At 72.8% G+C, this 115343-nt stretch carries 94 protein-coding genes (1 of these 94 cut by a window edge); 45 read left to right on the top strand and 49 right to left on the bottom strand.

Features of this window, described 5'->3' with window-relative positions; all coding sequences use genetic code 11:
• Window positions 1–235: 235 nt before the first annotated feature.
• The 11 genes from ACIOD2_RS02505 to ACIOD2_RS02555 all read left to right on the top strand — a co-directional run bounded on the left by ACIOD2_RS02505 (window position 236) and on the right by ACIOD2_RS02555 (window position 11459).
• The gene (locus ACIOD2_RS02505; RefSeq protein WP_400533368.1) at window positions 236–1372 is read left to right on the top strand and encodes a serine hydrolase domain-containing protein; all 1137 of its coding nucleotides are present in this window, start codon (window positions 236–238) and stop codon (window positions 1370–1372) included.
• A gap of 14 nt (window positions 1373–1386) precedes the next feature.
• Window positions 1387–2652 (top strand): FAD-binding protein, encoded by a 1266-nt coding sequence (locus tag ACIOD2_RS02510; RefSeq protein WP_400533370.1) that lies wholly within the window; start codon window positions 1387–1389, stop codon window positions 2650–2652.
• Window positions 2653–3073: 421 nt separating this feature from the next.
• Complete coding sequence (locus ACIOD2_RS02515) at window positions 3074–4354, top strand: ABC transporter substrate-binding protein (RefSeq protein WP_400533372.1); 1281 nt, start codon at window positions 3074–3076, stop codon at window positions 4352–4354.
• A gap of 3 nt (window positions 4355–4357) precedes the next feature.
• Complete coding sequence (locus tag ACIOD2_RS02520) at window positions 4358–5305, top strand: carbohydrate ABC transporter permease (protein ID WP_400533374.1); 948 nt, start codon at window positions 4358–4360, stop codon at window positions 5303–5305.
• The gene (locus ACIOD2_RS02525; protein WP_400533376.1) at window positions 5302–6153 is read left to right on the top strand and encodes a carbohydrate ABC transporter permease; all 852 of its coding nucleotides are present in this window, start codon (window positions 5302–5304) and stop codon (window positions 6151–6153) included. Before ACIOD2_RS02520 ends, ACIOD2_RS02525 begins: the two co-directional genes overlap by 4 nt.
• Before the next feature lie 5 nt (window positions 6154–6158).
• A complete protein-coding gene (locus tag ACIOD2_RS02530) occupies window positions 6159–6734 on the top strand; it encodes a hypothetical protein (RefSeq protein WP_400533378.1) in 576 nt (191 codons plus the stop codon).
• Entirely contained in the window at window positions 6731–7810 is a 1080-nt protein-coding gene (locus ACIOD2_RS02535; protein ID WP_400533380.1) for a Gfo/Idh/MocA family protein, read from the top strand. The genes ACIOD2_RS02530 and ACIOD2_RS02535 overlap by 4 nt, the downstream gene beginning before the upstream one ends.
• A complete protein-coding gene (locus tag ACIOD2_RS02540) occupies window positions 7807–9057 on the top strand; it encodes a Gfo/Idh/MocA family protein (protein WP_400533382.1) in 1251 nt (416 codons plus the stop codon). The genes ACIOD2_RS02535 and ACIOD2_RS02540 overlap by 4 nt, the downstream gene beginning before the upstream one ends.
• A gap of 51 nt (window positions 9058–9108) precedes the next feature.
• A complete protein-coding gene (locus ACIOD2_RS02545; protein WP_400533384.1) occupies window positions 9109–10341 on the top strand; it encodes a polysaccharide lyase family 1 protein in 1233 nt (410 codons plus the stop codon).
• Between the two features lie 308 nt (window positions 10342–10649).
• The gene (locus ACIOD2_RS02550; RefSeq protein ID WP_400533386.1) at window positions 10650–11039 is read left to right on the top strand and encodes an STAS domain-containing protein; all 390 of its coding nucleotides are present in this window, start codon (window positions 10650–10652) and stop codon (window positions 11037–11039) included.
• 69 nt (window positions 11040–11108) lie between these two features.
• The gene (locus ACIOD2_RS02555) at window positions 11109–11459 is read left to right on the top strand and encodes a DoxX family protein (RefSeq protein ID WP_400533387.1); all 351 of its coding nucleotides are present in this window, start codon (window positions 11109–11111) and stop codon (window positions 11457–11459) included.
• A 471-nt stretch (window positions 11460–11930) separates the two neighbouring features.
• Here the strand turns inward: ACIOD2_RS02555 and ACIOD2_RS02560 are convergent, their stop codons facing one another.
• From ACIOD2_RS02560 to ACIOD2_RS02575, 4 genes are all read right to left on the bottom strand, one after another.
• Window positions 11931–14060: a BTAD domain-containing putative transcriptional regulator gene (locus tag ACIOD2_RS02560; protein ID WP_400533389.1), complete on the bottom strand. Its 2130-nt coding sequence runs from the start codon at window positions 14058–14060 to the stop codon at window positions 11931–11933.
• 87 nt (window positions 14061–14147) lie between these two features.
• Window positions 14148–15068, bottom strand: coding sequence for an SDR family NAD(P)-dependent oxidoreductase (locus ACIOD2_RS02565; protein WP_400533391.1), 921 nt, complete (start codon window positions 15066–15068; stop codon window positions 14148–14150).
• Window positions 15065–15952 carry a universal stress protein gene (locus ACIOD2_RS02570; RefSeq protein ID WP_400533392.1) on the bottom strand — a complete coding sequence of 296 codons (888 nt, stop codon included), beginning with the start codon at window positions 15950–15952 and terminating at the stop codon, window positions 15065–15067. The genes ACIOD2_RS02565 and ACIOD2_RS02570 overlap by 4 nt, the downstream gene beginning before the upstream one ends.
• A gap of 46 nt (window positions 15953–15998) precedes the next feature.
• Entirely contained in the window at window positions 15999–17213 is a 1215-nt protein-coding gene (locus tag ACIOD2_RS02575) for an MFS transporter (RefSeq protein WP_400533394.1), read from the bottom strand.
• 112 nt (window positions 17214–17325) lie between these two features.
• Between ACIOD2_RS02575 and ACIOD2_RS02580 the strand changes: the two genes are divergently transcribed.
• Together ACIOD2_RS02580 and ACIOD2_RS02585 are read left to right on the top strand one after the other, a co-directional pair.
• Window positions 17326–18213, top strand: coding sequence for a LysR family transcriptional regulator (locus ACIOD2_RS02580; RefSeq protein ID WP_400533396.1), 888 nt, complete (start codon window positions 17326–17328; stop codon window positions 18211–18213).
• Window positions 18214–18272: 59 nt separating this feature from the next.
• Window positions 18273–19265 carry an epimerase gene (locus ACIOD2_RS02585; RefSeq protein ID WP_400533398.1) on the top strand — a complete coding sequence of 331 codons (993 nt, stop codon included), beginning with the start codon at window positions 18273–18275 and terminating at the stop codon, window positions 19263–19265.
• Here the strand turns inward: ACIOD2_RS02585 and ACIOD2_RS02590 are convergent.
• Window positions 19210–20601, bottom strand: a complete 1392-nt coding sequence (locus tag ACIOD2_RS02590) for an FAD-dependent monooxygenase (protein ID WP_400533400.1) — start codon at window positions 20599–20601, stop codon at window positions 19210–19212. The two genes, ACIOD2_RS02585 and ACIOD2_RS02590, sit on opposite strands and share 56 nt — an antisense overlap.
• A gap of 64 nt (window positions 20602–20665) precedes the next feature.
• Between ACIOD2_RS02590 and ACIOD2_RS02595 the strand changes: the two genes are divergently transcribed.
• Window positions 20666–21292 (top strand): TetR/AcrR family transcriptional regulator C-terminal domain-containing protein, encoded by a 627-nt coding sequence (locus tag ACIOD2_RS02595; protein ID WP_400533402.1) that lies wholly within the window; start codon window positions 20666–20668, stop codon window positions 21290–21292.
• 117 nt (window positions 21293–21409) lie between these two features.
• Here ACIOD2_RS02595 and ACIOD2_RS02600 read toward each other — a convergent pair whose 3' ends face one another.
• The 5 genes from ACIOD2_RS02600 to ACIOD2_RS02620 all read right to left on the bottom strand — a co-directional run bounded on the left by ACIOD2_RS02600 (window position 21410) and on the right by ACIOD2_RS02620 (window position 28270).
• A complete protein-coding gene (locus tag ACIOD2_RS02600) occupies window positions 21410–22015 on the bottom strand; it encodes a hypothetical protein (RefSeq protein WP_400533404.1) in 606 nt (201 codons plus the stop codon).
• A 49-nt stretch (window positions 22016–22064) separates the two neighbouring features.
• Entirely contained in the window at window positions 22065–22892 is an 828-nt protein-coding gene (locus ACIOD2_RS02605) for an NAD(P)H-binding protein (protein WP_400533406.1), read from the bottom strand.
• Window positions 22893–23044: 152 nt separating this feature from the next.
• Window positions 23045–24841, bottom strand: coding sequence for a serine/threonine-protein kinase (locus tag ACIOD2_RS02610; RefSeq protein WP_400533408.1), 1797 nt, complete (start codon window positions 24839–24841; stop codon window positions 23045–23047).
• On the bottom strand, window positions 24838–26697 hold the full coding sequence (locus ACIOD2_RS02615) for a serine/threonine-protein kinase (protein ID WP_400533410.1): 1860 nt from the start codon (window positions 26695–26697) through the stop codon (window positions 24838–24840). The genes ACIOD2_RS02610 and ACIOD2_RS02615 overlap by 4 nt, the downstream gene beginning before the upstream one ends.
• A 634-nt stretch (window positions 26698–27331) precedes the next feature.
• The gene (locus tag ACIOD2_RS02620; protein ID WP_400533411.1) at window positions 27332–28270 is read right to left on the bottom strand and encodes a zinc-binding dehydrogenase; all 939 of its coding nucleotides are present in this window, start codon (window positions 28268–28270) and stop codon (window positions 27332–27334) included.
• A gap of 56 nt (window positions 28271–28326) precedes the next feature.
• On the opposite strand from ACIOD2_RS02620, the gene ACIOD2_RS02625 reads away from it, so the two are divergent.
• The gene (locus tag ACIOD2_RS02625; RefSeq protein ID WP_400533413.1) at window positions 28327–29160 is read left to right on the top strand and encodes a DUF1932 domain-containing protein; all 834 of its coding nucleotides are present in this window, start codon (window positions 28327–28329) and stop codon (window positions 29158–29160) included.
• Here the strand turns inward: ACIOD2_RS02625 and ACIOD2_RS02630 are convergent.
• Window positions 29157–30194, bottom strand: coding sequence for an NADPH:quinone reductase (locus ACIOD2_RS02630; protein ID WP_400533415.1), 1038 nt, complete (start codon window positions 30192–30194; stop codon window positions 29157–29159). The two genes, ACIOD2_RS02625 and ACIOD2_RS02630, sit on opposite strands and share 4 nt — an antisense overlap.
• A gap of 431 nt (window positions 30195–30625) precedes the next feature.
• Between ACIOD2_RS02630 and ACIOD2_RS02635 the strand changes: the two genes are divergently transcribed.
• Window positions 30626–30757 carry a hypothetical protein gene (locus tag ACIOD2_RS02635; RefSeq protein ID WP_400533417.1) on the top strand — a complete coding sequence of 44 codons (132 nt, stop codon included), beginning with the start codon at window positions 30626–30628 and terminating at the stop codon, window positions 30755–30757.
• Between the two features lie 13 nt (window positions 30758–30770).
• On the opposite strand, the gene glgC is transcribed toward ACIOD2_RS02635, so the two are convergent.
• The 6 genes from glgC to ACIOD2_RS02665 form a co-directional block, all read right to left on the bottom strand.
• On the bottom strand, window positions 30771–31988 hold the full coding sequence (glgC, locus tag ACIOD2_RS02640) for a glucose-1-phosphate adenylyltransferase (protein ID WP_400533419.1): 1218 nt from the start codon (window positions 31986–31988) through the stop codon (window positions 30771–30773).
• Complete coding sequence (gene glgA / locus ACIOD2_RS02645; RefSeq protein ID WP_400533420.1) at window positions 31985–33139, bottom strand: glycogen synthase; 1155 nt, start codon at window positions 33137–33139, stop codon at window positions 31985–31987. The genes glgC and glgA overlap by 4 nt, the downstream gene beginning before the upstream one ends.
• 81 nt (window positions 33140–33220) lie before the next feature.
• A complete protein-coding gene (locus ACIOD2_RS02650) occupies window positions 33221–35059 on the bottom strand; it encodes a glycosyltransferase (RefSeq protein WP_400533422.1) in 1839 nt (612 codons plus the stop codon).
• Window positions 35060–35063: 4 nt separating this feature from the next.
• A complete protein-coding gene (locus ACIOD2_RS02655) occupies window positions 35064–36548 on the bottom strand; it encodes a hypothetical protein (protein WP_400533424.1) in 1485 nt (494 codons plus the stop codon).
• Window positions 36549–36571: 23 nt separating this feature from the next.
• Window positions 36572–38092 carry a hypothetical protein gene (locus ACIOD2_RS02660; protein ID WP_400533426.1) on the bottom strand — a complete coding sequence of 507 codons (1521 nt, stop codon included), beginning with the start codon at window positions 38090–38092 and terminating at the stop codon, window positions 36572–36574.
• 204 nt (window positions 38093–38296) lie between these two features.
• A complete protein-coding gene (locus ACIOD2_RS02665) occupies window positions 38297–39898 on the bottom strand; it encodes a choice-of-anchor A family protein (protein WP_400533428.1) in 1602 nt (533 codons plus the stop codon).
• 246 nt (window positions 39899–40144) lie between these two features.
• On the opposite strand from ACIOD2_RS02665, the gene ACIOD2_RS02670 reads away from it, so the two are divergent.
• From ACIOD2_RS02670 to ACIOD2_RS02680, 3 genes are all read left to right on the top strand, one after another.
• On the top strand, window positions 40145–40576 hold the full coding sequence (locus tag ACIOD2_RS02670; protein WP_400533430.1) for an Hsp20/alpha crystallin family protein: 432 nt from the start codon (window positions 40145–40147) through the stop codon (window positions 40574–40576).
• An 88-nt stretch (window positions 40577–40664) separates the two neighbouring features.
• On the top strand, window positions 40665–41336 hold the full coding sequence (locus tag ACIOD2_RS02675; RefSeq protein ID WP_400533431.1) for a response regulator transcription factor: 672 nt from the start codon (window positions 40665–40667) through the stop codon (window positions 41334–41336).
• Window positions 41333–42628 carry a sensor histidine kinase gene (locus ACIOD2_RS02680; protein WP_400533433.1) on the top strand — a complete coding sequence of 432 codons (1296 nt, stop codon included), beginning with the start codon at window positions 41333–41335 and terminating at the stop codon, window positions 42626–42628. The genes ACIOD2_RS02675 and ACIOD2_RS02680 overlap by 4 nt, the downstream gene beginning before the upstream one ends.
• Before the next feature lie 173 nt (window positions 42629–42801).
• Here the strand turns inward: ACIOD2_RS02680 and ACIOD2_RS02685 are convergent, their stop codons facing one another.
• From ACIOD2_RS02685 to ACIOD2_RS02695, 3 genes are all read right to left on the bottom strand, one after another.
• Window positions 42802–44019 carry a DUF1501 domain-containing protein gene (locus ACIOD2_RS02685; RefSeq protein ID WP_400533435.1) on the bottom strand — a complete coding sequence of 406 codons (1218 nt, stop codon included), beginning with the start codon at window positions 44017–44019 and terminating at the stop codon, window positions 42802–42804.
• Window positions 44016–45323, bottom strand: a complete 1308-nt coding sequence (locus ACIOD2_RS02690; protein WP_400533436.1) for a DUF1800 family protein — start codon at window positions 45321–45323, stop codon at window positions 44016–44018. The genes ACIOD2_RS02685 and ACIOD2_RS02690 overlap by 4 nt, the downstream gene beginning before the upstream one ends.
• Window positions 45324–45397: 74 nt before the next feature.
• Window positions 45398–45778 (bottom strand): STAS domain-containing protein, encoded by a 381-nt coding sequence (locus ACIOD2_RS02695; protein WP_400533438.1) that lies wholly within the window; start codon window positions 45776–45778, stop codon window positions 45398–45400.
• A 358-nt stretch (window positions 45779–46136) separates the two neighbouring features.
• Here ACIOD2_RS02695 and ACIOD2_RS02700 point away from each other — a divergent pair, with 358 nt between their 5' ends.
• Window positions 46137–47012, top strand: a complete 876-nt coding sequence (locus tag ACIOD2_RS02700; RefSeq protein ID WP_400533440.1) for a MerR family transcriptional regulator — start codon at window positions 46137–46139, stop codon at window positions 47010–47012.
• On the opposite strand, the gene ACIOD2_RS02705 is transcribed toward ACIOD2_RS02700, so the two are convergent.
• Window positions 46999–47439 carry an SRPBCC family protein gene (locus ACIOD2_RS02705; protein WP_400533442.1) on the bottom strand — a complete coding sequence of 147 codons (441 nt, stop codon included), beginning with the start codon at window positions 47437–47439 and terminating at the stop codon, window positions 46999–47001. The genes ACIOD2_RS02700 and ACIOD2_RS02705 overlap by 14 nt on opposite strands.
• A gap of 285 nt (window positions 47440–47724) precedes the next feature.
• Here ACIOD2_RS02705 and ACIOD2_RS02710 point away from each other — a divergent pair, with 285 nt between their 5' ends.
• The 5 genes from ACIOD2_RS02710 (at window position 47725) to fusA (ending at window position 59360) form a co-directional block, all read left to right on the top strand.
• Entirely contained in the window at window positions 47725–51327 is a 3603-nt protein-coding gene (locus ACIOD2_RS02710; protein ID WP_400533444.1) for a discoidin domain-containing protein, read from the top strand.
• A 189-nt stretch (window positions 51328–51516) separates the two neighbouring features.
• Window positions 51517–53640: a hypothetical protein gene (locus tag ACIOD2_RS02715; RefSeq protein ID WP_400533445.1), complete on the top strand. Its 2124-nt coding sequence runs from the start codon at window positions 51517–51519 to the stop codon at window positions 53638–53640.
• 52 nt (window positions 53641–53692) lie between these two features.
• Window positions 53693–55342: a PucR family transcriptional regulator gene (locus tag ACIOD2_RS02720; RefSeq protein WP_400533447.1), complete on the top strand. Its 1650-nt coding sequence runs from the start codon at window positions 53693–53695 to the stop codon at window positions 55340–55342.
• 316 nt (window positions 55343–55658) lie between these two features.
• Window positions 55659–57098, top strand: coding sequence for a M4 family metallopeptidase (locus tag ACIOD2_RS02725; RefSeq protein ID WP_400533449.1), 1440 nt, complete (start codon window positions 55659–55661; stop codon window positions 57096–57098).
• Between the two features lie 312 nt (window positions 57099–57410).
• Window positions 57411–59360, top strand: coding sequence for an elongation factor G (gene fusA, locus ACIOD2_RS02730; protein ID WP_400533451.1), 1950 nt, complete (start codon window positions 57411–57413; stop codon window positions 59358–59360).
• Between the two features lie 37 nt (window positions 59361–59397).
• Here the strand turns inward: fusA and ACIOD2_RS02735 are convergent, their stop codons facing one another.
• The 3 genes from ACIOD2_RS02735 to ACIOD2_RS02745 form a co-directional block, all read right to left on the bottom strand.
• Window positions 59398–60603 carry a cysteine desulfurase-like protein gene (locus tag ACIOD2_RS02735; protein WP_400535383.1) on the bottom strand — a complete coding sequence of 402 codons (1206 nt, stop codon included), beginning with the start codon at window positions 60601–60603 and terminating at the stop codon, window positions 59398–59400.
• Between the two features lie 673 nt (window positions 60604–61276).
• Entirely contained in the window at window positions 61277–64045 is a 2769-nt protein-coding gene (locus ACIOD2_RS02740; protein WP_400533452.1) for an ATP-binding protein, read from the bottom strand.
• 68 nt (window positions 64046–64113) lie between these two features.
• Window positions 64114–64341 (bottom strand): hypothetical protein, encoded by a 228-nt coding sequence (locus ACIOD2_RS02745; RefSeq protein WP_400533454.1) that lies wholly within the window; start codon window positions 64339–64341, stop codon window positions 64114–64116.
• A 125-nt stretch (window positions 64342–64466) separates the two neighbouring features.
• Between ACIOD2_RS02745 and ACIOD2_RS02750 the strand changes: the two genes are divergently transcribed.
• A complete protein-coding gene (locus ACIOD2_RS02750) occupies window positions 64467–65714 on the top strand; it encodes a glycosyltransferase 87 family protein (protein WP_400533455.1) in 1248 nt (415 codons plus the stop codon).
• On the opposite strand, the gene ACIOD2_RS02755 is transcribed toward ACIOD2_RS02750, so the two are convergent.
• The 3 genes from ACIOD2_RS02755 to ACIOD2_RS02765 all read right to left on the bottom strand — a co-directional run bounded on the left by ACIOD2_RS02755 (window position 65665) and on the right by ACIOD2_RS02765 (window position 67789).
• Entirely contained in the window at window positions 65665–66090 is a 426-nt protein-coding gene (locus ACIOD2_RS02755) for a DUF4383 domain-containing protein (RefSeq protein WP_400533457.1), read from the bottom strand. The genes ACIOD2_RS02750 and ACIOD2_RS02755 overlap by 50 nt on opposite strands.
• 68 nt (window positions 66091–66158) lie before the next feature.
• Window positions 66159–67364 (bottom strand): FAD-dependent oxidoreductase, encoded by a 1206-nt coding sequence (locus tag ACIOD2_RS02760; protein WP_400533459.1) that lies wholly within the window; start codon window positions 67362–67364, stop codon window positions 66159–66161.
• A complete protein-coding gene (locus tag ACIOD2_RS02765) occupies window positions 67361–67789 on the bottom strand; it encodes a nitroreductase/quinone reductase family protein (protein ID WP_400533461.1) in 429 nt (142 codons plus the stop codon). Before ACIOD2_RS02765 ends, ACIOD2_RS02760 begins: the two co-directional genes overlap by 4 nt.
• 92 nt (window positions 67790–67881) lie before the next feature.
• Here ACIOD2_RS02765 and ACIOD2_RS02770 point away from each other — a divergent pair, with 92 nt between their 5' ends.
• From ACIOD2_RS02770 to ACIOD2_RS02780, 3 genes are all read left to right on the top strand, one after another.
• Window positions 67882–68349: a MarR family winged helix-turn-helix transcriptional regulator gene (locus ACIOD2_RS02770; RefSeq protein WP_400533463.1), complete on the top strand. Its 468-nt coding sequence runs from the start codon at window positions 67882–67884 to the stop codon at window positions 68347–68349.
• Between the two features lie 9 nt (window positions 68350–68358).
• Window positions 68359–69855: a cryptochrome/photolyase family protein gene (locus tag ACIOD2_RS02775; RefSeq protein ID WP_400533465.1), complete on the top strand. Its 1497-nt coding sequence runs from the start codon at window positions 68359–68361 to the stop codon at window positions 69853–69855.
• An 82-nt stretch (window positions 69856–69937) separates the two neighbouring features.
• On the top strand, window positions 69938–71056 hold the full coding sequence (locus ACIOD2_RS02780; RefSeq protein ID WP_400533467.1) for a DICT sensory domain-containing protein: 1119 nt from the start codon (window positions 69938–69940) through the stop codon (window positions 71054–71056).
• Window positions 71057–71146: 90 nt separating this feature from the next.
• Here the strand turns inward: ACIOD2_RS02780 and ACIOD2_RS02785 are convergent, their stop codons facing one another.
• The 4 genes from ACIOD2_RS02785 to ACIOD2_RS02800 are packed head-to-tail and all read right to left on the bottom strand — an operon-like array spanning window position 71147 to window position 79663.
• A complete protein-coding gene (locus ACIOD2_RS02785) occupies window positions 71147–72598 on the bottom strand; it encodes an MFS transporter (RefSeq protein WP_400533469.1) in 1452 nt (483 codons plus the stop codon).
• Complete coding sequence (locus tag ACIOD2_RS02790) at window positions 72589–77331, bottom strand: beta-ketoacyl synthase N-terminal-like domain-containing protein (RefSeq protein ID WP_400533471.1); 4743 nt, start codon at window positions 77329–77331, stop codon at window positions 72589–72591. Before ACIOD2_RS02790 ends, ACIOD2_RS02785 begins: the two co-directional genes overlap by 10 nt.
• A complete protein-coding gene (locus tag ACIOD2_RS02795; protein WP_400533472.1) occupies window positions 77328–79022 on the bottom strand; it encodes a fatty acyl-AMP ligase in 1695 nt (564 codons plus the stop codon). The genes ACIOD2_RS02790 and ACIOD2_RS02795 overlap by 4 nt, the downstream gene beginning before the upstream one ends.
• Before the next feature lie 14 nt (window positions 79023–79036).
• Entirely contained in the window at window positions 79037–79663 is a 627-nt protein-coding gene (locus tag ACIOD2_RS02800; protein WP_400533474.1) for a hypothetical protein, read from the bottom strand.
• A gap of 511 nt (window positions 79664–80174) precedes the next feature.
• On the opposite strand from ACIOD2_RS02800, the gene ACIOD2_RS02805 reads away from it, so the two are divergent.
• The 5 genes from ACIOD2_RS02805 (at window position 80175) to ACIOD2_RS02825 (ending at window position 84518) form a co-directional block, all read left to right on the top strand.
• Window positions 80175–81182 (top strand): alpha/beta hydrolase, encoded by a 1008-nt coding sequence (locus tag ACIOD2_RS02805; RefSeq protein ID WP_400535385.1) that lies wholly within the window; start codon window positions 80175–80177, stop codon window positions 81180–81182.
• On the top strand, window positions 81179–82012 hold the full coding sequence (locus tag ACIOD2_RS02810) for an SDR family NAD(P)-dependent oxidoreductase (protein ID WP_400533476.1): 834 nt from the start codon (window positions 81179–81181) through the stop codon (window positions 82010–82012). The genes ACIOD2_RS02805 and ACIOD2_RS02810 overlap by 4 nt, the downstream gene beginning before the upstream one ends.
• A complete protein-coding gene (locus ACIOD2_RS02815; protein WP_400533478.1) occupies window positions 82009–83235 on the top strand; it encodes a glycosyltransferase in 1227 nt (408 codons plus the stop codon). Before ACIOD2_RS02810 ends, ACIOD2_RS02815 begins: the two co-directional genes overlap by 4 nt.
• A gap of 282 nt (window positions 83236–83517) precedes the next feature.
• Window positions 83518–83931: a RidA family protein gene (locus ACIOD2_RS02820; protein ID WP_400533480.1), complete on the top strand. Its 414-nt coding sequence runs from the start codon at window positions 83518–83520 to the stop codon at window positions 83929–83931.
• Entirely contained in the window at window positions 83928–84518 is a 591-nt protein-coding gene (locus ACIOD2_RS02825) for an HAD family hydrolase (RefSeq protein WP_400533482.1), read from the top strand. The genes ACIOD2_RS02820 and ACIOD2_RS02825 overlap by 4 nt, the downstream gene beginning before the upstream one ends.
• Here ACIOD2_RS02825 and ACIOD2_RS02830 read toward each other — a convergent pair.
• From ACIOD2_RS02830 to ACIOD2_RS02840, 3 genes are all read right to left on the bottom strand, one after another.
• Complete coding sequence (locus ACIOD2_RS02830) at window positions 84515–85507, bottom strand: YdcF family protein (protein ID WP_400533484.1); 993 nt, start codon at window positions 85505–85507, stop codon at window positions 84515–84517. The genes ACIOD2_RS02825 and ACIOD2_RS02830 overlap by 4 nt on opposite strands.
• A gap of 104 nt (window positions 85508–85611) precedes the next feature.
• Window positions 85612–87135 (bottom strand): catalase, encoded by a 1524-nt coding sequence (locus tag ACIOD2_RS02835; protein WP_400533485.1) that lies wholly within the window; start codon window positions 87133–87135, stop codon window positions 85612–85614.
• Window positions 87132–87569 carry a Fur family transcriptional regulator gene (locus tag ACIOD2_RS02840; protein ID WP_400533487.1) on the bottom strand — a complete coding sequence of 146 codons (438 nt, stop codon included), beginning with the start codon at window positions 87567–87569 and terminating at the stop codon, window positions 87132–87134. Before ACIOD2_RS02840 ends, ACIOD2_RS02835 begins: the two co-directional genes overlap by 4 nt.
• A 107-nt stretch (window positions 87570–87676) precedes the next feature.
• On the opposite strand from ACIOD2_RS02840, the gene ACIOD2_RS02845 reads away from it, so the two are divergent.
• Window positions 87677–88030 (top strand): DNA polymerase ligase N-terminal domain-containing protein, encoded by a 354-nt coding sequence (locus ACIOD2_RS02845; RefSeq protein WP_400533489.1) that lies wholly within the window; start codon window positions 87677–87679, stop codon window positions 88028–88030.
• On the opposite strand, the gene ACIOD2_RS02850 is transcribed toward ACIOD2_RS02845, so the two are convergent.
• The 8 genes from ACIOD2_RS02850 to ACIOD2_RS02885 all read right to left on the bottom strand — a co-directional run bounded on the left by ACIOD2_RS02850 (window position 88027) and on the right by ACIOD2_RS02885 (window position 96429).
• The gene (locus ACIOD2_RS02850; RefSeq protein ID WP_400533491.1) at window positions 88027–88635 is read right to left on the bottom strand and encodes a TetR/AcrR family transcriptional regulator; all 609 of its coding nucleotides are present in this window, start codon (window positions 88633–88635) and stop codon (window positions 88027–88029) included. The genes ACIOD2_RS02845 and ACIOD2_RS02850 overlap by 4 nt on opposite strands.
• Window positions 88636–88667: 32 nt before the next feature.
• On the bottom strand, window positions 88668–90077 hold the full coding sequence (locus ACIOD2_RS02855) for an MFS transporter (protein WP_400533493.1): 1410 nt from the start codon (window positions 90075–90077) through the stop codon (window positions 88668–88670).
• A 68-nt stretch (window positions 90078–90145) separates the two neighbouring features.
• A complete protein-coding gene (locus ACIOD2_RS02860; RefSeq protein ID WP_400533495.1) occupies window positions 90146–90850 on the bottom strand; it encodes a DUF998 domain-containing protein in 705 nt (234 codons plus the stop codon).
• Window positions 90851–91047: 197 nt separating this feature from the next.
• A complete protein-coding gene (locus tag ACIOD2_RS02865) occupies window positions 91048–91914 on the bottom strand; it encodes an NAD(+)/NADH kinase (RefSeq protein WP_400533497.1) in 867 nt (288 codons plus the stop codon).
• 28 nt (window positions 91915–91942) lie between these two features.
• Window positions 91943–93418: a flavin-containing monooxygenase gene (locus tag ACIOD2_RS02870; protein WP_400533499.1), complete on the bottom strand. Its 1476-nt coding sequence runs from the start codon at window positions 93416–93418 to the stop codon at window positions 91943–91945.
• Entirely contained in the window at window positions 93415–94266 is an 852-nt protein-coding gene (locus tag ACIOD2_RS02875) for an SDR family NAD(P)-dependent oxidoreductase (protein ID WP_400533501.1), read from the bottom strand. The genes ACIOD2_RS02870 and ACIOD2_RS02875 overlap by 4 nt, the downstream gene beginning before the upstream one ends.
• A complete protein-coding gene (locus ACIOD2_RS02880) occupies window positions 94250–95140 on the bottom strand; it encodes an alpha/beta fold hydrolase (protein WP_400533503.1) in 891 nt (296 codons plus the stop codon). Before ACIOD2_RS02880 ends, ACIOD2_RS02875 begins: the two co-directional genes overlap by 17 nt.
• Entirely contained in the window at window positions 95137–96429 is a 1293-nt protein-coding gene (locus ACIOD2_RS02885) for a cytochrome P450 (protein ID WP_400533505.1), read from the bottom strand. The genes ACIOD2_RS02880 and ACIOD2_RS02885 overlap by 4 nt, the downstream gene beginning before the upstream one ends.
• A 100-nt stretch (window positions 96430–96529) precedes the next feature.
• Between ACIOD2_RS02885 and ACIOD2_RS02890 the strand changes: the two genes are divergently transcribed.
• Window positions 96530–97117: a TetR/AcrR family transcriptional regulator gene (locus tag ACIOD2_RS02890; protein ID WP_400533507.1), complete on the top strand. Its 588-nt coding sequence runs from the start codon at window positions 96530–96532 to the stop codon at window positions 97115–97117.
• Here ACIOD2_RS02890 and ACIOD2_RS02895 read toward each other — a convergent pair.
• Window positions 97095–98153 (bottom strand): amidohydrolase family protein, encoded by a 1059-nt coding sequence (locus ACIOD2_RS02895; protein ID WP_400533509.1) that lies wholly within the window; start codon window positions 98151–98153, stop codon window positions 97095–97097. The two genes, ACIOD2_RS02890 and ACIOD2_RS02895, sit on opposite strands and share 23 nt — an antisense overlap.
• A 61-nt stretch (window positions 98154–98214) precedes the next feature.
• Between ACIOD2_RS02895 and ACIOD2_RS02900 the strand changes: the two genes are divergently transcribed.
• From ACIOD2_RS02900 to ACIOD2_RS02915, 4 genes are all read left to right on the top strand, one after another.
• Window positions 98215–98757, top strand: coding sequence for a TetR-like C-terminal domain-containing protein (locus tag ACIOD2_RS02900; protein ID WP_400533511.1), 543 nt, complete (start codon window positions 98215–98217; stop codon window positions 98755–98757).
• A gap of 11 nt (window positions 98758–98768) precedes the next feature.
• A complete protein-coding gene (locus ACIOD2_RS02905; RefSeq protein WP_400533513.1) occupies window positions 98769–99188 on the top strand; it encodes a cupin domain-containing protein in 420 nt (139 codons plus the stop codon).
• 163 nt (window positions 99189–99351) lie between these two features.
• Window positions 99352–100536 carry an acyl-CoA dehydrogenase family protein gene (locus tag ACIOD2_RS02910; protein WP_400533515.1) on the top strand — a complete coding sequence of 395 codons (1185 nt, stop codon included), beginning with the start codon at window positions 99352–99354 and terminating at the stop codon, window positions 100534–100536.
• 101 nt (window positions 100537–100637) lie between these two features.
• A complete protein-coding gene (locus ACIOD2_RS02915) occupies window positions 100638–101681 on the top strand; it encodes an alcohol dehydrogenase catalytic domain-containing protein (RefSeq protein WP_400533517.1) in 1044 nt (347 codons plus the stop codon).
• Window positions 101682–101690: 9 nt separating this feature from the next.
• Here the strand turns inward: ACIOD2_RS02915 and ACIOD2_RS02920 are convergent, their stop codons facing one another.
• Entirely contained in the window at window positions 101691–102665 is a 975-nt protein-coding gene (locus tag ACIOD2_RS02920) for an SEFIR domain-containing protein (protein ID WP_400533519.1), read from the bottom strand.
• A 246-nt stretch (window positions 102666–102911) separates the two neighbouring features.
• On the opposite strand from ACIOD2_RS02920, the gene ACIOD2_RS02925 reads away from it, so the two are divergent.
• The 5 genes from ACIOD2_RS02925 to ACIOD2_RS02945 are packed head-to-tail and all read left to right on the top strand — an operon-like array spanning window position 102912 to window position 109539.
• Window positions 102912–103505: a TIR domain-containing protein gene (locus tag ACIOD2_RS02925; protein WP_400533521.1), complete on the top strand. Its 594-nt coding sequence runs from the start codon at window positions 102912–102914 to the stop codon at window positions 103503–103505.
• Between the two features lie 3 nt (window positions 103506–103508).
• Window positions 103509–105143 carry a CATRA system-associated protein gene (locus ACIOD2_RS02930; protein WP_400533523.1) on the top strand — a complete coding sequence of 545 codons (1635 nt, stop codon included), beginning with the start codon at window positions 103509–103511 and terminating at the stop codon, window positions 105141–105143.
• Complete coding sequence (locus ACIOD2_RS02935) at window positions 105140–105799, top strand: hypothetical protein (protein WP_400533525.1); 660 nt, start codon at window positions 105140–105142, stop codon at window positions 105797–105799. The genes ACIOD2_RS02930 and ACIOD2_RS02935 overlap by 4 nt, the downstream gene beginning before the upstream one ends.
• Window positions 105799–108927 (top strand): ATP-binding protein, encoded by a 3129-nt coding sequence (locus ACIOD2_RS02940; protein ID WP_400533527.1) that lies wholly within the window; start codon window positions 105799–105801, stop codon window positions 108925–108927. Before ACIOD2_RS02935 ends, ACIOD2_RS02940 begins: the two co-directional genes overlap by 1 nt.
• A 51-nt stretch (window positions 108928–108978) precedes the next feature.
• Entirely contained in the window at window positions 108979–109539 is a 561-nt protein-coding gene (locus ACIOD2_RS02945) for a dihydrofolate reductase family protein (RefSeq protein WP_400533529.1), read from the top strand.
• Between the two features lie 42 nt (window positions 109540–109581).
• On the opposite strand, the gene ACIOD2_RS02950 is transcribed toward ACIOD2_RS02945, so the two are convergent.
• The 5 genes from ACIOD2_RS02950 to ACIOD2_RS02970 all read right to left on the bottom strand — a co-directional run.
• On the bottom strand, window positions 109582–110373 hold the full coding sequence (locus ACIOD2_RS02950; RefSeq protein ID WP_400533531.1) for an Asp23/Gls24 family envelope stress response protein: 792 nt from the start codon (window positions 110371–110373) through the stop codon (window positions 109582–109584).
• A 159-nt stretch (window positions 110374–110532) separates the two neighbouring features.
• Window positions 110533–111513: a 3-oxoacyl-ACP synthase III family protein gene (locus ACIOD2_RS02955; protein ID WP_400533534.1), complete on the bottom strand. Its 981-nt coding sequence runs from the start codon at window positions 111511–111513 to the stop codon at window positions 110533–110535.
• The gene (locus ACIOD2_RS02960; RefSeq protein ID WP_400533536.1) at window positions 111510–113366 is read right to left on the bottom strand and encodes a ThiF family adenylyltransferase; all 1857 of its coding nucleotides are present in this window, start codon (window positions 113364–113366) and stop codon (window positions 111510–111512) included. Before ACIOD2_RS02960 ends, ACIOD2_RS02955 begins: the two co-directional genes overlap by 4 nt.
• Before the next feature lie 337 nt (window positions 113367–113703).
• Window positions 113704–114921, bottom strand: a complete 1218-nt coding sequence (locus ACIOD2_RS02965; protein ID WP_400533539.1) for an SGNH/GDSL hydrolase family protein — start codon at window positions 114919–114921, stop codon at window positions 113704–113706.
• Window positions 114918–115343: the final stretch of a beta-glucosidase gene (locus ACIOD2_RS02970; protein ID WP_400535387.1), read on the bottom strand. The gene runs 1794 nt beyond the window's last position; 426 of the gene's 2220 nt are visible here — the last part of the coding sequence; its start codon lies off the right edge, out of view — the gene reads right to left on this strand; the stop codon is at window positions 114918–114920. Before ACIOD2_RS02970 ends, ACIOD2_RS02965 begins: the two co-directional genes overlap by 4 nt.

The raw sequence follows: 115343 nt of genomic DNA on the forward strand, positions 1-115343 counted from the left end.
GCTGTCTCCTGAGCCCGCACGGCTTGGCCGGTGCGCATCAGGCGATCATCCCGGCCCGCTGAGCTAGCCTCGGCGGAAAGCCGATCCGGGGAGTGGCATGAGCTCGCGTGACACCTTGCGGATGCCGAAGCGGATGGGCCGGCTTCTGAGCCCGCCCGGCTTGGCCGGTGCGCACCGGGCGATCATCCCGGCCCGGTGAGCTAGCCTCGGCCGGGAACCGACCTGGGGAGTGGCCATGAGCCTGCGTGACACCTTGCAGAAGCACGTCGACGCCGGTGCGCTGCCCGGCGCGGTCGCCGTCGTGGCCGGGCCCGGGGGTACGGAGGTCGCGGCCGTCGGCTCGGCCGACGTCGAGGGCACCCGGCCGATGACCGAGGACTCCCTGTTCCGGATCGCCTCCCTCACCAAGCCGATCACCGCCGCCGCCGTCCTGGCCCTGGTGGACGACGGCCGGCTCGCCCTGGACGACCCGATCGGCCGGTGGCTGCCGGAGCTCGCGGACCCGAAGGTCGTGCGCACCCCGGCGAGCCCGGTCGACGACCTCGTGCCGGCAAAGCGGCCGATCACCGTGTCCGACCTGCTCACCAGCCAGGCCGGCTGGGGGTTCGCGTCCGACTTCTCGCTCCCGGCGATGCAGGCCCTGTTCCCCGTCCAGCTCGACGGCCGGGAGGTGCAGCACTTCCCCGAGACCGACGTCTGGGTCGCCCGCCTGGGTGAGGTGCCGCTGGTCTACCAACCGGGTGAGAGCTGGCTCTACGACACGTGTTCGGCGGTGCAGGGGGTGCTCGCCGCCCGGGTGTCCGGATCCTCGCTGCCGGAGTTCCTCGAGGAGCGGATCCTCGCGCCGCTGGGCATGGCCGACACCGGGTTCGTCGTCGGGGCCGACCGGCGCGACCGGTTCACCAGCTTCTACAAGGCCGGCCCGGACGGGCTGGAGCTCGCCGACGCGCCGGACGGCCAGTGGAGCACGATGCCGGCGATGCCGCTGGGCTCGGGCGGCCTGGCCGGGACGGTGGGCGACTGGGTCGCGTTCGGACGGATGCTGCTCGCCGAAGGCACCGCCGCCGACGGCAAGCGCGTCCTCACCCCCGAGGCCGTCCGGCTGATGACCACCGACCACACCACCGCCGCGCAGCGGGAGATCGGCGCGCTGTTCCTGGAGGGCCAGGGCTGGGGGATGGGCGGGTCGGTCGACGTCGCCGCCCTCGACCCGTGGAACGTCCCGGGCCGGTACGGCTGGGTCGGCGGCACCGGCACCTCCGCCCACGTCGTCCCGGCCACAGGCACGGTCAGCGTGCTGTTCACCCAGGTCGGGGCGGACAGCCCGGTCGTGCCGGCGTGGATGCGGGACTTCTGGCAGTACTCGGCTTGAGTAGTGTCGGTGGCATGGGCGAGCAGAACTGGGCCGGAAACCATCAGTACGCCGCCGAATCCGTGGTGATGCCGCGCTCGCACGACGAAGTGCGTGAGGCGGTCGCCGCCGCGTCTAGCGTCAAGGCGCTGGGCAGCAGGCACTGCTTCAACGACATCGCGGACGCGCCCGGCGGGGTGCTCCTCGACCTGAGCGCGCTCGAGAGCCCGGTGGAGATCGACACCGGCGCCGCGACGGTCACCGTCGGCGGCTCCGCGCGCTACGGCGACTTCGCGGGCGAGCTGCACGCCGCCGGGTTCGCACTGGCCAACCTCGCGTCGCTGCCGCACATCACGGTCGCCGGCAGCGTCGCCACCGGCACGCACGGGTCCGGACGGCGGCAGCGCGGGCTCGCCGCGGCCGTCTCGGCGCTGGAGCTGGTCACCGCGGGCGGCGAGGTCCGCACCTTCTCGCGCGACGCCGATCCGGACGTCTTCCCCGGGCTGGTCGTGAGCCTCGGCGCGCTCGGCGTCGTCACCCGCCTGACCCTGGACCTGGTGCCCGCGTTCGACGTCCGGCAGGACGTCTTCGACGGCCTGCCCTGGGAGGCCGCCCAGCGGCACTTCGACGAGATCTCCGGCGCCGGGTACAGCGTCAGCCTGTTCACGAACTGGGTGAACGACGTGGTCGACCAGGTCTGGGTCAAGAGCCGCGTGGACGCCTTCACCGAGCGGCCCGGGCTGTTCGGTGCCGTCCCCGCCGACGGCCCGCGCCACCCGGCGCACGCGGCCGGGATCCCGGCGGGCAACGTCACGCCGCAGCGGGGTGTGCCGGGTCCGTGGCACCAGCGGCTCCCGCACTTCGCGCTGGAGTTCACCCCGAGCGTCGGGGACGAGCTGCAGACGGAGTACTTCGTGCCCTACCGGGACGCGGCGGCCGCGATCGAGGCGGTGCGGGGGATCGGCGACCGGCTGGCGCCGGTGCTGCTGGTGTCCGAGATCCGCACGGTCGCGGGGGACGAGCTGTGGCTGAGCCCGGCCCAGGGCGGCGACCGGGTCGCGTTCCACTTCACGTGGCAGCCGCGCCAGCCCGAGGTCGAGGCGCTGCTGCCGCTGCTGGAAGAGCGCCTGGCCCCGTTCGGCGCGCGCCCGCACTGGGGCAAGCTCTTCCACGGCGGCGACCTGGACGCGGTGTACCCTCGACTGGCCGATTTCCGTTCCCTGGCGGGAAGTCTGGACCCGGGCGGCACGTTCCGCACCCCGTTCGTCCGCCGCCACGTCTTCGGCGAGTCCGGGATCTAGCCGCGGGGAGCGCACTCGGTACTCCCGCGCCGCGACGGGAAATCGGGTCCGGCAACCGGATCCCGGCCGTGACCGCTAGTCAGGCGGATGGGGCGAGGTGTCGGCCGCCCCCGGCGGATTCCTGCGTCCGGGCGGGCGGCACAGATCGGCGACGGCCACCCGTCCACCGAGGGGCCAGGCAAGCCATCCCCGGCTCGGTGAACCGGCGTGTCACCAAATCGGTCGGCGTTCATGGACAGAGCACCAACCGCCGCCCGTGAATGCGTTCGGAGTAACCGGAATTCGACGAATTCGAAGGTGAAATCCGCGTATTGACACCTTTGTCGCGGGCGCCCTACGGTGGACCGCCGGATCCTTGTAAGCGCTTTCTCGACCCTCGGCCGGGAGCGCTTCCAGCCATTCCGACCGGACGGAGATGTCGATGCGTCGGACGCGAGCGCGCAGGTTCGGGGTGGCCGCGATGGCCGCCCTGCTGCTGACCGGGAGCACCGCTTGCGGTGCGGACAGCGGGAACGGCGGTGACGTGACCATCACCTTCGCGTGGTGGGGCAGTGACGGCCGGGCGAACCTGACCAAGCAGGCCGTCGAGCTGTTCCAGAAGAAGAATCCCACGATCAAGGTGCAGACGTCGTTCGCGGCGTACGCGGCCTACTGGGAGAAGCTGGCGACGCAGACGGCCGGGGGCAAGCCGCCGGACGTGATGAACGTCGACACCCGCTACCTCGCGGAGTACGGCGGGCGGAACGTGCTGGCCGACCTGAACCAGGGTGCCGGCAAGGCGGTCTCGCTGGCCGACGTCAACCCGGAGCTGGCCGCCACCGGCGTCTACCAGGGCAAACGTTACGCCGTGCCGTGGGCGCAGAACACCCCGGCGATGCTGTACGACCCCGCCGCCTTCACCGCGGCCGGCGCGGACCCGGCGAAGGGCCTGACCTGGGACCAGTACGCCGACGCGACCGCCAAGATCAGCGCCGCCAGCGGGTTCGCCGCCCGCGGGACGACCGACTTCGGCATCCTCGACACGCCGCTGGAGATCTGGCTGCGCCAGCAGGGCAAGCAGTTCTACACCCCCGAGGGCAAGCTCGGCTTCACCGCCGACGACCTGCGCCGGTACTGGCAGCTCGCGAGCAAGTTCCGCGACGCCAAGGGCTCCTCGCCCGCCGACGTGACGGCGTCCTACAACACCTCGCCCGAGCAGTCGCCGCTCGGCAAGAAGCTGACCAGCTCGGAGTTCGCCTACGACAACCTCCTGCCCGCCTACCGCAAGGCGAACGGCAAGAACCTGAACGTCGCGCCGTACCCGACGGGCGCGAACGGCGACCTCGGGCAGTACCGGCGGCCGTCGATGTTCCTGTCCGTCTCCGCGCGCAGCCAGCAGCAGGAGGCCGCGGCGAAACTCGTCGACTTCTTCGTCAACGACGCGGACGCGGCCAAGATCCTCGGCACCGACCGCGGTCTCGCCCCCAACCTCAAGATCCGCTCGCAGCTCTCGGCCGGCGCGACCGGCGACGACAAGACGCTCTACGCCTACGAAGCCGCGCTCGAGCCGAAGCTCGGGGCCGCGCCGCCGGTCCCGCCGAAGGGCGCGGGCGCGATCCAGAAGCTCCTCCAGCGCACCTACGAGGAGATCGCGTTCGGCCGGCTGGGCATCGACGACGCCGTCACCCGGTTCATGTCCGAAGCCGACAAGACCCTGGCGTAGCCGATGACGACGCTGAGCACCCCGGCGCCACCCCGCCCGGTGGCGCCGGGTGTCCCGCGCCGCGGGTACCGCCGCAGGAGCCAGCCGGAGGCGTTCGCGTTCCTCACGCCGTGGCTGCTGGGGGCGGTGGCGCTGACCGTCGGCCCGATGGTCGTCTCGCTCTATCTCTCGTTCACCGACTACGACCTGTTCACCACGCCGCACTGGGTCGGGTTCGGCAACTTCACGCACATGTTCACCGACGACGACCGCTACCTGCGCTCGGTCGAGGTCACGCTGATCTACGTCCTGGTGTCGGTGCCGGTGAAGCTCGCCGTGTCGCTGGGGGTGGCGCTGCTGCTCAACACGCGCCGCGGCACGAACGGCTTCTACCGCGCCGCCTTCTACGCGCCGTCCCTGCTCGGCGCGAGTGTCGCGGCCGCGCTCGTCTGGCGGGCGCTGTTCACCGGCGGCGGCCCGGTGAACGAGGTCCTCGCCGGGTTCGGCTGGCACACGCCGAGCTGGGTCGACGACCCGAGCTTCAGCCTCGCCTCGATCGTCCTGCTGGGGGTGTGGCAGTTCGGCGCGCCGATGGTGATCTTCCTGGCCGGGCTCAAGCAGGTCCCGGCCGAGCTGCACGAGGCCGCCGCCATCGACGGCGCGGGCGCGTTCCGCCGGTTCCGGCACATCACGCTGCCGATGCTGTCGCCGGTGATCTTCTTCAACCTGGTGATGGAGGCCATCCACGCGTTCCAGGCGTTCACCCCGGCGTTCGTCATCGGCGGCGGCCGCGGCGGGCCCGCCGACGCGGACCTGTTCTACACGCTCTACCTGTTCGAGGTCGGCTTCCAGGACTTCCGCATGGGGTACGCGTCCGCGATGGCGTGGGTGCTGCTGGTGGTGATCGCGATCGTGACGGCGATCGTGTTCCGCACCGCGAAGCTCTGGGTGTTCTACGAGGACCGCCCGTGACCGCGCTCCGGGTGCCCCGCACCGCACGGTCGATCGGCTGGCACGTGCTGTGCCTGTGCGGGGTGGCCGTGGTGCTGTACCCGCTGGCGTGGCTGGCTTTCGCGTCGGTCAAGCCGCCGGACGAGATCCTCTCGCGGCTGGCGCTGCTGCCGACCCGGTTCGTCTTCGACGGCTACTCGAAGGGCTGGGAAGGCGCGGCGGGGGTCGGCTTCGGCCGGTTCTTCCTCAACTCGTTCCTCGTCGCCGGCCTTTCGGTGGTGGCCAACGTCCTCTCGTGCTCGCTGGCCGCGTTCGCCTTCGCCCGGCTGCGGTTCCGCTTCCGCGGCGCGCTCTTCGCGTTCATGATCACGACGTTGATGCTGCCCTACCACGTCACGCTCATCCCGCAGTACGTGATCTTCCAGCAGGCCGGGCTGGTCAACACGTTCGTCCCCCTGATCCTGCCGAAACTCCTGGCCACCGAGGCGTTCTTCGTGTTCCTCATCGTCCAGTTCATGCGCGGCATCCCGCGCGAGCTCGACGAGGCCGCGATCATCGACGGCTGCAGCGTCTACCGGACGTTCTGGCACGTCGTGCTGCCACTGTCCAAACCGGCGCTGGTCACGACGTCGATCTTCACGTTCATCTGGACGTGGAACGACTTCTTCACGCAGATGGTGTACCTCAACGACACGGAGAAGTTCACCGTCCCGCTCGGCCTGCGGTTGTTCGTGGACACCAGCAGCCAGTCCGACTTCGGTGCGATGTTCGCCATGTCCGCGCTCGCGCTGGTGCCGATCGTCCTGTTCTTCCTCGCCTTCCAGCGCCTACTGGTCGAAGGCGTCAGCACCAGCGGCCTGAAGGGATGACGCCGATGCCGAAGGCGGCCGTGCGGCGGGTGGACTGGCGCACCGGGCTCGGTGACTTCTCCGACTGCCTGCTGGTGGGGTTGCTGGTCGCGCTGGCTTCGATACCCGTGTTGACCGCACCGCCCGCGTTCGCCGCGGGCTGCCGGGCCTTGGACCGCGCGCGGCACGGCGTCGGGCGTCCACTGTGGACGACGTTCTGGGCGGACTTCCGGCAGGCGGCCCGGGGTGGGGTGGCCTTCAGCGCCGCTTGTGGCTTCGCGGTCGCGTTGGCTGCGGTGGACCTGGAAGTGGCACGTTCGATGCCGGGCGCGGGTGTGCTCGGGCCGGTGCTGTGGGTGCTCGCCGGGGTGGCTGTGGTGATCGCGGTGCGGACGTGTGAGGTGGTCGCGGCCATCGAACCGGCCTGGCGACGGGCATTGGTGGCGGCCGCTCGCGAGACCGTCGGTGCGCCGGGGAAGGCACTGCTCGTCGCGGTGGCGGTGGCCCTGTCGGCGCTGCTGGTGTGGATGCTGCCGGTGCTGGCGCTCGTGGTGGCCGGACCGCTGTGCCTGGCCGCGGTGGCGACCGGCGCGCGTCGATGAACGACGCACCCTCGCTGGTCGTCTTCGGCACCGCGGGGTACGCGGCCACCCACCTGCGCCGGGCCCGCGCCCTGCACGACCGGGGCGAGATCGTGCTCGCCGGCGCCTGCGACGTCCGGGAACCCCCGGCGGAAGCCTTCGACCTGCTGCCGGACGACGCGATCGTCACCTACGGCCCCGGCGAGCTGCTGTCCCGCACCGGCGCCGGGATCGCCGTGGTGGCGACCCCGCCGCGCACGCACCTGGTGCTCGCGCGGCTCGCCCTCGACGCCGGGTGCCACGTCCTCGTCGAGAAACCACCGGTGCTCGACCTGGCCGCCTTCGGCGAACTCGACCAGCGGAGCGGGGTCGTCCAGACCGGGTTCCAGAGCTTCGGCTCGGCCGCCGTGCCGGTGATCCGCGCGGCGATCGAGCGCGGCGCGATCGGCGACGTCACCGGCGTCGGCGCGGCCGGGGCGTGGATCCGGCGGGACGAGTACTACCGGCGGGCCGCGTGGGCGGGCCGCCGCGACCTCGGCGACGGGTCGCTGACCAACCCGTTCGCCCACGCCGTGGCCTCCGCGCTGCTGCTGAACGGCACCGCCGACGCCGTCCCGGAGCGCGTCGCCGTCGAGCTGTACCGGGCGCGCGACATCGCGTGCGACGACACCGCCTGCGCCCGGCTCACCTTCGACGGGGCGCCGGACGTCGTCGTCGCGGCCACCCTCGCCGCCGAGGCCGACCACGATCCGTACGTCCTCGTCCACGGGACCACGGGCAGGATCCGCTGGCACTACAAGACCGACGTGCTCGTCATCGGCGACGAGACGGTCGTCGTCGAGCCGCCGGAGGATCTGCTCAGCAACTTGGTCCGGCACGTTCGTGACGACGTCCCGCTGCTCGCGCCGCTGGCGTCGACCCGCGCGTTCACGGCCCTGGTCGAAGCCGTGCGCGGCGCCCCGGGACCCCGACCGCTGCCCGCCGAGCACAAGGGGGACCGGTTCGTCGTGCCGGGGATCGACGCCGCCGTCGGCGAAGCGGCCGAGCGGCTCGCCCTGTTCTCCGAACTCGACCTGCCCTGGGGGTGCCCGTCATGAGGCGGTACGCGATCGTCGGGCTCGGCTCGCGGGCCGAGCTGTTCGCCCGGGCCCTGGCGAAATCGCCCCGGGCGGAGCTGGCCGCGTTCTGCGACCGCAACCAGACGCGGATGCGGGTCCACAACGGCTGGCTCGGCACGTCCCTGCCGTGCTACCGGCCGGACGACTTCGGCGCCATGCTCACGAAGGAGCGGATCGACGTCGTCGTGGTGTGCACGCCGGACCACACGCACGCCCAGTACGTCGCGGGCGCGCTCGGCGCCGGCTGCGACGTCGTCACCGAAAAGCCCATGACGACCGACGTCGAAGGCGCGCGCCTGATCCTCGCGGTGCAGCGGCGGACCGGGCGCGCGGTGCGGGTCGCGTTCAACTACCGCTACAACCCGGTGCACCGGCGGGTGCGTGAGCTGCTCGCCGAGGGCGCCGTCGGCGAGATCGGCTCGGTGGAGTTCAGCTGGCTGCTCGACACCGCGCACGGCGCCGACTACTTCCGCCGCTGGCACCGCGACAAGGACCGCTCCGGCGGGCTGCTCGTGCACAAGTCCGGGCACCACTTCGACCTGGTCAACTGGTGGCTCGGCAGCGGCCCGGAGACGGTGTTCGCGTTGGGCGGGCTCGTGTTCTACGGCGAGGAGAACGGCCGGCGCCACGGACACGCCACCGGGTACACCCGCGGGACCGGTGAAGAGGCGGCCCGCGACGACCCGTTCGCCCTCGACCTCGAGCGCTCGCCCCGGCTGCGGGCGCTCTACCGCGACGCCGAGGAGGAGGACGGCTATCTGCGCGACCGCAACGTGTTCTCCCCGGGTGTCACCATCGAGGACGACCTGTCGGTGCTCGTCCGCCACCGCAACGGCGTGGTGCTGAACTACCACCTGCACGCCTACTCACCCCGCGAGGGCTACCGCGTCGCGTTCGCCGGCAGCGAGGGCCGGTTGGAGCTCGACGTCCGGGAGAACGTCCACGCGAGCGCCGCGGCCCGGCCCGCCCGGGCGCGGCTGACCCTGCAGCGGCACTGGGCGGCGCCCGAGGCCGTGCTCGACGTCCAGCTGGGGGAGGGTCACGGCGGCGGTGACGAACGGATGCTCGCCGAGCTGCTCGGGGACGCGGAGCCCGACCCGCTCGGCTGCGCGGCCGACCACGAGGACGGCCTGCGCGCGCTGCTCACCGGGCTGGCCGCGAACCGGTCGCTGCTCACCGGCGAGTCCGTCGGGATCCGCGGGCTGCTCGACGAGATCGGACATTAGGGAGTGACAATGCGATTGACGGCGGGTCTTGTCCTGTTAGGACTGATAGCCATGGCCGTTCCGGCGGCCGCGCACGGCGTCGAGCCCGGCCGGGTGGTGCTCGGCGCGCGGGACGGCTGGGCCGCGGGGACGACCGGGGGAGCCGCGGCGGCACCCCGGGACGTCCGCACGGTGTCGAAGCGGTCCGAGCTGGCCGCCGCGCTCGCGGCGAAACCCGGTGTCCCGAAGATCGTCTACGTCCGCGGGACGATCGAGGGCAACGTCGACGCCCGCGACCGGCCGAAGAGCTGCGACGACTTCGCCGACCCGGCGTACAGCCTGCCCGCGTACCTGGCGCAGTACGACCCGGCGACCTGGGGCAAGACCCCGGTCTCGGGACCGCTGGAGGAAGCCCGGGCGCGGTCGCAGGCCAACCAGGCCGCGCAGGTGGTGCTCGACGTCGGCCCGAACACGACCGTCGTCGGCCTCGGCGGGGCGAAGCTGCACGGGCTGACCCTGCGCGTCACCGGCGACAACGTCATCCTCCGGAACCTGCGGTTCGAGGACGCGCACGACTGCTTCCCGCAGTGGGACCCGCTCGACGGTGCCGACGGCAACTGGAACTCCGAGTACGACAACCTCGACCTGGTCGGCGCGACCCACGTCTGGGTGGACCACAACGACTTCGGCGACGGCGACAACACCGGGTCGGTCGAGTACTTCGGGCGCAAGTACGAGGTCCACGACGGACTACTCGACATCGTCACCGGCTCGGACCTGGTGACGGTCTCCTGGAACCGCCTGCACGACCACGACAAGACGATGCTGATCGGCAGCACCGACCGCCCCGACGCCGACGCCGGCAAACTGCGCGTCACCGTGCACCACAACGAGTTCACCAACATCGGCCAGCGAGCACCGCGGGTGCGGTACGGCCAGGTCCATGTGTATAACAACCTATACCGCGTGCCGGAGGTCGCGTCGTACACGTACTCGCTGGGCGTGGGCGTCGAGTCCCGCATCTACGCGGAGGAGAACTTCTTCCGGATCCCGGCGGCGCTGCCGCTGGGCGCGCTGGTCGAGTACTGGAAGGGCACGGTCCTGCACGCCACGGGCACGCTGGTCGCGGTAGGCCACGGCCGCCCGCGCCCGGTCGACCTGCTGGCCGAGTACAACGCGGCGAACGACCCGGACCTGGGCCCGGACGTCGGCTGGACCCCGACCCTGGTGCCCCGCCTGGACCCGGCGCGCGAGGTCCCGGCCCGGGTGACGGCGGGAGCGGGTCCGGGACGCGCTTTCGGCTAGGTCCGCGAGGTGTTCGACGCCGGAACGGCGCCTTCGGGGTCGGTCAGGGCCAGGCCTCAGCGTTCGTCGATGGAAACCTTCCGCCACAGGGATCACTCCCTACACGAGCCATGTCTCTGCCAACCGACCCGCGCGGACGACGCTTGGGGCGCACTGCCAGGACCCTGCCGCGGCAGAAGTGCGGGCATCCTCGCTCCTTCGCGTCCCGCCGAGCCTTCCAGCCCATGGACAGGACGGAAGAGGGACGAGGGTTTCGGGCGGCCGGGGACCGGGTAGGCGGTGATCATCCGCCGGAAGGGAGCCCTGCATTGACCGAGACGCCTGCCCTGGACCAGCCGGGCCTGATGCTGACCGCGTCGACGTCCGAGCCCAAGCCGGGGACCCTGCGCGTCACGGTGACAGGCGAGGTCGACATGTCCACCCGCCCGGCGCTGGAGGCGGAGCTGGACCGCGCCGTCGCCGACGCGCCCGAGCGGCTGGTCGCCGACCTGACCGGGGTCGGGTTCTGCGGGGTGACGGGCATGGCGGCGCTGACGCGCCTGCGGTCCCGGTGCGCCGACGCGGGGGTCGAGCTGGTGGTCCGGCCGTCGAGCGTGGTGCGGCGGGCCCTGGACCTCGCGGCGCTGAGCCCGCTGTTCCGGCTGGCCGGGCCTTGGGCGGGGTCCGGCGCGGAGGCCGGGCGGTCCGCCGCCCGCTGACCCCGGTCACCTTCGGCGCGTCCGGCCCGTCGAGGAGGCGTAACCGCCTCCGACGCAAGGACTTCGCCGATGACCACCGCCTGCTTTGTCGTCACCCTCGTGACCATCGCGGCGAACGCCGGGATCGCGGTCGCCGACCTCGCCCGCGCCCCTTTCGTGCTGGCCAACTCCGCCGCGGTCGACGTCCCGCCCGGCTGGGTGCCGGCACTGGGCCTGCTGAAGCTCGCAGGCGCGGCCGGGCTCGCCGCGGGCTTGGCCGGCTGGACGGCACTGGGCACGGCCGCGGCGATCGGCCTGGTGCTGTTCTTCACCGGCGCGGTCGGGGCACACGTGCGGGCCCGGGCGTTGAGCACGATTGGCGCGCCGGTCGCTTACCTGGTGCTGGCGGTGGCGTCGCTGGTCATCGGCGTGGCGAGGTGAGTTCGTTGCCGAGCGGTCGCGGCCCACGTGCGGGTCCGGGCGTTGAGCACGATTGGCGCGCCGGTCGCTTACCTGGTGCTGGCGGTGGCGTCGCTGATCACCGGCGCGGCGAGGTGAGTTCGCTGCCGAGCGGTCGGGGTGCACGTGCGGGCCCGGGCGTTGAGCAGGATCGGCGCGCCGGTCGCGTATCTGGTGCTGGCGGTGGCGTCGCTGGTGATCGGCGTGGCGAGGTGAGTTCGTTGCCGAGTGGTCGGGGCGCACGTGCGGGTCCGGGCGTTGAGCACGATCGGCGCGCCGGTCGCCTACCTGGCGCTGGCGGTGGCGTCGCTGGTCACCGGCGCGGCGAGGTGAGTTCGCTGCCGAGGGGCGCGGACTTCCTGCTCCGCCGCGGGCAGTTCATGCGTGGTGGTCGGTGAGCCCCGGCGCACCGGTCGCGTTACCGCTGCGGCCGGTCCATGGGCGCGCCGGCCGTCATCGGCATGGCGACGTGAGTTCCCCTTCCAGCGCCTGGGCTTCCTCCTCCGCCGCAGCCAACTCACGGTCCGCGGCCGCGCCGTCGCCCGGGCGGCCTCGGCGGGTCAGGGCCTCGGCGTGCCTCCGGCGCGAGAACACCACCGCGGGCCAATGGGAGAGCGCCAAGTTGTGCTGGACGGCGGTCCGCAGGTGCGTCACGGCCCGGTCGGCGTCGCCGGTGGCCAGGGCCGCGGTGCCCAGCGGGTAGTGGGCCGAGCCGAAGCAGGCGACGGCGAGGCTCGCCATCACCGGCAGGTGGCCGAACGGCTTCAGCAGGTCGTAGACCCGGGCCGCCGTCTCGGGGTCGTCCACCAGGTATGCCGTTTCCGCTGCCCCGCACAGGGAAAGCAGCCAGGTGCTGGAACGCGGCAGCGCCCCCACGTCGTCGCCGCACAGGCGGGCCAGCGCGCCCACGGCCGTCCGGCGGTCGCCCGCCGACGCGGCGGCCGCGGCCAGCGCCGCGTAGTAGGAGTTGTCGATGGTGCTGAGCGTGGGGGAGTGCATCATCTGGTCCAGCACCGGCACCAGCTCCCCGAGCCGGTTCTGGAACCACCGGATGGCCACCAGCTGCGCGCCGTACCAGCCGAGCGCGTCGGGGTCGCCCGCCACCTCGCCGAGCTGGGCGCACGCCTGCGCGCCGGCTTCGGCCTCGGCGAACCGGCCCGCGCGGATCGCCAGCATCACCTCGAGGGACGCGGCCACGAACCCGGCCGCCAGGTGCTTCCGCGCGGCCAGCAGGTCCTTGAGCTCGCTGAGCCGCCGCTCGGCGTGCGGATCGGCGGCCAGGAACCGGTCGACGGTGTCCCACACGACCCCCATGACGAGGTCGGTCCGCCGCGCGCTCACCCCGATCAGCTCGGTGGCCAGCGAGCGGCGCAGGGCGGCGTGGTCCGGGCCGAGCACGCAGTGGTGGGCCAGGCTCAGCGCCTCGGCGTGCGCGACGGGATCACCGGCCGCCCGGGTTTCCGCAGTGAGCGCGAGGATCCGGCCGTAGGCACCGTCCTGGTAGTCCAGTTCGCCGGTCAGCCGGGTCCGCAGCCGGAGGCCGAGCGGGGACGCCGGGTCGACGCGGGCCAGCACCTGCCGCAGCCGGGTCAGCAGAACCGTCGACGCGGCCGACGTCCGGTGCTCGTGCACCCACACCCCGCCCAGCCCCAGCACGGCGTGCGCGAGGGTGTCGACGTCCCCGGCCTGCTCGGCGCGGCGGTACGCCTCTTCGAAGTGCGTCCGGCTCGTGCGGAGGTCACCCTCTTCGAGCAGCGCGTGCTCGCCGGCGGTCAGCGGGTCCACGGCCGGGATCGCGACCGCCTCCCGCGGGCGCTCGGCGAGCAGGCCGGGGTCGTGGGCGAGGACCCGCCGGTGCACCTCGGTGAGCACCGGTGAAGGTTCCAGGCCGGACGCGCTGACCAGGCCGCGGCGGGCCCGGCGGAACGCTTCGAGCGCGTCACCCTGGCGCCCGGCCCGGTAGAGGGCGGTCATCAGCTGCGCCCAGAGCCGTTCGTGGCCGGGGAACGCGGCGGTCAGCACCTCCAGCTCCGCGATCAGCCCGGTGTCCTCACCCGCCGCGAGATCGGCGTCGATCCGGTCCTGCACGGTGTTGTGGCGCACCCGTTCCAGCCGCATCCCTTCCGCGGCCAGCACGTCGACCCCGTCGAACTCGCCGTAGGCGGTCCCGCGCCACAGGTCCAGCGCGGCGCTCAGGTGCGTGCGCGCGGTGCTCGCGTCACCGGCCGCTAGCGCGCGGCGCCCCTCCGCGGCGAGCTGTTCGAACCGGACCGCGTCGATGGCCTGCGGAGCCACGTGCAGCACGTACCCCGGCGGCCGGGTCAGGATCAGCGGCGGGTCGAAAGGCTTGCGCAGCCGCGAAAGGTACGTCCGCACGGTCCGGTCGACCTGGTCGGGCGGCCGGTCACCCCACAGCGCCCGCCCGAGCGCGCCGACACTGACGACCCGGCCGGCCTCGGCCGCCAGCACGGCCAGCAGCGTGCGCAGCCGTGGCCCGCCCACGTCCACCGGCTCCCCGCCGACCCCGATCTCGAACGGCCCCAGCACTCCGAGATCCACACCCCGCGCGGCGTTCCCGCTCATCCCCGCCCCTTCACCGCGGACGAGTCCGCGTTTCGGTCTACAGGAGCGGAACGCGGCGCGTGGGATACGTCGTACCGGGAGACCGTTTCACGGCGTTTCGCCGATGGCTTCCAGGCAGTACGACAGCAGTTTCCGTACCTGCGCCCCGGTGGGCCGGGTGCGGGGGAGCAGGTGCTCCGGACGCGGGAGGCGGTCGTGCCAGAACCGGCCCGCCGGGGGCGGCGGCTCGGTCGCGGCGAGCCAGACGGCGGTGTCGGCGCCCTGCGCGGCCGTGCGGAGGAACGGCCGGGTCATCCGCCGGAACGCCGGCAGCGAGCCGGACAGGCCCGGGGTGTCGGCCCAGCCCGGGTGGCAGCTGTGCACGGCCAGGCCCCAGCGCTGCGCCAGCAGCGGGGTCAGCTCGACCTGCATCCGTTTCGTGCGCGCGTACGCGACCGCGCCGCGGTAGGTGCCCGTCCGGTACTCGGGGTCCTCCGCGGCCAGGGCCTGGGTGTACATCCCGCCCGACGACATGAAGATCACCCGGCCGTCGCCCAGCGCGGGCCGGAGCAGTTCGGTCAGCAGCAGCGGCCCGAGGACGTGGGTGGCGAGCGTGACTTCGTGCCCGTCCTCGGTTTCCGTGCGCTCACGCGGGAGCGTGCCCGCGTTGTGGATCAGGACGTCCACGCGGTCGAACTCGGCGGCGCAGGCGCGCACGGAGGCCAGGCTCGACAGGTCGCAGAGCGCGAGCCGGACGTCGGCGCCGGGCACCCGGGCGAGGACGTCGTCGCGGGCGGGAGCACCGCGGCCGAGGTCGCGGACCAGCATGACGACCGACGCGCCCAGCCGGGCCAGTTCCGCCGCGCACGCCTGGCCCAGCCCGGAGCCCGCGCCCGTCACCAGCGCCACTTTCCCGTTGAGGGAACCGGGATCGCCGGGTCGCCACTGCGGCCGGCGCAGCAAATAGCCCAAGCGGGTGTAGCCGACCGCGGTCCGGTCGAGGACGATGTCGGCGAGAGCGGCGATCACCCGGTCCAAGCTACGGCCGGACCGGCGGTCACGCTGGGTGAGTCGCGGGTGCGGACCAGCAGGACCGGGCAGTCCGCGTGGTGCAGCAGCGCCTGGGCGGTCGAGCCCAGCAGCAGTCCCGGGAAGCCGCCGCGGCCGCGGTCGCCGAGCACGACCAGCTGGGCCGCCGCGCTGCGCTCGACCAGCTCGCGCCGCGGGTGCGCCGGGACGACCACCCGCGCCACCTCGACGTCGCCGGTGTCCGGGACCCGCGCGTCCAGCAGCCGGCGGCCGGCTTCGGCGACGGCCTGGCGGTCCAGCGCCGCGGGTGGCTCGTCCGCCCACGCGTGCAGCACCACCAGCGGCACCTCGCGGGCCCTGGCCTCGACCAGCGCCGTCGCGAGCACCCGCCTGCCGGTGTCGCTGCCGTCGATGCCCGTGACGACCGGGCCGCCGGTGTCCGGCTCGTCCCAGCGGTCACCACGGACGACGACCGTGTCGCAGCGCCCGTGGGTGCCGATCGCCGCGGCGACCGAGCCGGCGAGCGGCCCGGCGCACCGGCCCCGCCCGGACGCGCCGACCACCAACAACGCGGCGGTCCTCGACGCCTCGATCAGCGACTGCGCGGCGCGGTCCGGGTCGAGCCGGGTGGCCGCGTCCGGCATGCCCTGCGCCGCCGCGAGCTCCTGCGCGGTCCTCAGGGCCCGGCGGCCGCGGGCGCGCAGGGCGTCCAGCATGTCCTCGGGCGGGGGCACCTCGCCGTCCGCGAGCAGGGCCGGGAAGTCGAGCGCGTGCCGGATCTCCAGCGGCCGGCCGTGCAGCCGGGCCGCCCGCGCCGCCCACCGGACGGCGTCGAGCGACTCGGCCGAGCCGTCGGCTCCCGTGACGATCGGCGAGGGGGACATCGGCGGCTCCTGACGCGGCGGTCGTCCGCCGGCCCCGAGCCCGCGGTCAGCTGAGCGTGCGCCGCGCGGACCAGCCGATCAACCCCAGTTCCAGCACCGCGAACCCGGCGAGGACCACCGAGCCGGGCAGCCAGAGCAGCGCCAGGCCGGTCGTCAGCACCGGCAGGACCAGGCCCGCGTAGGCGGCGAGGAACAGCGCGGCCAGGACTTCGCCGCGGCGAAGCGGGTCGGCGAGCGCGGCGACGGTGCCGACACCGGCCCGGAAGCCCAGGCCGAACCCGGCGCCGCCGAGCACCGCGGCGACGAAGAAGAGCGGCAGGGAGGCCTCGAACGCCGACACCGCCAGCAGCACCAGGCCGACGCCCATCAGCACGTACCCGGCCTGTAGCTGCGGGCGCGTGCCGGCGCGGGCGAACACGATCTGGACGAGCGCGGCGCTGCCGAGCATCACGAACGGCGCGATGCCGGCCAGCAGCCGCGAAGTCTGGTGCAGCTCCTGCACCAGCAGCGAGGGGGCGAGCGCCATGAACAGGCCGCTGATCGCGAACGCGCCGAACACGCCGATCGCGGCGCCGGTGAACTCGGACCGGGCGGCCGGCGGCAGCGAGAGCCGCTGCGGGCGGTAGGCGGGGCGTTCTTCCCGGCGTTCCACCGTCTCCGGCACCAGGCTCACCGCGATCGCCTCGACGAGCAGCACGATGAGGAAGACGGTGAACGGCGTGTGCAGCGGCTGGCCGGCGAACCGGGCGAAGAAGCCGCCGACCAGCGGGCCGAGGGCGAGGCCGCCGGCGTTGACCACGGTCGTGATCAGGCCGGACCGGCCGGGGTCGGCGTCCGGGTTCGCCTGGGCGCGCAGCTCGGACAGGTGCGCGGTGGCGGTCGCGGTGAGCGCGCCGATCCCGGCGCCGCTGATCAGCCGCGCGACGATCAGGCCCGGCACGTCCGGCCAGAGCAGGAACAGCGCCGCGGCGACGGCCTCGGCGAGCAGCCCGGCGACGATGACGCGGCGGCGGCCCAGCCAGTCGCTGACGTGCCCGGCCAGGTACAGGCTCAGCATCACGCCGACCGCGTAGGCGGCGAAGACGACGGTGACGACGAAAGTCGGAAAGCCATCCCGCTGCTGGTAAAGCGCGTACAGCGGGGTCGGGACGGTCGAGAACGCGAGCGCGGTCGCGAAGGCGACGGCGATGATGCGGAACCCCAGGCCGTGGCTCACCCGCAGGCGCGCGGCGGGCCGGGCCGGGGTGACGGTGGCGGACATGCTGACCTCCTGGTCTACGGATCTTCCGCCTTCCACTCTGAACCCGCCGACTGACCAAGTCCAACGAAGAGTTGTGGTGCCAGTTATCGGATCAAGCGATAAGTTGGCGCTCATGGAGACGCGTCAGCTGGAGTACTTCGTCGCCGTCGCCGAGGAGCTCAGTTTCACCCGGGCCGCCCAGCGGCTGTACGCGGTGCAGTCCACCGTGTCGGCCGCGGTCCGGGCCCTGGAGACGGAGCTCGGCGCCCGGCTGTTCGACCGGTCCACCCGGAAGGTCGCGCTGTCGGCGGCCGGCGTCGCGTTCCTGCCCGAGGCGAAGGCCGCGATCGAGGCCCTCGAACGCGCCCGCGCGACGGTCCAGGAGGCCTCGGCGGGCCTGCGCGGCAGCCTCCGGATCGGCACGCTGACCTCGATCGGCAGCGTCGACCTGCCCGCGCTGCTCGGCGCGTTCCACCGCCGCTACCCGCTGGTGGACATCCAGGTCACGGTGTCGATCACCGGCTCGACCGGCCTGGCCGAGGACGTCCGCCAGGGCCGTCTCGACGCCGCGCTGGTCGGCCTGCCCGGTACGGACCTGCCGGGGCTGGACGTCCGGAGCCTCGAAACCCGGCCGTTCGTCGCGCTGCTGCCACCCGGTCATCCGCTGGCGCGCGAGCGGGAGATCCGGCTCGAGAGCCTCGCGGGGGAGTCCTTCGTGGACATGCCCCGCGGCTTCGGCAACCGGATCCTCGTCGACCGCGCCTACGACGCGCTGGGCTCGCCCCGGCGCGTCACCGTTGAGGTCGCCGACCTGCGGACCGTGCCCGGGTACGTCGAGGCCGGGCTGGGGATCGCGGTGGTCCCGCAGGTGCCCGAATCCGGCGAGCCGGACGTCGTCTCGCTGCCGCTCGCGGGCGCGGGCCTGGAGTGGCCGCTCAACCTCGTCTCCGCGAGCACCAAGCCGCCGAGCCGGGCGCTGCGCACGCTCCTCGACCTCGTTGCTGCTCACGACGATATTTGAACGCGTTCAACTCTTCCGGTACGGTCGGCCCCAGGGGGACGACCGTGAAGGGGGACGTCATGAAGGTGGTGCTACCCGGAGGCTCCGGCCACCTGGGGCGGGTGCTGAGCCGGGCGTGGACCGGGCAGGGGCACGAGGTCGTGGTGCTGAGCCGGGGCGACGGGCCCGGGCCGTGGACGCGGAGCGTGCGGTGGGACGGGCGCACGCCCGGCGCCTGGACCGGCGAGATCGACGGCAGCGACGTCGTGGTCAACCTGGCCGGCCGGTCGGTGAACTGCCGCTACACGGCGGCGAACCTGCGGGAGATGATGACGTCGCGGACCGACTCCGCGCGGGTCGTCGGCGGGGCGATCGCCCGCGCCGGGCGGCCGCCGCGGGTCTGGCTGCAGATGAGCACGGCCACGATCTACGCGCACCGTTTCGACGCTCCGAACGACGAAACCACCGGCGTGCTCGGCGGCGGCGAACCCGGTGTGCCCGCCTACTGGGGCTACAGCGTCGACATCGCGAAGGTGTGGGAACGCGAGCAGGAGCGGGCGGAAACGCCGCGCACCCGCAAGGTCGCGCTCCGGACGTCGATGGTGATGAGCCCGGAGCCCGGCGGCGCGTTCGAGATGCTGCTGCGCCTGGCCCGCCTGGGCCTGGGCGGCCCGGTCGCGGGCGGCGCGCAGTACCTGTCCTGGATCCACGAGGACGACCTGCTCCGCGCGATCGACCTCCTCATCGGGCGGGACGACCTGAGCGGGCCGGTCAACCTCGCGGCACCGGAACCGTTGCCGTACAAGGACTTCCTGCGTGCGTTGCGCGCGGCGGCGGGTGTCCCGTTCGGGCTGCCCGCCACCCGCTGGATGGCCGAGCTCGGCGCGTTCGTCCTGCGCAGCGACACGGAGCTGCTCCTGAAGAGCCGCCGGGTGGTGCCCGGACGGCTGCTGGACGCGGGGTTCGAGTTCGGGTTCCCATCCTGGGCCGCGGCGGCCGAAGACCTGGTGCGGCGCACTAGAACCACGCGTCCAGCGCGGCCTTCGGAGAGCCTTCCCCCGCCCACGCGATGACGCCGTCGGGGCGCAGCAGCAGCGGGCCGACGTTGGTCACCGGCACGACGTCGACCCGCATGCCGACCCGCTCGTCGGCGAGGTGGCGGGTGTCCGGGGTGAGCAGCAGCAGGCCCCGGCCGGTGCGAGTGTGCTCGTGGAGCCGGGTGACGCGGCCGTCGTCGTCGATCAGCTCGAGGTCCGGGGTGTACGTCCCGGCTGGTTCTCCTGCTGCGTAAGGGAGTTCGCAGCGCTGGTGGACGCCGGAGAGCAGGCCGGCGAAGTACCGGTTCGCCTCCGGCAGGTCCATCAGCTCCGCGACGATCTCGCGCAGCGCGTCGACGTGCGGGCCCGGCGCCAGCAGCGCGGACTGGGCCCGCGTGTTGCGCAGCACCGCTTCGCCCGCGGGGTGGCGTTCGCTCGTGTAGCTGTCGAGCAGGCCCTCGGGCGCGTCACCGCGGACGGCGGCGGCGAGCTTCCAGCCGAGGTTCGCCGCGTCCAGCAGGCCGAGGTTCAGGCCCTGCCCGCCGCTCGGCGAGTGCACGTGGGCCGCGTCGCCGGCGAGGAAGACATTGCCCATGCGGTAGGTCGCGGCCTGGCGGGCCTGGTCGGCGAAGCGGCGTCCGTCGGTGAGCTCCTCGACGACGACCTCGGTGCCGGTGACCCGGCGGATGCCGTCGGCCAGTTCGGCCGCCGTCACCGGGCCGTCCGGATCGGCGTCCCCGGCGGGTTCGGTGAACCCGGCCATGCTGCCGCCGAACATGAAGGCACCCGCCGGGTAGCGGCCGCCGGCCGGGACGTCGCCCGCGAACCGCACCCGGCCCGCGGTGGTCCGGAGCAGCGGCGGGGTACCGGGGAAGGCGAAGCCGGCGAGCTTGCGGACCGTGCTGCGGCCGCCGTCGCAGCCGACCAGGCAGCGGCCGCGCCAGCGGCCGTTGACGGTGACGCCGTCGTCGTCGCTCTCGATCGTGGTGACCTCGTGGCCGCGCAGGATTCGGACGCCCAGCGCGAGAGCGTGCTCGGTGAGCAGCCGTTCGAGCTGGGGCTGCCAGATGTTGGTGCGCGGGCGGTCCGGGTCGGGCACGAGCTTGTGGATGCTCGCGAAGTGCCCGAGCGTGGTGCCGTGGTCGCGGGCGAGGTCCCGGGTGCCCGCCGCGTCGGCCTCGGCGAGCCGGTCGCCGAAGCCGCGCCGCCTCAGCAGCTCGGTCGCCAGCACGCCCAGCCCGCGTGCCTTCGTCTCCTCGGACGGCGTCGGCAGCCGTTCGAGAACCAGGGGTTCGGCGCCGGCCAGCTTGAGCTCGGCGGCGAGGAACAACCCGACCGGCCCGGCTCCGGTGACGATCACATCGGCGTCCATGTACTCTCCTTAACTAGTTAAGGGCCAGGATGTCCTTAACTAGTTAAGGCGTCAAGGAGGAATAGTGCCGATCGAGGTGTCCGACGCGGTCCGCGTCGCGCTGGGCCTGCTGGAGGACGAGGGGCTCGACAAGCTCACGGTGCGCCGCCTGGCGACCGAGCTGGGCGTGAAGGCCCCCGCGCTGTACTGGCACTTCAGCAGCAAGCGGGCGCTGCTGGATCACTTGACCGACACGATGGTGGCCCCGGTCGTCGCGGGCCTCCCGGACGGCGGCCCGTGGCTGAAGTGGCTGGAGGACGCGGCTTCCGCGCTGCACACTGCGCTGCTCGCCCACCGCGACGGCGCCCGGGTCGCCCTCGGCGCGGACCTCCGCACGGCCCGCGCGCTGGGCGAGTTCGCCGAGCGCGCGGTCGGCGTCCTGCACGAGGCCGGTTTCCCGATCGGTGACGCCACCCGCGCGGCGGGCGTCCTGGTGCACTTCGTGCTGGGCCGGGCCGTCGAAGACCAGACCCGCCCCGCCCCGGACGAGGAAGCCGCGGCCATCGCGGACGAGAGTTTCCCGTTCCCCCTGATGGCTCGCGGGCTGCGCGAACGTGCGGGCTCGACCGTCGAAGACGACTTCCGCTACGCGCTCGGCATCATGCTGGCCGGGCTGCGGGTGACGCTGGACAAGCGCGTGTCGTCCCCCTGATCACGCGTGTCGGCTCGGCAATCACGCGTGTCGACCGTTCCATCACACGCTGCGCGTGCGCGAAACGCCGACACGCGTGACTGAGCAGTCGACACGCGTGATTGCGGGGTCGACACGTCAAAGCTGTGCGCGGCCGGTCCGGAAGAACTCGGTGATCGTGCCGTCGAGGTCGCTCAGTGGCCGGGCCGCGCCGAAGGGGGCGTTCCAGAACTCGCCCTCCCTCGGCTCGAACGGCCCGACGTAGGCGTACGGCTCGCCGAGGTACCCGTCGCCGGGGGAGACGCCGTAGTTGACCTCGTCCACGGTGATCGCGACGTCGAAGTGCTCCGGCCACAGCACCGGCGTCGCGTCCGGCGCGAACTCCCGCAGCGCGCGGTCCCCGTCGGCGAAACCCCGCAGCAGGGTCGTCAGCGACGCCGCGTCGAAGGCGATCGTCTCGCCGGGACGGACGCCGGGGCCGCCCGAGTAGACGCCCTCGGGTTCCCCCGCCGTCAGCCCGGCCGACGCGGCGACGTCGAGGTAGGTCCGGCCGGCCAGCGGGACGCGCACCGAGTTCGTCACCAGCTCGGTGCCGTCGACCCGCAGGTCCGGCGCGACGACGGTGGCGAACCCGCCCTCGGCCACGCGCAGCTCGATCCGGCCGGTCGCGCGGTGCTGCGGACCCGCCAGCAGCAGTTCGGCGACGCCGTGCAGGGAACGCCTGGTCGTGGCGAGGTCGGTCACGCCGCCGAGTCTAGTGTCGCGCTGCGCGGTGCCGGACCGCCGTCGACGACTAGGGGAGCCGGAAGTGCTCGTCGGCCCACTGCGCGAAGTCGATCCCCGGACGGCCGAGCACCCGCTCGACGGTGCCGGTCGCCGGGGAGCCGCCGCGGGCCGCGTCGACGATGAACGCCAGGATCGCGTCGACGACCTCGGGCTTCTCGAACTGCCCGAACTGCCGCCGCGCTTCGGTTTCGGCCAGCTCTTCGATCCGGACCGGCCGGCCGGCGGCGGCACCGATCAGCTCGACCTGCTCCCGCTGGGACAGCAGCCGCGGACCCGTGAGCATCCCGTCCACGTCGTCCTGGCCCAGCAACGCCGCGACGGCGACCGCCGCGACGTCGCGTTCGTGGATCGGCGCGGTCTTCGCCTCGGGGTGCACCAAATGCACCACGCCCTCGTCCCGGATGTCGTCGGCCCAGTTCAGCGCGTTGGTCGCCAGCACGAGCGGGCGGATCGGCGTCCAGTGCAGGCCCGACGCCGCCATCGTCACCTCGACCGCGCGGTGCTCTTCCGCGATCAGGTTGCCGTTCGCCGAGGGGAGCAGCACGCTGCCCGACGACAGCAGCACGACGTGTTCGACCCCGGCTTCCGTTGCGGCGGCGGCAAAATCGCCGGCACCTTCCGTGGGCGCGTAGGCGAAGACCTTCCGCACGCCGCGCAGGGCCGGGGCCAGCGTCTCGGGCCGGGTCAGGTCGGCCGCGACGACGGGAACGCCGGCGGGCAGGTCCGCGGTCGCGGGGTTGCGCACCGACGCGCGTACCGGTTCCCCGGCGGCGAGAAGCCGGTCGACGACGTGCCGCCCGACACTGCCGCGGGCGCCGATCACCAAGATGGTCATGAGGGTCCTCCTGCTCAGCTGCCGCGAGAGGAAGGTGAACGACGGCTCACCTCGCGCGGCAGGCAACTTGTACCTGGCGCGCCAAGGGAGTCACGGTCGTGACAGGCGAAGCGTTCCGACGCTTCACTTCGCCTGCTCCGAAACTACCACGATCACGGTTTGGGCAGTTCGGCGGCCAGCGCCTTGCCGAACGCCTTGGCCGCGTCGCAGGCGCCGCCGGGTTTCACCGTGACGATCTGGATGTGCTCGGCCTGGCCCGCTTCGTACTGCCGGTGGTCCCAGGTGAGGAAGCAGGTGTCCCCGAGCTCGCGCAGCGTGGCGGCCGGGCCGCCGACGTCGGCGGGCGACCCGGTTTCGGGCACGCCGGACGCCAGTTTCTGGAACGTCAGCCGCACCGACGCCGCCGCGGTCCACTCGCATTCGCGGAGCCCGGTCAGGGCGACCTGGCGGACCGGGCCCGCGGCCTGGGCCACCGCCGCCTTGTCCACGACCGCGCACGGGTCCAGGGCCAGCAGCGTGCCGGGCGCGAGGTCGTACCGGTCGTTGCCCGCGCGGATCCGGTTCAGGGCCTCACCGAGCACGGTCTTCGCCAGGTCGCAGGTGTCCGCGATGGCCGTGACCCCCAGCTCGGCCTGCGCCGGGAGCTGGACACTCGCGTCGCACGTGCTGCCGCCGACCTTGCTGAACAGCACGGGCCGGCCGTCGAGGTCGCCGGTCGGGCTGCCGCCGTCGACGGTGAACCGGTCACCCAGCTCCAGCGTGACCTTCCCGCCGGAGCGCGGCCGGTAGTCGCAGCGGTCGAAGTACAGCGTGTCCTGCGACTGCAGCTCGCCGAGGCCGGTGATCGACACGCCGTTCAGCACCTTGCAGGGATCGGTGTGGCGCAGCGTGTCCAGGCTCGTCGGGTCGAGGTTCGCCGACGGCGGCGGGTCGGCGCCGAAGAGGTTCACCGCGATCAGGCTGCCCGCGGCGAGCGCGGCGACGGCCGCCAGCACGACGGTGACCGGCACCCAGCGCCGCTTCGGCGGCCGCGGGACCGGCGGTGGCAGGGGCACGGGGACCGGCCAGGACAGCGCGGTGCGGACCGCGGCCTCCTGGCCGTCGATCAGCCGGTGCACCGCGGGCGGCCACGGCCGGGTGCCGGGCGCCACCGGGCCCAGGTGGTCCAGGATCGCCTGCGGCGTCGGACGGAGAGCCGGGTCCTTGGCGAGGCAGGGCTCCACGAGCGCGCGGACCTCCGGCGCCAGCCCGGTGAGGTCGGGGTGCGCGTGGACGACGTTGTAGAGCATCTGCGCGGTCGTCGCGCCGGCGAACGGGCCGCGACCGGTCGCCGCCATCACCAGCAGGCCGCCGAGGGAGAAGACGTCGCTCGCGGGGGTCAGCGGGCGGCTTTCCGCCTGCTCGGGCGACATGAACGCCGGCGACCCGATGATGCCGCCGGTGCCGGTGAGGTCGGACCCGCCCTCGGCCGCGCGGGCGATGCCGAAGTCGATCACGCGCGGGCCGTCGCCGGTCAGCAGCACGTTGCCGGGCTTGAGGTCGCGGTGGATCAGGCCCACCCGGTGGATCTCGGTCAGCGCGGACGCGAGCCCGACGGCGAGCCGCCGCACAGCCTCGACCGGCAGCGGGCCGGTGGCGTCGACCGCCTCCTTGAGCGACGGCCCGGTGACGAACACCGAAGCCAGCCATGGCGTTTCGGCGTCCGGATCGGCGTCCATCACCGCGGCGGTGAACGCGCCGGAAACCCGTTGCGACGCTTGGACTTCCTGCCGGAACCGGGTCCGGAAGCGCGCGTTGTGCGCGAACTCCGGGTGCACCTGCTTGAGCGCGACGAGCCGGCCGTCCGGCGCCACCCCGAGCAGGACGCGGCCCATGCCGCCCTCGCCGAGCGCGGCGACCAGGCGGTAGCGGCCGGCGTGCCGGGGCTCACCCGGTTCCAGCGGCCTCACGGTTTCGGCAGCCCGGTCTTGACCACCTTGGCGAAGTCCTGCGTCTGGCGGCAGGTCTCCGCGTCGGTGAGGGAGCTGGCGGACGTGCTGTAGCCGACGATCACGTTCTCCGAACTGTTTTCGCCGTAGGGCCGGTGCTGCCAGGTGAAGGTGCAGTTCACCTTCGCGGGGTTGAACCGCTTGGTGGTGACGAACGCGGTGACACCGTCGAGGTCGGTGGTGGTGCTCGAGTCGTAGAACGAGTCGGTCGTGCGGAAGGGCGGGAAGCCCCGTTCGAGCGTCACCGTGACGTCGCCCCCGACGTGCCAGTGGCACTCGTGCAGCCCGTTCGGTTCGACCTTGGTGACCGGGCCGACGATCCGCTGGGCGGTGGCGGCCGGGACGAGCGCGCAGGGGTCGACCGGGGCGAGGCTGCCCGCCGGTGGTGTCGAAGTGGTGCCGCGCAGGTGTTTCAGTGCCTCGGTGAGCGCGGCCTTCGCGACGTCACAGGGTTTCTCGAACTTCTCGGCGGCGCCTTCGGCTTCGACACCGATCGTGGTGTCCGCGCGGTCCGCCACCGGCACGGCGGCGACGCAGCCTCCGCCCTTCTCCTCGACGTTCAGCGGCAGGCCGTCCAGCTCCCCGGACGGTGTGCCCTTGGCGGCGACCGGGCCGCCGATCGTCAGCTCCAGCCACTGCCGTCGCGTGGTTTCGTAGGTGCAGGCGAACAGGTGCACGTCGATCGTCACGGTGAGCGTGCCCACGCCGGGCACCGAGGGCAGCACCTTGCAGGTGTCGACGCCGCGAAGGCGGTCGGGGCCGAGCGGGTCCGGGTTCGGGGCGGAGGTCGTCGTCACCGGGGTCGTGGCGGGCGGGCTCGCCGCCACGGGGGTGTCGTCCCGGTTCGCCAGGATGATCGTGCCCGCGGCGACGATGACCACGGCTGCTGCGGCGAGCGCGATCAGCGGGCCACGTCGTCGCGGTTTCGGCGGCTTGGCCAGGACGTCCCGGACCTCGGCCTGGCGCTGCGCGATCAGGCCGTGGACGGCGGGCGGCCACGGACGGGGGACCGGCGGCAGCGGCCCGAGGAACTCGAGGATCCGCGCGGGCGACGGGCGTTGTCCCGGGTCCTTGGCCAGGCACGGCTCGACGAGGGCGCGGACGTCCGGCGGGAGGACCCGCAGGTCCGGGTGCGTGTGGACGACGTTGTAGAGCGACTGCGGAGCCGACGCCCCGGCGAACGGGCTGCGCCCGGTCGCGGCGAGGACGAGCAGCGCGCCGAGGGAGAAGACGTCGCTGGCCGGCGTCAGCGGCCGTCCTTCGGCCTGCTCGGGCGACATGAACGCGGGCGAGCCGAGGATGACGCCGGTGTGGGTGAGGTCGGTGCCGCCCTCCGCGGCGCGGGCGATGCCGAAGTCGATGACGCGCGGGCCGTCGTCGGCGAGCAGGACGTTGCTGGGCTTGAGGTCCCGGTGCACCAGCCCGGCCCGGTGGATCCCGGTGAGCGCCGAGGCCAGCCCGGCGGCCAGCTGCCGCACGGCGTCCACCGGCAGCGGCCCGGTCGTGTCGAGCACCTCCTGCAGCGACGGCCCGGCGACGAACACGGAGGCCAGCCACGGCGTCTCGGCGTCGGGATCGGCGTCCATCACGGCGGCGGTGTAGGCGCCGGAGACGAGCCGCGAGACGTCGACCTCACGCCGGAACCGCTCGCGGAACCCGGCATCGTGGGCGAACCCGCGGCGCACCCGCTTGACGGCGGCGAGCCGCCCATCGGGCGCGACGCCGAGCAGCACGCGCCCCATGGCACCCTCACCGAGCGCGGCGAGCAGCCGGTACCGCCCGGCCTGCGCCGGTTCACCCGGACCCAACGGCTCCACGCCCCACCTCCGCGGGCGATCGTAGAGCGAAGGAGTGACGGGGTGGCCCCGAATGTCCACTTCGGTGGTGGCGATCACCCTGGCTGGGTGGTCGTGAGGGGCACCCTCAGGTACTTAAAAGCCATGAGGGTGCCCCTCACGGCTGGAGTTCTGGCGTCTCGCTCCCTGCCGCTTCCGATTCCCGCCGCGGCTCGCTACAGGCGATACGCCATCCGGATGGCCGACATGCCACCGAGGGCCACCACCGTGGCCGGCAGGAGTGTTCGCCGGAGCAGGCGCGGTTTTGCGCGCTGCAATGGCCGACCCTTCGCCGGAATGGTTCGGCGAAGCCGGGGTTCCCCAAATGCGCGTGTAGTGGCCAGCGTGGTGCCGCGGCAGTGCCTAGCGTCGGCACATGCTGCGGGTGTAGCGGCCGGCGTGCGGCCGCAGTCGCAAAACTCGGCGCGCAGCGTCGGGACTCGCCACGTTTGGTGGTCAGCGTGGCGTCCCGACTCGGCGCGCAGCATCGGCGGCGTGCGGTGCCGGCCTGCTCCGGCCGCCACGTGCGCCGGGCTTCGGAGGTCGTGAGGGGCACCTTCAGGGACTTAAAAGCCATGAGGGTGCCCCTCACGACCGTCGGCGTCGGTGCGGGCGGTCAGGGCTGGAGCAGGATCTTGCCGACCGCCCGGCGTTGTTCGAAGTCCGCGTGCGCCTTGGCGGCCTCGGCCAAGGGGTACGTGCGGCCGATCAGCGGGACCAGCCGACCTGACGCCGCCGACTGCAGGGCCGCGCGCACTCGGCGGGGTGTCTCCGGCCAGAACTCCGGGAGCTGGGACATGTCCGTCACCGACGCCAGCCTGCGACGGTCGTGCGCGGGGACCACCGTCGGGGCGCCGCTGCTCATGCCGTAACCGGAGAACCGGCCGCCGTCGCGAAGCAGCGAGAGCGCCGTTGCCCCCAGCGGGCCGCCGACGCCGTCGAAGACCACGTCCACCCCCGGTACCCGCGTGGCCCAGTCCGGCTCGCCGTAGTCGACCGCCTGGACGCCCAGGTCGTGCGCCAGCTTGACCTTCTCCGGGCCGCGGACCGCCGCGATCACCGAAGCGTCGCGGGCCAGCTGCACCAGCAGGCTGCCGAGGCCGCCCACTCCCGGCAGCACCAGGACGTCGTCACCTGCCTCGACCGGGGTCCTCTCGAGCAGCGCCACCGCCGTGCTGCCGTCGTCCAGGACGGCGAGCGCCTCCGGCAGGCCGAGCCCGTCCGGCACGCGGAAGGCGAACCCGGCGTCGGCGATCGCCGTGTCCGCGTAGCCGCCGCCGGACGCACGGGTGACGACCCGCGCGCCCAGCCACTCCCCGGCCACCCCCGGCCCGAGAGCGGTCACCGTGCCCGCGACGGCGCCACCCGGAACGTACGGCGGCGTCACCTCGAAGCCCGGCGGGGCGTCACCTCGCCGGATGAGGGTGTCGAGCCAGCCCGTGCCGGCGAACGCGACGTCGACGCGGAGCTGTCCCTCGCCCGGGCCGGGGGTGGGTAGCGTGACGGGTTCGAGGACTTCGGGGCCGCCGAAGCGGGTGGCCGTGATCGCTTCCATACCCTGAGTCTCGAACTTCGAGGACGCTTGAAGTCAAGGCTGCGAAAGGAACGCACGTGAAGACTTCCGTCGGGGTGCTGCACCCGGGGGCGATGGGCGCGGCGGTCGGCGCGCTGCTGGTGAAGCGGGACGTCCGCGTCCGGTGGCTGTCCGCCGGGCGCGGGCCCGCCACCCGCAGCCGGGCCGAGGAGGCCGGGTTCACCGAGGCCGACGACCTTTCCGGCTGCGACGTCGTGCTCAGCATCTGCCCGCCCGCGTCCGCGGTCGACGTCGCCCGGGACGTCGCGAGCGGCGGGTTCTCGGGTGTCTACCTCGACGCGAACGCCATCAGCCCCGGGCACGCCCAGCAGATCGAGGACCTGTTCCGCGGTCGGGCGTCCGTGGTGGACGGCGGGATCGTCGGGCCGCCGCCACGCCACGACGGCTCGACTCGGCTCTACCTGTCCGGACCGGACGCCGGGCGCGTGGAAAGCCTCTTCGAGGGGACTTTCCTGCGGCCGATCGTGCTCGACGGCCCGGTCGGGCGGGCTTCGGCGCTCAAGCTCGCGTTCGCGTCGTACAACAAGCTGACCTACGCCCTCGCCGCGCAGGCCCACGCCCTCGCGGCCCACCACGGCGTGGACGACGCGTTCCGCGACCTGGCCGGTGCGATCCGGCGGGACACCCCGCTCGGCGCGCCGGGCGCGCTCGAGTCGGCGGCGCAGCGAGCTTGGCGGTGGGAGGGCGAGATGGCCGAGATCGCCGTCGCGTGCACGGACGCGGGGCTGTCCCCGGCGCTGCTCACGGCCGCGCAGGAGCTGTTCGGACGCTGGCGCGAGCACCGCGACGACGAAGAGGTGACGGCCGGCGAGCTGCTCGCCGCGCTGGCCGTCACCCCGGACGTCACCTAAAGACTCGGGCTGATGTCGATCAGCACCTTCCCGGTCGCGCCTTCCTCGGAAGCGATGTGCGCCTTCGCCGTGTCGGCCAGCGGGAACCGGTGCACCGGCACGCCGCGCTCGTCGCCGAGCCGCAGGGCACCGTCGGCGAAGGCCGCGTTGATGTCCTCGGCGCCGGCCCGCAGCTTGTCCGCGCCGACCGTGTAGAGCACCAGGAACTGGTAGCGCGTGTTCAGCCACAGGTTCGCGCCGAACTCCAGGCTGAGCGTGCCCGTGCCGCGGTCGTCGCCGTAGGCCGCGACCGTGCCGCGTGTGCGCAGCACCGCGGTGTGCAGCGGGGCGTTGACGCCCGCGGCGACCTCGACCACCAGGTCGACGCCGTCGGGCGCGATCTCGCGGACCCGCGCCGCCAGTTCCGGGTCGGGGTAGCGCAGCACGTGCTGGGCGCCGGCCGCGGTGGCGAGCGCGGCTTTCGCGTCGCTGCTGACCGTGGCGATCACCGTCGCGCCGGCCCAGCGGCCGAGCTGGATCGTGGCGTTGCCGACCGCGCCCGCACCGCCGCTGACCAGCACCGTCTTGCCCTTGAGAGCACCGGGGGACAGGCGCGCCGGGCCGTCCTCGGCGACGGTGAGCGCGCGGTGCGCGGTCAGCGCCGGGACGCCGAACCCGGCACCTTCGTCGAAGCCGACCCCGCCGGGCAGCCCGGCGAGCTTTTCGGCGGGCAGCACCGTGTACTCCTGGGCGGTGCCGGACTCCGGCGCGTGCGTGCCGGCCAGGAGCGTCCACACGCGATCTCCGGGCGCGAAGCCGGTCACCTCCGGGCCGACCGCGTCGACGATCCCGGCGCCGTCCTGGTTGGGGACGGTGTCGGGCACCTCGGTCCCGGCCTCGGCGCCGCGGCCCTGCCGCGCCTTCCAGTCGGTGGGGTTGACGGCGGACACCACGAGCCGGACGCGGACCTCGCCGGGCCCCGGCTCCGCGACGTCCCGCTCGGACAGTGCCAGCTCCTCGGGCCCGCCGTGCCGGCGGTAGACGACAGCTTTCATGCCCGGTGCAATCCCGCCGGACCCCCGGGATATTCCCGGGCCGCCCGGAATTGCGTGACGTGCGGAAATGCGCGCAAGCCGAAAATGCCCCGGAAAGGCACCGCGGGACGGGTGATCCCCCGGCCGGGCGATTTTCGGTGTTGCCCGAGCGAAATCGGCCGGGGTCGCAGAAACTGGGCGCGTGGGAGAGGAATTGCGCACATCGCGCGAAGAGCGGTCGAAGTCCGACGACGGTGAGCCGACGCCCATCTTCGATGCCGTGGCGAGCGCGGCCCGCAAGGGGGCGGGGGAGACCGCGAATCCCGGGAAACCCTCCGGCGAGGGCAAAGCGGGTCGCTGACCGCGACCGGATCTGAGGCAGATTGTTCGACGTCCGCGCGGAACATGTAGCATCTTGGCTGCACGTGCATCTGCGGGTGAGGAGTAGGACGTTGGCAGGCGTGGTCAACAGCATGATCGCCGCCGAGTACGCGGCGGGAGCCTCGATCTCGGAGCTGGCCGAGCGGTGGGGCATCGACCCGCGCCAGGTCGTCGAGCGGATCTCCGCGGCCGACGGGTCCTGACCCGCCCGGCGCCTCAGATGGCGCGTTCCCCCTTGCCCAGCACCACGATCCCGCCCTCGCTCACGTGGTAGTGCCCGCGGTCGCGGGCCAGGTCCACCCCGATGTGCGCACCCGGCGGGACCACCACGTTCTTGTCCAGGATCGCCCGCCGCACCACCGCGCCGCGGCCCACCCGGGCCCCGTCGAGCAGCACCGAGCCCTGGACGACGGCGCCCTGCTCGACCAGGACGTCGGGGGAGAGCACCGAGTCGACGACCTGCGCGCCGGAGATGATGCAGCCGTTGCTGACGATCGACTGGTTGGCCGAGCCGCCTTCGACGAACTTCGCCGCTGCCCGTTGGCCGGGGTGGGCCAGGATCGGCCACTTGCGGTTGTAGAGGTTGAAGATCGGGTGCGTGGAGATCAGGTCGGTGTGGGCGTCGTAGTAGCTGTCGATCGTCCCGACGTCGCGCCAGTAGCCGTGGTCGCGCTCGGTTTCACCCGGGACGACGTTGCCGCTGAAGTCGTAGACCGCCGCCTCGCCGGACTTCACCAGGGCCGGGATGATGTCGCGGCCCATGTCGTGGTGCGACGCCGCGTTCTCGGCGTCGGCGTGCAGCGCCTCGAGCATCACCTTCGTGGTGAAGATGTAGTTGCCCATCGACACGTACGACTCCTCGGGGGAGTCGGGCAGGCCCGGCGGGTCGGCCGGCTTCTCCAGGAACGCGTCGATCATCAGGCCGTCGGTGGTCCGGATGACGCCGAACGAGCTCGCCTCCGAACGCGGCACCCGGATCCCGGCGACCGTGACACCGGCGCCCGAGGAGATGTGGGTCTCCAGCATCTGCCGGGGGTCCATCCGGTAGATGTTGTCCGCGCCGAACACCGCGATGTACTCGGGGTCCTCGTCGTAGACCAGGTTGAGGCTCTGGTGGATCGCGTCGGCGCTGCCCTGGTACCACCGCGGGCCCAGCCGCTGCTGCGCCGGCACCGGCGTGACGTACTCGCCGGTGAGCGCCGAGAGCCGCCACGTCGTCGAGATGTGCCGGTCGAGCGAGTGCGACTTGTACTGCGTCAGCACGCACAGCCGCCGGATCCCGCCGTGCACCAGGTTCGACAGCACGAAGTCGACCAGCCGGTGCACACCCCCGAACGGCACCGCGGGTTTGGCGCGGTCGGCGGTGAGCGGCATCAGGCGCTTGCCCTCGCCGCCCGCGAGCACGATGCCCAGAACGTCGGCTCCACTGTTCACGAGGACCTCCCGCACGCTTCGTAGAGGGCGACCGTCTGCTCGGCGATCGCCTTCCAGCCGAACTCGCCGACCGCGCGCTCGCGGCCGGCGGTACCCATCGCGGCGGCCCGGTCCGGGTCGCCCACCAGCTCGTTGAGCGCCGCGCCCAGCCGCGCCTCGTACCCGGCGGTGTCCGCCTCGTCGTAGTGCACCAGCAGGCCGGTCCGGCCGTCGTCGACGACCTCCGGGATGCCGCCGACGTCGCTGGCGACCACGGCCGTGCCGCACGCCGCGGCCTCCAGGTTCACGATGCCGAGCGGCTCGTAGACCGACGGGCAGGCGAACACCGCGGCGTGGGTGAGCAGCTGGACGACCTCGGGGCGCGGCAGCATCTCGGGGATCCAGCGGACGCCGGTGCGGGTCTTCTCCAGGTCGGCGACCAGGCCGCGGAACTCGGCGTCCAGCTCGGGGGTGTCCGCGCCGCCCGCGCACAGCACCAGCTGCGTGCCCGGGTCCAGGGTCGCACCGGCCCTGACCAGGTGCGGGACGCCCTTCTGCCGGGTGATCCGGCCGACGAACAGCACGTACGGGCGGTCCGGGTCGATGCCGTGCTTCGCCAGGACGTCGGTGCCGGGGTCGGGCCGGTAGAGCGTGGTGTCGATGCCGTTGTGGATCACGTGGACGCGCTCGGGCAGCACGGCCGGGTACGCGGTGAGCACGTCCTGGCGCATGCCGCCGCTGACCGCGACGATCGCGTCGGCCGACTCGTAGGCCTCGCGCTCGATCCACGACGAGACGCGGTAGCCGCCGCCCAGCTGCTCGGCCTTCCACGGCCGCAGCGGCTCCAGCGAGTGCGCGGTGACGACGTGCGGGATGCCATGGGTCATCTTGGCCAGGTGCCCGGCCAGGTTCGCGTACCAGGTGTGGCTGTGCGCGAGGTCGTGGCCTTCGAGGGCGTTCGCCATCGAGACGGCGATGTCCATCGTCGTGAACGCGGGCTGGCGGTAGCCGTGCGGGTCGGTGTGCCCGGTGGCGTCCGGGCGGTCCGCACCCCAGCAGTGCACGTCGAGATCGACCAGCGACCGCAACTCCCGGGCGAGGAACTCCACGTGAACCCCGGCTCCGCCGTAGACCTCCGGCGGGTACTCCCGGGTGAGCAGGCCGACCTTCATGACCGAACCCTATGGCCTCTCCGGCCTCCTGCGCAGTCTGGCGTCCAGGCGAATTCCTTGATCGCTCGGATGAGCGGAGCGTCAGCTCTCGTAGAGCCGCTTCCAGTTCTCCCGGGACGTCAGCTCCGGCATCGCGCGCCGGTACTGCTCCTGCACCGCCGCGCCTTCCTTGCGCAGCCGCTGGATCACCCGGACACCGCGTTTGGCCAGTTCGAACGTCTTCGCCCGGTCGTAGGACCGGACGCGGACGCCGTCCTGGTTCGCGTCGGTGACGACGACGGTCGAGAACAGCGCGACGTGCCACCAGTGGGCCTCGTCGGCCGGGACGGCGCCGAGACCGAACCGGTGCCGGCCCCTGGTCTGGTCGAGCAGCCGCTTGAGCAGGACCACGACGGTCCGGCTGGGCGGCGGCGCGCTGTTGATGATGCCGATGTCGTTGGAGGCGATGCCCGGGACGTCGGTGGCCTTGTGCCGCTTGGTCTCCGGGTACTGGTCCCGGATCCGGCGGATCTCCTTCATCGCCTCCACGCCACCGTCACGCAGGACTTCAGGGCCTTCGAGGAAGTCTTCGACGGCCTTGATCAGCGTCGCGGACAGCCCGTACTGCATCCCCAGCAGGTAGCGGACCAGCTGCGCCAGCAGCACGCGGGAGAGCAGGTTCAGGTTGAACGGCGAGTGCAGCGCCGCGGTGATGATGGAGTTGCGCAGGTTGAAGTAGCGGTGCCACTCGTCCCAGTCCTTCATGTGGAAGTCCGCGTGCCACACCCCCGCCCCGGGGAGGGTGACGGTGGGGAAGCCGTGGGCGCGGGCGCGGTAGGAGTACTCCGCGTCGTCCCACTGGAAGAAGAACGGCATCGGGTACCCGGTGGCCTGCACGACCTCGTAGGGGATCAGGCAGGACCACCAGCCGTTGTACCCGGCGTCCAGCCGGCGTTCCTGCCGGTTCGGCTTCAACGTCTCCTCGTCCACCCCGAGCAGGTCGGCGGTGGTGAGGGAGTGCTCGACCGGCTGGCCGGGTTCGAGGGTGTTCAACCGGGCGTATTCGGCGCCGACGTGCAGCTGGTTGGGGTGGAACAGGTTGAGCATCTGCCCGCCGACGATGATCGGGTTGGCGGCGCGGTTGGAGAACGCCGTCATCCGGATCACCAGGTCCGGCTCGAGCAGGACGTCGTCGTCCATGAACAGGACGTTGGCGTGGGCGGTGGCGGTGTGCCCGGCGACCTCGTAGAGACCGCGGGTGAAACCGCCGGCGCCGCCGAGGTTGGGCTGCTTGATGTAGTGCAGCTTGTCGGCGAGGTCCTTGACGACCTGCTCGAACCCGTCACGGGATTCGACCAGGTCGGTGCCCTGGTCAGCGACGTAGATCGCGTCGAGGGTGTCCAGCGACGAGACGTCGGCGGCGAGGGCCTGGAGGTTTTTGAGGCAGTCGTCGGCGCGGTTCATCGTGCAGATGGTGACCGCGGTCGGGCGGATCGTGTCGGGGGCTTCGACGGTCCAGCGGACCTGCTCGACCCGCAGCGTCTGGCCGCCTTCGGTTTCCAGGTCGAGCCAGAGGGCGCCGCCGTCGTAGAACTTGTCCAGCTTGCCGGTCAGGACGACTTTGTGCTGTGTGACGTCGGTGACCTGCTCGGCCTCGGTGACCCGCGGTTCACCTTCGACGTCGGAGGCACCCATGGACAGCAGCCCGGTGCCGGTGACGACGGCTTCGACCGACACCTCGGTCACGGTGGTCCAGCGCTGCCAGTACGACGCCGGAAAACGCCCGAAGTACGTGTTACCGGACACCTTCGTGCCCGGGGTCAGCCGGATCGCGTCGCGGTCGCGGACCGCCGAACCGGTGTGCACCTCGGCGTAGAGGTCCTTGCTGACGATCGGCGCCGGGCCCGCGTACAGGCCGCGCTGCGCGGTGAGGTCGGTCATGTGCTCAAGCTCCGCTTCCGTTGCCCCGGACGAGATACAGCTGCTGGGTGCCGGCCCACGGCGACGTCAGCGTCCAGTGGGCCAGCGCACCGGGCGGCGGATCGCCGCGCACCAGGGCGTAGTCGGTGACGATCGGCCGGTCGCCGAAGTCGAAGTACCTGAAGTTGACGTCCACGAGCTTCCGGCCGAGCGCGCCCAGGTGGGCCTTCCGCTCGGTGATGGCCGGCCCGACCGCGCCGCGGTCGTCGAAGAGGTCGACGATCGCGCAGCCGCAGCTGTAGGCGAGCACGCCGATCTCCCCGCCGCTGCGGACCGTGCCGCCGCCGACCAGCCGGCCCAGCTCCGGGCCGATCCGCTCGTAGTCCGCCGTGGAGTCGTGGTTGGACAGCAGCGGCGCGAACCGCCGCGGCAGGCCGTCCGAGACGTAGAAGCCGGTGCTCACGACCAGGACGCCGGCGACGGTGACCGCGCCCGCCACCCGGGCGGGCAGGCGCACCCAGGCGGCCGCGGCGGCGGCCAGGAAGAGCGTCAGCGTGACCAGGCTCGGCCCGTAGTACCAGTGGTAGGGCGGCACGTGCAGCCGCGTGTAGGCCAGGTAGTGCGCGAGCCCGGCGGGCACCAGCGGCGCGAACGGCAGCAGCTTCGTCCACACCGGACCGCGGCGGCCGGAGCCGGCCAGCCAGACCAGGAAGGCGCTCAGCGCCAGGACGGCGGGCAGGAACGAGAGCGCCGTCGCCCACGGGAAGACCCGGGCGTAGAGGCCCGGCCCGTTGCCGAAGTCCCAGGTGCCCCAGGACTTCTGCAGCGTCTTGATGATCACCGTGTCCGGCACGGCCGAGCCGAGCACCACCCAGCTGAAGGCGAACCAGGGGAGCGCGACGGCCGCCGCGGCGAGCACCGTCTGCCACGCCTTCACCCAGAACCGGCGGCGCAGCAGGAACAGCACCAGGGCGACCACGAGCAGGTCGAGCCGGACCAGGGCGACCAGCCCGGTCAGCACGCCCAGCAGGACCGGCCGCCGTTCCCCGGCGCACACCAGCAGCCAGGCGATCCCGGCCGCGCCGAGCTCGACCTCCAGCCCGATCGACGACAGCAGCAGCGGGTTCACCGTGAGCAGCGCGACGGCGGACGGCGCGAACCACCCCGGCAGGCTCGCCCGCGTCCCGGCCCGGCGCAGCGCGAGCACCAGCGCGACCTGGCAGAGCACGAACAGCACACCGCAGGCGAGCACGGCGTTGCGCAGCACGAACGTCAGCGCCGCGAGCAGCAGGACGTTCAGCGGTGACGTCGCGGTGTTCGACGTCTCGGCCGTGATCAGGCCCCAGTGCCCGTGGAAGGCGAGCTCACGGGCGTAGGACAGGGTGATGAAGGTGTCGTCGACGAGGTGCGGGCGCACCGCGGCGAACACGAGGGCGGAGAGCGCGGCGACCGCGACGGGCAGCACCCAGCGTCGGGCCGCGCGGGATCGCCGCTCCGTGATCGTGTCCACCGCCGGCTCCCGGTGGACGACGATCACGGTTCGCGGGTGAGGGTGAAGTGCCCGACGCCCTTGGCCGCCGAGGTCACCTGCCAGCTGTCCGGCCCGGTGGCCGGGCCGGAGGCGTACTGCAGCCGGTAGTCCCGCTTGCGTTGCTTGGTCGAGCGGTCCAGCCAGTGGTAGTTCACCCGCAGCGCCAGGCTCATCACCGGGCTCGCCGTCTCGATCCGTTGCTGGACCAGGGAAACCGCTTCACCGCGGTCGGAGAAGACGTCGAGGATGGCGCACTGGCAGTAGTAGGCCAGCGTGCCGATCTCCCCGGGGCTGGCGACGGTCGCGCCGTCGAGCCGCTTGCCGAGCGCGGTGCCGACCCGCGCGTAGTCCTGCGCACTGGCCCAGTTCCCGAACACCACCGGCGACTTCCACGGCAGGCCCTGCGCGGCGTCCACCGCGGCGCCGCCGAGCACGAGCACCCCGGTCAGGCCCAGCGCGAGCAGCGGGGGACCGGACCGCAGCGCGGGACGCGTGTGGGTCTGGGCGTACCAGCTGCCGAAGGCGGCGACGGCGAACGCGCTCGTCGCGGCCACCGGGGCCACGTAGTACCAGTGGAACGGTCCCACCCCGATGTAGGAGTAGGCGATGTAGTAAAGGATCCCGCCCGCGGCGAGTGCGGCGATCGGGCCCAGCGGCGGGAACTCGGGCCAGCGGACGGCGAACCGCGCCGCGACCCAGCCGGCGAGCGCGACCACGCCGACCAGCGCCGGCAGGAACGACACGAGCACGGTGACCGGCCAGCCGATGTAGTACATGACCGGGCCGGTGCTGTAGCTCCACGGCGCGAACAGGCCCGCCTGGGCCTGCTTGATCACCAGGGTGTCCGGCACGAACGAGCCGAAGACGAACCAGCTGACCAGGAACCACGGCGCGGTCGTCAGGATCGCGAAGCCCGCCGCGGGCAGCAGCTTCCGCCGGATCGCGGGCGTGCACACCGCGATCACCACGACGAACACGACCAGGTCGATCCGGGTCAGGATGGCCAGCCCGGCGGCGACACCGAACCAGACGGGCCGAGCTTCCATCGCGAAGACCGTCATCACCATCAGCACGGCCGGGATGAGCAGGACTTCCAGCCCGATGGCCGACAGCACGAACGGATTCAGCAACACGAGTGTGATGCCGAGCACACCGGCCGCCGTCGGCAGGGACAGCACGCGGCCGATCCGCTGCCAGGCCCAGCCGAGCGCGGCGCCGCAGAGCACCGTCAGGATGCCGAGCGCGATCACCGGGTGCGGGTCGCCCGCGATCCGCGTCACCAGCGTGAACGCGGCGAGGAGCAGCACGTTCAGCGGTGACGTCGCGGAGTTCGCCGGCGCGCCGGGGATCATGCCCCATTCGCCGTGTTCGGCGAGGTTTCGCGCATAAGCGAGGGTTATGTAGCTGTCGTCGGTCAGGCTGCCGCGCACCACCAGGAAGACCAGTGCGCCCAGTACCGCCCCGAAAACGGGCAGCACCCAGCCCCGCGACACTTTCGTTTTCTCGTTTTCTACCGCAAGCACCCGTTCACCTCGCGGAACCGCCGCCTGCGCGGGGCCCGCCATTTGCCCGATCGACATGCCCCGGGGACCGTAATGACACAACATTACGGGAGTGCTACGCCCTTGTTAGGTCCACGGGCCCGCGAGGTACTTCACCCGATGGTGACACGGTTGCCGTGAGACCGCAGTGTGGGGTTTCGGTCCTTTGTGGATCTACGCGTTCCCTCAGCGGGTTCGTCGGCGGACGGTCACGAGCACCAGCGCGGTCCCGCCGGTGAGCAGCAGCGCGCCGAGGCCGAGGAGCGGGCCGACGTCGGTGCCGGTGTCCGGCAGGCTGCCCGAACCGTCCGGACGGGACGGCACCGGCACCGGGGTGGTGCTGGACGACGAAGTGGTCTCCGCGGGGCCGGTGGCCGTGGTGTCGGTCGGGCTCGTCGGCACGGTGGACGTGCTCGTGGCCGTGGTGGTCGTCGACGTCGGCCCGGTCGGCGTGGTGCTCGTGGCCGGCTCGGTCGTACTGGTGTCCGTCGTCGGCACCGTGCTCGTGGTGGTTTGTCCGGTCGTCGTCGGCTCGGTGGTGGTCGTCGGCTCCGTGGTGGTGGGCTCGGTCGTGGTGGTCGTCGGCTCGGTGGTGGTCGTGGCCGGGCCGGTGGTCGGCGTGGTGGAGGTCGTCGTGGGAGCCGTCGTGCTCGTGGTGGTGGGGGTGGTCGATGTCGTCGACGTGGTGGTCGTCGTGCTGGTGGCGGGCGTCGTCGTGGTCGTCGGCTCGGGGTTGGTGCACGACGGCAGGTCGCCGGTGAACGGGTACGCGTGGAACTCCTGGCCGCTGCCCGCGCCGGCGCTCGAGCCGTGGACGAGGTCGCCCGCGGTGAAGAACCGGCCGTTGCTGCCGGGCAGCGTCATCGTCGTGGTGCCGCCGGGGTTGCCGGCCAGCACGCTGCCCTGGAACTGGCCGCTGCCGGTCAGGGTGACCGTCGTCGCGTCCGGGATGTTCCACAGCAGCCGCGAGCGCAGCTTGTTGAGCGGGTCGTTGTCGTCGAGGGTGCCGCTGTAGGTGTTGATCGTCCGGGGGCCGCCGGTGACGTTGACCAGCACGGTGGCGCCGTCCGGGATGCCGGTGAAGGTGATGCCCTGCGTGGTGCCGCCCGGCCCGGCGATGTCGGCGGTGACGTTGAAGACCTGCAGCGCGGACTTGCCGTCGCCGGTGAAGGCCGTCTCGTAGCCGTGGTTGACCACGGTCCCGGTGGCGGTCCGCGGCGCGCCGTCGACCCGGGCGTAGCACTCGCTCGCGGCCGTCAGCTTCTCCCGCAGCCCGGCGTACGGCTTCATCGCCGCCGGGTCGTGCACGAGGCTGCCGATGACGGTGCCCGTCACCGTGCCGGCGTGGCGGACCACGCCACCGCCCGAGTCGCCGACGGCGTCGAGGCGCTGGGTGTCGGCGACGGTGAGGTCGCCGCCCACGGTCAGGAAGTCGGCGCCGTCCGGCGGCGGCACGCGGGAGCCGACCCCGGCCACGCCGACGTTGTAGATCGACGAGCCGGACGTCTTGCGCAGCGTGAAGTCGCCGCCCACGACCACCCGGCCCTCGGCTTCGGCCGCGCTGCCGGTGACGCGCATGGTGCCGCCGACGAAGACGTTGATGCCGTTGTCGCGCCCGGCGAAGGACCCGTTGCCGACCGGCGGGAAGGTGCCGGGGCAGGTGCCCGGCACGCACGGGCCGAGGCCGCCGGGCAGCGGGTCGGCGTGCGCTTCCCGCGCCACGGGGAGGGAGAGCAGCACGAGCCCGCAGGCCGCCAGCGCCGCCAGAGCGGCATGGGTCACGCGCACGGGGTCCCCTCCCTTGTCCACTGTGGACTCTTCGTCCGGACGATAACCGCCTGACCCGCGCCGATCCGCCCATCGGGCGGTTATCCACCCGATGGGGGTCCCCCGCGCGGGCCGGGCTGTGCCGGGCGTCACAGGCGTGAGTTGAGCAGCCATGGAACAACTAAGTTGAGTCTCTCGTTGTCAACTTTGCGAGGGCGTGGCCACCACCGCCCCGATCACGAACCCGTGGTGGGAAGGAGATCCGAAATGGTGCTGCGTACCGATCCGTTCCGCGACTTCGACCGGCTGAGCCGGCAGTTCTTCGGCGCCACCGGCACGGCGAGCCGCCCGGCGAGCGTGCCGATGGACGCCTACCGCGACGGCGAGGACTTCGTCGTCCAGTTCGACCTGCCCGGCGTCACGCCCGGCTCGATCGACCTCGACGTCGAGCGCAACGTCCTGACCGTCCGCGCCGAGCGGGCCGCGAACCCGGCCGAAGGCGCCCAGTACCAGGTCAGCGAGCGCCCGCGCGGCGTCTTCACCCGCCGTCTGCTGCTGGCCGACACGCTGGACACCGAGCGCATCGAAGCCGACTACGACGCCGGGGTGCTGACCGTCCGGATCCCGGTGAGCGAGCGGGCGCAGTCCCGTCGCATCACCGTCGGCTCCGGCGCGGCGAAGGAAGAGATCACGGCCTGACCGCCCGCGAAAGCCGGCCTCGGTACCCCCGAGGCCGGCTTTCGCGCGTTCGGCCACTGACCACTGTGGACGGCGTTACGCTGGGGCCGTGAACGCCCCGCGGATCCTGGTCGTCGAGGACGCCGAGGCGATCCGCGTCGCCGTCGAGACCGCGCTGGCCACCGCCGGGTTCTCCGTCCGCGCGCTGCCCGACGGCGCCGCGCTCGAGGCGGAGCTGTCCCGGGCCCGGCCGGACCTCGTGGTGCTCGACGTCATGCTGCCGGGCCGCGACGGGTTCGAGCTGCTGCGGGTGATCCGGCGGCTGTCGGCGGCCGGGGTGGTGATGCTGACCGCGCGCGACGGCGTCGAGGACCGGCTGCGCGGCCTCGGCGACGGCGCCGACGACTACGTCGTGAAACCGTTCGTGCTGGCCGAACTGGTCGCGCGGGTGACCGCGGTACTGCGGCGAATGGGGCGGACGCAGCCTGCCGTCGAGATCGGCGACCTGGTGGTCGACGTCGAGGGCGGCCGCGTCCGGTACGGCGCCGCCGAGGTCGAGCTGACGTCGACCGAGTGGAAGCTGCTGGTGTACTTCGCGCAGCACCGCGACCGGGTGGTCGGCAAGACGCAGATCCTGACCGCGGTGTGGGGCTACGGCGACTACGCGGCGAACCTCGTCGAGGTCAACGTCAGCACGTTGCGCCGCAAGCTCGAGGCGCACGGCCCGCGCGTGCTGCACACCGTGCGCGGCCAGGGTTACGTCCTGCGCGGCGAGCCGTGAGCGGGCTGCGGACGGTGTCGCTGCGCCGCCGGGTCACCGTCACCGTGCTGGTGGTGCTCGCGGTGGTGCTGGTCGCGGTCGGGTTCGTCGTCGACACCGTGTTCCGCGCCCAGGCCGAGAAGGACGTCAACGGCCTGCTGACCGCGCGCGTGCAGCTGGCCCAGCAGCTGGCGAAGCAGAACGCGGCGCCGCAGAACCTGCTGCGGCGCATGGAGACCCGTGGTGTCCAGGCGTCGCTGGCCTTGCCGGACGGCACGTTCCTCGGCGCGGCGGACCTGCCGCCGGCCGACCGGATCCGCCAGGTGCGCGCGACGCTGACCGGCCCGCCCCGGATCAACGGCGCGAAGCTGACGCTGACCGCGGACGAGACCCTCGTGGCGGCCGCGGAACAGAGCCTGCGCTGGGTGCTGCTGGCGACCGGGCTGGCCGCGCTGCTCGTCGCCGCGGTCGCGCTGCTGCTGGCGGTCCGCTTCGCGCTCGCCCCGCTGGACGCGATGACCCGGCTGGCCCGCTCGATCGTCTCCGGCGGCCGCGGCGGCCGGCTCGCCCCGGAACGGGCCACGACCGAGCTGGGCCGCGCGGCGGCCGCGTTCGACTCCGCACTCGACGCCCTCGAAGGCGCGGAACAGGCGGCGCGGGCGTCGGAGGCACGCACCCGGCGGTTCGTCGCCGACGCCGCCCACGAGCTGCGCACCCCGCTGGCCGGGGTGCAGGCGGCGGCCGAAGCGCTGCTGCAGCTGCCCCCGGACGCCGACCCGACCCGGTTGCAGCTGCTGGTGGTCCGCGAGTCGCAGCGGGCCGGGAAGCTCGTCGCGGACCTCCTCGACCTGGCCCGCCTGGACGCGGGTTTTGACCTGGAGCGCGCGCCGGTGGCGCTGCTCCCGCTGGCGCAGGCTCAAGCCGACCGCCTGGGGCTGACGTCACCGGAGGTGACGGTCGAGGTCACCGGTGCCGAGGTTCTTGTACTCGGCGACGGCGCCCGGTTGACGCAGATCCTGGCCAACCTGGCGGACAACGCGGTCCGCGCGATGGACGGCCACGGCACGGTGACGATCGAGGTCCTCCCGGACGGCGTGACGGTCACCGACACCGGCCCCGGCGTCCCGGGCGCCGACCGCGAGCGGATCTTCGACCGCTTGGTGAGGCTGGACGAGGCTCGCGGGCCGGGCGGTTCGGGGCTGGGGTTGCCGATCGCCCGGGGTTTCGCACGAGCGCACGGCGGCGACCTGTGGTGCGAGGCGGCGCCGGGCGGGGGAGCGCGGTTCCGGCTGGCCGGGCTGACGCCCGCCTGAGGCCGCCCGCACGGGACTCCGGGTCGGAGACGTGGCCGCGAAGCGTCGATGGAGGATTTGGGCCGCTGGGCGGCCGGAATCCTCCATCGTCGAACGCCGAGGCCCGCCGTGGCCCGGCTCCGAGGCACCCGTCGGGATGCACCCACAGCCACACCAAGCCGCCCGCCTGAGTCCTAAGCGAACAACCCCGTCATCCGGCCGCTGTGGCCGGGCAGCACCTGGCCCGCGTCCGTGCCCAGAACGTCCTCCACCATCGTCGCGTAGACGTCACGGAAGTCCGTGGTCAGCTTGAGGTCGCCGTCGTCGAGGTCGGTCAGGCTCGGTTCCGCGCCGTGAAAGCCGCCGTGGACGTTCTGGCCCAGCACGAACATCGGGCCGGCCGTGCCGTGGTCGGTGCCCTGGCTCGCGTTGGCCGTCACGCGCCTGCCGAACTCCGAGTAGACCATCACCACCGCCTGCTTGCCGCGGTCGGTCTTCGCGAGCCGCTGCGCGAACGGCGTCAGCGCGCCGTCGAGTTCGGTGAGCAGCCGCTGCTGGGTGCCGCGCTCGTCGGCGTGCGTGTCGAACCCGCCCAGCGACACCGAATACGCCCGCGACGGCACGCCCGCCTCGATCAGCCCGGCGACGACGTCGAGCTGCGCGGCCAGCTCCCCCTTGCGCTTCTTCCCCGATGAGTCCTTTTCGGACTGGTGCCCGCCCAGCGTCTGCACCGCGCGGTGCAGGTCACCGACCGACCGGGCGGCGCGGGACTGCCAGTACCCCTCGCCGGCCTGGGCCGCGCCGAGGCCCTGGAACGCCGTCCCGAGCGCGCCCTTCGGCAGGGTGAGCCCGCCGACCGGCAGGGACGCGGCCGCGGTGCGGGCGCCGGCGAGCAGCGGCGGCAGCACCGGGTCGACCGAGACCGCGCGCAGCGGGTCGTCGCCGGTCGCGTCGAGCCAGCGGCCGAGCCAGCCGGTCGGCACGGACGTCTCCGGTGACGCCGTCTGCCAGATCGCCATCGACCGGAAGTGGCTGTGATCGGGCTTCGGGTAGCCGACGCCGCGCAGGATCGCCAGCTTCCCGCCGTCCCACAGGCTCTTGAACCCCTTCATGCCGGGGTTGAGGCCGAGTCCTTCGCCGACGTCGAGGACCTCTTCGGGCTTGTACGCCAGCTCGGAGCGGGCGTTCTGGTACGCGCTGTCACCCGCCGGGACGACGGTGTTGAGACCGTCGTTGCCGCCGTAGAGGGTCACCACCACGAGCACGCCCGCGTCCGGGTCCAGGGGGTTCTCCTGCGCCGCCGACATCAGCCGCGTCCAGTCGACCTGGGTCGCGCCCGCGGCGAGCGCCGCGGCGGCCGTCACCCCGGTCGCGGTGAGGAACCGGCGTCGGTTGACCTGCACGATCGTCACCCACTCACTACGTACTCGGGGGCACAGGCGGCCACAGTGGACAGTTGACGGACGTCGCCGGCGACACCGGCCAGCGCGGCTTTCGTGCGGCCGGACCAGGCGTCGACGCCGAGCAGCTCGCCGATCGCCGTGGTCTTGTCCGACGCCTTCGCGACGGTGCCCAGGTCGGCGTGCCCGGCGACCAGCTGGGCCAGGTGCAGCCGGGCCACTCCCGCCGACGTCGTCAGCCAGGCGCCGCCCGCCGCCCAGCCCCCGACGCTGGGCGGCAGGAACGGCACCTGGCCGAGCCCGCGCAACCCGGCCAGCAGCTGGGTGCGGGCCTGCTCGTCGAGCGAGCCGGGACGCACGCCGAACGCGCGCAGCAGCCCGGCCAGCCATTCCACCGGCTGCTTGACCAGTGACGTCGCGCTGTCGCGGAACGCCGGTTCGGCGGTGATCGCCCGCAACACCGCCCGGACGTCACGGCGGCTGCCGTAGGCGGCGACCAGGCGGTTCAGCACGTCCGCGGCAGGCGGCTCCGCGGAGACCAGCCGGAACCAGAGCCGGCCGACGACGAACCGCGCCGAGTCGGGCCTGCCGAGTACGAGGTCCACAAAGGACTGCGCGGCGAAGTCGCCGGTGGCGCCGAGGATGTGCTTCTCACCGTCGTCGCGCCGCTTCGGCACCAGCTTCGCGGTGGTCGTGTCGCGCTGCGCCGTCCAGCCGGTGAGCGCTCGCGCGGCCTCCCGGACGTCGTCCTCGGTGTAGTGCCCGACGCCGAGGGTGAACAGCTCCATGAACTCGCGGGCGAGGTTCTCGTTGGGCTTGCCGGCCTTGTTGCTGTTCCCGTCCAGCCACAGCAGCAGCGCCGGGTCGACGACCATCGCGCGGGCCAGGTCGGTGAAGCTGCCCAGCGCGTGCTCACGCTGGGTCCAGTTCTGCGCCAGCATCAGCTCCGGGCTGCGGACCTTCTGCTCGCTCGTGGCGAAGTGCCCGTGCCAGAACCACGTCAGCCGTTCGACGGACGGGAGGTCGGCCGCGACCATCCGGTCCAGCCACCAGAGGGCGGCCTGCGTGGACTGGGCCTGCAGCTGCTTGTTCGCCTGCTGCTTCGCGGCCTTGTTCTGCTTGTCCGCCTTCTTGGGGCGCTCGGGCGGCGCGCCGGGTGTCGGCATCGGTGTCGCGGCCGCCCCGGCGTCGGCGCCGGTGCCCAGCAGCCGGTCGCGCGTCTCGGCGAACCCGCGGTCGAGGTCACCGGGGCGCGGGCCGAAGCCCAGCCGGTCGTGCAGCCGCCGCACCGCCGCTCGTTCGGAGAGGACCACCATGCCCTCGATCCTCCGGCGCCGGGCCCGGCGCCCGCGACCACGCGGCGGCTTTCTTCAGCCGATCCACAGGAGCGTCAGGAGACGCGGCTCTCCTGGTGCTCGGCCACTGCCGCGCGGGCCTCGCCGAGGTCGTCGTGCAGGGGCAGCAGCCGGTCCAGGCCGAGGATCTCGAGCGGCCGCGCCACCGCGACCGGGTCGGCGGCGATGGAGTAGGACACCCCGCGGGCGACGGCGGCCCGGTGCAGCTCCACGAGGACGCTGAAGATCGTGGAGTCGCAGAACGTGGTCGCGGTCAGGTCCGCGACCACGCCGGGCGCGCCGTCCCGGATCGGCGCGAGCAGGGCGGCCCTCATCCGGGGTGCGCAGGCGAGGTCGAGGTCCCCGGAGCAGTGGACGGTCACGATGCCGGCTTCGGTGCTACTCCCGAAGGCGGGTGTGGTGTGGTGGTCGGTCATCAGCTCGTCTCCGTGCTTGGCGATGGGGACCAAGGCCCCCGCGCGCGTGGTACCCACGGAGAGGCCGGACCACGCGGACATCCCCCGTGCAGGGGAGGGGCCCGCGGGGTACTGCATCCGTGCGACAACGCTGCACAACCGTTGCGAGGCGGGTGTAGCTTACCGGTACGGGACAACACTTCCCCCGGTTCGCTGCCGGCCGCGGCGGGTGCCACCCCGCGCGGCCCGCCGGAGGGGACGCGGCCGGTCACCGCCCCGGCCGGCCGCGTCCCCCGCGCGCCGCCGCCGGGCTTTCGCGCCGTCGCTAAGATGCCGCCACCCGCCGGGACGGCGGGTGCGAAGAGGACGGTGGATCCGGATGGACGTCGGCGCGGAACCCGTCCCGGCCGCGGGTTCGTGGGCCCCGGGCAAGGTCGCCGAGCTGCTCGGCGTTTCCCCCGTGACCCTGCGCAGCTGGGGCGCGCGGTACGGGATCGCGCCCTCGGCCAGGAGCGAGGGCAGGCACCGCCGGTACTCCGACGCGGATGTCCGCCGCCTGCAGCACATGCAGCGCCTGATCGCGCGCGGGATGCCGGTGCGGGACGCGGCCGCCGCGGCGTTCACCGGCTCGACGCGGCCCGGAGCCCCGGCCGACCGCCTGCTGCGGGAGCTCGCGGAAGCGGCGGAAGAGCTGGAGTTCGGCGCGGTCGGCGCCCTGCTCGACGAGACCCTCGCGGCGCTGGGCGCGGCCGCGGCGTGGACCGACGTCCTGGTCCCGGTCCTGCGTGAGCTGGGGGACCGCTGGCAACGCGGTGACATGTGCTTCGCGGCCGAATGGGTGCTGACGTCGGAGGTCTCCGCCGCGCTGGAGCGCTTCGGCCGCCGGTTCCCGGAGACGGCGCCGGCCCGCCCGGTGCTGCTGGCGTGCTGCCCCGCCGAACGGCACTCCCTGCCGATGGAGGCGCTGCGGGCGTCGCTGGCCGAGTCCGGCGTGCCGGTGCGCTACCTCGGCCAGCTGGTGCCGGCCGAGACGCTCACCGAGCTGGCCGAGCGTCTCGACCCGGTCCTGGTGGTGCTGTGGTCGATGGCCGCCCCGACCGCCGACGACGTCCTGGTGCGCCGGCTGCACGAGCTCGACCGCGCGGTCATGACCGCCGGGCCGGGCTGGGCGCACCTGGGGGAGCGCGGGCTGACGGTGGTGGACGACCTGGGCACCGCGATGGCGCTGGCGGCCGGGAGCGTCAGCTCGTCGTGAGCTTCTCCAGCGCGCTGGTCAGCTTCGGGACGACCTCGTCGCCGAGTCGCTCGAACACCCGCTTGAGCAGCGGGCTCGCGAGCTTCGCCAGGCCGTGGAAGACGATCGTCGCCTGGTAGTGCACGGTCGTGCTGCCGCCGCTCGGCGCCAGGGTGAAGTCGTCGGTCGAGGTGGCCGTCTTGTTCTTGCCGACGAACGTCACGCGGCCGGCTTCGAGCCGGGTCAGCTCGTACTCGAGCTCGGTCTCCTTGCCGCGGAACTCCGAGACGTTGTGCCACCGCGCGCCGACCGCCACCGGGCCGTCGTCGGAGCGGGTGCACCGGACGGTGCCCGGGTCCCACTCCTCGGTGTGCGCGAAGTCGGCGAGGTAGCGCGCGACCTGGTCGACCGGCGTGCGGACGGTGACGGTGCGTTCGACCTGGACCATGGCGTACTGCCTCCTCGGGGTGGACCCGCACCGAAGCTTCGGTGCGAAGTCGATGCAACCGTACCGAGAGTGCCCCCGTCCGGCAGGACGACGTCACCGCTGAACGGGACGCCGCGAGCCATCACAGACATCGATGTCATTATTCCTAATTTTTGTCTTCCTTGTCTTCTTGACGGTCGCCGCGACCTCGGCGGAAGCTCACTGGCAACGTTGTCAGTCACCGGCGCCGACACCCCGCCAGGGGCCCGCGCCGTGCGTGACTGCCGCTTCGAGAACGGAGTTCGCATGGCGGAGGAGTACGGCATCGGGGCCGGCGTCGAGCCGGTAGCACCGGTGTCCCGGCGGAACGTCCTGGCCGTGGGCGGCGGGCTGCTGGCCGGGTTCGGCCTGGCGGCCGTCCTGCCGGGCGGCGTCGCCTCGGCCGCGCCCGCGGCGGCCGACGGGACGGACGCCCGGACCGACCTGGCGCTGTTCCGGCCGGTCCAGGTGTCCTCGACCGACTACGCCGCCACCCCGGCCGAGTTCGCCGTCGACGGCCTCGCGCAGATCGGCGTCCGCGGCTCCGGCTGGCGCGCCACCCCCGGCGACGGCCAGTGGATCGTCGTCGACCTCCAGGGCCAGTGCAAGATCGAGTCGGTCGTGCTGACCTTCGAGGCCAAGCCCGGCGACCCGGCCCTCGACCTCGGCGCGTCCCGCACCCACACCGTCGGCGACGAGGTCTTCTCGAGCTACGCGGTGTCCTTCGACCTGGACGTCTCCGGCGACGGCAAGGCCTGGCGCACGGTCCACCACACCGACGCGGGCACCGGCGGCGTCGTGACGATCCCGGTGTCGGCCACGGCGCGCTGGGTGCGGTTCACCGCGGCGAGCCGCTCGACGACGAACCCGCTGGGCCTCAACGGCTTCCAGGTGTTCGGCACCAGCCGCGACCACCGGCCCGCGGTGCGCGGCTGGACCAGCTTCCCGGTGCGCCCGCACGACGATCCGCCCGTGCTGGCGCTCGCGTCGGACGGCACCGTGCCGCTCGAGTCCGGCTGGGTGCTCACCATGGACGACTGGTCGCCCAGTGAGGACGGCGCCGCGCTGTCCGGCGCGTCGGTGGACACCCGCGGCTGGCTCCCGGCGACCGTGCCCGGAACCGTGCTGGCGTCGCTCGTCGAGCAGGGCCAGCTGCCCGACCCGGTGTCCGGCATGCACAACATGCACGTCCCGGAAGCGCTGTCGCGGCACGCGTGGTGGTACCGGCGCCGCTTCTCCCTGCCGCGCGGCCTCGACACCTCGCCGGGCCGGCACGTCTGGCTGGAGTTCGACGGCGTCAACCACGAGGCCGCGATCTGGCTCAACGGCGCGAACATCGGGACGCAGAGCCACCCGTTCGGCCGCGGCGTCTTCGACGTCACCGCGGCCCTGAGGCGCACCGGCGACCAGGCCCTCGCCGTCAAGATCTCGCCGATGCCGCGCCCCGGCAGCCCGAGTGACAAGGGGCCGGCCGCGCAGTCGTTCGTCGACGCAGGCAGCACCATGTTCGACAACTCGCCGACCTACCTCGCGGTGTCCGGCTGGGACTGGATGCCGGCGGTGCGCGACCGCGCGTCGGGCATCTGGGACCACGTCCGCCTGCGCTCCACCGGCGCCGCCGTGCTCGGTGACGTGCGCGTCGACACCAAGGTGCCCGACGCCGGCACCGCGGTCGTGACGCTGACCGTGCCCGTGCGCAACGCCGCCGCGACCGCCCAGCGGATCAAGGTCTCCGCCGCCTTCGGCCCGGTGAACGTGTCGAGCACGGTCACCGTCCCGGCCGGGCAGGCCGCCGACGTCGTGTTCCCGGCGCAGCGGGTCAAGAACCCGAAACTGTGGTGGCCCAACGGTTACGGCGACCCGAACCTCTACGACCTGACGCTCACCGCGGCGATCGGCGCGTCCACCAGCGACCGCCGGACGACGAAGATCGGCCTGCGCCAGATCGGCTACCAGTACGACCTGCCGATCGTCATCGCCGACGGCCGGGCCACGCAGTCCGTCGACCTCGGCCCGCAGAACACACGGTACGTCCGGATGCAGGGGCTCAAGCGCGCCACCGGCTGGGGCTTCTCGCTCTGGACGATGTCCGTTGTGGACAGTGCCGCGCCGGACACGGACCTGGCGAAGGGCAAGACCGCGACGTCGCTGTCGGTCGCGGACGGCAACCCGCCGGAGAACGCCGTCGACGGCGACCCGAACACGCGCTGGACGTCGGCCTACGACGACAACCAGTGGCTGCAGGTCGACCTCGGCGCGGCGACGGCGTTCGACCGGGTGGTGCTGACCTGGGAAACCGCCTACGCGGCGACGTTCACGATCCAGGTGTCGGCCGACGGCCAGACCTGGACCGATGCGGTGTCGGTGGACAACAGCCCGAAGCCGCTGACCTTCCTCGTCAACGGCGTCAAGGTGTTCGCCCGCGGCGGCAGCTGGGGCTGGGACGAGCTGCTGCGCCGGATGCCGCAGGAGCGGACCGACGCCGTCGTCGCGATGCACCGCGACATGAACTTCACCCTGATCCGCAACTGGGTCGGCTCGTCCTACCGCCAGGAGCTGTTCGACGCGTGCGACAAGTACGGCATCCTGCTGTGGAACGAGTTCTGGGACGGCTGGTCGACCGACCCGGCCAACCACGACATCTTCCTCGCGCAAGCGAAGGACACGGTGCTGCGCTACCGGCACCACGCCTGCGCGACGGTCTGGTTCGGCTGCAACGAAGGCACCCCGCCGGCGGTGATCGACAACGCGCTGCGCGACATCGTCACCACCAACACCGACCTGCTCTACCAGGGCAACTCCGCGGGCGGCGTGATCACCGGCGACGGCCCGTACCGCTGGCTCGACCCGAAGCAGTACTTCACCGGCGAGGCGACCGGCGGCAAGCACGGGTTCTGGAGCGAGATCGGGCTGCCGACCGTGTCGGTCGTCGAGAGCATGCGCAACCTCGTCGGCGAGGGCGACGCCGGCTGGCCGATCGGGGCGCCGTGGTTCCTGCACGACTGGTCGGCCAACGGGAACCAGTCGCCGCAGACGTACCTGGCGGCCATCGACGCGCGGCTCGCGCCGTCGACGAGCCTCGCGGAGTTCTGCCGCAAGGCCCAGTTCGTCAACTACGAGAGCATGCGCGCGATCTTCGAGGCGTGGAACACGAAGCTGTGGGCCGACGCCACGGGGGTGCTGCTGTGGATGTCGCACCCGGCGTGGCACAGCACGGTCTGGCAGACCTACGACTACGACCTCGACGTCAACGGCAGTTACTACGGCGCGCGCAAGGGGTGCGAGGCGCACCACGTGCAGGCCGACCTCTCGACGTGGCAGGTCCGGGTGGTCAACCACACGCCGTCCGCGATGAGCGGCGTCACCGCGTCCGCCCGGCTCTACGGCTTGGACGGCGCCGGGCTGGGCACGGCGCAGCAGCAGAAGGTCGACGTCGCCCCGATCGGGGCCACCGACGCCTTCACGGTGCCGTTCGACACGGGCCTGCCGGACCTGCACCTGCTGCGGCTCACGCTGACCGACGCCCACGGCGCGGTGCTGTCGGAGAACACGTACTGGCGCTACCGGACCGATGCCGCGATGCGGGCGCTCAACCAGCTCCCGGGCGCGCAGCTGGCCACGTCGCTGCGGCCCGACGGCGCCGGTTACGTCGCGACGATCCGCAACACGGGCCGGACGGTCGCGGCGATGATCCGGCTGTCGCTGCGCGAGAAGAACGGAAAGGACCGCGTGCTGCCGACCCGCTACGACGACAACTACTTCTGGCTGCTGCCAGGCGAAAGCCGCACGATCCGCGTCGACCCGCCGCGGCGGGTGCCCCAGGCCCGGCTGCAGGTGGAGGCGTACAACGTGGCGGCGAAGCTGATCTAGGTTTTTTGTCGGACCCCGCCGCTATCCTCGCGGGGCCTGCGGGTGACGGTTTCCGGTGCGTGGCTGTGGGTCGCGATCCGGAGCGAGTGAGGGGCGCGCCCCTGACCGCCCGCCGACGACCAGCCCGGAGCCGATCCGGGTCTCGGACCCGTCGCCCGCAGGCCTTGACCCGACTCGGGGAGGGGTTCGGTGGGTTCGTTGCACCGCGCGGCGCTGGCCGGGCTGGCGTACCAGGACGCGTTTTTCGCCTGGCCGCCGCCCATCCGGGAGCGCTACGTCACTCTGGTGCGCTCCGCGGACCCTGCGGAGGCGGTGCCGTTCCTGCGCTGGCTCCGCGTCGCGACCCCGATGCGCTACCCGGCGCTGGTGGGCGCGGCGACCTTCGTGGCCGCGCGGCTGGCGCGGGGCGAGCACGGCCTGTCGAGGCAGGTGATCGCGTCGGTGCTGCGCCGAGCGGACGACCCGGGCCACCTGCTGGCCTACTGGGCAGCGGTCTACGGGCCGGCACTGCCGAAGCCGGTGAAACGCGGGGTGGCGGACGCGGTCACCCGCCTGTACGACGAGCCGGCGCTGCTGGCGTACGACACCACGGGCCACCACTTCGAGCTGGGCTTCGTCCGCGGCGACCTGCCCCGCTACGGCGGCATAGGGACACCGCGCCCGCTGCGGTTCGGCGAGGTGATCAGGCTGGTCCACCCCAGGGCCCGCGATCAGGCCCAGGGCGACTTGTTCCGGTACGCCCTGGCCCGGCGGCAGGGGAGGGTACGGAGGATCCCGGTATCGCTCCTCTTGGTGCGGCAGTGGGCCCAGCTGTCGGCTGACGGCGAAGCGCCGACCAGCCCGGTCAGTGGTTCGCGCCGTGACGAGCCTGAAGGGGAGCTGGCGACCCGCGGAAACCCCGATCGCAAGCCGCCAATGCCGGCAGCCGGCGGTGCGCGGCGGGGTGAGGCTGAGGTACGCGCGGGGGAGTCGTTCGCCGATGGGAGGCTCGGCCGTGAGGCGCGGGTGGGCGGAGGTGAGCCCGAAGTCCTGTTGGGAGAGTTGTCCGCTGGCCGAGGTGCCGACCGTGAAGCGTCGATGCGAGTGCTTCAGGGTGAGCCGGAGGTGCGCGCGGGGGAGTCGTTCGCCCGAGGGGGTTCTGGCGGTGGGGCGTCGGCGCGGGTGGGCGGAGGTGAGCCCGACGTCCCGCCGGGAGAGTTGTCCGCCGGCCGAGGTGCCGACCGTGAAGCGTCGATGCGAGTGCTTCAGGGTGAGCCGGAGGTGCGCGCGGGGGAGTCGTTCGCCCGAGGGGGTTCTGGCCGTGGGGCGTCGGCGCGGGTGGGCGGAGGTGAGCCCGACGTCCCGCCGGGAGAGTCGTCCGCTGGCCCAAGTCCCGACCGCGAAGCCTCGACGCGAGCGCCCCAGGGTGAGCCCGAAGCCCGCCCGGCTGAGCCATTCGCCGACTCCACCGCCGACCGTGCGGCGCTCCTCGGGCCGATGCAGGTGATCGCCGGGGTGCGTCGCGGCAGGAAAGACCCCCGGTTCCCAGGACAGGTGCTCGCCCAGCTGCGTCGAGCCGGAAGCTCGCCGCACGCGGAGACCGTGCTCGCCTCCCTGCCCGTCGCGAACCTGGTGTCCGACCCCGGCCGCTGGGCCCGTCTGGAAGAACTCGTCCCGCACCTGCCGCTGGCAACCCTGCTCGCCAACCTGCGCCGGTTCGACGCCGCCGGGATCGGGTTCGAGACCGCCATAGCCGTCGCCGCGCGGATCGCCGATCCCGGTGAGGTCCGCGCGTCGGGGGTGGGGCCGCTGCGGTTCGCCGCGGCCTGGGGTGGAGTGGACAGCCGGCGGTGGGAACCCGCGCTGGCCGCCGGTGCGCGGCACAGCCTCGGCTCCGTGCCGCGGCTGGGTGGACGCACCCTCGTCGTCGTCGAACCGCGCTGTGACACCCGGATCGTCTTCGGGCTCGCGCTGGCTCAGCGGTGCGAGGCCGCCGATCTCGCGGTCCTCGGCGGTGGGCGGTTCCCGCTCGAACCCGGTGAATCGCCGCTGCACGCCCTGGTCCGCTGGCACTCGACCGACCTCCGCGGCACCTGTTCCTTCGCCGGGCACGACCGGGTCGTCCACGTCACCGAGCAGGTCACCACCGTGCCGGACGTGCCCGCCGACGTTCCCCTCTACGCCTGGGAGACCACGAGGTACAGCAAGTTCGACACCACGGCGGCATTCGAGACCGGTCCGCGGCGCGGGCTCTTCCGCGGGCTGGGCGACCCATCCTTCCTGGCGATCCCCTTGTGGGAGGAATTCGTCGCCGCCGACGAAAGCGGGGGCTGATTCGGTGCCGCTCGACGAACTAGGCTGCGGGCAACCCGCCTAGCTTCGGGAGGTGCTCGTTTCCGTGAACCTGCGCCCGCACGCCAGCCTCGGCCGTGTCCTCGACGACCTGGGCGGCACCCTCCTGGACCTGGTGCTCGGGGACGCCGACCGGGCCGGCGACATCGGCGGCGTCGCCATCCACGACCCCCTCGACGAGCCGGCGCTGCCCCAGCACGCCCTCGTCCTCGGCGTCGGCCTCGGCGAACCGGGCGAAGTCGTGCGGCAGCTGCGGATCCTGGCCCGCCACGACGCCGCGGGGCTGGTGCTGCGCGCGCCCGTCACGGTGACCGACGAGGTCACGGCCGCCGCCGAGGAGACGGGCGTCGCCCTGCTGGCCCTGGCTCGCGGCGCCTCCTGGACCCAGCTCGCCGCGATGCTGCGGTCCCTGCTCGCCGAGGGCGACGTCGGCGACGCCGAGCCGGAGACCCTCGCCGGCCTGCCGTCGGGTGACCTCTTCGCCGTGGCCAACGCGATCGGCGCGCTCATCGACGCGCCGGTCACCATCGAGGACCGCCGGTCGCGGGTGCTGGCCTTCTCCGGGCGGCAGGACGAGGCCGACCCGTCGCGCGTCGAGACCATCCTCGGCCGCCAGGTCCCCGAACGGTTCGCGCGTGCGCTCACCGACCGCGGGGTCTTCCGCGAGCTCTACCGCACCGACCAGCCGGTCTACGCCGACCTGGTCTCCGAAAGCCTCGACGGCCTGACGATGCCGCGCGTGGCCGTCGCGGTCCGGGCCGGCGACGAGGTCCTCGGCTCGATCTGGGCCGCGGTGTCCGAGCCGCTCACCGCCGACCGCACCCAGGCGCTCTGCGACGCGGCCCGCCTGGTCGCGCTGCACATGCTGCGCGTCCGGGCGGGCGCCGACGTCGAACGCCGGCTGCGCGCGGACCTGCTCAGCACCGCGCTCGAAGGCGGGGCCGCCGCCCGCGAGGCGCTGAGCCGGCTCGGCCTGGCCGACCAGCCGGTCGTCGTGCTGGCCCTGGCGGTGCTCGACGCGGGGGAGCAGGCCGACGCCGGTCTCGCCACCGAGCGCCAGCGCCTCAGCGACGGCCTGGCGATGCACCTGAGCGCCGTCCACCCGAGGTGTGCGGCGGCACTCGTCGGCGACACGGCGTACGGCCTGGTCCCGGTGAACCGCGGCGACGACGACGGCGAACGGCGTGCGATGCGCATCGCGAAGGACTTCCTGGACCGGGTCGGCGACCGCGTCCACGCGGTGGTCGGCATCGGCCCGGTGGCGCGCAGCGCGGCCGAGCTGCCGGAGGCTCGCGACAGCGCCGACCGCGCGCTGCGGGTGCTGCGCACGGGCAGCGGCGCGGGCCGCCGGGCCGCGCTGCTGGCGGACGTGCACGTCGAGGCGCTCCTGCTGGAGCTGCAGGACCTGGTCGCCGCGCGCGGCGACCGCCCGACCGGCCCGGTCGCCCGGCTCCTCGACTACGACGAGCAGCACCAGGCCCACCTGGTCGAGACGCTGCGGGCCTGGCTCGACGCCTTCGGCGACGTCATCGCCGCCTCGGCCGCGGTCCACGTGCACCCCAACACGTTCCGCTACCGCCTGCGCCGGCTCGCCGAGGTCGGCGGCTTCGACATGACCGACCCCGAAGCCCGCTTCGCCGCGATGCTCCAGCTCCGCGTGGTCGCCCCGCCGCCCACTTCCTGAGCACCCCGTGATCCGAGGGTCGACACCCGTGATTGCGGGGTCGACACGCGTGATTGAAGGGTCGACACGGCGGGCAAGCCAGATGTCGCCGTGTCGTCGCCGCAATCACGCGAGTTGGCGTCTCAATCACGCGAGTTGGCGTTCTGATCACACGCGGTGCCTGCCGGGGTCGTCCGAAATGTCGGTGATTTAGCAACCGTTACCTGACCTCAAGTGGTCAGTTACCTACTTTCAGCCGGTGTGCTCACCCCTCGGGGCATGTGAACCTGCACGGACTTCACGTCAGGTGATCAAACCTTCCACGGAGGTGTACCGGGTGTCACGCAAACGGGTCATCGTTGGGACAGCGACAGCGAGCGCTGCCCTCGTCGCGGTATCGCTGGTCGTGACCGGCTCGCCGGCGTCCGCGACCATCGCGCAGCCGTCGATGCGCGCGATGAACGCCCAGGCGATGCCGTTCGGCAGCGTGCTGCGGTCGCAGCAGGAGATCGGCGGGGTGCCGGTCTTCGGCGGGCAGACCGTCCAGCTCCGCGACAAGGCGGGCACGGTCCTCGCCACGCACGGCCGGACCACGAAGAAGACGGCGGGAGCGTTCCCGGCGAGCGACGCCGGTGCCGCCGACGCGGCCATCGCCGACGTCGCCAAGCGCACCGGGCTCGCGAAGACCGCGCTGAAGGCCGACGCGCCGCGCGCCTTCTGGTACGACGCCACGCTCGGCGGAGCGAAGGGTGACGGCGTCGCCGTGCCGACCTACCAGGTCACCGTGCACGGCACGAAGTTCCAGGACAAGTGGACCGAGGTCGTCAAGGCCGGCACGGCCGACGTCCTGACCTCCTGGTCCGAGGTCCGCGAGGCCAACCGCGACGTCTGCGACGCGAACCACAAGGTGGTCAGCGGCACCACCGACTCGGTCCGTTGCGGCACCGCGTTCGACGTCGCCCGCAAGGAGGGCGGCGCCGAGTCGAGCGTCGCCGACGTCAACAACGTCTACAACTTCTTCGGCCAGGCCTCGGACTTCTACTCGAAGTACGTCAACGTCGACCTGACCGGCCTGATCGGCGCCGACTACAGCGACGGGACCGGCAAGGCGCTGCGCGGCACCGTCCGGATCTGCGTCGACGGCGAGTGCCCGTTCGCCAACGCCTTCTGGGACGGCGAGCAGATGGCCTTCGGCGAGGGTGTCACCACCGACGACATCACCGGCCACGAGCTGACCCACGGCGTCACCCAGGCCACCTCCGGCCTGAGCGGCGGCCAGGCCGACTCGATCAACGAAGGCCTCTCGGACGTCTTCGGCAAGTTCATCGGCATCACCTCGAACGACCCCAACGACACCGGCGGCAACCGCTGGCTGCTCGGCGCGGGCTCGTCGCTCGGCGCGATCCGCGACATGAAGGACCCGCGCTCGTCGCTGTCCCCGCAGCCGGACATGGTCAACGGCCCCGGCTGGGAGACGAACAACCCGGACGAGCACATCAACGACGGCGTCGTGAACAAGGCCGACTACCTGATCACCGACGGCGACACGTTCAACAACCAGACCGTGCGCGGCCTCGGCCTCGACAAGGCGGTGCAGGTCTGGTGGGGCGTCGAGAACACGCTCACCCCGAGCGCGACGTTCAAGGACGTCGGCGAAGCCCTCAACTCCTCCTGCGCCGCGCTGGCGAAGGCGGGCACCGCGGGCATCACCGACGACGACTGCACCCAGGTCGCCAACGCGGTGAAGGCGACCCAGCTCGACCAGGACCCCAGCTGATCCTGAGCTGATCCACCGAAGGCCACCCCGGCCCGTCCGGGGTGGCCTTCGGCGTTCCGGGGCGAAAACCGGTTGGGCGCCGGACCTGGACGTCGCTACGCTGCCCCGGAACCGCACACCGCGCCGAACGAGAGGAGCCCGCCATGCGTACGCGCATCGCCGTCTCCCGTTCGCGCTTCGAGGTGCTTCTGGTGTCTTCGTGCCCGCGGTGCCGGCCGCGCGGCTGACACCCCGCCCGTGACGGAAGTCCACTGTGGACGTCACGCGAAATCGCGCTGCCCTGTAACGGATCTTCCGCACAAGGACCGCACCATGCGCACCTCTAACCTCGGCCACGTCCGCAACCTGGGCATCCTCGCCCACGTCGACGCGGGCAAGACCACCGTCACCGAACGGATCCTCCACCTCACCGGCGCCACGCACAAACAGGGTGAGGTCCACGACGGCACCACCGTCACCGACTTCGACCCGCAGGAACGCGACCGCGGCATCACCATCTTCGCCGCGGCCGTGACCTGCGCCTGGGACGGGCACCGGATCACCCTCATCGACACACCCGGCCACGTCGACTTCACCGACGAGGTCGAGCGGTCGCTGCGGGTGCTCGACGGCGCGATCGCCGTGTTCGACGGCGTCGCGGGCGTCGAACCGCAGAGCGAAACCGTGTGGCGCCAGGCCGATCGGCACGGCGTCCCGCGCATCGCCTTCGTCAACAAGCTGGACCGCGCGGGCGCCGACCTCGACGCGGCCGTCGAGTCGATCCGGCGGCGCCTGCACCCGGCGCCGCTGGTCGTCCAGCTGCCGATCGGGCGCGAGGACGGCTTCACCGGCGTCGTCGACCTGCTACGCCCACACGACGTACCCGACGAACTGAAGGAGGAGGCGCACCGACGTCGCAGGCTGCTCGAAGAGGCCGTCGCCGAGCTGCATCCGCTGGCGCTGGACGAGTTCTGCGCCGCCGGGACCGTCTCGGCGGAGACCCTGGAGAAGGCCCTGCGCGACCTGACCCGCATCGGCGACGGCCTGGTGGTGCTGTGCGGCGCGGCCTACCGCGACCGCGGGATCGAGCCGCTGCTCGATGCCGTCGTCGCCTACCTGCCGTCGCCGTCGGACGTGACGCCGGTGCGCGCCGACCGGCCCGCCGACCCGGCGGCGCCGCTGGCCGCGCTGGTGTTCAAGGTCGTCGCGACGACCACGGGACGGCTGACGTCGGTGCGGGTCTATTCGGGAACACTGCGGAAGGGGGACCAGGTGCTGGACGCGGGAACCGGCCGCACGGAACGGATCGCGCGCATCCTGCGGGTGCAGGCCGACCGGTTTTCCGAAGTGGACAGTGCGGTGGCCGGCGACATCGTCGCGCTGGCCGGGCCGAAGGCGGCCCGCGTCGGCGCCACGCTGTGCGCGCCCGGCGCCCCCGTGCTGCTGGAGCCGCCGGTGACGGCGGACCCGGTGGTCTCGGTGGCCGTCGAGGCGCGCCGGAACGGCGACCGGCTCGCGCCGGCGCTGGCCTGGCTGGCCGAGGAGGACCCGTCGCTGGTCGTGCGGACCGATCCGGAGAACGGGCAGACGGTGCTGTCCGGGCTGGGCGAGCTGCACCTGGAGGTCGCGGTGGAGAAGCTCCGGCGTGGCCGCGGGCTCGAGGTCGCGGTGGGACGGCCGCAGGTCGCCTACCGGGAGACCGTCGTGCGCGGCGTGTCCGGGCTGGTCTACCGGCACGTCAAGCAGGACAGCGGCGCCGGGCAGTTCGCCCACGTCGTGCTGGACGTCGAGCCGTTCGACGACGGGTTCGAGTTCGCCTCGGCGATCGTCGGCGGGCGGGTCCCGCGCGAGTACGTGCGCGCGGTCGAAGCCGGCTGTCGTGACGCCCTGTCCGACGGGCCGCTGGGCGGGCACCCGGTAACTGGCGTGCGCGTGACGCTGGTCGACGGCGCCACGCACGTGAAGGACTCGTCGGAACTGGCGTTCCGCGCGGCGGGCCGGTTCGGCCTGCGGGAAGCGTTGCGCGCCAGTGAGATGCGGCTGCTGGAGCCCATCGCTTCGGTGGTCGTGACGGTGCCGGACGACGCCGTCGGCGGCGTGCTCGGCGACCTCGCCGCGCGCCGGGGCCGGGTGGCCGGCTCGGCCGTGCGGTCCGGTACCGCGGTGGTCACGGCCACCGTGCCGCTCGCGGAGCTGTTCGGTTACGCGAACCGGCTGCGCAGCCGGACGCAGGGCCGCGGCACGTTCACCGCCCGGCCGGCCGGCTACGCACCGGCGCCGTGAGGAAGGAGGGCGCTCGCCGACGGCGGGCGCCCTCCGCTCAGCCGACGGCCAGCGCGGCGACTCCGGAGACGAGGCGGTCGACGTCGGTTTCGGTGGTGTACGGCGCGATCCCGGCACGCACCGCCCCGGCGTCGCCGATCCCCAGGTGGCGGGCGGTCTCGATCGCGTAGAAGGTGCCCGCGGGCGCGTTCACCCCTTGCTCGGCCAGGAAGATGTAGGCCGCCATCGGAGCGACGTCCTTGATCGAGAACAGCACGGTGGGCGTGCGGTGCCGGTCGGACGCGCCGTATTGCGTGACGCCGGGGATGGCGGCAAGGCCCGTCTCGAGACGCGTGAGCAGCGCGTTTTCGTGCTCCTCCAACGCCTTCAGCGACCGAGGCAGCCGTTCGCGGCGCAGGCCGGGGCCGGGATCGAGGTGCGAGAGGAAGTCGATGGCCGCCGTCGTCCCGGCGAGCAGCTCGTACGGGAGGGTGCCCAGCTCGAAGCGTTCGGGCACGGCGTCCGACGCGGGCAGCAGCTTGTCCGGGTGCAGCGTCTCCAGCAACGCCGGCGCGGCGGCGACCACCCCGAGGTGCGGGCCGAGGAACTTGTACGGCGAGCACGCGTAGAAGTCCGCGCCGAGTGCGGCGACGTCGACGACGGCGTGCGGGGTGAGGTGGACGCCGTCGACGTAGACCAGCGCGCCGGCGTCGTGCGCCGCGGCGGCGATCGCGCTGACGTCGGGCCGGGTGCCGAGCAGGTTGGACGCGGCGGTGACGGCGACGAGCCGGGTCCGCTCGGACAGCAGCCCGGCGACGGCGTCCGTCGCGAGGACACCGGTCGCGGGGTCGAAGTCCGCCCAGCGCACGGTCGCGCCCGCGGCCTCGGCGGCCTGCACCCACGGCCGGATGTTCGCGTCGTGGTCGAGCCGGGTGACGACGACTTCGTCGCCGGGGCCCCAGTTCTTGGCCAGGGTGCGGGAGAAGTCGTAGGTCAGCTGCGTCATGCTCCGGCCGAAGACGACCCCCTCCGGGGACGCGCCGAGCAGGTCCGCCACAGCCTGGCGCCCCTTGGCGACGACGTCGGAGGCCCGCTGCTCGGCGGGCGTCACGGAGCCGCGGTTGGCGATCGCCGCACACAGCGTCCCGGCCACCGCCTCGCCGACGACGTCGGGGACCTGGGAACCACCCGGCCCGTCGAAGTGGGCGGCGCCTTCGCTCAGCGCGGGAAAGTGCTCGCGGATCTTCTGCACGTCGTAGGCCACGTGGCCAGCATGCCGCAGCCCGCGCGGCGCGGAAAGGCCGCTGGTGCTCCGCATCTCGATGTGCTCGGCGCGCAACGTGGTGGGACGCGCGAGTCGGGTGCTCGCTGGGGCGGCTGCATCTCACACCAGCATGCCGCGGTGCGCATCCCGCCGCGCTCGTCGTGCAACGTGGTCGGCGCGCATGAGTCCGCCGCGAGAGGGGTGCTCGCTGGAGCGGCTGCATCTCACGCCAGCAAGACCGCTGCGCTCATCTCGATGTGCTCTCCGCGCACGTGGTGGGCGCGCGCGAGTCCGCGGCGAGTCGGGTGCTCGCTGGGGCGGCTGTACCTCACGCCGGCATGCCGCGGTGCGCATCTCGATGCGCTCTCCGTGCAACGTGGTGGGCGCGCGCGAGTCCGCGGCGAGTCGGGTGCTCGCTGGAGCGGCTGCATCTCACGCCAGCAAGCCGCGGTGCGCATCTCGACGTGCTCTCCGTGCAACGTGGTGGGCGCGCGAGTGCGCAGCGAGTCGGGTGCTCGCTGGAGCGGCTGCATCTCACGCCAGCAAGCCGCAGTGCGCATCCCGATGTGCTCGCCGCGCAACGTGGTGCATGCGCACGAGTCCACAGCGCGAAGGGTGCCCTGCTGAGGCGGCTGCATCTGACCTCGGCCGCCTGACCTCCCCGGAAAGAGCCCTACCGCGCCGAAGGCGGCCGATGCAACGCACCCGCCAAGCCGGCACGGCCCTTGAGCCCCAGCTTGCGGTACACGTTCGTCAGGTGCAGTTCCACGGTCCGGACCGTCAGGAACAGCGACTCGGCGATCTCCCGGTTGGTCGCGCCCGCCGCGGCCTTCTCCGCGACCCGCCGTTCGCTGCCGCTGAGGGTGTCGGCGGGGGAGCCGGTGCCGCGCCGCATGCGGCCTCCCGCGTCGGCCAGCGCTGTCACCGCCAGGTCCAGCCGGGGCCGGTCCTGGCTGCGGACGGCGACGTCGATGGCGCGGCGCAGCCGGTCCCGTGCGCCCTTCGGGTCACCACGCTCCAGCAGTCGCCGGCCCAGCAGGTACTCGGCCTCCGCGTACATCGGCCGCGCGGGCGTGTCCGCCAGCTGGTCCGCGGTCTCGGCGAGCAGGTCAAGGCCCGCGTCGCCGGGAGTGAGGACCGCGCGGGCGAGCCGTGCCATGCCGAGCGCGCGCGGTGTGCCCCAGGCGGCCGCCTGCTCCTCGGCCTCTTCGACGGCGGGCCACGCTTCGCCGTCACGGCCGAGGTCGTGGAGCAGCCGGGTCGTGTCGGACCACCACGGTGCGAACAGCGGGTTCCCGATGCCCGCTTCGGCCAGGCTGTCGCGGCAGGCGAACAGGTCGGCGAGCGCGCCCTCGGCGTCCCCGGTGCCGGCCAGCGCCTGGGCCCGGGCCATCAGGAGCCAGTGGTACTCGAGGGTGAACCGGTCGATCCGTGGCCGGGTGACGCTGCGCGCGATCTCCAGCGCCCGCGCGGGATCGCCGTGGCGGACCAGCGCCGAGGCCAGCACCGCCTGGGTCATCGCGACGTTCTCGCCCCACGACTCCTGGGTGACGATCCGGTGGGCGAACTCGGCGTCGGCGAGCGCGTCGGCGACGTCGCCGGTCCCCAGCCGCACGAGCGCGCGCATGCTGGCGCCGACCGCGCACGTCCAGGCCTCGCCGGAGCCTTGCGCGTGGGTGAGCAGCCAGTCGAGCGCGGCCAGCGACGTCGTGGTCTCGTCGGCGAGGTGCAGCGTGAGCACCGCGCCCAGCACCGACCAGCCGCCGGGAGCGACGTCCCCGACCGAGAGCACCTGCCGGGCTTCCGCGGCGAGACCGGCCGCGGGGCCGCCGCGCAGCGTGCGCAGGGTCGCGAGCATGGCCAGCAGCTGACGTTCTTCCGGCGTCTCGCCCGGCGGCGGGGCCAGATCGCGGAACCGCTCGGCGACCGGCCCGACCGTGCTCTTCTCGTCGATGCCGGACATGATCAGCGCGGACTGCGCGAGCGCCCGCCGCGCCCGGTCCGCGGGCGCCGGATCCGGGCCGATCTCACGCTCGAGCGCGTCCAGCACCGTGCCGACCAGCTCGAACGACTTGAGCGAGTTCTGTGCGCTCATCGACGTCATCGCGTACTGCACCGCCAGCGGCACCTGCTCCCGCGGCCCGGGGACCAGGTCCAGGGTGCGCTCCAGGTGCGCCAGCGCCGCGGGCGGATCGACCTGCGCGAGCACCCGGGCGAGGTCGGCCCGGATCGCCACATGGGTCTCGTCCGCGGCGAGCGCGCGGTCCAGGTACCGGGCGGCGGCCGCGGGCGCGCCGCGCTCCTCGGCGACGGCGGCGGCCTCCCGCAGCACCGTCACCATCCACGTCTCGGGCGGGCCCGGCACGAGCAGCAGCAGGACGGCGACGTCCTCCGGGGCGCGGCCGCGGACGTCGAGCAGGGTCGCCGCGCGGGTCCGCAGGGCCGCGAGCTCCGCCGCCGGCACCGGGTCGAGGACGGCGGTGCGGATCAGGTCGTGGGTGTAGCGGAGGTCGTCGGGCCGCAGCAGGTCGTCGGCCCGCAGCGCGCGGATCGCCGCGGCGGCCGGCCCGGGCTGGGTGCCGGCGAGGGCCGCGACCAGCTCGACGTCTTCGCCGTCCAGCACCGCGATCGCCCGGGCGACGGCCAAGGTCTCAGGCGGCAGGCGGGTCAGCAGGGTGCGGGCGACGACCTCGTGACCGTGCTCCTCGAGCGTGGCCAGGTGGGTGTCTTCCGGCTCGACGCCGTCGGCCCGCAGCCGGGTGACGACCCGGTCGAGCAGGAACGGGTTGCCGCCGGTCACCTCGGCGCACCGCGCCGCGAAGGCGGGTTCCGGCGGCGTCGCGAACCGGGCCCGGAGGACGTCGGTGACCGCGTCCGCCGACAGCGGGCCGAGGTCGACGGCGGGGCAGCCGAGCTCGCCCAGCGGCGCCGGGTTCGGGGTGCCGTGGCCGGTCCGCTGGGTCAGGATGACCAGCAGCGGCAGGTTTTCCGCGCGCCGCAGCAGGAATCCGAGCCAGCGCAGCGAGGCCTCGTCGCACCACTGGACGTCGTCGACGGCGAGCACCAGCGGCCCGTCGGCGGTGCGGTCGGCGGCGAGCCAGTAGAGGCCGTGCATCACGGCGTAGGTGTCACCGGCCGGCTCGGTGCGCCCGGTGGCGAGCGCGGGCCGGGCGAGCGGCGCGGACTCGGCGGCGCCCGGGCCGAGCGGCGCGAACAGCTCGCGGACGGCCTGGTAGGCGGGGGACCCGGACTCCGGGCAGCGGGCGGTGAGCACGGTGGCGGCCACGTGGTCGAGCTCGTCGAGCACGGCCGCGAGCAGCCGCGTCTTCCCGATCCCGGCCGGCCCGCGCAGCAGCACGGCCTGCCCGTCCCCGGCGGCGGCCTTCCTGGCCCGTTCGACGAGCAGGGAAAGCTCCCAGTCGCGCCCGGCGAGCTCGCCCATCGTCTCCTCACCCCCGGCGCCCCGCCCCCGGGGACGCCGGAGCACAGGGTATGCGAGCGGTGGGGCGGTCAGCGTCCTCGGTTGCGCGCGTGGTCGCGGGCCTGGCGTTCGTTGCCGTGTTTGTAGTTGCCCGTCGCTTTCGCCATCAGCAGCTGGGGGTCGTCACCCTTCTCGGCCGCGGCGAGGAAGCGCGCGGCGGCGCCCCCGCGGAGCGTCCCGGCGGGACGGCCGTGGTGGGTGATCGTCACGGTGCCGCGCTCGTCGACGCGGTAGGCGAAGCCGCCCGGAGTGCCCATCGGACCAGGCTGGCCGGTCGGCTCACCCTCGGCAACCGGATTTCCCCGGGGTGGATCCGGGGGATACCCGGATGGCGCAGTCCCGCGGACCCGACAGAATGCGGTGGGAGACGAAGGGGGAGCGCGTGCGGGGGATACGGCGAAGGCTGGGGAACAAGTACGTGCTGCTGGGGGCGCAGCTGCTCCTGCTGGTGCCGCTGCTCGTCTCGGTCACCGGCGGCCGGGTGCGGTTCCCCGCCTACCGCGTCGACCTGGACGTCTACCGGCTGGGCTCGGCGGCGCTGCTGCACGGCGACGCGCTCTACGGCACGCTGCCCCAGACCCAGGACGGGCAGTTCCTGCTGTTCACCTACCCGCCGTTCGCGGCGATCGTGCTGGCGCCGCTGACGATCCTGCCGTACTGGCTGGCCTGCCTCCTGCTGACGCTGCTCACGCTCGGCCTGCTCGCCGTGGTGCTCTCGACCGTGCTCGGCGCGCTGGGTGTGCTCCCGCCCGGACTGCGTGGCTGGCGCCGGATCACGGCCGTGCTGCTGCTCGCCGAGGTGCTCGAACCGGTGCTGCGCACGGTGTACGCGGGCCAGATCGACCTGCTGCTGCTCGCCCTCGTCGTGCTGGACGTCCTGGTGGACACCCCGAAGTGGCCGCGCGGCCTGCTGATCGGCATCGCCGCCGCGGTCAAGCTGACCCCGGCGGTGTTCCTGCTGTACTTCCTCCTGCGCCGTGACGTCCGCGCCGCCGTCGTCAGCACTGTGACGTTCCTGGCCGCGACGGCGGTCGGCTTCCTGCTCGCCGGGGCGGACTCGGTCCGGTACTGGACCGGGGCGCTCTGGGACACCGGCCGCGTCGGCGAGCCGACCTACGCCGGCAACCAGTCGCTGCTCGGCCTGCTGGCCAGGGCCGGGGTACCCGCCGACGCGCGGACCGCGTGGTGGCTGCCGCTGGTGGCGGTCGTGCTCGTGCTGACGGCGGTGGGCGTGCGGCGCGCGCTCGTGGCGGGGGAGCGCACCCTCGCGCTCGGGGTGAACGCCGTCGGCGGCCTGCTCGTCTCGCCGATCTCGTGGACGCACCACTGGGTGTGGGCCGTCGTGGTGCTGCTCGGCTGGGCGGAGCTGGCGCGCCGCACCCGGCGGCGCGGGCTCGCGGTGTTCACCGGCGTCGGCGCGGTCCTGTTCGTGGCCGGGCCGCAGTGGTGGTGGCCGCGCGGCGGCGAGGTGGAGCGCCACTGGTCGTTCGTCCAGCAGCTGACCGGGAACGGTTATGTCCTTTTCGGACTCGCGGTGCTGCTCGCCGCGGCGCTGGTGCGGTTCCCGCGCCCGGAGTTCCTCAGCGTTCCCGACCGGGCGCGTTCCGTAGCCAGCCTGCTCCGAGGATGACCATCGCGGTGCCGAGCCCCAGCGCGAGGCAGACCCCCGCGGTGTTCATCGGCATGAAGTCGTCGACGGCGTCGGGCAGCGGCAGCAGCCCGGCGAGCCCCAGGATCACGTAGAGCACCCCGCCCGCCACCAGGAAACGGCTGGCCAGCGTGGAGGAACGGCTGCAGAAGATCGCGACGGCCCCGGTGAGCAGGTGCACGAGCGTCCACGCTCCTGACACGGCGAACAAGCCGAACAGCTGATGGTCGACCGTGACCCCCGGGATCAGCTCGCACGCCCCGAGCACGAGGAACAACAGGCCGATCAGCATGCCGATGCCCTGAACGGGGGCGGGCCCCGATCTCGGCACGGGAGCTGCGGGTTCGGTGCGTGTCATGTAATCCGGATTCCCCGCCCGAAGCCTCGCCAACCGCCCGGACGTGAATCGTGTTCGTGACGGGTCCCCTACGACGGAAGGCGCTGAGCGAGAACCGATTCGTCGAGCGTCGGCGGGAAGGGTCCGTAGGCGTTGTTCCGCGCACCGCGGGTGCGCAGTGCCGGGATCGCGAAGAGCGTCCGGAGGAACCCCGGCGGTGCCGAGCTCCGGCCACGAGCCCGGGCTGCGGCGGACCGTTTTTCGACGCGGACCTGGTCGGCCTGCACGCGCTCGATCGCGCGGATCCGGTCGGCCTGGATCGCGGCCAGGTCCGGCGATTCGCCGCGGCGCAGGGCCGGGACCAGGTGGTTTGCCGCCGCGACGGCGTCCTGGACCGCCATCAGGATCCCGTTGCCGCCGACCGGGGAGATCACGTGCGCGGCGTCGCCGAGCAGCAGCAGGCCCGGCCGGTGCCACCGCTCGACGCGGGAGATGTCCACCGAAAGCAACGTCGTCTGGCTGAAGTCGGTCAGCAGGTGCGCCCGGTCCGCGAGCCACGGCACGCGCTCGCGCAGGAACGCGCGGATCGGCTCGACGCCTTGGTCCCGAAGGGTGGCGTAGGAGCCCTTCTCGATGCTGTAACCGACCTGCCAGTCGTGGACACCGCCGAGGACACCGACGTAGGCGTCGCGCCCGAAGTACAGGTCGAGGTCGGCGTCGCCCGGGTCGGCGGGGGAGCGTGGCAGCCGGAACCAGAGCAGGTCCGTGGTCGCGCCCAGCGGCTTCGCCGGCAGTCCGGCCAGGCGGCGGACGGTCGAGAACCGGCCGTCCGCGCCGACGACGAGGGACGCCGTCAGCTCGCCACCCCGGTACCGGACGCCGGTGACGGTCCCGCCGCCGTCCTCCAGCAGCCCGGTGACCTTGGCGCTCGTGCGCAGGGTGAACGTCGGCAGCGCGCACGCGCGTTCGGCGAGGAAGTCGAGGAACCGGACCTGCGGCATCAGGGCGATGTAGCCGAACGGCGTCGGGAGGCGGTCGTAGTCGGCGCAGCTGTACGTCCCGGACGGGGTGTGGAAGCGGAACGAGCGCGCCTTGAAGTGGTCGAGTTCGAGAAGGTCTTCGGCCAGGCCCAGGCGGTCGAGCAGTTCGAGGGTGTAGGGGTGCAGCGAGTCGCCGCGGAAGTCGCGGTCGAAGTCGGCGTGGGACTCCAGCACGGTGACTTCGACGCCGGCCCGGGCGAGCAGGTAGCCGAGCAGCAGCCCGCCGGGACCACCGCCGGCGATGGCGACACTCATCGCTTTTCCCGGTCCGACAACCGGAACACCGCCATGCCGGACAGGTGCTCGCGGATCTGCGCGGGCGTCGCGTCCTGCGCGACGGGGAACGCCTTGATCGCCCACGGCACGGACATCGCCGCCAGGTACGTCGCGACGACCTCGGCCGCTTCCTCGCCGCCGACCTCGTCGGCACGGGTGTCGTGGCGGCCGGCGGCCGAGAGCAGGGCGCACTCCGGCGTGCTCACGAGGTTGGCGACCCAGTCGCGGTCGCGGACGGGGGAGACGAGGTAGTGCCGGTTCGAGCGGGCGACCACGGCGAGGGGGACCTGGCGCGGCGAGCCGGTGCTGCGGCCGCGTGTCTCGACCACGCGCAGCGCGTACCCGCCTTCGGGTGGCGTCTCGGCGGGGGCGCCGCTCAGCTTCGCCGCCATTTCGGCGTTCATCGCACGGATGTCCACGGAGGTGCCTCTCGTCGGGGTCGCTAGACAATCTAGCAAAATTAGCTAGATTGTCTAGCGACCTCTAGGATGGCCGGGTGGAAGACAGCTCCGTCGCGCTGCGGGTGAACCTCGCCCTGCGGGAACTCCTGGCGCTCGCGCACGACGTGCAGCAGGCGCTGGCCCGGCGGCTCGCGCTGGGCCCGACCGACGTGCAGGCCCTGCAGCACCTGGCGGGCGGCGGGCCGATGGGCACCGTCGACCTCGCGCACGCGCTCAAGATCCGCTCGGCGTCGGCCACCGTGCTCGTCGACCGCCTCGAATCAGCCGGGCACGTCCGCCGCGGCCCGCACCCGAGCGACCGGCGCCGGATCACCCTCACCGTCACCGAGCCGGCCCGCGCGGAGATCCGGGCCGCGCTGGCCCCGCTCGTCGACGCGATCACCCGGCTCACCGAAGGCCTCGAGCCGGACCACGCCGAGAGCGTCGCGCGTTTTCTGGGCGCCACCACGGAAATCCTGCGGACGTACGCCGCCGGACCTGCGGAGCCGTCGGGTCCGCGTTAGGTTCGCCGCATGTCAGGACCAACGGCCCTGTGGCTGTTCGCCGACCAGCTCGGACCGCACTTCCACAGCACACCGGGGCATCGCGACCGGGACGTGCTGCTGATCCGCTCGGCCGCGGCGTTCGCCGCGAAGCCGTTCCACCGGCAGAAGCTGCACCTGGTGCAGGCCGGCCTGTATCGGCTGGCCGAGGACCTCGGCGACCGCGTCACCCTGCTCGACGCCCCGGACTACCGGACCGGGTTGCGCCGCTTCGGCCGTCCGGTGGTGGTGCACGAGCCGAACTCCCACGCCGCGGACGCGCTCGTCCGGCGGCTGCGCGACGAAGGGGTCGTCGAAGAGATCCTGCCGACCCCCGGGTTCGTCCGGTCCAAAGAGGACTTCACGGCGTGGGCCTCCGGGCGGACGCGGTTCGTCATGGAGGACTTCTACCGCGACCAGCGCGGCCGGTTCGAGGTGCTGCTGGAACCGGACGGCTCGCCCGCGGGCGGCCACTGGAACTACGACCGCGACAACCGGGAGCCGCCGCCGAAGACCACCCGCCTCGACGTCCCCGCGCCGTGGCACCCGCGGGAGAATGCGATCGACGAACGCGTCCGCGCGGAGCTGGACCGGGCCGAGCGCGAGGGTGCGATCCACCCCGTCGGCGCCGACGGGCCCCGGCGGTTCGCCGTGGGCCGCGACGAGGCCCAGCGGGCGCTGCACCGGTTCCTCGACCACCGCCTGCCCGCGTTCGGGCCGCACCAGGACGCGATGCTGACCCACGACTGGGCCATGGCGCACGCCCTGTTGTCGGTGCCGCTGAACCTCGGGCTGCTGGACCCCCTGGACGTCGTGCGCCAGGCCGAACAGCGCTGGCGGGACGGGACGGCCGCGCTCGAGAGCGTCGAAGGTTTCGTCCGGCAGGTGCTCGGCTGGCGGGAATGGGTGTGGCACCTCTACTGGCACCTGGGCCCGGACTACCTGCGCCGCAACGCGTTGCAGGCGCGGCGGAAGCTGCCGGCGTGGTGGCGTGAGCTGGACGCGGACGCCGTCGAAGCCGCCTGCCTGCGGACCGCGCTGGCCGGGGTCCGGGACCGCGGCTACGCCCACCACATCGAACGGCTGATGGTGCTGGGCAACCACGCTCTCCAGCGCGGCTACGACCCGGCCGAGCTGACCGCCTGGTTCGCCACGGCGTTCGTCGACGGCTTCCCGTGGGTGATGCCCGCCAACGTGATCGGCATGAGCCAGTTCGCCGACGGCGGCATCGTCGGGACCAAGCCGTACGCGGCCGGCGGCGCGTACGTGAACCGGATGAGCGACCACTGCGGCGGCTGCTTCTACGACCCGAAACAACGGACCGGCCCCCGCGCGTGCCCGTTCACCGCGGGCTACTGGGCGTTCCTCGACCGCAACGCCGAGCGGCTGCGCGGGAACCACCGGATGCGGCAACCGCTTCAGGGCCTGCGGCGGTTGCCGGATCTCGACGAGGTCGTCGCCCGGGAGGCTGAGCGGGACCACTTCTGAGTTCACTCCATTGTGTGTCTAGTCGGTCACGGCGAGTTCTTCTAAGGTGGTTGTCTCCCTTCCCCCGGCGAGAGCGAACCCGATGCCCGACGTGTCCTCGGCCCGCGCCGGCGTGCTGTCCAAACGCGCCCTGGTGACCGCGTCCCACGCGGTGGAGCGCGCCGCGCTCGCCGAAGGCACCGGCGCGGACACGGTGGTGTTCGCGCTTTTCCAGCGGCTGCCCTACTTCGAGCGCGAACGCGAGGTGTACGCGCGGATCGCGCGGACGGCCGCGGTGACCGTCGTCGGCATGGTCGACTCGGGGCGCCCGGACCTGCCGCACGGCGTCACCCCGGTGCTGCTGCGCCCCGACGAGGGCATGGCGCGCGAGTGGTCGGTCGCGGTGCTGTCGCCGACGTTCGGCGCGTCCGTGGTGGCCCAAGACCTCGACGACGTCGACCCGCAGGCGAGCTCGGTCGAGTCGGCGCGGCTGTTCCGCGGCCGCTGGGGGCTGCGCCGCGACGAGGCGTACGCCGAGGTCGTCCGGCTGCGTGACGCGCTGGGCGACCGGCTGCCGCCCGCGGTGCGGCGCAAGGTCGGCGAGGTCCTGGCGTCGGTGGAGGCGCCGGCCGCGGTCGACGTCGAAAGTCGTGCGGAGGCCGCGCTTCGGCATGTGGCGGCCCGGCTGGAGGCCGTTTCGCCGCCTGCCGCGGGACCGGTCGATCCCGAAACCGGATTGGCGACGCTGGCGGGCATCACGCCGTGGCTCGGCGACGCGACGGACACGGTGCCGCTCGGGCTGATCCTGGTGACGGTCGACGACCTCACCGCGGTGGAACGCCGTCACGGCAACCGGATCCGCATGCACACCGAGCAGAACATCGCCGACCTCCTGCGCGACGGCTTGCGCCCACTGGACCGCGCGGTACGCCTCGGCCCGGGCGAGTTCCTGGTGGCGCAGCCGGTGGTCGGCCCGGATGAGCTGACCGACCGCAGCCTCCGCCTGGAACGCCGCTTGGCCGCGCTGCACGCGACGTACCCGTTCGTCGACCTCCACCCCCGCACCACGACGATGCTGACCCGCCGACGCCCGCTCCCGCTGCACACGCTGCGAAGCCGGCTGCGCCAGGTCCCGGCGGCCACCCTCTGGCCCCCGAGCCAGGGCTCCCTGCCGATCGAGCCCCGAAGCCCAGCCGCCCGCGGCGGCGGCTGGTTCCGCTGAGGGCTCCCAAGACCACCGACGGCTGATCCCCAGCAGATCTCAGGTCCGTGAAGGCCATATTGAGGGACTCAGAGTCCCTCAATGTGGCCTTCACGGACTTCGGCCCCGGCAGCGGCGGAAAGCGGCGATGAGCGTGGCCAGGGTGAACACTCCGCACGCCACCCCCGCCGACACCTGCAGCCCGGCCGTGCAGGCTTCGCGGGCTGACGCGAGCAGCGCCGAAGCCGTCGGCTCCGGTAGTCCCGCCGCCGCGACCTCCGCCTGGGCCGGGCCCGCCGAAGCCAGCTGACGTGCTGCCGACGGCAGACCGGGCGGCACGGACAGGTGTGCCGCGTACACCGCCGCCGCCAGGGAACCGAACAGCGTGGTGCCGATGCCCGCGCCCAGTTCGTAGCCCGTCTTCTCCACCGCCGCCGCCCCGCCGGCCTCCGCGGCCGGGGTAGCCGACAGCAGCGTGTCCGTGCTCGACGTCAACGCCAGGGCCATCCCGAAACCCAAGCCCGCCAAGGCGAACCCCAGCAGCGCGTCCGCCCGGCACGCCGGGGCCAGCAGGGCTACGGCCGTCACCGCGAAGCCCGACGCACGGACGCGGGTGTTGCCGAACCGCTCCAGCAGCGCCGGGGCCACCACGCTGCCCGCCGCCGACGCCCCGAGCACCAGCAGCAGCCGCATCGCCGCGGCGGTCGGGGACAGGCCGAGCACCAGCTGCAGGTACTGCGCGAACAGCAGCCCGAGCCCGACGAGCGTGCTCATCACCAGCAGCACCCCGCCGACCGCGCCCGGCACCGCCGGCCGCCGGAACAGCGCGAGGTCCAGCAGCGGCGCGTCCGAACGGCGTTGGCGCCAGCCGAACAGTCCGATGAGGACACACCCGGCCAGTACCGTCGGCACGCGGCCGAACGCGATCCCGAACACCCCGCCTGCCGCGAGCAACGCGCTGACGCCGTCCCAGGGCCGTTGCCCCGCCGGGGTCCGTGGCAGCCACCGCAGGGCGAGCACGACGGCGGCCAGGATCACCGGCGGGTTCACCAGGAACGTCGCGCGCCAGCCCCACGCCTCGACCAGCACCGCCCCGAGGATCGGCCCGAACACCGAGCCGGTGCCGGCGATCCCGCTGCACACCGCGATCGCCGCGCGACGGCGCCGCTGCTCCGGGAACAGCTCCCGCAGCAGCGACATCGTCGCCGGCATGATCATCGCCCCGCCGCAGCCGAGCACGGCGCGGGCCGCGAGCAGCGCCGGGACGCCGGGGGCGAACGCGCAGGCCAGCGATGCGATCCCGAACACCGCGTACCCGGTCACGAGCACCCGGCGCCGTCCGTAGCGGTCGCCGAGCGTGCCGAACGGCAGCAGCAGCGGCGCGGCCGTGAGCGGGTAGATCGCCACGATCCACACCTGCGCCGACGCGCTCGGCCGCAGCTGCCGGACCAGGTCGGGCAGCGCGACGTGCAGGACCGTGGCGTCCACCGCGACCAGGAACAACCCGGCGCCGAGCACCGCGAGCAGCGGCCACGCGCGGACCCCGTCCCGGGTCAGGGGCACAGCAGGCCGGCCAGGTGCCGCGCGACGACGTCGACGTGCGGCGGGTCGACGACCGACAGGTGGTGCGCCGGCACCGGCACGATCTCCAGATCGGTGGCCAGCTCCGCCCAGCCCGCGGCGAGGTCGGTGCGGGAGTAGCGCGGCTCCATGGCTAGGCCGGCGGCGTACGGCTCGGTCGCCCGGTAGAGCACGACCCGGCCGTCGTAACGCGGCGGCACCGCACGTTCGGCGGCAAGAGTGTCCAAAAAGGACTGACGCTGGTGGCGGAGCACGCCGGGGCTGAGCAGCCCGGCTTCGGCGACCCGGCGCATGGTCAGCTCGATCTGCTCCTCCTCGGGCAGCGGCGCGAGCTCGTCGTGGCCGAGGCGCACGGCCCGGCCGTAGGTGCCCTCGACGTACCCGGTGAACCGCACGAACCGCCGCGCCGACGAGGCCCGCGGGTCGAGGTCCGGCTCCGGCAGCGGCAGCATCGTGTCGATGAGCGCGACGAGCTCCACCTCCCGGCCTTCCTCGGCGAGCTTCGCGGCGACGCCGTAGGCCAGTGCCCCGCCGAACGACCACCCCGCCAGCCGGTACGGCGGCCGGGTCGCGCGCACCAGCGGCAGCAGCCGTTCGACACGCTCCTCCACACTGGCGCCGGGCACGCGTTCGAACCCGAGGCACGGCACGGTCTCGGGCAGCCGGTCGAGCAGCGGCCGGTAGACGGTGCACGTGCTGCCGCCGGGGTGGAACAGCAGCAACGGCGTGGCGTCGCCTGTTTTGAGGACATGGACCGGTCCGCGTTCCTCCCGGGTGTCGAGCACGGCCCGCGCGACGTCGGCGATGGCGGCCAGGGAGTCGTGCCGCAGCAGGTCGGCCGCGCCGACGGGGGTGTCCAGCTCGGCGGTGAGCCCGTCGGCGAGGAGCGCGGCCAGGGCCTCGGGCCGGTCGGTGCCGGACAGCCGCACGTGCGTGCCACCCGGCTCGGCGCCGGTGTGCTCGGCCCACAGCCGCAGGACCAGCCGATCGGCGGCGTCCCACGCCCGCCCACGCGCCGGCCGCGGCGACTCGCCGGCCCGGAGCGCAAGATCCCGGTTGAGGTCGGCGAGGGTCGCCCCGCGCAACACGGCCGCGGCATCGGGCTCGGCGCCGAGCTCCCGCCGCACGGTCTCCCGGATCCGGTTGGCCATCAGCGAGTCCAGCCCGAGTTCGACAAGCGGGACGTCGGCATCAAGCCGCTCCGGCCGCAACCCCATGACGGCGGCGACGATCTCGGTGAGCCGCCCGGTTTCCGCACGGGGTGCTGGGCCTGGTGACGCCACGGTGGTCACGCCCGCGGACCCCGCGCGAGGCGTGGGGTCGAGCGGGCCTGGTGCCGCTACGGTTGAAGTCTCCGCGTGCGGCGCTGGACCGAGCGGGCCCGGGGGTTGCGCGACTGCGGATCGCGTGCGCCGCTCCGGATCGAACAAAATCGGCGGCGGCGTGGCTGCTGATCCGGTTCGGAGGGTGGGGTCGAGCGGGTCCGGTGGTGCCGTGGCTGATGTGTCCGCGCGGGGTGCGGGACCGAGCGGGCCCGGGGGTTGCGCGACTGCGGCTCCCGTGCGCCGCACCGGACCGAGGGAGCCCGGCGGCGTGGCTGCGGTTCCCGCGCGAGGAGCGGTGTCGAGCGGATCCGGTGATGCCGCGGCCGAGGTGTCCGCGCGGGGTGCGGGACCGAGAGGGCCCGGCGGCGGCGTGGCTGCGGATCCCGCGCGAGAGGCGGGGTCGAGCGGTACCGGCAGCGACCCCGTGCCGGCCGCAGTCCCCAGCAAGGCCTGCGCTGGCCCTGCGGATCCCGCAGCGGATGTGGGAACCAGTGGCGGCACGGCGGTCCCGGCTCCGGACCCCGATCCGGAGCCGTGGTTCAGCTCGGCAGGCCCCCCGGCCGTCGAGGTGAACCAGTGCCGCTCGTGCCGCCACCGCATTGGGGGGACGTCCGCCAGCCGCGCGCCGTCGTGCGGGTCGGCCGGCGTGATCCGCGTGCCCGCGCAGTACAGGGCCGCGGCTGCCGCACCGAACGCGCGCACCTCGTCCTGACCGCGGCGCAGCGTCCCTGTGACCACCGCGTCGGTGATGCCCGCCGCGGCCAGTGTGCGAGCCAAAGAACCCCGCAGGACCGGGTGCGGGGCGATCTCGACGAAAGTGCGGTGCCCGTCCGAAGCCGCGGCCGCCACCGCCTCGCGGAACCGGACCGGGCGGCGCAGGTGCGCGGCCCAGTACCCGGCGTCGAAGTCCGGCAGCTCGCGCGGGTCGGCCAGCACCGTGTCGTACCAGGGCACGGCGGGACGACGGCCGCCCAGCTCGGCCAGCGCCTTCCGCAGCGACTCCACCACCCGGTCGACGCCCGCCGAATGTCCCGCGACCTCCACCGGCAGCCGTCGCGCGGTGCGGCCGGCGGCCTCCAGCTCCGCGACCAGCCGGTCCAGGACCGCAGGGGATCCGGAAACGGTCAGCTGCCGCGGCGCGGAGTCGACGGCCAGCTCCACCCCCGGGTACGCCGCCAGCTCCTCCGGCGACAGCTCGACCGCGGCCATCCCGCCGGCGGGAACCGTGCCCAGCAACCGGGCCCGCGTCGCCACCAGGTGGACGGCCTCGTCGACGTCCAGCGCCCCGCTCACCACCGCGGCCGCCGCGGACCCGAGCGAGTGCCCGATGACCGCCGCGGGCCGCACACCGAGCGCCTCCCACTGCGCGGCCAGCGCGACCTGGGTGCCGAAGATCGCCGCCTGGGTTTCCGGGAGCGCCAGTGGAAGAGACGTCGTGAGCAGCGCGCGCAGCGACTGCCCGGTGTGCTCGGTGAACCGGTCGCCGAGCTTGTCGACCTGGGCGGTGAACGCCGGTTCGACGTCCAGCAGCCCGCGGCCCATCCCGGGCCACTGCGAACCGTGGCCGGAGAACACGAACACCGGGCCTCCGTCGTCCCGCGCGGTGCCGATCGCCGCGCCCGCGGGCAGCGGGTCGGCTTCGACGGCGCGCAGCAGCGACGCCAGCTCCGCGGTGTCCCCGGCGACGAACGCGGCGCGGTGCCGGGCGCCGTTGTCGCGCCGGAACAGCGTGTGCGTGACGTCGGCGAGCGAACTCGGCGACGTCTCCAGCCAGGTCGCCAGCTGCGCGGCCCGCTCGGTGAGCCGATCGCGGGTCCGGGCCGACACGAGCGCGATCCGGACGCCGCCACTGGACGAAGGCGAAACAGGCGCGGCCTCCTCCAGCACGACGTGCGCGTTCGTCCCGCCGAACCCGAACGCGGACACCCCGGCGGTCGCGCGCCCGGCGTGCCGCGGCCACGGTGTCGCCTCGGTGACGACCCGCAGGCGCAGCTCGTCGAACGGGATGTGCGGGTTGGGTGCGTCGAAGTGCAGCTGCGGCGGCAGTTCGTCGTGGGTCATCGCCAGCACGACCTTGATCAGCCCGGCGATCCCGGCCGCGGCCTCCGCGTGCGCGATGTTCGTCTTCACCGACCCGATCAGCAAGGGGCGCGAAGAAGGGCGCCCCGAACCCAGCACCGCGCCCAAAGACCGGGCCTCGATCGGGTCGCCGAGCAGGGTGCCGGTGCCGTGGGCCTCGACGTAGTCCACAGTGGACGGATCGAGCCCGGCGCCGCGGTAGGCGTCGCGCAGCATCGCCTGCTGGGCCACGGGGTTGGGCGCGGCCAGGCCGTTGGACCGGCCGTCCGAGTTCACCGCCGAGGAGCGGATCACCGCGAGCACACGATCGCCGTCGACCTCGGCGTCGGCCAGCCGCTTGAGCACGACGACGCCGCAGCCTTCGGCGCGCGCGATCCCGTCGGCGGCGGCCGCGAACGTCTTGCAGCGGCCGTCCCCGGCGAGCAACCCGGCCGCGGCGAACGCGGCGGTCGGCCCGGGCAGCAGCATCAGGTTGACGCCGGCGGCCAGCGCCAGATCGGCCTCGCCGTCGCGCAGCGCGCGCACGGCGTGGTGCACCGCGACCAGCGAAGACGAGCACGCGGTGTCCACGGCCATGCTCGGCCCGCGCAGGTCGTACACGTAGGACAGCCGGTTGGCGGCGATGCTGCCCGCCGCGCCGGTGGCCGTCCACAGGTCGACGCCGTCCCCGCCCATGGTGAGGTGCCCGTAGTCGTGGGTGGCGATACCGGTGAACACCCCGGTGCGGCTGCCGCGCAGCGACGCCGGCGCGATACCGGCGTGTTCCAGCGCCGCCCAGGTCACCTCCAGGAGCATCCGCTGCTGCGGGTCCATCGTCGCGGCTTCGCGCGGGGTGATGCCGAAGTGCTCGGCGTCGAACCCGGCGACGTCGTCGAGGAACCCGCCGACGACTGGGGCGGCGTCGGCGCTCCAGCGGCCGGGCGGGGCGGTCCGGACGGCGTCCCGCCCGCTCCACAACAGGTCCCAGTACTCGTCGAGGCCGTCGGCGCCGGGCCAGCGGCAGCCGAGGCCGACGACGGCGATCGGGTCGGTCCGGCGCCGGTCCGTGGCGGGCGCGACGTCGGGCTCGTCACCACCGGTGAGGCTGCGCGCGAGGTGGTCGATGGTCGGGCTTTCCCACAGCAGCGTGGACGGCAGCCGGGTGCCGAGCAGGTCTTCGAGGTCCGCGGCGATGCCGACGGCCTGGCGGGAGGACAGGCCGTAGTCGCCGAGCGGGCGGTCGGGGTCGAGCCGGGCGGCGTCGACGCCGGTGTGCTCGGCGACGGTGTCGAGCAGCCAGCGGCGCAGCGCGTCGGGCGACGGGTTTCTCATCGCGCCAGCGCCTTTCCGTACTCGTGGGCGAGGTAGCGGTCGCGGCAGGCGCTCCGGGCGATCTTGCCGCTGGACGTCCGGGGCACGTGGCCCTGCGGCACGAGGACGACGTCCCGCAGCGCCAGGCCGTGCGCGTCGGCCACCAGCCGCCGGATCGTCGCGGCCAGGTCCCGTTCGGACTGCTCGGTCATCTCGCGGTGACCGCGGTGCTCGGCGACGACGACCGCGCCCTCGGTGTCGGTGCCCTCGACCGCGAACAGCGCGACGCTGCCGGGGCGGATCCCCTGGTCGACCCCGGCAACGGTCGCCTCGACGTCCTGCGGGTAGTGGTTGCGGCCGTCGACGATGACGAGGTCCTTGATCCGGCCCGCGATGTAGAGCTCGCCGCCGTGCCGGACGCCGAGGTCGCCGGTGCGCAGCCACGGCCCGTCGGGCAGTCCACTGTGGTCACCGGTCAGCCGGGCGCCGAAGGTTTCCGTGCTGTCCAGGGGTTTCTGCCAGTACCCGTCGCCGACGTTCGGCCCGTGGACCCAGATCTCGCCGACCGACCCGTCCGGGAGGGCGACGGCGGTCTCCGGGTCGACGAGGGCCACGTGCTGGCCGGCCGGCGCCCCGCAGGCGACCAGCCGGACGCCGTCGCCGGCCTCCCGGGCGACCCCGTCGCCGAGGGCGTCGCGGTCGAACGTCGTGACGCGCGGGGCGGTGTCCGGGACGGTGGTCACGAACACGGTCGCCTCGGCCAGGCCGTAGGACGGGCGCGTCTTCTCCGGCCGGTAGCCGGCCGCAGCAAACGCCGCGTGAAAGCGGTCGAGGACGTCCGGGTTGATCGGCTCGGCCCCGTTGATGATCCCGGCGACGCGGCCGAGCCGCAGGCGGGCGCGGTCGGCGTCGCGCACGCGGCTCGCGCAGTAGTGGAAGGCGAAGTTCGGCGCCGCGCTCCACGCGCCGGGCCGGTCGCCGAGCAGTTCCAGCCAGCGGACCGGGCGCTCGATGAAGGCCAGCGGGTCCATCAGCACCGAGCGCAGGCCCAGGACCAGCGGCGTGATCAGGCCGAGGACCAGGCCCATGTCGTGGAACAGCGGCAGCCACGAGACCGTCGTGGCCTCCCGAGGGTCCAGCCCGAGACCCTGCACGGCGTGCCGCACGTTGGCGATCACGTTCGCGTGGGTCAGCACGACACCGGCCGGGGAGCGGGTCGAGCCGGAGGTGTACTGCAGGTACGCGACGTCGCCGGGCCCCGGTTCCGGCGCGGGCCAGGTCAAGGCCGCGTCGGCGCGGTCGACCGCCACGATCTCCACGCTGCCGCCGAGGAACTCCTCGACGGCGGGCCGCGCGGCGGACGTCGTGACGACGGCCGCGGGCGCGCAGTCGGCGAGCACCGCGGTGAGCCGCCCGGCGTGCCCGGGCAGGCCGGGGTCGAACAGCGGCACCGCGATCGCGCCCGCGGTCAGCGCGGCGAGGAAGCCGACGACGTAGTCGATGCCCTGCGGGCAGAGCACGGCCACCCGGTCGCCGGGGGAGACCGGCAGCGCGCCCGCGGCGGCGTCGACGCGCTCGGCCAGCTGCCGCCAGGTCAGGGTCTGCCGCCGCCCGTCGCGTTCGGCGCTGTAGTCGGCGAAGGTCAGCGCGGGCTCGTCGGGCTTGACCGTCGCCCAGCGTCGCAGGAACGCGGGCAAGGTGGTCGGGGACATGGGGTTCTCCTTCGCTATCGGCCCAGCCGAGGAGTCGCGTGCTGCCACGCGGCGACGGCCAGGGTGTCGAGGTCGAGGTCGGTGGCTCCGGCGTCGCGGAGCACGACCAGTACGTCGTCGGCGGCGATGGCGACGGTGCGCAGGCGCAGTCCCGGCAGCTCGGCCGGCTGGCCGGGCAGGGTCAGGACCTGTTCGTACGCAAGGGTTTCCGTGCCCGGGACGGTCGGCCCGGGCGCCACGGTGATGCTCGAGACGGCGGTGCCCTGCGGGTCGTCGACGGTGACCCGGCCGCACTGGCGGGCCCGCTGCGCCCAGGCCGTGAGGTCGACCGGGTGGACGGTGCGCGCGACCAGCTCGGAGACCTGGCCGCCGGCCGCCGCCGACTGGAAGCCCTGCCCGGCGGCGGCGTCGCCGGGACCCAGCAGCCGTCCGTGGGTGACGTCGGCGCACCCGGTCCCGTCATCGGATCGGTCCGCGGCAGACAGTGCGGTGGCGACGTCGAAGGTGTCGCGCGGCGCGTCCGGCACGGTTCCGGGCGGCAGCAGGACGGCGGGGGAAACGGCGAGCGGGACAGAAACCGGAGGGGGCGTTTCCGGTTTTCCCGTCGTGCCGGAAATGGTGACCGCGGCGGCAGTGGTCACCAGAAGAGCGGCGGCGCGCATCGGAGGAAAACGGGACGGTCGGCGAATTCGGGCAGTCATGAACAAGCCCTTTCCGGTGGGGTTCGAACGTTCGCGGTCCCCGCGGTGGGACGGCTTCGCCGGGGCGGGTGGTGGACGCCGGCCCGGGCGGCACACGGCGAAGGCTACGACAGGTAATCGGTTACCGGAAGAGTGTCAAGAAAACGTAAACGACCTTGGTCTACACCGGGTGAGCTGCGGAATCGTCCGGATCAGGCCGGTGAACTGCGGTGTTACTCGCGAGTACGCCAACCATGATCACGGTGGGTGATCAACGGCTCACCCGCGCGGGGGATGATGGCGATTTTTTGTTCGCCCGCCATTCACATTGTCCGGTCCGATCGGCGGCGAGACAATTGCCGATCGGACCCGTGTTCCTCTAGCTTGTGCGCACGTCCGGAACGGTTTCCGGGTGATCGCCGTCACTTTTCCGGATTCGATCGATCGACCGGTGAAAGGAATACGTATGCGCATGAAACGCTTCGCGCTGCTGACCGCGCTGAGCTGCCTCCTGCCGGGCGTGGTCGCGGCGCCGGCCCGGGCGGACGTGCCGGACGCGCGCGCCGACGACGGGTCGCACGTCGTCGCCGAGACCACCGTCGGCGGCGATCCGCGGACAGTGGACCTGACCGTGCGCTCCACCGGCGTCGGCGGCTACGCCATGGTCCGGCTGATCCTGCCGAAGGACTGGGCCGCGCACCCGGATCGGACGTGGCCGGCCGTCTACCTGCTGGCGGGGGAGACGCGGCTGCAGGACTACCGGGGCTGGAGCGCCAACACCGACGTCCGGCAGCTCGCCGACGACGCCGGGGTGCTGGTCGTCATGCCCGGCGCCGGCCCGGCCGGCTTCTTCAGCGACTGGTGGAACTACGGCAAGGACCTCGCGCTCAACCAGTGGGAGACCTTCACCGCGGTCGAGCTGCCGCAGCTGATCGACCGCGGTTACCGCGGGGACGGCCGTCGCGCGGCGGCGGGGCTCTCCCTCGGCGGGTACGGCGCGATCGAACTCGCCGCGCGCCGGCCCGGCCTGTTCCGCTACGCCGCGTCCTACAGCGGGAACCTGAACCCCACCGGCCCCACCGGCGAGCTGCTCACCGACGCCATCGTGACGTCGGCGAAGCTCGACCCCGAGGCGCTGTGGGGCGACCGGCGCCGGGAGTCCGCGCGGTGGGAGGCGCACGACCCGCTGGTGAACGCCGTCCGCCTGCGCGGCACCGAGCTGTACCTCTCGGCGGGCAACGGGCTGCCGGGCCCGCTGGACGGCAAGCTCCCGATCGACGTCCTGCCCGGCGCGATGCTCCTGGAATTCCTGTGCGGTGGCCAGACCACTGCGATGGCCGACCGGCTGCGCACGCTCGGCGTCCCGGCGACGATCGACCTCTACGGCCCGGGCACGCACCAGTGGGCGTACTGGCAGGAACAGCTGCACAAGACGTGGCCCCGCATGCTGCAGGTGCTCGCGGCGGGGGCGGCGTCGTGACCCGGCCGTCCTATGTGGTCACCGGTGCGTCCTCCGGCATCGGCGCGGCCTGCGTGGCCGAGCTCGTGCGGCGGGGTGCTCACGTGTGGGCGAGCGTGCGCACCGACGTCGACGAAGAGGAACTCGTGTGCGCCTACGGCGACGCCGTGACGGTGCTGCGGATGGACCTGCGCGACGCGGAGTCGATCGCCGCGTGCGGCGCGCGGGTCGTCGCCGGCGGGCCGTTGCGGGGGCTGGTGAACAACGCCGGGCTCGCCCGCCCGGGCCCGCTCGAATACGTTCCCCTGGACGTCTTCCGCGAACAGCTCGACGTCAACGTCACCGGCCAGCTCGCCGTCACCCGGGTGATGCTGCCAGCGCTGCGCGTCGCGGAGACGCCTCGGGTGGTGACGGTCGGTTCGATCGGTGGGCGCGTCGCCGGGCCGATGGTCGGGCCGTACCACACGTCGAAGTTCGCCCTGGTCGGCTTGACCGACAGTCTTCGCGCCGAACTCGCGCCCGAAGGCATCGACGTCGTGCTCGTCGAACCCGGGGCGGTCGCCACGGCGATCTGGCCGCGGGCCCGCGAGGCGGCCGAAGAGGTGCGCGCGGCGTTGCCCGAAGCGGGCCTCGTCCGCTACGCGGCCCAGCTGGCGTCGGCGGAACGCAGTGCCGCGCGGTCGGCCCGCACCGGGGTGCCGCCGCGGCGGGCCGCGCAGGTCGTCGTCCGCGCGCTCACCGCCCGGCGACCGGCCCCGCGCTACCTGGTCGGCGCCGACGCCCGGGTGGCGGCGGTCCTGGCGAGCCTGCCGTTCCGGCTGCGCTACCGCCTGACCGCGGCGAAACGATGAGCCGCCTGGTGGTCGTGATCGCGCCCGGCTCGCGTGGTGACGTCCAGCCGTGCGTCGCCCTCGGCCAGGGCCTGGTCTCCGGCGGCGACCGCGTGCGGGTCCTCGCCGCGCCCGCCTTCCGCGCGCTGATCGAGGAGCACGGCCTCGAGTTCGCGCCCCTGTCGGCGGATCCCGGGGAGATCCTCGGCTCGGCCGCCGGGCAGGCGTGGACCGCCGGCGGGCCGCTCACGTTCGTCGTCCGGCTGCGCGAAGTGCTGCGGCCGGTGCTGGACCGGCTGCTGGCCGACGTCCACAGTGGAGCGTCCGGGGCGGACGTCGTGCTCGCTCCGACGCTCGGGTTCCTCGGTGCGCACCTGGCCGCGCACCTCGGCGTCCCGGACGCCGAGCTGCACTACCAGCCGAGCGTGCCGACCCGGGCGTTCCCGCACCCGCTGCTGCCGTGGGCCGGTCGGCTGGGGCCGTGGGGCCGGAGGGTGAGTTTCGGCGCGGTCGACACGCTCGCCTGGCAGCTGCTGAGGTCCACTGTGGACACCTGGCGCGTCGAGCGGCTCGGCCTGCCTCCCGCCGGGGTCCGCGGGCCGCGGCGGGAATCCCCGGTGCTGTGCGGTTTTTCCGACGCCGTCGTGCCCCGGCCGCCGGACTGGCCGCCGCGGGTGCACGTCACCGGCTACTGGTTCCTCGACGCCCCCGCCGGCTGGCGCCCGGACCCGCGACTGCGGGACTTCCTCGCCGCCGGCCCGCCCCCGGTGTACGTCGGCTTCGGCAGCATGCGCCCGGCCGAGGCCGAGCGGACGTTCACCGCGGTCCGCACGGCCCTGCGTCGAGCGGGCCTGCGCGGCCTGCTCGGCACAGACGCCCCTGTCGACCCGGCCGACGACCTGCTCCCGGTCCGCGACGTCCCGCACGCGTGGCTGTTCCCCCGCACCGCGGCTGCGGTCCACCACGGCGGCGCGGGCACGACGGCGGCGGCGCTGCGGGCGGGTGTCCCGGCCCTGGTCTGCCCGGTGTTCTCCGACCAGCCCTACTGGGGCGACCGGGTGTCCCGCCTGAGCGCGGGCCCCCGCCCGCTGCCGCTGCGCGAGCTCACCGCGGACGCCCTGACGGTCCGGCTCCGGGAACTGACGGGCAACCCGCTGTACCGGCGCGGCGCGCAGTACGTCGGCGCCCGGATGCGAGCCGAGGACGGCGTGGCCCGGGCGTGCTCGGTACTGCGGGAGGTTTAGCTGGTCCGGGCACCCTCGATCGCGGCAGGCTCCGCGGCGAGGGGCTTCCGGCCGGGCTGATCGAGATCCACATGCGGGCCTTCGTGGCGGCGAAGACGCTGATCACGCCCGCCACCCGGGCTCGGCAAGACCGATCAGGCCGGGCGAGATGGTGAGGAACGGCGCGTATGGCCGCGCCGGAGCGAGCCGGTGCGCATTGAGCGGGTCCTCTCGTCCAGCAGGATGGGTGTTGGCAGGTCGGTTATGCGTTCCCCGGATGCGTAATTCTGGGATCATGGCGGTATGAAGCCACGCCGCTGGAATCCCGAGGACGTCGCGCCGCCGCTGGGGCGCTACAGCCACCTGGCCGAAGTGCCGCCCGGGCAGCGGCTGGTGTTCGTCTCGGGGCAGCTCGGCCTCCTTCCGGACGGAAGCCTCGCCGGGGCCGACGCCGAAACCCAGGCGCGGCAGATCTTCGCCAACCTCGAGACCCTGCTCGCCGCGCAGGGCGCCCGGCCGGAACACCTGGTCAAGCTGCTGACGCTCGTCGCAGGCACCGAGCACCTGCCCGGCTACCGCGCGGCGCAGGCGGAGGCCTTCGCGAAGTGGTTCCCCGACGGCGACTTCCCGGCGCAGTCGCTCGCCGTGGTGGCCGCGCTCGCCGGACCGGACTACACGGCCGAGGTGGAAGCCGTCGCGGCGGTGCCGGCGCCGTGACGCCCTGGGACCTGCTCACCGGACGCGATCACGTGCTGGTGGCGTTCGACGGCCCGATCGCCGAGCTGCCGTCGCCGGGGCCGATGGCCGACCGGCTGCGGGTGCTGGTGGCCGAAGGAAAACTGCCGTGGAGCGTGAAACGCACCGACGACCCGTTCGCCGTGCTCGCGTACGCGGTGCAGATCGGCCCCGGTACCGGACGGGCGGTCCACGCGCAGCTGAGCCTGCTCGAGACCGAACTGGTGGCCACGGCGCGGCTGACCTCCGGGGTGGAGGCGGCGCTGGACCTGATGGCCGGCGCGGGCACCCGTGTCACCGTCGTCAGCAGCCTGGCCGCCGCGGCGGTCCGCTCGTTCCTGGTGGTGCACACGCTGACCGACCGGGTTCCGCGCATCGCGGCCCGCACCGACCCGGACCCTGCGCGCCTCCCGCCGGCGCCGGGTTTGATCACCGCCGCGGTGGAGGAGCGGGCCACGTGCCTGTTCATCGGCAGCACGCGCCGCGACCTCGCCGCCGCCCGGGCCGCGGGCGTCGAGACGCTCAGGTTCCGTCCCGGTGCGAATTCGTGGCTGGAAGGGCTCGGCTAGACGATCGCCAGCGTGACGCCCGCCCCGGTGATCAGCACGCACGCCGCGATCGTCGTGCGGCGGTAGTGCAGGATCAGCGCCGCGAACTCGCGCAACAGCGCGCTCGGCAGGAAGTAGCGCGCGGTGGGGGAGCCGGTCGCGTGGATCGGCAGCCCGAGGCGGCGGCACTCCACCGCCGTGCGGAAGACGTGGTAGTTGCTGGTCACGGCCAGCACGCGGCCCGTCCGGCCGGACTGGGGGAGCAGCGCGGCCGACAGCCGCAGGTTCTCCTCGGTCGTCGTCGCCTGGTTCTCCCGGCGGATCCGGTCCTCCGGGACGCCGCGTTCGCGCAGGTAACCGTGCATCGCCTCGGCCTCGGTGACACTCTCGCCCGGGCCCTTCCCGCCGGAGACGACCAGCAGCGGACGCGCGGGTTCCCTTTCGTACAGCTTGATCGCGCGGTCCAGCCGCCCGGCCAGCAGCGGCGGCACGCGGTCGCCGGCCAGCCCGCAGCCGAGGACGATGATCGCCTCGACGTCGCGGTGGCGCCCGACCCGGCTGTACAGCACGGAGTAGACCAGCAGCGACACGAAGAGGAACCCGAAGTAGCCGGTGAGCACGATGGCGATCGCGACGAGCGCCGTGCCCCACCGGCCGAGCGGGGCGAAGAAGAGCACTTCGAGCGTGATCAGGCCGACGCCGAGGGCCAGCGACAGCAGGTTTCCCTTGCTGCGGCCTTCTTTTCGCCACATCTGCACGCCGTTGAAGATCAGCGCCGCGGGCAGCACCAGCGCGACGACCACCGCGATCGCCGCCAGCAGCACGGCGACGATCGGGGTGAGCCACTCGAGGTGCAGGGCCTCCCGCAGCAGCCAAGCGCCGGTGAGCAGCAACGCGACCCCGAGCCAGACGGCGTTGCCGAGCCGTCGCGGTTCGCGGGCGAGGCGGATCAGGAAGACGAGCAGTGCGACACCGGCGGCCAAGGGCAGCGCGGCTCCGGCGAAGTTCACCCGGCCCCCTGACTCTGTTTCCCCGCGAGGAGGCCAACGTAGCCGAGGGACATCGGGGCCGCGAACCGGGGCGAGTCACCCGGGAGAGTGACTCGCCCCGTAGGTCAGGCCTTCTTCTGCATGCTCGACCGGGCCGGGTTCGCCTGGTCGGCCGCCTTCGGGTCCTTCTCGCCGGCCTTGGCGCGGACGCCGGACTCGATCCGGTCGCCGATGTCCTTGTCCACGTTGCGCCAGTACTCGAAGGCGCGCTGCAGCACCGGCTCGGTGACGCCGTTGAGCAGGTGGCCCACGACGTTGTCGACGAACCGCTCACGGCCGGCGTCGTCGAAGACCTCGCGGATCATGGTGCCCGCCTGGCCCCAGTCGTCGTCCTCCGCGCGCAGCGTGTACGCCGTGCGGACCATGTCGCCGTCGGTGTGCCAGCCCGCGGGCTGGCCGTACTTCGCGACGTCGGCGTGCGGGCCGCCCTTCGAGTTCGGCGCGTACACCGGGTCGGTGACCTTGGTGTAGCGCATCGCGCCGTCCTTGCTGTAGCTGTGGACGGGTGACACGGGTGCGTTGACCGGCAGCTGCTTGTAGTTCGCGCCGATCCGGTAGCGGTGCGCGTCCGGGTAGGAGAACAGCCGGCCCAGCAGCATCTTGTCCGGGCTCGCGCCGATCCCCGGCACCAGGTTGCTCGGCTCGAACGCGGCCTGCTCGATCTCGGTGTGGTGGTCGGTCGGGTTCCGGTCGAGCGTCATCCGGCCGACGTCGATCAGCGGGTAGTCGCCGTGCGGCCACACCTTGGTGAGGTCGAACGGGTTGTACCGGTAGGTCTTGGCGTCCTCGAACGGCATGACCTGGACCTTGAGCGTCCACGAGGGATGGTCGCCGGCCTCGATCGACTCGTACAGGTCACGCGTGTGGTAGTCGGTGTCGGCGGCGGCCATCTGGTCGCCCTCGTCCTGGGTGAAGGTCTCGACACCCTGGTCGGTCTTGAAGTGGTACTTCACCCAGAAGCGCTCGCCGCCGGCGTTGACCCACATGTAGGTGTGCGAGCTGTAGCCGTTCATGTGGCGCCAGGTCCGCGGGATGCCGCGGTCGCCCATCAGCCACGTCACCTGGTGCGCCGACTCCGGCGACAGCGTCCAGAAGTCCCACTGCATGTCGTGGTCGCGCAGGTTGTTGTCGGCGCGGCGCTTCTGCGAGCGGATGAAGTGCTGGAACTTCAGCGGGTCGCGCAGGAAGAACACCGGGGTGTTGTTCCCGACCATGTCGTAGTTGCCTTCGCTGGTGTAGAACTTGATCGCGAAGCCGCGCGGGTCGCGCCACGTGTCGGGGCTGCCCCGCTCACCGGCGACGGTCGAGAACCGGATCAGCAGGTCCGTCTTCGTGCCGGGCTGGAACACCGCGGCCTTCGTGTACGCGCTGACGTCGCCGGTCACCTCGAACCGCCCGAAGGCGCCACTGCCCTTGGCGTGCGGCTGCCGCTCGGGGACGCGCTCGCGGTTGAACTGCGCCATCTGCTCGATGAGGTAGTTGTCGTGCAGCAGGATCGGGCCGTCCGCCCCGACGGTGAGCGAGTGTTCGTCGCTCTCGACCGGGATGCCGGCATCGGTGGTGGTCGGTTCGGGTTGGGTCTGCGTCACTGCGGTCCTCTTCCTTCGTGGTGGTTCGCGGCGCATCCGGGGCACACGCCCCAGAACACGACTTCCGCCTCGTCGACGGTGAAGCCGTGGGCGGACTCCGGGGTGAGGCACGGCGCGGCGCCGACCGCGCAGTCGACGTCCTCGGTCCGGCCGCACCCCCGGCACACGACGTGGTGGTGGTTGTCCCCGGCTCGCCGTTCGAACCGGGCGGGGTGGCCCGGCAGTTCGATCCGCCGGATCAGGCCGGCCTCCGTGCACGCGCCCAGTACGTCGTAGAGCGCCTGGGTGGACACGGAGTCCAGCAGGGTGCGGACGCCCGCGCCGATGGCGTCCACAGTGGAATGAGGGTGCTCCGCCAGCCACGTCAGCACCGCCCGCCGGGGCGCGGTTACCCGCAGACCCGCCGCTCGTAACATGCCGGCCGCATCGCTCATGACTCCCCACCGTGCGCCTCTTTCTGGAGCCGGTCAAGTCCACGGAAGGACGGTTTCGAAGGGGTGAAAACGGGTATGCGCCAGGAACTTCTGGCATCGTGAAAGGGGTGAACGAGCTGCACCCGGCGTTCGTGCTGCACGAGCACTGGCGGCCCCGGCACCACTTCGACCTGCGCCTGGAGGAAGACGGGGTGCTGCGGTCGTGGGCGGTGCCGCGTGGTCTGCCGCCGTCCTCGGGTGCCAACCGGCTCGCGGTCGCCGTGCCCGACCACGCGATGGACCACCTCGGTTACGAGGACGAGCACAAGTCGATCGCCGACACCGGCTGGTGGGAGGAGCACGACCGCACGGACAAGCGAATGCTGTTCACGTTGCACGGCCGCGAAGGAGACGTTCGTTACGCGCTGATCAACACCGGCCGGGACTGGTTGCTGCACCGGACCAAAGAGCAGCCCGCCTAGCCGGGAAGACCCTTCTCGACGAGCGTGAAGCAGGCGTCGATCCAGGTCGCGGCGCCGTCGTCGGGGATGCGGCCGCGGACGTCGGAGCTGGTCAGCACGCGGAACGGCGTGATCAGCAGGGCGGCCGCAGCGCGCGTCGCCGGGTCGAACGGGGAATCGCCGGTCTCCGCCGCGAGAGTGGCGGCGAGGCGCTGCTCGTAGCGTTCCCACATCAGCTGCAGGCGGCTGTGCAGGGCGGGGTTCTCGCCGATCAGCCGGGCGAACGCGACGATGCCCTCGTCGTCGTCACCGGGCACCGTCCCGTCGATCAGGTCGTGGGCCAGCAGGCGGACCGCTTCGGCGGGCGAGGTGCCCGCCGGACGGTCCGCCAGCCGCTGCTCGATCTGGTCGAGCAGGGAGAACTCGTCGGCGAAGACGAGGTCCTCCTTGCTGTCGAAGTAGACGAACAGCGTCTTCACCGACACGTCGGACGCCCCGGCGATCTCGGCGACGGTCACCTGGTCGAAGCCGCGCTCCCGGAACATCCGCTGGGCGTTGGCGGCCAGCGTCTCCCGGGTCAGGCGCTTCTTGCGCTCCCGCAGTCCTTCGCGCGGTTCCTCGGTCATGCCCTCACCCTTCCACAGGCGGGTGGAGACGATCAGTATTCGGGTGCCTCGGCCTTGCCCTCGGCGATTTCGCGCACCTCTTCCGACAGCGGCTTCTCCCGCATGACCAGCGCGAGCACGAGCATCACCGCCGCGATCGGGACGGTGCTGAGGAAGACGACCGAGAAGCCGTGCGCCGTGGCCGCGCCGGCCGCGGTGAGGACCGCGCCGAACACCGCCGCGCCGAACCCGCCGCCGACGCTCTTGAAGAAGTTCAGCGCACCGGTGGCGACCCCGAGATCGCGGTGTTCGACGGCGTTCTGCCCGGCCAGCAGCGAAACCTGGACGAAGAACCCGATCCCGGCGCCGGCCAGCACCAGGGCCACGACCAGCCACAGCGAGGACGGCGCCGCGGCGAGCCACGCCATCGACGGGCCGACCAGCAGGGCCCCGAGGACGGGGTACAGCTTGTAGCGCCCGGTCTTCGCGATCACCGGCCCGGCCACCGCGGTCGCCGCGACGAGCCCGGCCAGCAGCGGGATCACGTACAGCCCCGCGGTGAACGCCGACGCGTGCCGCACGGTCTGCAGGAACAAGGGGACGTAGAGCATCGCGACGAACAGCACCAACGTCGAGAGGAAGAACTGGACGGCGGAGATCACGAAGACGCCGTTGCGGAACATCGGCAGCGGGGTGATCGGCTCCGCGGCCCGGCGCTCGGCGAGGACGTAGCCGACGAGCGACAGCACGGCGACGGCGATCAGCGCGAGGACCGGCGTGGTCGTCCAGCCCCGGTCCGGCCCGAGCGTGGCGACCAGCAGGACGGCCGTGGTCGCCACGGTGACGAGGACCCCGCCGAGGACGTCGACCCGGCCGCGGCCGGCCGGTTTCGGCAGGTTCAGCCGCGCGGCGATGGCGACGATCGCGACGACCCCGACCGGGATGTTGACGTAGAAGATCCAGCGCCACGACAGCGCGTCGGAGAACAGGCCGCCGAGGAACGGGCCGGCGATCAGGGCGAGCGTCGCGACGACGCCGAGCAGGGACTGGTAGCGGCCGCGTTCCCGGGCTGGCACGACGTCGCCGATGATGGCCATGACCAGCGAGTTCAGTCCGCCACCGCCGATGCCCTGCAGGGCGCGGAAGGCGATCAGCAGGCCGAGGGAGTTCGCGGCGCCGGCGAGCACCGACCCGGCCAGGAAGATCACCACCGACAGCAGGAAGACCGGCTTGCGGCCGTGCAGGTCGCCGAGCTTGCCGAACAGCAGCGTGGTAACGGCACTGGTCAGCAGGTAGGCGGTGGCGATCCACGACGAGCTGCCGACGTCGCCCAGGTCGCGGGCGATGCTCGGCAGAGCGGTCGCGACGATCGTCTGGTCGAGGTTGGAGATGAACAGCACGAGCATGAGCGGGACGAGCAGCACCCCGACGCGGGTGCCCTTCCCGGTCGCGAGGTCTGGCATGGCGGGCTCCTTCGGCATCGAACTTCAGCGATACTCAAAGGTAACTCACTTACACTTTGCGACGGTGGCTAGTGTGATGCAGGCAATAACGAAAGTGACTTACTTTTTGCGGGTGTGGTCGCGGCGCGGTGCGCCCAGACGCCGAGGACGGCCAGCAACGCGATCTCCAGGACCATCATCAGCCGCTCGACCAGGCCGGTGGCCACGGTCGGGAGGTGGCCGCCGAGCACGACGTTCACCGCGAACGGGACGATGAACGGCAGGTAGAACGGGATCGCGGCCAGCGCCAGCCGGCGCGACCAGGTGGCGAAGCGGCGCCAGCGCGGGTCGTCGCGGTGCCGCCGGCCGAGCGCCCAGCCGACGACCGGCAGGCTCAGGCACGTCACCGCCGAGGCGTAGAGGTGGATCTTGCCGGTGGTGGTGATCGCCCCGCCCTGCGGATCCTTCGCGAAGATCGCCACCGTCAGCAGGCTGACGCACCAGAGCGCCTTCGCCGCGACCAGCGCCGGGTTGGCCAGCAGGCCGCGGCGGTACAGGGCGACCAGCAGCAACGCCGAGCCGGTGCTGGTGAGGATCAGCGCGCCGTCCCACATCCAGCGGCCGGGGACCAGCGCGTAGTCGCTGAGCATCGCGGTGACCGGGTCGAGCGGCGCCAGGCTCCGGTCGAGGTGCAGCACGGCGAGCAGGACGACGGCCGCGGCGAACGCGGCCTGCGCGCCGGGCACGAGCAGCCGGGCGCGCAGGGAGGGACGGATCGGTGCGGGGGACAGCATGCCTAGGTTCACTCCGGAGGCGCTCGGCAGGTTCAGGCGAAGTCGGCGACGCTACCCGTGACCATTCCGTGACCATCGCAGACACACGCGCGCTGTGACGCACCCCACGCCCGGCTGACCGTTGCCCAAAGCCGTGAAGGCCACCTTGAGGGACTCTATGTCCCTGAAGGTGGCCTTCACGGCACTTCCGGCTGGGTCTAGTGGTCGCCGTCCTGGGGGATCTCCGCCGAGTCCGTCAGGCGCAGCTTGCGCCGGGCTCGCTGGTAGAACGTCGTCATGCCGAGGCGGACCACCCGGGCCGCGCTGGGGCGGCCGCGCAGGTCCAGGCGGTCGCCGGGGGAGACGTACCCCGCGACCTGGCCGTCGACCTCCACCGCGAGGCGCCCGCTCGTCGGCAGGACCTCCAGCGCCACCGTGTCGTGCACCGACAGCACCACACCCCGGCTGTAGGCCGAGTGCGGCGCCGCGGGTGTCACCAGCAGCGCCTCCACCGACGGGCTCGTGATCGGGCCGCCCGCCGAGAAGCTGTACGCCGTCGAGCCGGTCGGGGTCGCGACGATCACCGCGTCCGCCGAGTAGCTCACGAACGGCTGGCCGTTGACGCGCACCGCCACGACGGCGCTCCCGTCGCCGGGCACGCGCACCACCGCGATGTCGTTGAACGCCGTGACCCGCTTCCCGGCGAGCTCGGCGTCGACGGCCAGTCGCGGCTCGACCGTGAACTCGTTGCCGTCGATCGCCGAGAGCGCGCCCGGCAGGTCGGGCACGTCCACCTCGGCCAGGAACCCGAGCTTGCCCAGGTTCACACCCAGCACCGGCGCGCGCTGGCCGTCGGCCAGCCGCATGGCGCGCAGCATCGTGCCGTCCCCGCCCAGGCTGACCAGCAGGTCCGAGCGGCTGCCGAGCTCCTCGGACGTCACCCCGATCGCGGCGCACTTCAGCCGGACGATCTCGTCGGCGATGCCGAGGATCTCGATGCCGCGGTTCCCGGCCCAGCCGAGCACCGCCTCGACGGCGGCCGCTGAGTCGCGGCGGGGGTGCAGGACCAGGCCCGCGCTGTGCATCAGCGGGCTCGGGAGCGCGAAGGCGGCGTCATGCGCCCAGTCTGCCCGTTCGGGCGGGCCGCCGCGAGAACCTGAGCGCGCCGTCGTCGATCCGGCCGTGCCGCAGCTTGACGACGTCGTGGGCGTAGCTCATGCCGAGCGTCCACGGGGCCCGCGAACCGGCCTTCGGGAACTCCTCGATGGACCGCAGCACGTACCCGGCGTCGAAGTCCAGCAGCGGCCGCTCGGTGACGGCCGGGTCGTCGTTCACCGGGACGGCCTGGTCCTGCCCGGTCCGGTCGAGGTGGCGCAGCAGCCGGACGACGTACTCGCCGACGAGGTCGGCCTTGAGCGTCCAGGACGCGTTCGTGTAGCCGATCGTGAACACGAAGTTCGGGACGCCGCTGAGCATCATCCCCTTGTACGCCATGGTTTCCGGCAGCTTGACGACGTGCCCGTCGACGGCCAGCTCGATGCCGCCGAAGGCCAGCAGCCGCAGCCCGGTGGCGGAGACGACGACGTCCGCCTCCAGCTCGTCACCGGACTCCAGCCGGATCCCCGACTTCGTGAAGCCGGCGATCCGGTCGGTGACGATCGAGGCGTCACCGTGCTTGATCGAACGGAACAAGTCGCCGTCCGGCACCAGGCACAGGCGCTGGTCCCAGGGCTGGTACTTCGGCTTGAAGTGCGTGTCCACGGCGTAGCCGGGCGGCAGCTGCTTCATCGCGGCCTTGCGGATCATCGCCTTGACGACGCCGGGACGGCGGCGGCTGAGCTGGTAGATCAGCGTGCTCACGGCGACGTTCTTCCAGCGCGCGATCGGGTAGGCCAGCTTCGGGCCGAGCAGGCTCCGCAGCCGGTTGGCCAGCGCGTCCTCCGACGGCAGCGAGAGGATGTAGGTGGGGGAGCGCTGCAGCATGGTGACGTGCTCGGCGCGGTCGGTCATCGCCGGGACGAGCGTCACGGCCGTCGCGCCGCTGCCGATGACGACGACCTTCTTGCCGGTGTAGTCCAGGTCCTCGGGCCAGTGCTGCGGGTGCACGACGGTGCCGCCGAAGTCCTCGACGCCCGGGAACTGCGGGGTGTGGCCGCCTTCGTAGTCGTAGTAGCCGCTGCACAGGTACAGGAACTTCGCCGTGAACCGCACGGGTTCGCCGCCGTGGGTGGCCTCGACCGTCCACTGCCCGTCCTCTGTGGACCATTCCGCGCGGACCACCTTGTGCCCGAAGCGGATGTGCCGGTCGATGCCGGCCTCGGTCGCGGTGTCCCGGACGTACTGCAGGATCGACGGCCCGTCGGCGATGGCCTTCTCGCTGGTCCACGGCCGGAACCGGTACCCGAGGGTCTGCATGTCCGAATCGGACCGCACGCCGGGGTAGCGGAACAGGTCCCACGTGCCGCCGATGGCCTCGCGGGCCTCGAGGATCGTGTACGTCTTGCGCGGGAACGCGGAATGGAGGTGGTGGGCGGCACCGACACCGGACAGGCCGGCCCCGACGATCAGCACGTCGACGTGCTCGGTCATTTCACGGCCTCCGTCTGCCGGGCACGCATGCGGTTCTGCAGGCGCGAAAGCACGGCGTGGTAGTGGGTCGGGGTGACGCGGGTGAGCGCGTCGAACAGGTAGGCGTCCGGCCCGACCAGGATACGGGCCTTCCCGCGGTCGACGCCCGTGTGGATGATCTCCGCGGCCCGTTCGGGGGACGTCATGGTCATCGCCTCGAACTGCGCGGCCATCTCGTCCTTGGACCTACCGCGGCCCTCGGGGTCACGCCGCATCCGGGCGTTGCGCGCGATGTTCGTGGTGATCCCGCCCGGGTGGACGGTGATCGCGCGGACGCCGGTGCCCCGCAGCTCGTGGCGCAGCGAGTCGGTGAAGCCGCGGACGGCGAACTTCGCCGCGCAGTAGGCGCTCTGGTACGGCATCCCGGCCAGGCCGAACACGCTGGACGTGTTCACGATCGCGCCCTCACCCTGCTCGGCGAGGACCGGCAGGAACGCCCGCGTGCCGTGCACGACCCCGCGGAAGTTGATGTCGTGCAGCCAGTCGTCGTCCTCGGGCACCGCGTCGAGCACGGTCGACGTCACCGCGACGCCGGCGTTGTTGAACACGGCCGCCAGCGGCGCCGGCAGCCACGCGCGGACCTCGTCGGCGAAGCGGAGCTGGTCGGCCGCGTCACGGACGTCGAGGACCCGGGTGAGCACGGTCCCGCGCAGCCCGGACGCGGTGGCCTTCAGCCCGGCCTCGTCGACGTCGGCGAGTGCGACGGGGGAGCCGAGCGCGGACAGGCGGGTGGCCAGCGCCCGGCCGATGCCGGACGCCGCGCCGGTGATCACCACCGGCCGGCCGGCGAGGCTACGGGGCCGTGACATCGCTGCTCCTCACGTGGCCGTCGATGAGGTCGAGCAGCTTCGGCCAGGCACCTTCGGGCAGGTCGTGACCCATGCCGCGGACGGTTTCGAGGCGGGCGCCGGGAATCGCGCGGGCGGTGGCGGCACCGCCGGTGGGGTGCACCATCCGGTCGCGGTCGCCGTGGATCACCAGCGTGGGCGCGGTGATCTTCTTCAGCCACGCCGTCCGGTTGCCGGACTTGAGGATCGCACCGAGCTGACGGCCTACGCCGCCCGCCGTCGGGTCGCGGTCCCAGCCCGTCCCGGCGCGTTCGCGCACGTGGGCCTCGTCGAAGGGGAAGCCGTGCGAGCTGATGTGCCGGAACATCTTCACGGCGCTTTCGACGGCCTCTTCGCGCGACCTCGGCGGCTTTCCGCCCATCAGCCGCAACGTCGAGAACGCCGGGCGGCCGAGCAGGCGGGACCCGGTCGTCGACATGATCGACGTCAGGGTCCGCACGCGCGCCGGGTGCAGCGCCGCCACCGACTGGGAGATCATGCCGCCCATCGACACCCCCGCGAGGTGCACGCGGTCCAGGCCCAGCGCGTCGAGCAGGCCCACGGTGTCGGCGGCCATGTCCTTCAGGTCGTACTGCTCCGGTGGGAAGCGGCCGGCGAACATCGCGGGCAGGCTCGACGGCCGGAACCGCGGGTGCGTCGAGCGTCCCGCGTCGCGGTTGTCGAAGCGGACCACCTCGAACCCGCGCCCGGCCAGCTCGGCGCAGAACGCGTCCGGCCAGCTGTGCAGCTGCTGGCCCAGCCCGGCGACCAGCACCAGCGGCTCGGCGCCGGTGTCTCCGATGCGTTCGTACGCCAGGGAAATCCCCCGGCCGACGTCGGCGATCTGCTCGTTCACGCGATTCCTCCCCGGCGGCGCACGACCGCGCGCCCGCCCTTGGCCGGAGCGTAGGCGACGCCCCGGGAATGCCAGCGCTCGTCCGCCTCGACGGTCGGTTCGAGCGTGAAGTCGCGCAGCAGGGTGCGCAGGACGACGGTCATCTCCATGGTCGCGAACGCGGCGCCGAGGCAGCGGCGGGTGCCGCCGCCGAACGGGATCCACTGGTAGAGATCCGGGCGGGCGCCGACGAAGCGGTGCGGGTCGAACGTCGCCGCGTGCGGGAAGAGCGCGTCGTCGTCGTGGATCAGGGCGATGCTGACGAGCACGACGTACCCCTTGGGCAGCGTCCACCGGCCCAGCCGGAAGCCGTCCTGTTTCACCTGCCGGGCGGTGAGGTCGATGACCGGGCGGGTGCGCTGCACCTCGAGGATCGTCGCGTCGAGGAGCTTGCCGTCGTCGTTGCCCAGTTCTTCCAGCAACGCCGGGTGGCGGCGGAGGCGCTCGACGGCCCAGGCCAGCGTCGTGGCCGTCGTTTCGTGCCCGGCGGTGAGCAGGGTCAGCAGCTGGTCGGCGATCTCTTCGCGGCTCAGCCCGGAGCCGTCGTCGTAGCGGGTCTGCAGCATCATGGAGAGAACGTCGTCGCCGTCCGGGCGGGCCTTGGCGATCAGCCGGTCGACGATCGCGTCGTACTCGCGCCGCATCCTCTCGAACCGCCGCCACGGGTTCCAGCGGCCCTTCTTGGAGATCGGCAGCACGGCCAGCCGCGAGCCGAGCGTCACGAACGGCGGGAGCAGGGCGCGCAGCTCGGCGAACTCGGCCCCTTCGGCACCGAACACCGCGCGCAGGATGGCGTTGAGGGTGATCCGCATCATCGACGGCAGCGTCGCGAACGCGCGGCCTTCCGGCCAGCTCGCCAGCTCCCGGACGGTCTCCTCCTCGACGATCTTCTCGTACGCGGCGAGGCGCCGGCCGTGGAACGGCGGGACGAGCATCTTGCGCTGCCGCCGGTGTTCCTCGCCCGAAAGGGCGAACAGCGACCGCGGGCCGAGCACCCGCCCGAGGTTGACCTCCTGGTTGTCGACCAGCTCGGCCCCGGCGGTGAACAGCTGCTTGACCTCGGCCGCGCCGCTGATCACGACGGCGTTGCCGAAGATCGGCACGTTCACCGTGAAGGCGTCCCCGTACTTCTCCCGCAGGCGGCGCATGCCGCGCAGCGGGCTGGTCAGCGCGTAGGCGCCCTGGACGGCGCGGGGCACCGTCGGCCCGGGTGGCAGCGTCACGGGCCCTGGGCTTGTCACGGTCGTCATCGACTCTCCCGACTGACTGGTGGTACGCGAGCGTACCGTCGGTACGGTACGCCGGGGTACCATCCGGTTTCAAGAGGATCCCGCGCCGAGGAGGTATAGCGTGACCACGGTGACGACGGTGGACACCGGCCAATTCCGGCAGCGGCTGCTCGACGGCCTGGCCGCCTCGATCACCGAGGCCGGGTTCCGCGAGACCACGGTCGCCGACGTCGTCCGCCGCGCCCGCACGTCCCGCCGGACGTTCTACGAGCACTTCTCCGGCAAGGAAGAGTGCTTCATCGCGCTGCTGGCCGATGCGAACCGGGACATGATCCGGCAGATCTCCCAGGCCGTGGACCCCGGCGCGCCCTGGGCCGAGCAGGTGCGGCAGGCGATCGAGGCGTGGATCGCCTGTGCGGAAGCCGAACCCGCGATCACGCTCAGCTGGATCCGCGACGTCCCCGCGCTCGGCGCCACGTCACGTGACTTGCAGCGCGAAGCGATGGAGGGGTTCATCGCGTTGACTCAGCGGCTGACCGACACCGCCGAGATGCGGGCGGCGGGGATCAAGCCGCCGTCCCGGCAGCTGTCGATCATGCTCCTGGGCGGGCTGCGCGAGCTGATCGCGACGACCGTCGAGGACGGCGGCCGGGCCGGCGACGTCACCGAGCTCGCGGTGCGCGCGTCTATCGCCCTGCTGGGTCCTTGACCTCGGTACCGGCGCACCAGACGCGGGTGATCGCGCGGGTGGCCCGGATGTCCGCGATCGGGTCGCCGTCGATCAGGACGAGGTCCGCCCGCAGGCCTGGCTGAACGACGCCGCGGTCGTCGAGCCCGAAGTGCTTGGCGGGCAAGACGGTCGCCGCACGCAGGGCGTCCACTGTGGACAGTCCGGCGGCGACGAGCAGCTCGAGCTCCTCGTGCAGGCCCGCGCCGTGCGCCACCTTGGCCGGCACACCCGGCTCGTTGTTGGCGTCGGTCCCGGCGAGGATGGGCACCCCCGCGCGGTACAACGCGGTCACCGAGGCCTTCGCCCCCTCGTAGAGCTGGGGCCGCCCGGCGGTCGCGGACACGCCCTTCATCATGACCAGGGTCGGCGCGGCGACCCCGGCGCGGGCGACGTCGTCCGCCGTGATCGGGGCGCCCAACGGGGCGTGGGTGAGGATGTCCACACCCGCGTCCAAGGCCATCGTGTACGCGCCGGCGGAGGTGGCGTGCGCGACGACCAGCAGCCCGGCTTCGTGCGCGGCTTCGGTGAGCGCGCGGGCGGCGGGGAGCGCCGGGCCGCCGCGACCGGGCGCCTCCAGGACGATCTTCAGGTAGTCGGACCCCGCCGCGACCCTGGCGGCGACGAAGTCCTTCGCCTGCCCGGGGTCGGTGACGACGGCGTCGGCGGGCATGCCGGGCATCCGGGCGTGCACCCCGCCCGGCCCGATCGCCGGGAGCCCCGCGCTGCGGATGTCGGTCAGTCCCGGCTGGTTCCGCAGGGAGGCGAGCAGCTCGGGCGAGAAGGCGGCCATGTCGAGGGCGGTCGTGACGCCGTGGCGTGCCAGCTGTTCGAGGTTCTCGCGGCTGTCCAGGTGGATGTGGGCGTCGATGAGCCCGGGCAGGAGGACACCGCCGTCGATGGTCTCCGCGCCCGCCGGATCGTCTCCGATGAGGCCGCCGTCGATCACGACGGTGCGCGGCTCGGTGAGCCCGGTGCCGTCGAAGACCCGGACGTTGGTGAGGGCTGTCCTGCTCATGTGACACTCCCGATAAGGAACGGTATCGTTCACTAAGCACGGTACACGGAGAGGAACGGCGATGCCGGACACACGGCGGCGAGGTGACGAGCTGGTGCGGGCGATCTACTCGTCGGCGCTGGCCGAGCTGGCGGAGTCGAGCTTCGAGGAGCTGAGTTTCGAGAAGATCGCCCTGCGAGCCCACACCGGGAAGGCGGCGCTCTACCGGCGCTGGTCGACGACCGCGGATCTCGTACTGGCCGCCTTGACCGACCCGGCCGCCGGCTTCGGCGAGACCCCGTCACCGCGCACCGGCAGCCTGCGCGGGGACCTGATGGTGCTGCTCGGCGGCTTCGCCCGGGTGCTGGACGAGCCGCACGGCCGCGCGCTCGTCCAGCTGATCACTCAGCGGCAGCGGTACCCGGCGCTGTTCGAGAGGGTCCGCGACCTCGTGTTCCGGCCGCGGCAGGAGCTGATCCAGGAACTGCTGGGGGAGGCCGGCACCGCGCGGCTCGCCGCGGTCGGCCCGCGCCTGGTCCTCGTCGCGCACATCGAGTCCGGCCCGGTACCGGCGGCCGAAGTCGAGGCGATCGTCGACGAGGTGCTGCTGCCGTTGGTCGGCTAGGTTCGGAAGCCATGGAGAGTGACAACACCCAGAGCGTGTTCGACGTCCTCGCGGAAGCCGCGGCGCTGCCCGAGACCGCCGAGACCATGCTGGTGGACAAGTACTTCGTCGACAAGGCTTCGGCCAGCGCCCGGATCTTCCGGATCTACCGTGAAGTCCCGCTGCACTACCACGAGGAGTGCGACGAGCACCTGTACCTGCTCAGCGGCCGCGGCACGTTCCACCTCGACGGCGAGGAGTTCGAAGCCCGCCCGGGCCTGTTCCTGGCCTTCGAGCGGCGCAAGGTCCACGGCTTCCCTCGCATCACGTCGGAACCCCTCGTCGTGCTGGCGATCGACGTGCCCCGGCGCAGGCCGGACGACATCGTGTTCGTGGACCCCTCGGCGGGGGACGCGAAGAGCTTCATGGCGCGCAACGCCGAGGATGGCTGACCGGTTCCCAGCGCGCGGACGTCCGTTGACACCCACGGAGCGTCACGGTGTACTCGGGATCATGGACGGCAGCCCCTTCACCCGCTGTACCGCCTGACCCACCCCATCCCGAACGCACCCCGCGCACGCGGGCTCCTTGTCATGCCCGAACGAAGGAAACCCCATGACCACAACGGAAAACTGGATCGCGACGGCGAAGGACGTCGCCGCGAAGCTCGCTGTCGACGCCGTCGAGCGCGATCGCGGCAACGCCACGCCGTACCAGGAAGTCCAGCTGCTCAAGGACACCGGGCTGGTGACCCTGCTCGGCCCCGCCGAACACGGTGGCGGCGGCCAGACCTGGGAAACCGCCTACCGCGTCACGCGCGAGATCGCCCGCGCGGACGGCTCGATCGGGCAGCTGCTCGGCTACCACTACCTATGGGCCTGGGCGGCGCGGCTGGTCGCCACCGACGACCAGATCGCGGCCGTCGAAGAGCTGTACACCACCAACAACTTCTTCTTCGGCGGCGCGGTCAACCCCCGTGACTCCGACCTCACCATCACCGAGGACGGCGACGAGATCGTCTACAACGGACACAAGTCGTTCTCCACCGGCAGCAAGGTGTCCGACCTGACCGTGCTCGAAGGCATCCTCGAAGGGACCGAGGACCACGTCTTCGCGATCGTACCGTCCAAACAGGACGGGATCGTCTTCCACGACGACTGGGACAACCTCGGCCAGCGGCTCACCGAGTCCGGCAGCGTCAGCATCACCGACGTCCGGGTGCCGTGGGCGAGCGCGGCGGGCTACGTCGACCGGAAGTTCCACCCGCTCACGTACAACACGCTCAACGTCCCGGCGATCCAGCTCGTGTTCACCAACTTCTACCTCGGCATCGCCCAGGGCGCCCTCGAAGCCGGGCTGGCCTACACCCGCGAGCGCACGCGGCCGTGGCCGTACGGCGGCGACGACAAGGACGCCGCCGTCGAGGAGTGGTACATCCTCGACGGCTACGGTGATCTCCAGGCCAAGCTGTGGGCGGCGGAGGCCCTCACCGACAAGGCCGGCGCGGCGATCTCCCGGGTGCTGCACGCGCCGCGGGAGGAGCTGACGCCGGAGGCCCGCGGCGAGCTCGCGGTGCTGATCGCCGCGGCCAAGCAGCGCGTGATCGAAACCGGGCTGGAGATCGGGACCAGGATCTTCGAGCTGACCGGCGCGCGGGCGAGCGCGGCCAAGTACGGCCTGGACCGGTTCTGGCGGAACCTCCGCACCCACTCGCTGCACGACCCGGTGGCCTACAAACGGCGTGAGGTCGGCGTCTACGCGCTGCGCGGCGAGGTGCCCGAGCCGACCTGGTACACCTGAGCCGCAGTCTCATATTGCGACAGCCGGGCGGCCGCCACCGTCCTACGTTCGGTGGGCGGCCGTGCCCGGACGCGGGTGCCGGGCGGTCGCCGGAGGCGACGATGAAGGCTCTGGTCTACCACGGTCCGGGCGCGAAGGCCTGGGAAGACGTCCCGGACGCGGTCGTCCAGGAGCCGACCGACGTGGTCGTGCGGGTCGACACGACCACCATCTGCGGCACCGACCTGCACATCCTGCAGGGCGACGTCGCGGCGGTGACCGACGGCCGGATCCTCGGCCACGAGGCGGTTGGCACGGTGACGGCGGTCGGGGACGCGGTCCGGGCGTTCGCCGTCGGCGACCGGGTGCTCGTCCCGGCGATCACCCAGTGCGGCCGCTGCGAGTACTGCGGCCGCGGGATGCCGTCGCACTGCCAGACGGTCGGCGGGATCGGCTGGATCTTCGGCCACCTCATCGACGGCACCCAGGCGGAGCTGGTGCGCGTGCCGTTCGCGGACACGTCGCTGTACGCGGTCCCGGACGACGTCACGAACGAGCAGGCGATCTTCCTGGCCGACTCGCTGCCGACGGGCTACGAGGTCGGCGTCCTGGCCGGGCGCGTCCGCCCGGGCGACACGGTGGCGGTCGTCGGCGCGGGCGCGGTCGGCCTGTCGGCGATCCTCACGACCGGCCTGTGGGGCGCGTCGAAGGTGATCGCGGTGGACTCCAACAAGTTCCGCCTGGAGAAGGCCCTCGACTTCGGCGCGACGGACGCGATCGAAGCCGGCCCGGACACCCGCGCCGACGTCCTGGCCATGACGGACGGCCTCGGCGTCGACGTCTCGATCGAGGCGGTCGGCTACCCCCAGACCCTGCAGACGGCGGCGTCCCTGGTCCGCCCGGGCGGCCGCATCGCGAACATCGGCGTCCACGGCGTGCCGGTCGAGCTGCCGATGCAGGAGATGTGGATCCAGAACGTCACCCTGACCATGGGCCTGGTGGACACGGTCTCGATCCCGACACTGCTGAAGATGGTCTCCTCGGGCCGCATCCCGGCGGAGAAGATGGGCACGCACACGTTCACCTTCGGCGAGATGGACGAGGCCTACGAGGTCTTCGCCAACGCGGCGGCGAACTCGGCGCTGAAGGTGGTCATCACGCCCTGACGGCGGCACCTAGGTCATGGTCGGGTCGCCCCACGCCAGCTCCGGCGGGCGGCCCGCCCGTGGCCGGATCCCGACGGCGGCACCGCCGAAGGGCGAAGCGGTCACGCCGGGGCGGGACATCTCCAGCCGCAGCCGCGACGCCCCGGTGACGTCGAGGTCGATCGCCGCCGGTTTGCCGCGCGCCACCTGGTGTTCGGACTGCGGGGCGCCGTCGAGGAAGACCTGGAAGTGCCCGACCTGGAACGGGTCGGCGGCGTCGTCCAGCACGCCGACCACTGCGGTCAGCCGGTGGTACTCGCCGCCGAGGTCCATTTCGACGAACCCGCCGGAACCGGTGGCGGGGGCCACGGGCCGGAGCACGATGCTGTCTTCGTAACGGATTCCGCCGATCAGCGCGCTGTCGCGGCGGACTCCGTTGCTGGCGACGACCCACGGCAGCTCGTTGACCGGCATGCGCTGACGCTCCCGGGAGCCGCCGCGCCAGGCGCCCCGCCGCGGCATCGAGTACTGGCCGTGCCCGGTGATCGCGGCGAGCAGGTCGGCGATCCCGGCTTCGGTGAACTCGTCGACGTGGTACCTCGTCGTCGAGTGGCCGTTGAGGAAGGCCGGGATCTCCTCGACCGACCGCCCGGGCAGGATGACGGGCAGCATGCGTTCGGTTTCCCGGCGCAGGTCCCGGGTCAGGTTGTCCCGGATGATCGCCGTCTCGAACTGCGCGCCCCGGCCCTCGTCGGCCGCCGCCTCGCCGTCGGCCCGGCGCTTGTAGTCGGGCGAGGCGATGACCAGGATGAAGTCCGCCTTGGTGAGCTGCTCGACGGCCCACAGTGACCAGTCCCGCCGTCGGTTGTCGTACCAGGCGTCGAGGTGCACGTCCAAGCCGATGGCCGCGCGCAGGAACTTCGCGAACCGCTGCACGAGTTCCTTGTGCTCGGGGGTGTCGTGCGAATAGGTGACGAACACCCGCGGCGCCTCGCGGTCGGACATCGGCGCTCCTTCGAGTCGGTCGGTGATTCACCGATCGGTGCATTTTTCGACAACACCACGGAGGCGTGAGCCCATTCACGCCAGTGCGTCATGTTTCCGTGGTACCAGAGTTTGTCAAGGCCGGGTTTTCGATCATCTTCCGGCGTGGCCAGTAATTGTCCAGAATCTGTCAGGTTTCTCGTCTTCTTCGCCGGTGTGCAGCCGATCTAGGCTGTGGTCCGCCTGGTGGGGAGCGGCGAGGGAGCGATGCCACGCGTGTACCAGTACGACGTCTTCATCAGCTACCAACGCTCCAGCAGCGACATATCCGCGTGGGTCAGGAATCATTTTCACCGCCGCCTGTCCGAGTCGCTCGACAACAACCTCTACCGGGACGTCCGGATATTCTTCGACGACCAGATGCGGGCCGGGACGAACTGGCCGTCGGAGCTGCGGTCGGCGCTGCAGCGTGCGCGCGTCCTGGTACCCGTCTGTTCCCCGAAGTACTTCAAGGACGAATGGTGCCTGGCCGAATGGCACTCGATGGCGAAACGGGAGGAACTGGCCGGGCGCACCTCACCCGGCGGGCCGCGGCAGCTGATCTACCCGGTCATCTACTGCGACTCCTGGAACTTCCCCGACTTCGCCCACGAGCGGCGCATGCGTGACCTGCAGCAGTGGAACTTCCCCTACGAGCACTTCCAGACCGCACCGGCCTACCTGGAGTTCCACCAGGAGATCGGCAGGATCGCCAAGGAGCTGGAGGAGCTCATCGAGCTGGCGCCGGAGTGGCGGGCCGACTGGCCGGTGCTCACCCCGGCCGCCGACCCGCCGGTGCCGGCGCGGATCCCGAGGTTCTGACGGATGCCCGGGTCGGTGTTCACCTTCTACTCGTACAAGGGCGGGGTGGGGCGCAGCTTCGCGCTCGCCAACATCGCCGTGCTGCTGGCCCGCTGGGGCAACCGGGTGCTGTGCCTGGACTGGGACCTGGAGGCGCCCGGCCTGCGCGAGTACTTCCGCGACCTGCTGCCCTCGGCACCGCCGGGCGGCGTGGTCGACCTGGTGGACGACTTCCGCGCCGGCCGGTTCGACCCCGCCGCGCACGTGCTGCGGCTGCAGGGGGTGAAGACCCTCGACTTCATGGCCGCCGGGCGGGACGATCCGGGTTACGTCCGGCAGGTGCAGGACATCGACTGGGAAGCCCTGTACGTCGAGGGGTTCGGCGACTACCTCGAACGGTGCCGGGAGCGCTGGACGGACGAGTACGACTTCGTCCTCATCGACAGCCGCACCGGGATCTCCGACATCGGCGGGATCTGCACCGCGCACCTCCCGGACCACCTCGTGGTGCTGTTCACGGCGAACCTGCAGAGCGTCCGCGGCGCGGTCGACCTGGCGCGGCGCGCGGACGTGGCGCGCAACCGGCTGCCCTTCGACCGGCCGCGCCTGACCGTGCTGCCCGTCCTGTCCCGGTTCGACAACCGCGAGGAGTACGACCGGTCGGAGAAGTGGCGCCGCATCTGCGCCGACGAGACCGGCGAGCTGTTCCGGACGTGGCTCGACCAGCGGGTGGACGTCGACGCGATGTCCCGGCACCTGACGCTGCCCTACGTTTCGTACTGGAGCTTCGGCGAGCAGCTGCCGGTCGTGGACGAGAAGACCCCGAGCGCGGACCAGATCGGCTTCGCGCTGGAGACCGTCGCAGCGGTGGTCGCGCACCGGATGGACCGCACGGACCTGCTGGCGGGCAACCGCGACGCCTACGTCGCCGCGGTCCGCGAGAGCCGGCGCGAGTTCGCCCACGACGTGCGCGTGAGCATCCCGCGGACCGCGAGGTCGGTCTCCGACGCGCTGGTCGCGGAGCTGGAGACGCACGGGATCAAGGTGGTCAAGTCGTACTCGGGAGAGCGATCGCTGCTCACCAAGCCCGAAGACGAAGCCCGCCACCTGTGCCTGGTCGTCGACGGCCAGGTCAGCCGCTGGCAGTCGGCGGAGGTCGAGCTGTTCCTGCACCAGCCACTCGGTCAGGACCGCCGGGTGATCACGGTCCTGACCCCGGGCACGGAACCGAACGCCTTCCCCGCGCACGTCGGCAACCTGCGGTACCTGCGCCTGGGCCCCACGCGCGGCCCGGCCGAGGTGGCCCGCGAACTGGTCGGCCAGCTGAAGGGGGTCACCCCGCTGGTCGACGCCGAGGACGTCGACCTCGTCGCGTTGCTGCGGCAGGCCGCCGACTCGCGGCTCCGACCGTCCAGGTGGGACCTGGTCGACGAGCTGGTGCACGACCTGCGCGCCGCGGTCGGCGCCGGCGACGACGCCCGGGTCCGGGACCTCGCCGCCGACCTGACCCTGGTGATCAAACCCCGGTCCCCGGCCGGCGACCGCCACCACCCCGCGCCGGCGGAGACCCGCAAGGCGATCGGCTGGCTCCTGCGCGTCCTGGACGTCCGGGCGCAAACCACGTTTCAGCACACGAACCACCGGAAGGATCTCGGATGACCGACCGCTTGGGACACAAGCAGACCGCGGCGATGTTCACGCTGATGGTGCTGGGCCGGGAGGTGCCCAACCCGGAACTGCAGGAACTGGTGGGCTTCACCCTGACCGGCAAGGAGCGCACCCAGCTGAAGGACAGCGGGTACATCACCAGCGAAAAGATTGGCCGCCCGTTCGTCCACCAGCTGACCGACCGCGGCTGGGCCTGGTGTGAAGACGAGCTCGCGGCGGGGAGCCCGCCGCCGCCTCGCCCGCAAAGCGTGCTGTGCTCCTCGATGTACGTTCTTCTCGGCGGCCTGCACGGCTACCTGCGGCGGGAGAAGCTGCGCCTGGCGAACATCTTCGAGGCCGACCCCGGGCCGGAACCCGAGTCCGAGCCCGAACCGGATGTCGTGGTCGAGGATCTCGAGGGCCGAATCCGCATCGCCTACCGGGAACTGGTCAAGGAACCCCGCGGCTGGGTCGGGCTGGTGGACCTGCGGCCGAAGCTCGGTGAACCCGCCGACGAGGTCGACGCCGTGCTCAAGGAGCTGAGCGCCGCCGGGAAGATCCACCTGGTGCCGGAGGACAACCGCAAGGCCCTCACCGCCGCCCACCACGAGGCGGCGATCCGCATCGGTGGTGAGGACAACCACCTGCTCTCGATCGAGGTGCTGTGATGGACGAACTAACCGCGTTGGCGGCGCTGAGGTTCGACTGGGCGGACACCCCCGACCACGTGTGGCGGGATTCGCCGTACCACGTCGACGGTCTGCACGCCGATGCCCTCGCCGCCCTCGACACGGGCATCCGCGACGCCACGGCCAGCGACGGTCCCAGCCCGATCGGGCTGGTCCTGCGCGGGCTGAAGGGCGTCGGCAAGACCCACCTGCTGGGCCTGGTCCGCCGGCACGTGCACCGGGCGCGCGGCTACTTCTTCCTCGACGAGGTCACCGCGGCGGACGCGTTCTGGGACAACACGGCCGAAGCGTTGCGACGGGGACTGTCCCGGCCGGACGAGACGGGCGAGTCGCAGCTGAAGGCCTTCCTGCTGCGGGTGTGCCTGCGCGCGCATGTCAATGCCGAGGTCACGACCAGGCTCCGGCTGGGCAAGGGCGTGACCGTGGACGACATCGACGCCTTCGTCGAAGGGGTGGCCTCCCTCGACGGGATGGTCGCCGACGAATGCGAGGACACCGCCCGGGCCCTCGTGCTTCTCGCGAGCCGCGACCGCAGTGCCCGGTACGTCGGCGAGGACTACCTCGACGGGGACGACGAACTGACGTCCGACGCCAAGGATTGGGGGATCCGGCCGCGGCCGAAGCCCGCGCGCGCTCTGGTGCACGAGATCACCCGGCTGCTCGCTCTCACCGGCCCGGTCGTGATCGCCGTGGACCAGCTCGACACCCTTGTCGCGCGGTCGATGCAGCTCACCCAGCAGATCGGGGACAGCGCAGAGGAAGACCTGCTGGTGGCTCAGATCGCCGACGGGCTGATGGGGCTGCGCGAAGTCACCCACAAGACCCTGACGGTGCTGGCCTGCCTGCCCAGCACGTGGGAGCAGATCAAGACGAAGGCCGCCGGCACCGTGCCCGATCGCTTCCGCGAGTCGGTGACGCTCGGCCGGATCACCGATGCCCAGCTCGGCCGGGCGTTGGTGGAAAAGCGGCTCGGCGTCGCCTACCAGAGCATGGGGTTCACCCCGCCGCACCCGACCTGGCCGATCGCGCCGGAAGCCTTCACCGGGCCTTGGGAGCAGTGGACTCCACGAGAACTGCTGAAGCGCATCGGTGCCCACATCGACACGTGCCTGCGCTCCGGCCGGGTCCGGGAGCTCACGTCCTTCGACGAACAGGCTCCGGTACCGGTCGCACCTCTGCGGACCGTGGTGCAGCCCGACCAGTTCGCCGACCTCGACGCGGAGTTCGAGCAGCTGAAGGCGGAAGCGGACCCCGAGAAGCTGCGCAACGAGAAGACCGAGGACAAGGTCATGCCCGACCTGCTGTCGGCCGCGTTGCGGAGCTGGATCACCGAGGTCGGCGACGACAACCTGGAATGGGTGTGCGAGCACCAGAACGGGCGCGGCGACCTGCACGCCTGGCTGACCCGGACGGTCGACGAGGCCTCCGATCTCCAGGAGCACTGGGGTTTCCGGGCGATCGCCGCCCAGCACCCCCGGGCCGCGCTGAGCCGGTTCCGCAAGGCCCGGTCGGCGGCGGGCCAGCGGCTGGGCGCGGACAACCGGCACCTCGTGATCATCCGGGAGCCGAAGTGGTCCTCGGGCGCGAAGACCCGCGAGGAGGTCGGTGCCTTCGAGGCCGCGGGCGGGCGCACGAAACCGTTGTCCGACCCGGACGTGCGTACGTTCTGGGCGCTCGACCGGATGCTCGAGCACGGTGGCCGCGAGCTGCACGAATGGCTCGTCGACCGGCGTCCGGCCAGCCGTTCGGACCTGCTGGCCGCGGTGCTGCCGCCGCCGTCGAACGGGCAGCGTGCCAACGGGAAGGCGCCACTGCGGACTCCGGAGAAGCCGCTGGGGCAGTCGGCCGCCGAGGGGACGCACCCGCCGCCGGCTGATGGGGAGATCACGCTCGGCACCGTTGTCGGGTCGGGGGAGCCCGTGCGGATCGGGCTTTCGGCGTTGCGCAAGCACGCCGCGATCTTCGCCGGGTCCGGGTCGGGGAAGACCGTGCTGCTTCGGCGGATCGTCGAGGAGTGCGCTCTGCTCGGGGTTTCCGCGATCGTCCTGGATCCGAACAACGACCTCTCCCGCCTCGGTGACGCCTGGCCCGAGCCGCCCGCGGGCTGGGGGCCGGACGACGCCCAGCTGGCGAAGCGCTATCTGGCGGAGACGGACGTCGTGGTCTGGACGCCCGGGCGGGCGACCGGGCGGCCGCTGGCTTTCCAGCCGCTGCCCGACTTCGCCGGGGTTCTGGACGACGCCGACGAGTTCACCGCGGCTGTCGAGGTCGCGGTGGCGACGCTGGCGCCGCAGGCTCGGCTGACCGGGACGACGGTGAAGGCCAACATCGGTTTGGCGGTGCTGCGGCAGGCCGTGATCCACTATGCGCGGACCGGGTCGCGCAGTCTGCCGGAGCTGATCGAACTGCTGTCCGATCTGCCCGAGGACGTGAGCAACCTCAACGACGCCAAGCGGATCGCGGCCGACCTGGCCGAGGTGCTCAAGGCGGCGATGGTCAACGACCCGCTGTTCGCCGGCGGCGGTGAGCCCGTGGACCCGGGTGTGCTGCTGACCCCGGCCGCGGGGCACCGGGCGCGGGTGTCGGTGATCAGCTTCGTCGGGCTGCCGGCGGAGGCGCAGCGGCAGAACTTCGTCAACCAGCTGCAGATGGAGCTGTTCGCCTGGATCAAGCGGAACCCGGCGGGGGAGCGGCCGCTCGGGGCGTTGTTCGTGATGGACGAAGCCCAGACGCTGGCCGCGTCCGGGACGTTGACGGCGAGCACGCGCAGCACGATCGTGCTCGCGTCCCAGGCCCGCAAGTACGGCCTGGGGCTGCTGTTCGCGACGCAGGCTCCGAAAGGCCTGCACAACCAGGTGGTCGGCAACGCGATGACGCAGTTCTTCGGCCGGCTCAACAGCCCGGCCCAGATCGCGGCGGCCAACGAGCTGGCGCGCGCGAAGGGCAGCCCGGTCGCGGACATCTCGCGCCTGGAGCGCGCGCAGTTCTACGTGGCGGGGGAGGCGTTCGGCTTCCGCCAGGTGGCGACGCCGCTGTGCCTGACCCACCACCCGTCGAGCCCGCTGCGCCTGGAGGAGGTGATCAGCCGGGCCCGGGAAGACGGCTGAGCCTGTCGATCCGGGCGTCGCTCGTTCGACGCACCGGTGAAGGAGGTTCTCATGTCCCCGGTGATTCTGTACATGTCGATGTCGCTCGACGGGTTCGTCACGGGCCCCGACGACCGCGCCGGCCAGGAGCTCGGCCGTGGTGGTGGACGCCTGTTCACCTGGCTGGACGACCGGCTGGGCGACGGTGTCAACGGCCGGATCTACCGTGAGGCGCTGGGCACCGGCGCGCTGATCTCGGGCCGCCGGACGTTCGAGCTGGCCGGTCGCTGGAACGGTGATCACCACGACGGCGTCCCGATCCACGTCCTGACGCACCACGTCGACTCCGGCGACGAGCCGCCCGGAAGCGCGCGGTTCTACACGGACGTCACCGCGTGCGTGACCGAAGCGGTGGCGGCGGCCGGCGACAAGCCGGTGATGGTGCACGGCGCGAGTGCGGCACAGTCCTTGCTACGCGCGGGTTTGCTCGACGAGATGGAGATCCACCTGGTCCCGGTGCTGCTCGGCGGCGGCCGCCGGCTGTTCGCCGAGACGGACCCGGTCGAGCTGGACCTCGTCCGGCGGCTGGACGGGAACGGCGTGACCCACCTGCGGTACCGGGTGCTCCGCTAGCCCGGTCCCGGGGCGCGCCCCGGGACCGAACCGTGGTGGAGGTCAGTCGGCGTCGGGGAAGTGGATGTCGGCGATGTGGACGTCGACGCCCTCGACGTCCAGGCCCAGGAACTGTTCGACGGCGTTGATCACGTCGGTCCGGATCTGCTCGCCGAGCGCCTTGACGGCGTGGCCGAACTCGATGACCAGCGAGATGGTGATGGTGGCGACGTCGCCGTCGACCGCGACCTCGACACCGTCGGCGGCGATTTCGTGCACGCCCTCGGCCTTGCGGGCGACGCGGGCCACGATCTTCACGACGACGTCGTCGCCGATCGTGGTGGCGCCACGGGTGCCGGCGGCGGGCCGGGCCGCGGCCGCGGCAACCCGCTCGGCCTCGTCGACGACGTCCGCCACCGCCGCGGCTTCGACCGGGGTTTCTTCGGTGGACGGCGCTTCCGCGACCTCGGCGGTGGCCTCGGCGTCGTCGTCGCTGTCGTCCTCGGTGTCGACGACGTCGGTGTCCTCGGTGGTCTCGTCCTCGGCGGAGTCGGCTTCCACCGCGTCTTCGTCGGACTCCTCGGTAACGGCCTCGTCCTCGAGGTCCTCGTCGGCTTCGGCTTCGTCGGAGGTCTCGGCTTCGGCGGTCTCGGTGTCGTCGGTCTCGACGGCGTCCTCGGCCGGCTCGACGGTGTCGGCCGGGGTCTCCTCGATCGCGTCGGTGTCAACGGTTTCGGGCGCGGCGGCCGTGTCCACGGTCTCGGACTCGGTCTCGGTGTGAGGGGCGGCGTACCCGCCGGGAGTGGTGGTGCCGCTGTTGGCGCGGCCGAAGATGCTGTTGATGACGTCGGACATGAATTTCCCCTTTTCGGGAGCGACGACTGCGGGTGGGGACGAACAGACGGCGCCACTATAGGGCATGAGGGTGACCTCCATCACGTGCCCCGCCATCACGTTTTCCCTTGTGTCCAAGAGATGTCCAGTACCGCGCCGCCGCCCCCGCCGGGGATCACCTCAGCCGTGGCGGAAGCAGAGAGTTCCCCACTGGAAGCCCGCCCCGATGGACGACACCACGTACGTGTCGCCCGGGCTCACCGCGCCCTCGCCGAACGCCGCGTGCAACGCCGTGAACACGCCCGCCGAGCCGGTGTTGCCGAGCCGGTCCACCGTGATCGGCGCCTTCGCCCGGGAGACGCCCAGCTTGTCCAGCGCCGCGGTGATGATGTTCAGGTTGGCTTGGTGGAGGAAGAAGTGCGTCACGTCCTCCATCGCCAGCCCGGCCTCGTCGACCGCGCGGAGGATGCTGTCCGGCAGGCAGCGGGTCGCGGTGTTCCAGACCGCGCGGCCGTCCATCTTCAGGTAGTGGTCCCGCGCCGACGCGGCGAACGCCGGGAGGCGGGACCCGCCCGCCGGGATCTCCACGTCGTACGACAGCTCCGTGCCGAAGTCCCAGCCCAGGAGCCCGGCACCCGCCGACGACGCACGGGTCAGGACCGCCGCGCCCGCCGCGTCGCCGAAGAACACGCGGGTCGTGCGGTCCGCCGGATCGGTGACGCGGGAAGCGCAGTCCGCCGCGATGACCAGCACCGTCTCGGCCGCCGACGTCTGGAGCAGGTGCGCGGCGAGGAACAGCGCCTGGACGCCGTTCGCGCACGCCGCCTGCGTGATGTCCAGCGTCAGCGCGCGGTCCGCGCCCAGCAGCTCCTTCACGATCAGCGCCGTCGACGGCAGGGGCTGGTCGTAGGTGTAGGTCCCGACGATGATCGCGTCGACGTCGCGGGCGGTGACGCCCGCGGCCGCCAGCGCGGGGTGGGCCGCCGCCACGCACATGTCCGACGTTGCGCGGTCCGGGGCGAGGCGACGGCGGACGCGGATGCCCGTGCGGCTGACGATCCACTCGTCGGAGGTGTCCAGGGTCGAGGCGAGCTCGGCGTTGGTGACCACCTCGGGCGGGAGGTGGACGCCGGTGCCCGCGACGGTGACGGGGAGGTTCACACCGCACCGCCGGCGAAGACGTTGCGGGACGGGCTGACCTGCTGGGAAAGATCGGTGTAGAACCGGCCGGACGCGCAGGGCCGGCCGAGCAGGACGCGGCGGGCCGCCTCGCCGCAGAGCGCGCCGCCGAGCGCGACCCCGGAAGCCAGCTGCGGCCAGCTGCTGAGCGTGTGCCCGAGCTCACCGAACGACGCGGCCAGCTCCGGGCTGATCCGGTCGGCGTCCACCATCGCCAGGATCAGGTCGACCTTCTGCTGGTGCCCGAGTTCGGCCAGGTCGACGGACTTCACGTCACCCAGCAGCCCGTGCAGCAGCGGGCGGTCCGGCTCGAGGTCGAAGCGCTCGACGTCCAGCATCCCGCGGTCGTTGCAGTCCATCACCACCGGGATGCCGAGGTCGCGCGCGTACTCGCGGGCCGCGATCTTGACCCACGGGGTGTCGCACTCCTCGACCAGCAGGTCCACACCGCCGTCGAAGAAGTCCTCGATGGTCTCCGGCGTCAGGCCGTCCCGCTCGATCTCGATGTCGAGGTACGGGTCGATCTCGAACATCTGGCGCGCGGTCAGCACCGCCTTGTTGACGCCGAGGTGGTGCACGCCGGCGCGCAGCCGGTTCAGGTTGGACAGCCCGAACTCGTCGAAGTCGGCCAGCTTGTACGCGCCGCCGATGCCCTCGAGCGCGAACGTCAGCGCCGCGCTGTTCCCGACCGACAGGCCGATGATCCCGATCCGCTTCGTGAGCAGCTCGCGTTGCTCGGGCCGCTCGATCCGGCCGCGGTTGCGGTCGGTGCGCACGAGCCGGAACTCCTCGCGCGGCAGCACGTGCACCAGCCGCCCCGACCACGGGTACCAGACCCAGGTGCCGTACTCCCACGCCGCGACGCCCGCCAGCTGTTCGGTCTTCTTGCGCGCGATCTCGGCGGCGTCCCGGCAGCCCGGCTCGCGGCTGCGGACCAGTTCGGTGAGCTGCTCGTCGAGGGTGTCGTGGATTTCGCGGACCTCGCCGGAGGCCAGCAGCCGGTCGAGCGCCTGGTGGTGGACCGCGGTGAACAGCACCGGGCGCCAGACCTCGCGGTCGGGCGGGGCGGCTTCAGTCAGCGCGAGCGGCGCCACACGGGGCGTCCGCGGCCGGGGGAGCAGCGGCGACGGGCCGCTCGCCGCGATGAGCGGGAACTCGTCCCGCAGCCGCGTCACGAGGTCGTGCTGCCGGCCCGCGCCGTCGAGGACGCGGTGGAACATGATCACGACGTCCTCGGTGTACTGCGGGACGTAGCGGCGGGTGCCGGGCACCGGCCGGAAGCCGAACCGCTCGTGGAACCGGTCCTGGCCGTCCTTCGTGCCGGACGTGCCGATCATCGCCCGCGCGCCGAGGTGGTGGGCCGCGCCGATCGCCAGCGCGTTGAGGTACTGCCCGAGCCCGAGCTTGCGGGCCCGGTGCTCGACGACGAGCCGGCTGTGCTCGAACACCTCGGACACGGGAATGTCTTCGGCCGCCAGGAATGCCTCGTAGTCCGCGTCGCCGAGGTAGGCCCGGGACTGGAACCGGTCGCCGGAGTCCGGTGTGGACAGCCGGATGTACCCGAGCGGCTCGCCGCCGGGGCTGCGGCGGGCGACGAAGTGCCACGCGCCGAAGTCGAGGTCCTGGTCGTCGGCGTGGGAGCCGTCCGAGCGGAGGAACGCCGGGCGGCGGCCGTGGTCGAACAGGATCCGGGCGCGCAGCTCGCGGACCGTGTCGATCTGCGTGCGGTCGCCGGCGCCCGGCCGCGGCCCGAGGAACGCGGTGACGTGCCAGTCCGGCGAGCCGGGCTGCGGGGACCACGATTCGCGCGGGCCGGGGTGGTTCAGGTGGGTCAAGGTCCGTCTTTTCTCAAGGAGTTCCGGGGGACCGGTCCGGCCGCGGCGAGCGTGGTCCGGACCAGGGCGGGCGAACACTAACAGCGGCCCGGCGGCCCGGCCCGGCGGTGCGCCGGGGTGGTCTTCCCGACCGGCCCAGCCGGGAAATCCTTTACTCCCAAGATGAGCGACGGTGCGTCACACGCAAAGCCCTCGATTGATGAAGATCAACAACAAGATCCACTCGATGGGGTGATCATGTCTCTTGCGGTGCGACGGAGAGACGAGGAAGCCGACCACAATCCACAAAGGATTGTGGTCGGCTTCACAAGCACGTGTTCACCCCCGCGGGGGAGCGTCAGCGGTGGTCGAACAGTCCATAAGGGACACTCGACGCGAGCGCCCGGTACCCGGCGGGGTTGAGGTGCAGGTGGTCGCCGACGTCGTAGGCGGGCAGGAGCCGCGCGGGGACCGCCGGATCACGGGCCACGCGGTCGAAGTCGAGCACGGCGTCGAAGTGGCCGCGGATCCAGGTATTGACCCGCTGACGAGCCGCTTCGCGCTCCGGGGTGTCGTACGGGGAGTTGCCGCCGAAGGGCGTCAACGTCGCGCCGTAGACGCGGATGTCCTTCGCGTGGGCCCGCGTGATGATCTGGTCGTAGGCGTCGATCAGGTCGTCCGCGGTCTGCGCCGCGGCCTCGGGTGCCGCGGTGCCGATGTCGTTCACGCCCTCGAACACGATCGCCCACTCGACGCCGCTCTGGGCCAGCAGGTCGCGGTCCAGCCGGGCCAGGACGTTCGGACCCAGGCCGTCCTGCAGCACGCGGTTGCCGCCCGCCGCCTGGTTGAACACGGCCGACGACGTGCGCGCGGCCAGGACGTCCGGCCAGCGGTCGTTGCCGTTGGTCGTCGAGCCGCGGCCGTCGCTCAGGGAGTCGCCGATCACCGCCACCGCCGACGCGGGGGAGAGCACCTCGACACCGCTGAGGAAGTACCAGTGGTCCACCGGGGTCGCGCCCGGCAGGTCCGGGGCGCCCGCCTGGTCACCCGTCACCAGGTACGACGTCGTGCGCGAGCCCGGGTGGGAGGTGATCGACGTCGATGCCTGGCCGTGCGCGAGGTAGGCCGTCACGGTGATGTTCTCCGCCGCCCGCACCGGGAACGGCAGCGGATCGGACACCACCTGCGCGCCCATCGGGACCGTCGTGGACGGCCTTCCGTGGAACGTGACCGGCACCGAACTGCCCGGGACCAAGCCCGGAACCCCGGCGTGACCGCCGACCGGCCGGGCCGCCGACACCGCCGTCAGCGGCAGGGGAGCGCCGCCGAAGGCGTTCGAGAACCGCAGCCGGATGCGCGGGCCGCCCACGGAAACGTGGACGGTCTGGCGCAGTGTCGTGTTGTCGAGGACCCGGTCCGCGCCGGTGAACGGGGCCGGGGGCAGGTTCCCCGGTTCGGTCAGCTGCGGCATCGACGTCCAGGTCGCCACCCACTGCGACGAGGGCGGCCGGCCGGACGCGCCGACGAACAGCGCCGTCAGCGCCACCAGCACGGCGATCACCAACGGCCGCTTCACGACGAGAACTCCGGCGCCAGCACGCGCTCGAACCCGACCTCCCGGCGGGGCCCGGACAGGGTGCAGTGCAACGTCGAGACGATCCGCTCGCTCGACGTGCCGACGCGCAGTTCGACGTCACCCGGCTCGACCAGGCGACGGCCCGCGCGGCCGGTGTAGGACGTCAGGTCCGCGTGCAGCCCGATGTCCAGCACCCGCGTCTCGCCGGGGGCGAGGTCGACCCGGCGGGCGGCGATCAGCTGACGTTCCGGGCGGGCCACCTCGGCGACCGGGTCGTGCAGGTACACCTGGACCACCTCCGACGTCGGCCGGTCGTGGTCGTTGCGCAGCGTCACCCGGACCCGGCAGGTGCCGTCGGTCGGCCAGAGCGAACCGGTCGCGCTGACGTCCTGCCAGGTCGCCGGCGCGTAGGAAAGCCCATG

Origin of the sequence: Amycolatopsis sp. NPDC088138 (genome assembly GCF_044741685.1) — a bacterium.
In the GTDB taxonomy this organism is placed as follows: domain Bacteria; phylum Actinomycetota; class Actinomycetes; order Mycobacteriales; family Pseudonocardiaceae; genus Amycolatopsis.

Bases quoted from the DNA above. Each gene is read 5' to 3' on its own strand.
- ACIOD2_RS02935 (WP_400533525.1), top strand. From the start codon at position 105,140: ATGACCGACCGCTTGGGACACAAGCAGACCGCGGCGATGTTCACGCTG.
- ACIOD2_RS02510 (WP_400533370.1), top strand. From the start codon at position 1,387: ATGGGCGAGCAGAACTGGGCCGGAAACCATCAGTACGCCGCCGAATCC.
- ACIOD2_RS02815 (WP_400533478.1), top strand. From the start codon at position 82,009: ATGAGCCGCCTGGTGGTCGTGATCGCGCCCGGCTCGCGTGGTGACGTC.
- ACIOD2_RS02505 (WP_400533368.1), top strand. From the start codon at position 236: ATGAGCCTGCGTGACACCTTGCAGAAGCACGTCGACGCCGGTGCGCTG.
- ACIOD2_RS02850 (WP_400533491.1), bottom strand. From the start codon at position 88,635: ATGACCGAGGAACCGCGCGAAGGACTGCGGGAGCGCAAGAAGCGCCTG.
- ACIOD2_RS02620 (WP_400533411.1), bottom strand. From the start codon at position 28,270: ATGGAAGCGATCACGGCCACCCGCTTCGGCGGCCCCGAAGTCCTCGAA.
- ACIOD2_RS02745 (WP_400533454.1), bottom strand. From the start codon at position 64,341: ATGGGCACTCCGGGCGGCTTCGCCTACCGCGTCGACGAGCGCGGCACC.
- ACIOD2_RS02945 (WP_400533529.1), top strand. From the start codon at position 108,979: ATGTCCCCGGTGATTCTGTACATGTCGATGTCGCTCGACGGGTTCGTC.
- ACIOD2_RS02820 (WP_400533480.1), top strand. From the start codon at position 83,518: ATGAAGCCACGCCGCTGGAATCCCGAGGACGTCGCGCCGCCGCTGGGG.
- ACIOD2_RS02585 (WP_400533398.1), top strand. From the start codon at position 18,273: ATGAAGGTGGTGCTACCCGGAGGCTCCGGCCACCTGGGGCGGGTGCTG.
- ACIOD2_RS02695 (WP_400533438.1), bottom strand. From the start codon at position 45,778: ATGACCGACCACCACACCACACCCGCCTTCGGGAGTAGCACCGAAGCC.
- ACIOD2_RS02915 (WP_400533517.1), top strand. From the start codon at position 100,638: ATGAAGGCTCTGGTCTACCACGGTCCGGGCGCGAAGGCCTGGGAAGAC.
- ACIOD2_RS02875 (WP_400533501.1), bottom strand. From the start codon at position 94,266: ATGTCACGGCCCCGTAGCCTCGCCGGCCGGCCGGTGGTGATCACCGGC.
- fusA (WP_400533451.1), top strand. From the start codon at position 57,411: ATGCGCACCTCTAACCTCGGCCACGTCCGCAACCTGGGCATCCTCGCC.
- ACIOD2_RS02765 (WP_400533461.1), bottom strand. From the start codon at position 67,789: ATGAACGCCGAAATGGCGGCGAAGCTGAGCGGCGCCCCCGCCGAGACG.
- ACIOD2_RS02535 (WP_400533380.1), top strand. From the start codon at position 6,731: ATGAACGACGCACCCTCGCTGGTCGTCTTCGGCACCGCGGGGTACGCG.
- ACIOD2_RS02930 (WP_400533523.1), top strand. From the start codon at position 103,509: ATGCCCGGGTCGGTGTTCACCTTCTACTCGTACAAGGGCGGGGTGGGG.
- ACIOD2_RS02605 (WP_400533406.1), bottom strand. From the start codon at position 22,892: ATGACCATCTTGGTGATCGGCGCCCGCGGCAGTGTCGGGCGGCACGTC.
- ACIOD2_RS02545 (WP_400533384.1), top strand. From the start codon at position 9,109: ATGGCCGTTCCGGCGGCCGCGCACGGCGTCGAGCCCGGCCGGGTGGTG.
- ACIOD2_RS02580 (WP_400533396.1), top strand. From the start codon at position 17,326: ATGGAGACGCGTCAGCTGGAGTACTTCGTCGCCGTCGCCGAGGAGCTC.
- ACIOD2_RS02530 (WP_400533378.1), top strand. From the start codon at position 6,159: ATGCCGAAGGCGGCCGTGCGGCGGGTGGACTGGCGCACCGGGCTCGGT.
- ACIOD2_RS02940 (WP_400533527.1), top strand. From the start codon at position 105,799: ATGGACGAACTAACCGCGTTGGCGGCGCTGAGGTTCGACTGGGCGGAC.
- ACIOD2_RS02805 (WP_400535385.1), top strand. From the start codon at position 80,175: ATGAAACGCTTCGCGCTGCTGACCGCGCTGAGCTGCCTCCTGCCGGGC.
- ACIOD2_RS02925 (WP_400533521.1), top strand. From the start codon at position 102,912: ATGCCACGCGTGTACCAGTACGACGTCTTCATCAGCTACCAACGCTCC.
- ACIOD2_RS02515 (WP_400533372.1), top strand. From the start codon at position 3,074: ATGCGTCGGACGCGAGCGCGCAGGTTCGGGGTGGCCGCGATGGCCGCC.
- ACIOD2_RS02920 (WP_400533519.1), bottom strand. From the start codon at position 102,665: ATGTCCGACCGCGAGGCGCCGCGGGTGTTCGTCACCTATTCGCACGAC.
- ACIOD2_RS02860 (WP_400533495.1), bottom strand. From the start codon at position 90,850: ATGCTGTCCCCCGCACCGATCCGTCCCTCCCTGCGCGCCCGGCTGCTC.
- ACIOD2_RS02865 (WP_400533497.1), bottom strand. From the start codon at position 91,914: ATGCACAGCGCGGGCCTGGTCCTGCACCCCCGCCGCGACTCAGCGGCC.
- ACIOD2_RS02795 (WP_400533472.1), bottom strand. From the start codon at position 79,022: ATGTCCCCGACCACCTTGCCCGCGTTCCTGCGACGCTGGGCGACGGTC.
- glgA (WP_400533420.1), bottom strand. From the start codon at position 33,139: ATGAAGGTCGGCCTGCTCACCCGGGAGTACCCGCCGGAGGTCTACGGC.
- ACIOD2_RS02775 (WP_400533465.1), top strand. From the start codon at position 68,359: ATGTCAGGACCAACGGCCCTGTGGCTGTTCGCCGACCAGCTCGGACCG.
- ACIOD2_RS02710 (WP_400533444.1), top strand. From the start codon at position 47,725: ATGGCGGAGGAGTACGGCATCGGGGCCGGCGTCGAGCCGGTAGCACCG.
- ACIOD2_RS02790 (WP_400533471.1), bottom strand. From the start codon at position 77,331: ATGAGAAACCCGTCGCCCGACGCGCTGCGCCGCTGGCTGCTCGACACC.
- ACIOD2_RS02570 (WP_400533392.1), bottom strand. From the start codon at position 15,952: ATGTCCCCCTCGCCGATCGTCACGGGAGCCGACGGCTCGGCCGAGTCG.
- ACIOD2_RS02700 (WP_400533440.1), top strand. From the start codon at position 46,137: ATGGACGTCGGCGCGGAACCCGTCCCGGCCGCGGGTTCGTGGGCCCCG.
- ACIOD2_RS02520 (WP_400533374.1), top strand. From the start codon at position 4,358: ATGACGACGCTGAGCACCCCGGCGCCACCCCGCCCGGTGGCGCCGGGT.
- ACIOD2_RS02740 (WP_400533452.1), bottom strand. From the start codon at position 64,045: ATGGGCGAGCTCGCCGGGCGCGACTGGGAGCTTTCCCTGCTCGTCGAA.
- ACIOD2_RS02650 (WP_400533422.1), bottom strand. From the start codon at position 35,059: ATGACCGACCTCACCGCGCAGCGCGGCCTGTACGCGGGCCCGGCGCCG.
- ACIOD2_RS02760 (WP_400533459.1), bottom strand. From the start codon at position 67,364: ATGAGTGTCGCCATCGCCGGCGGTGGTCCCGGCGGGCTGCTGCTCGGC.
- ACIOD2_RS02560 (WP_400533389.1), bottom strand. From the start codon at position 14,060: ATGAGCGGGAACGCCGCGCGGGGTGTGGATCTCGGAGTGCTGGGGCCG.
- ACIOD2_RS02780 (WP_400533467.1), top strand. From the start codon at position 69,938: ATGCCCGACGTGTCCTCGGCCCGCGCCGGCGTGCTGTCCAAACGCGCC.
- ACIOD2_RS02630 (WP_400533415.1), bottom strand. From the start codon at position 30,194: ATGAAAGCTGTCGTCTACCGCCGGCACGGCGGGCCCGAGGAGCTGGCA.
- ACIOD2_RS02895 (WP_400533509.1), bottom strand. From the start codon at position 98,153: ATGAGCAGGACAGCCCTCACCAACGTCCGGGTCTTCGACGGCACCGGG.
- ACIOD2_RS02870 (WP_400533499.1), bottom strand. From the start codon at position 93,418: ATGACCGAGCACGTCGACGTGCTGATCGTCGGGGCCGGCCTGTCCGGT.
- ACIOD2_RS02900 (WP_400533511.1), top strand. From the start codon at position 98,215: ATGCCGGACACACGGCGGCGAGGTGACGAGCTGGTGCGGGCGATCTAC.
- ACIOD2_RS02670 (WP_400533430.1), top strand. From the start codon at position 40,145: ATGGTGCTGCGTACCGATCCGTTCCGCGACTTCGACCGGCTGAGCCGG.
- ACIOD2_RS02690 (WP_400533436.1), bottom strand. From the start codon at position 45,323: ATGGTGGTCCTCTCCGAACGAGCGGCGGTGCGGCGGCTGCACGACCGG.
- ACIOD2_RS02905 (WP_400533513.1), top strand. From the start codon at position 98,769: ATGGAGAGTGACAACACCCAGAGCGTGTTCGACGTCCTCGCGGAAGCC.
- ACIOD2_RS02555 (WP_400533387.1), top strand. From the start codon at position 11,109: ATGACCACCGCCTGCTTTGTCGTCACCCTCGTGACCATCGCGGCGAAC.
- ACIOD2_RS02840 (WP_400533487.1), bottom strand. From the start codon at position 87,569: ATGAGCGATGCGGCCGGCATGTTACGAGCGGCGGGTCTGCGGGTAACC.
- ACIOD2_RS02855 (WP_400533493.1), bottom strand. From the start codon at position 90,077: ATGCCAGACCTCGCGACCGGGAAGGGCACCCGCGTCGGGGTGCTGCTC.
- ACIOD2_RS02590 (WP_400533400.1), bottom strand. From the start codon at position 20,601: ATGGACGCCGATGTGATCGTCACCGGAGCCGGGCCGGTCGGGTTGTTC.
- ACIOD2_RS02950 (WP_400533531.1), bottom strand. From the start codon at position 110,373: ATGTCCGACGTCATCAACAGCATCTTCGGCCGCGCCAACAGCGGCACC.
- ACIOD2_RS02540 (WP_400533382.1), top strand. From the start codon at position 7,807: ATGAGGCGGTACGCGATCGTCGGGCTCGGCTCGCGGGCCGAGCTGTTC.
- ACIOD2_RS02575 (WP_400533394.1), bottom strand. From the start codon at position 17,213: ATGTCCGCCACCGTCACCCCGGCCCGGCCCGCCGCGCGCCTGCGGGTG.
- ACIOD2_RS02885 (WP_400533505.1), bottom strand. From the start codon at position 96,429: ATGACGACCGTGACAAGCCCAGGGCCCGTGACGCTGCCACCCGGGCCG.
- ACIOD2_RS02910 (WP_400533515.1), top strand. From the start codon at position 99,352: ATGACCACAACGGAAAACTGGATCGCGACGGCGAAGGACGTCGCCGCG.
- ACIOD2_RS02755 (WP_400533457.1), bottom strand. From the start codon at position 66,090: ATGACACGCACCGAACCCGCAGCTCCCGTGCCGAGATCGGGGCCCGCC.
- ACIOD2_RS02705 (WP_400533442.1), bottom strand. From the start codon at position 47,439: ATGGTCCAGGTCGAACGCACCGTCACCGTCCGCACGCCGGTCGACCAG.